The 97,307-nt window shown below is 67.2% G+C and carries 66 protein-coding genes, 1 tRNA gene and 2 pseudogenes (1 of these 69 only partly in view); 30 read left to right on the top strand and 39 right to left on the bottom strand.

Annotation, left to right across the window (positions count from 1 at the left end):
* The first annotated feature begins 152 nt into the window (after positions 1–152).
* From ACV4UZ_RS14045 to ACV4UZ_RS14035, 3 genes are read left to right on the top strand one after another with little or no spacing between them, the layout of a single operon-like run.
* Positions 153–479 (top strand): metal-sulfur cluster assembly factor, encoded by a 327-nt coding sequence (locus ACV4UZ_RS14045; RefSeq protein WP_491601429.1) that lies wholly within the window; start codon positions 153–155, stop codon positions 477–479.
* On the top strand, positions 479–610 hold the full coding sequence (locus ACV4UZ_RS14040) for a hypothetical protein (protein WP_491601428.1): 132 nt from the start codon (positions 479–481) through the stop codon (positions 608–610). The genes ACV4UZ_RS14045 and ACV4UZ_RS14040 overlap by 1 nt, the downstream gene beginning before the upstream one ends.
* On the top strand, positions 610–1,518 hold the full coding sequence (locus ACV4UZ_RS14035) for a DUF8744 domain-containing protein (protein WP_491601427.1): 909 nt from the start codon (positions 610–612) through the stop codon (positions 1,516–1,518). The genes ACV4UZ_RS14040 and ACV4UZ_RS14035 overlap by 1 nt, the downstream gene beginning before the upstream one ends.
* Here ACV4UZ_RS14035 and ACV4UZ_RS14030 read toward each other — a convergent pair.
* Both ACV4UZ_RS14030 and ACV4UZ_RS14025 read right to left on the bottom strand, forming a co-directional pair.
* Positions 1,515–1,859 (bottom strand): response regulator, encoded by a 345-nt coding sequence (locus tag ACV4UZ_RS14030; RefSeq protein ID WP_491601426.1) that lies wholly within the window; start codon positions 1,857–1,859, stop codon positions 1,515–1,517. The two genes, ACV4UZ_RS14035 and ACV4UZ_RS14030, sit on opposite strands and share 4 nt — an antisense overlap.
* Positions 1,790–2,311, bottom strand: a complete 522-nt coding sequence (locus ACV4UZ_RS14025) for an Hpt domain-containing protein (protein ID WP_491601425.1) — start codon at positions 2,309–2,311, stop codon at positions 1,790–1,792. Before ACV4UZ_RS14025 ends, ACV4UZ_RS14030 begins: the two co-directional genes overlap by 70 nt.
* 174 nt (positions 2,312–2,485) lie before the next feature.
* On the opposite strand from ACV4UZ_RS14025, the pseudogene ACV4UZ_RS14020 reads away from it, so the two are divergent.
* A pseudogene (locus tag ACV4UZ_RS14020) lies at positions 2,486–2,599 on the top strand (hypothetical protein); the annotation flags it as partial.
* A gap of 163 nt (positions 2,600–2,762) precedes the next feature.
* Positions 2,763–3,212 carry a CBS domain-containing protein gene (locus ACV4UZ_RS14015; protein WP_491601432.1) on the top strand — a complete coding sequence of 150 codons (450 nt, stop codon included), beginning with the start codon at positions 2,763–2,765 and terminating at the stop codon, positions 3,210–3,212.
* Positions 3,213–3,421: 209 nt separating this feature from the next.
* Here the strand turns inward: ACV4UZ_RS14015 and ACV4UZ_RS14010 are convergent.
* Positions 3,422–4,276: pseudogene (locus tag ACV4UZ_RS14010) on the bottom strand (CBS domain-containing protein); the annotation flags it as partial.
* Between the two features lie 79 nt (positions 4,277–4,355).
* Here ACV4UZ_RS14010 and ACV4UZ_RS14005 point away from each other — a divergent pair.
* Positions 4,356–5,147, top strand: coding sequence for a response regulator (locus tag ACV4UZ_RS14005; RefSeq protein ID WP_491601424.1), 792 nt, complete (start codon positions 4,356–4,358; stop codon positions 5,145–5,147).
* Here the strand turns inward: ACV4UZ_RS14005 and ACV4UZ_RS14000 are convergent.
* From ACV4UZ_RS14000 to ACV4UZ_RS13970, 7 genes are all read right to left on the bottom strand, one after another.
* Positions 5,144–6,187 carry a DUF8744 domain-containing protein gene (locus ACV4UZ_RS14000; protein WP_491601423.1) on the bottom strand — a complete coding sequence of 348 codons (1,044 nt, stop codon included), beginning with the start codon at positions 6,185–6,187 and terminating at the stop codon, positions 5,144–5,146. The genes ACV4UZ_RS14005 and ACV4UZ_RS14000 overlap by 4 nt on opposite strands.
* Positions 6,187–6,513, bottom strand: a complete 327-nt coding sequence (locus ACV4UZ_RS13995) for a metal-sulfur cluster assembly factor (protein ID WP_491601422.1) — start codon at positions 6,511–6,513, stop codon at positions 6,187–6,189. The genes ACV4UZ_RS14000 and ACV4UZ_RS13995 overlap by 1 nt, the downstream gene beginning before the upstream one ends.
* A gap of 125 nt (positions 6,514–6,638) precedes the next feature.
* Entirely contained in the window at positions 6,639–8,696 is a 2,058-nt protein-coding gene (locus ACV4UZ_RS13990; protein WP_491601421.1) for an ATP-binding protein, read from the bottom strand.
* Positions 8,697–8,702: 6 nt separating this feature from the next.
* The gene (locus ACV4UZ_RS13985) at positions 8,703–10,034 is read right to left on the bottom strand and encodes a dihydroorotase (RefSeq protein WP_491601420.1); all 1,332 of its coding nucleotides are present in this window, start codon (positions 10,032–10,034) and stop codon (positions 8,703–8,705) included.
* Between the two features lie 29 nt (positions 10,035–10,063).
* Positions 10,064–11,824 (bottom strand): asparagine synthase (glutamine-hydrolyzing), encoded by a 1,761-nt coding sequence (gene asnB, locus ACV4UZ_RS13980; protein ID WP_491601419.1) that lies wholly within the window; start codon positions 11,822–11,824, stop codon positions 10,064–10,066.
* 103 nt (positions 11,825–11,927) lie between these two features.
* A complete protein-coding gene (locus tag ACV4UZ_RS13975) occupies positions 11,928–12,956 on the bottom strand; it encodes a glycosyltransferase (RefSeq protein WP_491601418.1) in 1,029 nt (342 codons plus the stop codon).
* Positions 12,953–13,975: a glycosyltransferase gene (locus tag ACV4UZ_RS13970; protein WP_491601417.1), complete on the bottom strand. Its 1,023-nt coding sequence runs from the start codon at positions 13,973–13,975 to the stop codon at positions 12,953–12,955. The genes ACV4UZ_RS13975 and ACV4UZ_RS13970 overlap by 4 nt, the downstream gene beginning before the upstream one ends.
* A 96-nt stretch (positions 13,976–14,071) precedes the next feature.
* On the opposite strand from ACV4UZ_RS13970, the gene ygfZ reads away from it, so the two are divergent.
* Together ygfZ and ACV4UZ_RS13960 are read left to right on the top strand one after the other, a co-directional pair.
* Positions 14,072–14,974, top strand: coding sequence for a CAF17-like 4Fe-4S cluster assembly/insertion protein YgfZ (ygfZ, locus tag ACV4UZ_RS13965; protein ID WP_491601416.1), 903 nt, complete (start codon positions 14,072–14,074; stop codon positions 14,972–14,974).
* A 4-nt stretch (positions 14,975–14,978) separates the two neighbouring features.
* On the top strand, positions 14,979–15,365 hold the full coding sequence (locus ACV4UZ_RS13960; protein WP_491601415.1) for a hypothetical protein: 387 nt from the start codon (positions 14,979–14,981) through the stop codon (positions 15,363–15,365).
* Between the two features lie 75 nt (positions 15,366–15,440).
* On the opposite strand, the gene ACV4UZ_RS13955 is transcribed toward ACV4UZ_RS13960, so the two are convergent.
* The 4 genes from ACV4UZ_RS13955 to glmU form a co-directional block, all read right to left on the bottom strand.
* The gene (locus ACV4UZ_RS13955) at positions 15,441–23,894 is read right to left on the bottom strand and encodes a hypothetical protein (RefSeq protein ID WP_491601414.1); all 8,454 of its coding nucleotides are present in this window, start codon (positions 23,892–23,894) and stop codon (positions 15,441–15,443) included.
* Positions 23,895–24,097: 203 nt separating this feature from the next.
* Entirely contained in the window at positions 24,098–24,679 is a 582-nt protein-coding gene (locus ACV4UZ_RS13950) for a septation protein A (RefSeq protein WP_491601413.1), read from the bottom strand.
* Positions 24,676–26,499 carry a glutamine--fructose-6-phosphate transaminase (isomerizing) gene (gene glmS, locus ACV4UZ_RS13945; protein WP_491601412.1) on the bottom strand — a complete coding sequence of 608 codons (1,824 nt, stop codon included), beginning with the start codon at positions 26,497–26,499 and terminating at the stop codon, positions 24,676–24,678. The genes ACV4UZ_RS13950 and glmS overlap by 4 nt, the downstream gene beginning before the upstream one ends.
* Before the next feature lie 5 nt (positions 26,500–26,504).
* Positions 26,505–27,854 (bottom strand): bifunctional UDP-N-acetylglucosamine diphosphorylase/glucosamine-1-phosphate N-acetyltransferase GlmU, encoded by a 1,350-nt coding sequence (glmU, locus tag ACV4UZ_RS13940; protein ID WP_491601411.1) that lies wholly within the window; start codon positions 27,852–27,854, stop codon positions 26,505–26,507.
* Between the two features lie 94 nt (positions 27,855–27,948).
* On the opposite strand from glmU, the gene gph reads away from it, so the two are divergent.
* The 3 genes from gph to ACV4UZ_RS13925 all read left to right on the top strand — a co-directional run bounded on the left by gph (position 27,949) and on the right by ACV4UZ_RS13925 (position 31,563).
* Complete coding sequence (gene gph / locus ACV4UZ_RS13935; RefSeq protein ID WP_491601410.1) at positions 27,949–28,611, top strand: phosphoglycolate phosphatase; 663 nt, start codon at positions 27,949–27,951, stop codon at positions 28,609–28,611.
* Positions 28,612–28,716: 105 nt separating this feature from the next.
* Positions 28,717–31,143, top strand: coding sequence for an EAL domain-containing protein (locus ACV4UZ_RS13930; RefSeq protein WP_491601409.1), 2,427 nt, complete (start codon positions 28,717–28,719; stop codon positions 31,141–31,143).
* 33 nt (positions 31,144–31,176) lie between these two features.
* Positions 31,177–31,563 carry an RrF2 family transcriptional regulator gene (locus ACV4UZ_RS13925; RefSeq protein ID WP_491601408.1) on the top strand — a complete coding sequence of 129 codons (387 nt, stop codon included), beginning with the start codon at positions 31,177–31,179 and terminating at the stop codon, positions 31,561–31,563.
* A gap of 169 nt (positions 31,564–31,732) precedes the next feature.
* Here the strand turns inward: ACV4UZ_RS13925 and ACV4UZ_RS13920 are convergent, their stop codons facing one another.
* From ACV4UZ_RS13920 to ACV4UZ_RS13890, 7 genes are all read right to left on the bottom strand, one after another.
* Positions 31,733–33,187: a sensor domain-containing diguanylate cyclase gene (locus tag ACV4UZ_RS13920; protein ID WP_491601407.1), complete on the bottom strand. Its 1,455-nt coding sequence runs from the start codon at positions 33,185–33,187 to the stop codon at positions 31,733–31,735.
* A 66-nt stretch (positions 33,188–33,253) separates the two neighbouring features.
* Positions 33,254–34,276: a sensor histidine kinase gene (locus ACV4UZ_RS13915; protein ID WP_491601406.1), complete on the bottom strand. Its 1,023-nt coding sequence runs from the start codon at positions 34,274–34,276 to the stop codon at positions 33,254–33,256.
* A 5-nt stretch (positions 34,277–34,281) separates the two neighbouring features.
* A complete protein-coding gene (locus tag ACV4UZ_RS13910) occupies positions 34,282–34,665 on the bottom strand; it encodes a DUF1987 domain-containing protein (RefSeq protein WP_491601405.1) in 384 nt (127 codons plus the stop codon).
* Positions 34,666–34,672: 7 nt separating this feature from the next.
* On the bottom strand, positions 34,673–35,224 hold the full coding sequence (locus tag ACV4UZ_RS13905) for a SiaB family protein kinase (RefSeq protein WP_491601404.1): 552 nt from the start codon (positions 35,222–35,224) through the stop codon (positions 34,673–34,675).
* A gap of 5 nt (positions 35,225–35,229) precedes the next feature.
* The gene (locus ACV4UZ_RS13900; RefSeq protein ID WP_491601403.1) at positions 35,230–36,621 is read right to left on the bottom strand and encodes an ATP-binding response regulator; all 1,392 of its coding nucleotides are present in this window, start codon (positions 36,619–36,621) and stop codon (positions 35,230–35,232) included.
* Positions 36,622–36,624: 3 nt separating this feature from the next.
* Positions 36,625–37,371, bottom strand: coding sequence for a response regulator transcription factor (locus ACV4UZ_RS13895; protein ID WP_491601402.1), 747 nt, complete (start codon positions 37,369–37,371; stop codon positions 36,625–36,627).
* A gap of 393 nt (positions 37,372–37,764) precedes the next feature.
* The gene (locus ACV4UZ_RS13890; protein WP_491601401.1) at positions 37,765–39,459 is read right to left on the bottom strand and encodes a helix-turn-helix domain-containing protein; all 1,695 of its coding nucleotides are present in this window, start codon (positions 39,457–39,459) and stop codon (positions 37,765–37,767) included.
* A 364-nt stretch (positions 39,460–39,823) separates the two neighbouring features.
* Here ACV4UZ_RS13890 and ACV4UZ_RS13885 point away from each other — a divergent pair, with 364 nt between their 5' ends.
* The 4 genes from ACV4UZ_RS13885 (at position 39,824) to ACV4UZ_RS13870 (ending at position 42,181) form a co-directional block, all read left to right on the top strand.
* Positions 39,824–41,191 (top strand): carbohydrate porin, encoded by a 1,368-nt coding sequence (locus ACV4UZ_RS13885; RefSeq protein ID WP_491601400.1) that lies wholly within the window; start codon positions 39,824–39,826, stop codon positions 41,189–41,191.
* Between the two features lie 125 nt (positions 41,192–41,316).
* Positions 41,317–41,625, top strand: a complete 309-nt coding sequence (locus ACV4UZ_RS13880; RefSeq protein WP_491601399.1) for an ETC complex I subunit — start codon at positions 41,317–41,319, stop codon at positions 41,623–41,625.
* Between the two features lie 21 nt (positions 41,626–41,646).
* Positions 41,647–41,723 (top strand) — tRNA-Arg (locus ACV4UZ_RS13875).
* A 77-nt stretch (positions 41,724–41,800) separates the two neighbouring features.
* Positions 41,801–42,181, top strand: coding sequence for a hypothetical protein (locus tag ACV4UZ_RS13870; RefSeq protein ID WP_491601398.1), 381 nt, complete (start codon positions 41,801–41,803; stop codon positions 42,179–42,181).
* A 59-nt stretch (positions 42,182–42,240) separates the two neighbouring features.
* Here ACV4UZ_RS13870 and ACV4UZ_RS13865 read toward each other — a convergent pair whose 3' ends face one another.
* A complete protein-coding gene (locus ACV4UZ_RS13865) occupies positions 42,241–43,317 on the bottom strand; it encodes an IS5 family transposase (RefSeq protein WP_491598929.1) in 1,077 nt (358 codons plus the stop codon).
* Positions 43,318–43,391: 74 nt separating this feature from the next.
* Between ACV4UZ_RS13865 and ACV4UZ_RS13860 the strand changes: the two genes are divergently transcribed.
* Positions 43,392–44,150, top strand: a complete 759-nt coding sequence (locus tag ACV4UZ_RS13860; RefSeq protein WP_491601397.1) for a site-specific integrase — start codon at positions 43,392–43,394, stop codon at positions 44,148–44,150.
* Between the two features lie 149 nt (positions 44,151–44,299).
* Here ACV4UZ_RS13860 and ACV4UZ_RS13855 read toward each other — a convergent pair whose 3' ends face one another.
* From ACV4UZ_RS13855 to ACV4UZ_RS13805, 11 genes are all read right to left on the bottom strand, one after another.
* Positions 44,300–48,175 carry a metallophosphoesterase gene (locus ACV4UZ_RS13855; RefSeq protein WP_491601396.1) on the bottom strand — a complete coding sequence of 1,292 codons (3,876 nt, stop codon included), beginning with the start codon at positions 48,173–48,175 and terminating at the stop codon, positions 44,300–44,302.
* A 324-nt stretch (positions 48,176–48,499) separates the two neighbouring features.
* Complete coding sequence (locus ACV4UZ_RS13850; protein WP_491601395.1) at positions 48,500–49,126, bottom strand: hypothetical protein; 627 nt, start codon at positions 49,124–49,126, stop codon at positions 48,500–48,502.
* A gap of 12 nt (positions 49,127–49,138) precedes the next feature.
* Positions 49,139–49,393: a hypothetical protein gene (locus ACV4UZ_RS13845; protein ID WP_491601394.1), complete on the bottom strand. Its 255-nt coding sequence runs from the start codon at positions 49,391–49,393 to the stop codon at positions 49,139–49,141.
* A gap of 31 nt (positions 49,394–49,424) precedes the next feature.
* Positions 49,425–51,275, bottom strand: coding sequence for a relaxase/mobilization nuclease domain-containing protein (locus ACV4UZ_RS13840; RefSeq protein ID WP_491601393.1), 1,851 nt, complete (start codon positions 51,273–51,275; stop codon positions 49,425–49,427).
* On the bottom strand, positions 51,272–51,709 hold the full coding sequence (locus ACV4UZ_RS13835; RefSeq protein WP_491601392.1) for a plasmid mobilization protein: 438 nt from the start codon (positions 51,707–51,709) through the stop codon (positions 51,272–51,274). Before ACV4UZ_RS13835 ends, ACV4UZ_RS13840 begins: the two co-directional genes overlap by 4 nt.
* The gene (locus tag ACV4UZ_RS13830; RefSeq protein WP_491601391.1) at positions 51,702–53,261 is read right to left on the bottom strand and encodes a hypothetical protein; all 1,560 of its coding nucleotides are present in this window, start codon (positions 53,259–53,261) and stop codon (positions 51,702–51,704) included. Before ACV4UZ_RS13830 ends, ACV4UZ_RS13835 begins: the two co-directional genes overlap by 8 nt.
* A 256-nt stretch (positions 53,262–53,517) precedes the next feature.
* Positions 53,518–53,823 carry a helix-turn-helix transcriptional regulator gene (locus ACV4UZ_RS13825; RefSeq protein WP_491601390.1) on the bottom strand — a complete coding sequence of 102 codons (306 nt, stop codon included), beginning with the start codon at positions 53,821–53,823 and terminating at the stop codon, positions 53,518–53,520.
* Between the two features lie 9 nt (positions 53,824–53,832).
* The gene (locus ACV4UZ_RS13820) at positions 53,833–54,165 is read right to left on the bottom strand and encodes a hypothetical protein (protein WP_491601389.1); all 333 of its coding nucleotides are present in this window, start codon (positions 54,163–54,165) and stop codon (positions 53,833–53,835) included.
* Between the two features lie 464 nt (positions 54,166–54,629).
* Complete coding sequence (locus ACV4UZ_RS13815) at positions 54,630–54,938, bottom strand: helix-turn-helix domain-containing protein (RefSeq protein WP_491601388.1); 309 nt, start codon at positions 54,936–54,938, stop codon at positions 54,630–54,632.
* Positions 54,935–55,294: a type II toxin-antitoxin system RelE/ParE family toxin gene (locus ACV4UZ_RS13810; RefSeq protein ID WP_491601387.1), complete on the bottom strand. Its 360-nt coding sequence runs from the start codon at positions 55,292–55,294 to the stop codon at positions 54,935–54,937. The genes ACV4UZ_RS13815 and ACV4UZ_RS13810 overlap by 4 nt, the downstream gene beginning before the upstream one ends.
* Positions 55,295–55,400: 106 nt before the next feature.
* Complete coding sequence (locus ACV4UZ_RS13805; protein WP_491601386.1) at positions 55,401–55,586, bottom strand: hypothetical protein; 186 nt, start codon at positions 55,584–55,586, stop codon at positions 55,401–55,403.
* 313 nt (positions 55,587–55,899) lie between these two features.
* On the opposite strand from ACV4UZ_RS13805, the gene ACV4UZ_RS13800 reads away from it, so the two are divergent.
* The 3 genes from ACV4UZ_RS13800 to ACV4UZ_RS13790 all read left to right on the top strand — a co-directional run bounded on the left by ACV4UZ_RS13800 (position 55,900) and on the right by ACV4UZ_RS13790 (position 58,674).
* Positions 55,900–56,253, top strand: a complete 354-nt coding sequence (locus ACV4UZ_RS13800) for a PilZ domain-containing protein (protein WP_491601385.1) — start codon at positions 55,900–55,902, stop codon at positions 56,251–56,253.
* Positions 56,253–57,023 (top strand): alpha/beta fold hydrolase, encoded by a 771-nt coding sequence (locus tag ACV4UZ_RS13795; protein WP_491601384.1) that lies wholly within the window; start codon positions 56,253–56,255, stop codon positions 57,021–57,023. Before ACV4UZ_RS13800 ends, ACV4UZ_RS13795 begins: the two co-directional genes overlap by 1 nt.
* 61 nt (positions 57,024–57,084) lie before the next feature.
* Complete coding sequence (locus ACV4UZ_RS13790; protein ID WP_491601383.1) at positions 57,085–58,674, top strand: HD domain-containing phosphohydrolase; 1,590 nt, start codon at positions 57,085–57,087, stop codon at positions 58,672–58,674.
* On the opposite strand, the gene ACV4UZ_RS13785 is transcribed toward ACV4UZ_RS13790, so the two are convergent.
* The 3 genes from ACV4UZ_RS13785 to ACV4UZ_RS13775 are packed head-to-tail and all read right to left on the bottom strand — an operon-like array spanning position 58,668 to position 63,763.
* Positions 58,668–59,687: an HD domain-containing phosphohydrolase gene (locus tag ACV4UZ_RS13785; RefSeq protein ID WP_491601382.1), complete on the bottom strand. Its 1,020-nt coding sequence runs from the start codon at positions 59,685–59,687 to the stop codon at positions 58,668–58,670. The two genes, ACV4UZ_RS13790 and ACV4UZ_RS13785, sit on opposite strands and share 7 nt — an antisense overlap.
* A gap of 8 nt (positions 59,688–59,695) precedes the next feature.
* Positions 59,696–62,632: a response regulator gene (locus ACV4UZ_RS13780; protein ID WP_491601381.1), complete on the bottom strand. Its 2,937-nt coding sequence runs from the start codon at positions 62,630–62,632 to the stop codon at positions 59,696–59,698.
* The gene (locus ACV4UZ_RS13775) at positions 62,633–63,763 is read right to left on the bottom strand and encodes an FIST signal transduction protein (protein WP_491601380.1); all 1,131 of its coding nucleotides are present in this window, start codon (positions 63,761–63,763) and stop codon (positions 62,633–62,635) included.
* A gap of 195 nt (positions 63,764–63,958) precedes the next feature.
* On the opposite strand from ACV4UZ_RS13775, the gene ACV4UZ_RS13770 reads away from it, so the two are divergent.
* From ACV4UZ_RS13770 to ACV4UZ_RS13760, 3 genes are all read left to right on the top strand, one after another.
* Positions 63,959–65,155: an efflux RND transporter periplasmic adaptor subunit gene (locus ACV4UZ_RS13770; RefSeq protein ID WP_491601379.1), complete on the top strand. Its 1,197-nt coding sequence runs from the start codon at positions 63,959–63,961 to the stop codon at positions 65,153–65,155.
* Positions 65,156–65,285: 130 nt separating this feature from the next.
* Positions 65,286–68,357, top strand: a complete 3,072-nt coding sequence (locus ACV4UZ_RS13765; protein WP_491601378.1) for a multidrug efflux RND transporter permease subunit — start codon at positions 65,286–65,288, stop codon at positions 68,355–68,357.
* Positions 68,358–68,472: 115 nt separating this feature from the next.
* Positions 68,473–71,571, top strand: coding sequence for an efflux RND transporter permease subunit (locus tag ACV4UZ_RS13760; RefSeq protein WP_491601377.1), 3,099 nt, complete (start codon positions 68,473–68,475; stop codon positions 71,569–71,571).
* Positions 71,572–71,576: 5 nt separating this feature from the next.
* Here the strand turns inward: ACV4UZ_RS13760 and ACV4UZ_RS13755 are convergent, their stop codons facing one another.
* Positions 71,577–72,125 (bottom strand): recombinase family protein, encoded by a 549-nt coding sequence (locus ACV4UZ_RS13755; protein WP_491601376.1) that lies wholly within the window; start codon positions 72,123–72,125, stop codon positions 71,577–71,579.
* Between the two features lie 548 nt (positions 72,126–72,673).
* Between ACV4UZ_RS13755 and ACV4UZ_RS13750 the strand changes: the two genes are divergently transcribed.
* The 6 genes from ACV4UZ_RS13750 (at position 72,674) to ACV4UZ_RS13725 (ending at position 77,120) form a co-directional block, all read left to right on the top strand.
* The gene (locus tag ACV4UZ_RS13750) at positions 72,674–74,062 is read left to right on the top strand and encodes an efflux transporter outer membrane subunit (RefSeq protein ID WP_491601375.1); all 1,389 of its coding nucleotides are present in this window, start codon (positions 72,674–72,676) and stop codon (positions 74,060–74,062) included.
* 577 nt (positions 74,063–74,639) lie between these two features.
* Entirely contained in the window at positions 74,640–75,116 is a 477-nt protein-coding gene (locus ACV4UZ_RS13745; protein ID WP_491601374.1) for a rubrerythrin family protein, read from the top strand.
* 23 nt (positions 75,117–75,139) lie between these two features.
* Positions 75,140–75,346, top strand: coding sequence for a rubredoxin (locus ACV4UZ_RS13740; protein ID WP_491601373.1), 207 nt, complete (start codon positions 75,140–75,142; stop codon positions 75,344–75,346).
* 26 nt (positions 75,347–75,372) lie between these two features.
* On the top strand, positions 75,373–75,537 hold the full coding sequence (rd, locus tag ACV4UZ_RS13735; protein ID WP_491601372.1) for a rubredoxin: 165 nt from the start codon (positions 75,373–75,375) through the stop codon (positions 75,535–75,537).
* A gap of 3 nt (positions 75,538–75,540) precedes the next feature.
* Positions 75,541–76,701, top strand: a complete 1,161-nt coding sequence (locus ACV4UZ_RS13730; RefSeq protein WP_491601371.1) for an NAD(P)/FAD-dependent oxidoreductase — start codon at positions 75,541–75,543, stop codon at positions 76,699–76,701.
* A gap of 62 nt (positions 76,702–76,763) precedes the next feature.
* The gene (locus ACV4UZ_RS13725) at positions 76,764–77,120 is read left to right on the top strand and encodes a c-type cytochrome (protein ID WP_491601370.1); all 357 of its coding nucleotides are present in this window, start codon (positions 76,764–76,766) and stop codon (positions 77,118–77,120) included.
* Between the two features lie 109 nt (positions 77,121–77,229).
* Here ACV4UZ_RS13725 and ACV4UZ_RS13720 read toward each other — a convergent pair whose 3' ends face one another.
* On the bottom strand, positions 77,230–80,409 hold the full coding sequence (locus tag ACV4UZ_RS13720) for an efflux RND transporter permease subunit (protein WP_491601369.1): 3,180 nt from the start codon (positions 80,407–80,409) through the stop codon (positions 77,230–77,232).
* 19 nt (positions 80,410–80,428) lie between these two features.
* Complete coding sequence (locus ACV4UZ_RS13715; protein ID WP_491601368.1) at positions 80,429–81,580, bottom strand: efflux RND transporter periplasmic adaptor subunit; 1,152 nt, start codon at positions 81,578–81,580, stop codon at positions 80,429–80,431.
* Between the two features lie 263 nt (positions 81,581–81,843).
* Between ACV4UZ_RS13715 and ACV4UZ_RS13710 the strand changes: the two genes are divergently transcribed.
* Both ACV4UZ_RS13710 and ACV4UZ_RS13705 read left to right on the top strand, forming a co-directional pair.
* On the top strand, positions 81,844–84,243 hold the full coding sequence (locus ACV4UZ_RS13710; RefSeq protein WP_491601367.1) for a PAS domain S-box protein: 2,400 nt from the start codon (positions 81,844–81,846) through the stop codon (positions 84,241–84,243).
* Between the two features lie 400 nt (positions 84,244–84,643).
* Positions 84,644–97,307, top strand: partial view of a LamG-like jellyroll fold domain-containing protein gene (locus ACV4UZ_RS13705; RefSeq protein ID WP_491601366.1) — the 5' end (the start) only. 23,489 nt of this gene lie beyond the right edge of the window; the window shows 12,664 of its 36,153 coding nt (coding positions 1–12,664); its start codon is at positions 84,644–84,646; the stop codon falls past the right edge of the window.

Here is a 97,307-nt window from a genome sequence, read left to right as displayed (position 1 = left end):
ACCTTCAAGGTCTTCCTGCCGGCTTGACCGCCATCATGCCGCCGGACAACGGCGACCGGTAATCTTTCCCTCGTCATCCCGGAAGCGCAACGCGCTATCCGGGATCCAGGGGGAGCGACTCCTGGATCGCGGCTCAAGGCCGGGATGACGACATGAGAAAGGCCATCTTCCCCATGATCACCGAAGACGAAATCCGCGAAGCGCTGCGCCAGGTCATCGATCCCTACGTCGGGGTCAACATCGTCGACCTGGGACTGGTGGAGAGCGTCCGCATCGCGCCGGAAGGCATCTATGTGGACCTGATCATGACCACGCCGGCCTGCCCGCAAAGCGCCTATCTCGCCGACCAGTCGGAACGGGTGGCGCGCGAGGCCGCCAGGGGCGAGCTTCCGGTCAGCGTCGAAGTGCTGGACTCCCCCTTCTGGGAGCCGTCGCGCATGTCGGCCTCGGCCAAGACCATCATGGGCTGGCCGGGCTGATGGGCATCACCGCCCGCCGCCTGCCGTTGCTGATGGCCGGGGCCGTCTCGCTGGCGGCCGGCATCCTGGCCGGCGAGGGGCGCCTGGGCTGGCCGGTGGGAAGCGCCGACCTCGCCGTGCACGGCCGCTGATGATCTGCGGCTTCTTCGGCACGGTGATCGGGCTGGAACGGGCGGTGGCCCTGGGCAAGCCCTGGGGCTACGGCGCGCCGCTGTTCACCGCGCTGGGCGGCGTGCTGCTGATCGCCGGGCAGACCCTGGCCGGCGCCGTGCTGCTGCTGGCCGGCAGCCTGGTCTTCGTCGCCATGAGCCTTGCCGTCATCCTCCGCCAGCGCGAGGTGTTCACCACGGTGCTCGGCCTGGGAGGCCTTTGCTGGGCGGCGGGCAACCTGACCTGGACCGTGGCCGGCGACGCCGCCCTCCCGGTGCCCATGTGGGCCGCCTTCCTGGTGCTGACCATCGCCGGCGAGCGTCTGGAGCTGTCCTGCTTCCTGCCGCCCTGGCGCTGGCGCACCCCCACCCTTCTTCCGCCGCTGCTGCTGCTGTTCGCCGGCATGGCGCTGGGGTCATGGCCGGTGTTCGGCGCCGGCCTTGCCCTGCTGACCCTGTGGTCGCTGGTCAACGACGTGGTCAGGCGCACCATCCGCCAGCCGGGCCTGACCCGTTACGTGGCGGTGTGCCTGCTGTCGGGCTATGTCTGGGCGCTGGTCGCCGGGCTGCTGATGATCCGCCTGGAAGCGGGCGAGACCGGCGTGATCTACGATGCCGCCCTGCATGCCTTGTTCGTCGGCTTCGTCTTCGCCATGGTCTACGGCCACGCTCCGGTGATCCTGCCCGCCGTGCTGCGGGTGGCGGTGCCTTACCGGCCGGCGTTCTACCTGCCGCTGGCGGTGCTGCACGCCTCGTTGCTGCTGCGCGTGGCGGGCGACCTTCTCGACCTGCACGCAATCCGCCAGTGGGGCGGAATGGGCAACGCGGCGGCCATCCTCCTGTTCATCGTCACCATGCTGGCGACGGTGCTGGGGGCGCGGAAGCGCTAGATCAGGAACAGGTTGTCCAGCGCCTTGAACAGGTCGTCGGCGAAGCTGGCGCCCTTGAACAGCACCGGAATGCGCTTGGGCAGCAGCTTCAGGATGTCGTCGTCCTTGTCCAGGCTGGTGATCACCGCCAGGGGGATGTTGCGGGTGGACGGCATGGCCGACAGGGCCATGGCCAGGTCGATGCCTTCCAGGTCGGGCATCATGGCCGAGATGATCACCAGATCGGGCTTGGTCTCCACCACCATGGCGAAGGCCCGGAGCGAATCGGCCATCAGCGAGACCCGATAGCCGCATTGCTGCAGCTCGCGCTCGACGAAGCGGGTCTGGGCGCCGTGCGGCATGACGAGGAGAACCTCGACGTCTCGCGGATCTCGATGTCGCCCAGGTCGAAGCCCAGCTTGGCCGGAAGCGCCCGCACCAGGGCGGCGGGGTCGGTCTCGGCGGCCTTGCCCTGGGCCAGGCGGACCATCAGGTCGAAATAGCCGGTGAGGTCGTCCCACATGCGCGGCGGCGCCACCTCGGGGGTGTTGGCCAGATACTCCTCCATGCGGTGGGCGACGGTGGCCAGACGGTGCATGGCGAAGTTGGCGGCCTGGCCGCGAAACTGGACGGCGGCGCGGCGGCAATCGGTCACCAGCTTGCGGATGTCGCAGCGCCCGTTGCGGGCGGCATCCATCTCCACGTCGAGGGATTGCAGGGTTTCCGTCAGTTCGTCGACGAATTCCAGCCGCAGCTGCTCGACGACTTCCTGGGCACTCCGGCCATGGTGGCCATTCGCAAGAATTTCCGACATTGACCGAATCCGCCTTTCATTCACGCTACACCGATCCGAACACCCGGGTCAGCGGTTCCCGTATGACCATGGATTTTTACGGCGGCTCACCGCTGCTGGGCAGTTGCGCCGTCTCGGCAAGTTGGAGGACACTCCATATCGGGCGCTTACCTTATTGCAGGATCGAGTATTTCCGTGTCCTCCGACCAGACCATCGACCGCATCGTACAGAAGACGCTGCTCAACTGTTCCCCCTCCGCCACCATCCTCGAAGCCGCCCAGACCATGGCGACGGCCCATTGCTCGTCCATCGTGGTGGTCGAGGACGGCAAGCCGGTGGGCATCTGGACCGAGCGTGACGCCCTGGCCGTGGACCTTACCGATCCCCAGGCCTTCCAGCGCCCCATCGCCGAGGTGATGAGCGCTCCGGTCAAGACCATCCATTTCCAAAGCACCATCGGCGAACACCGGCATGCGCTTCAAGCTGGAGGGCGTGCGCCATTTCGTGGTGATCGACGATGCCGGCGACGCCATGGGCATCGTCAGTCAGAGCGACGTCATCCTCGGCCACGGAGTCGAGCACTTCCTGGTGCTGCGCCCGGTGCGCTCGGCCATCTCGCGGCCCATGGTGACCATTGCCGGCGGCGCCAGCCTGACCGAGGCGGTCACCCTGATGCACGCCGCCCGCGCCGACGCCGCCATCGTCCTGGGCGACGAGCACACGCCCCCCGGCATCATCACCGAGCGCGACGTGCTGCGCCTGATCGCCGCCGCCGGCGCCATCCCCCACGGTGGGCGCGGTGGCCAGCCGCCCCCTGCTGACCATTTCCGAGGACGATTCCCTGCTGGCGGCCCGCGCCATGCTGGAGCAGAAGGGGCATCCGCCACATCGGCATCACGTCGCACACCACCGGCGAGCTGATGGGCCTTTTGTCCTTCTCCGACATCCTGGCCACCCTGCAATACGAACTCGATCCTCTGCTCGGCATCGACGATCATGATGCCGTCCAGCGACGCCTCGATCACCTTGCGGGCCAGGTTCAGGTCCTTGCGCGAGCGGAGCAGGGCGGCGTCACGCTCCCTCAGCGCCTCGTCCAGGCGGTGGACGTATTCGTATTGCAGGGTGGCCAGGATGTCGGAGAAGGACAAAAGGCCCATCAGCTCGCCGGTGGTGTGCGACGTGATGCCGATGTGGCGGATGCCCTTCTGCTCCAGCATGGCGCGGGCCGCCAGCAGGGAATCGTCCTCGGAAATGGTCAGCAGGGGGCGGCTGGCCACCGCGCCCACCGTGGGGGGAATGGCGCCGGCGGCGGCGATCAGGCGCAGCACGTCGCGCTCGGTGATGATGCCGGGGGGCGTGTGCTCGTCGCCCAGGACGATGGCGGCGTCGGCGCGGGCGGCGTGCATCAGGGTGACCGCCTCGGTCAGGCTGGCGCCGCCGGCAATGGTCACCATGGGCCGCGAGATGGCCGAGCGCACCGGGCGCAGCACCAGGAAGTGCTCGACTCCGTGGCCGAGGATGACGTCGCTCTGACTGACGATGCCCATGGCGTCGCCGGCATCGTCGATCACCACGAAATGGCGCACGCCCTCCAGCTTGAAGCGCATGCCGGTGTCGCCGATGGTGCTTTGGAAATGGATGGTCTTGACCGGAGCGCTCATCACCTCGGCGATGGGGCGCTGGAAGGCCTGGGGATCGGTAAGGTCCACGGCCAGGGCGTCACGCTCGGTCCAGATGCCCACCGGCTTGCCGTCCTCGACCACCACGATGGACGAGCAATGGGCCGTCGCCATGGTCTGGGCGGCTTCGAGGATGGTGGCGGAGGGGGAACAGTTGAGCAGCGTCTTCTGTACGATGCGGTCGATGGTCTGGTCGGAGGACACGGAAATCTCGATCCTGCAATAAGGTAAGCGCCCGATATGGAGTGTCCTCCAACTTGCCGGACGGCGCAACTGCCCAGCAGCGGTGAGCCGCCGTAAAACCATGGTCATACGGGAACGTCTCGGCTAGACTGCCCCCGGGTGTTCGGATCGGTGTAGCGTGAATGAAAGGCGGATTCGGTCAATGTCGGATTCTGCGAATGGCCACCATGGCCGGAGTGCCCAGGAAGTCGTCGAGCAGCTGCGGCTGGAATTCGTCGACGAACTGACGGAAACCCTGCAATCCCTCGACGTGGAGATGGATGCCGCCCGCAACGGGCGCTGCGACATCCGCAAGCTGGTGACCGATTGCCGCCGCGCCGCCGTCCAGTTTCGCGGCCAGGCCGCCAACTTCGCCATGCACCGTCTGGCCACCGTCGCCCACCGCATGGAGGAGTATCTGGCCAACACCCCCGAGGTGGCGCCGCCGCGCATGTGGGACGACCTCACCGGCTATTTCGACCTGATGGTCCGCCTGGCCCAGGGCAAGGCCGCCGAGACCGACCCCGCCGCCCTGGTGCGGGCGCTTCCGGCCAAGCTGGGCTTCGACCTGGGCGACATCGAGATCCGCAACGTCGAGGTTCTCCTCGTCATGCCGCACGGCGCCCAGACCCGCTTCGTCGAGCGCGAGCTGCAGCAATGCGGCTATCGGGTCTCGCTGATGGCCGATTCGCTCCGGGCCTTCGCCATGGTGGTGGAGACCAAGCCCGATCTGGTGATCATCTCGGCCATGATGCCCGACCTGGAAGGCATCGACCTGGCCATGGCCCTGTCGGCCATGCCGTCCACCCGCAACATCCCCCTGGCGGTGATCACCAGCCTGGACAAGGACGACGACATCCTGAAGCTGCTGCCCAAGCGCATTCCGGTGCTGTTCAAGGGCGCCAGCTTCGCCGACGACCTGTTCAAGGCGCTGGACAACCTGTTCCTGATCTAGCGCTTCCGCGCCCCCAGCACCGTCGCCAGCATGGTGACGATGAACAGGAGGATGGCCGCCGCGTTGCCCATTCCGCCCCACTGGCGGATTGCGTGCAGGTCGAGAAGGTCGCCCGCCACGCGCAGCAGCAACGAGGCGTGCAGCACCGCCAGCGGCAGGTAGAACACCGGCCGGTAAGGCACCGCCACCCGCAGCACGGCGGGCAGGATCACCGGAGCGTGGCCGTAGACCATGGCGAAGACGAAGCCGACGAACAAGGCATGCAGGGCGGCATCGTAGATCACGCCGGTCTCGCCCGCTTCCAGGCGGATCATCAGCAGCCCGGCGACCAGCGCCCAGACATAGCCCGACAGCAGGCACACCGCCACGTAACGGGTCAGGCCCGGCTGGCGGATGGTGCGCCTGACCACGTCGTTGACCAGCGACCACAGGGTCAGCAGGGCAAGGCCGGCGCCGAACACCGGCCATGACCCCAGCGCCATGCCGGCGAACAGCAGCAGCAGCGGCGGAAGAAGGGTGGGGGTGCGCCAGCGCCAGGGCGGCAGGAAGCGGGACAGCTCCAGACGCTCGCCGGCGATGGTCAGCACCAGGAAGGCGGCCCACATGGGCACCGGGAGGGCGGCGTCGCCGGCCACGGTCCAGGTCAGGTTGCCCGCCGCCCAGCAAAGGCCTCCCAGGCCGAGCACCGTGGTGAACACCTCGCGCTGGCGGAGGATGACGGCAAGGCTCATGGCGACGAAGACCAGGCTGCCGGCCAGCAGCAGCACGGCGCCGGCCAGGGTCTGCCCGGCGATCAGCAGCACGCCGCCCAGCGCGGTGAACAGCGGCGCGCCGTAGCCCCAGGGCTTGCCCAGGGCCACCGCCCGTTCCAGCCCGATCACCGTGCCGAAGAAGCCGCAGATCATCAGCGGCCCGTGCACCAGGGCGAGGTCGGCGCTTCCCACCGGCCAGCCCAGGCGCCCCTCGCCGGCCAGGATGCCGGCCGCCAGCGAGACGGCCCCGGCCATCAGCAACGGCAGGCGGCGGGCGGTGATGCCCATCAGCCCGGCCAGCCCATGATGGTCTTGGCCGAGGCCGACATGCGCGACGGCTCCCAGAAGGGGGAGTCCAGCACTTCGACGCTGACCGGAAGCTCGCCCCTGGCGGCCTCGCGCGCCACCCGTTCCGACTGGTCGGCGAGATAGGCGCTTTGCGGGCAGGCCGGCGTGGTCATGATCAGGTCCACATAGATGCCTTCCGGCGCGATGCGGACGCTCTCCACCAGTCCCAGGTCGACGATGTTGACCCCGACGTCGGGATCGATGACCTGGCGCAGCGCTTCGCGGATTTCGTCTTCGGTGATCATGGGGAAGATGGCCTTTCTCATGTCGTCATCCCGGCCTTGAGCCGGGATCCAGGAGTCGCTCCCCCTGGATCCCGGATAGCGCGTTGCGCTTCCGGGATGACGAGGGAAAGATTACCGGTCGCCGTTGTCCGGCGGCATGATGGCGGTCAAGCCGGCAGGAAGACCTTGAAGGTGCTGCCATCGCCGGGGGCGGACTCGACCCAGACCCGGCCGCCGGCCCGCTCGACGATCTTCTTGACGATGGCCAGGCCGATGCCGGTGCCCTCGAACTTGTCGCGGGTGTGCAGGCGCTGGAAGATGCCGAAGATGCGCTCGGAGAACTGGGGGTCGATGCCCAGGCCGTTGTCGGCGACCGACACCACCCAGCCGCCATCCTCCTTGGCGGCGGTGACCCGGACGACGGGGGTGCGTTCGGGGTGGCGGTATTTCAGCGCGTTGCCGATCAGGTTCTGGAACAGCCGGACCATGTCGTCGCGCACCAGATGCAGCACCGGCATGCCCGGGGCCCGCTCCACCTGGGCGCCGGTCTCGACCATGGAGGTGCGCAGGTTGGCCATGGCCTCGTCGATGGCGTCACCCAGGTTGACCGCCTCCACCGGCAGGGCGCGATGGCCGATGCGGGAAAATTCCAGCAGATCGATCATCAGCCGATCCATGCGCTTGGCGCCCTCGCGGGCATAGGCGATGTAGTCCCGCGCGTCACCGTCCAGGGTGGCGCCGTAGCGGCGCTCCAGCAGCGAGACGAAGCTGGCCACCTGGCGCAGCGGCTCGCGCAGGTCGTGGCTGGCGATATAGGCGAATTGTTCGAGATCGGCGTTGGAGCGGGCCAGTTCGGTGGCCTGCTGGGTCAGCGCCCGCTCGGCGGCCAGACGCTCCGAGATGTCGCGGAACACCAGGACGGCGCCCTTGACCGTGTCCCTGTCCCAGATGCCGGTGACGATGAACTCCACCGGGAAGCCGCCGCCGTTGGTGCGCCAGAAGGTTTCACCCTGGACCTCGCGGGTTTCGCCGTCGGTCAGGGTCTTGAGGATGGGGCAATCCCCGGAGGGATATTCCGTGCCGTCCGGACGGGTATGGTGGTTGCAGGCGTGAAGATTCTTGCCGATGGGGTCCTCGTACTCCCAGCCCAGCATGGCCCGGGCGGCGGGATTCATGAAGGTGACCAGCCCGGCGGCATCGACGCCGCAAATTCCCTCGCCCGCCGTGGTGAGAATCAGCTCGGCCTCGCGCCGGGCCCGGTCGGTGGCCTTCTGGGCCTTTTCCTCGGCCTTCATGGCGCGCAACAGGATCACGGCCAGCAGGGAACAGGCCAGGGTCACCAGTCCGGCGATGGCGACCAGGGTGGCGGTCTCACGCCGCCAGGGCGTCAGCAGATCGTCGATGCCGGCGGTGACGATGACGATCAGGGGGTAGTCGCGCAGCCGCTGGAACGACACCAGCCGCTCCTTGCCGTCGACGAACTGGCTGGCCGAACGGAAGATGCCCTTCAGCGCCAGGGCGTAATTCTCCTTGTAGGATGGCGAGTCGGCGATGTCGAGGCCGATGACGTGGTCCTCCTGCGGCACCCGGAACAGGAAGGTGCCGTCGGCCCGGAGGATGGCGATGGAGCCGGAGGGCTTGATGCGCTCGGCCTCGAAGGTCTTGGCGATGCGGTCCAGCTCGATGGCGGCGAACAGCACGCCCACGTCGCCGCCGCCCTTGTCCACCGGGATGGAGACGGGAATGGTCCACTTGCCGGTCACCCGGCTGACCACCGGATTGCCGATGAAGAAGCCGCGCGTCTCCATGCGCCCCTGGGCCTTGACGTAGTCGCGGTCGGAAACGTCGGCCAGCGGCTTGGGGCCGCGCCGGGGGATGTAATGCAGCCCGCCGGACCGGGTCACCATGCGGATGTCCAGCATGCCGTCCGACATGTGGCGCAGACGGTCCACCAGGGCGATGAAGGCCGGCGTGTCGCCGGGATCGAGCTGGGGGTGTTCGGCCAGCCAGTGGTTGCTGACCATCAGCGAGGTTTCGGCATGCCGGAACAGCCGCAGCGTCTGCTCCTCGGCCGCCGTGGTCAGCTGCTCGAGGATCACCGTGTTGGATGCGATGACCCCCTTGCGCTGGGACCACGACCAGTACGCGACGAAGCTCCACAACACCAGGAGCATGGCGCCCAGCAATCCCACCACGATCCTGCGGTTGGAGGGGCGGAAGTCCACCGGCTTCTACCGGCTTTCCTGGAAGCGGACCGGCTCGCCGGCGGCGGAGCCCAGCAATTGCCCGTCGCGCATCACCGTCTGGCCGCGCACGATGGTGGCGATGGGCCAGCCGGTGACCTTGTGGCCGTCGAAGGGAGTCCAGCCGCAGCGGCTTTCGATCCAGTCGTTGGTGATGGTGCGCTCGGCCTTCATGTCGACCACGGTGAAGTCGGCGTCGTAGCCCACCGCGATGCGGCCCTTGCCGGCGATGTTGTAGATCCGGGCCGGGCCGCCGCTGGTCAGGTCCACCAGACGTTCCAGGCTGAGGCGGCCGTGGTTGACGTGGTCGAGCATCAGCGGCACCAGGGTCTGCACCCCGGTCATGCCGGACGGGCTTTGGGGATAGGGCTTGTCCTTCTCCTCGCGGGTATGGGGCGCGTGGTCCGAGCCCAGCACGTCCACCACCCCGTCGGCGATGGCGGCCCACAGGGCGTCGCGGTGCCACGCGCCGCGGATGGGCGGGTTCATCTGGGCATAGGTGCCCAGGCGCTCGTAGCATTCGGGCGCCGCCAGGGTCAGGTGCTGGGGCGTGGTCTCCACCGTGGCGATGTCCTTGTGCCCGGCCAGGAACTCCATCTCCTCGGCGGTGGTGACGTGCAGGACGTGGACGCGGCGGCCGGCCTTCTCCGCCAGATTGATCAGGCGCTTGCTGGCCAAAAGGGCCGTCTCCTCGTCGCGCCACTGGTGGTGGACGCGGGGGTGCGCCCCTTCCTCGGCCACGTGCTTGCGCTCGATCAGCCGGCCCTCGTCCTCGCAATGGACGGCGACGCGGCGGAACCCCTGGGCCAGCACCCGGCCCAGCGTCTCGTCGTCGGCCACCAGCAGGTTGCCGGTGGACGACCCCATGAACACCTTGATGCCGGCGCAGCCGGGGATGCGCTCCCACTCGGCCAGATTCTCGATGTTGTCCGACGCCGCGCCGATGAAGAAGGCGTGGTCCACCCAGGCGCGGCCCCGGGCGCGGGCCAGCTTGTCGCGGATGGCATCGGCGGTGGTGGTGGACGGCTTGGTGTTGGGCATCTCGAAGATGGCGACGACGCCACCCTGGGCGGCGCCCCGCGTGCCGCTCTCCAGGTCTTCCTTGTGCTCCAGGCCCGGCTCGCGGAAATGCACCTGGGTGTCGATGACGCCGGGCAGAACGGTCAGGCCGCGCAGATCGACGTCGTCGGCGGCCGAGGCGCCCAGCAGGTCGCCGATGGCCCGGATGCGGCCGTCGCCGACGGCGATGTTGGTGCGCAGCGTGCCGCTGGGCGTCACCACCATGCCATTGCGCAGGATCATGTCGAAGGTCTGGGCCATGGCACTTCTCCAAACAGGGAATGGTCGGATTATATCCGTTCCGCCAGTTCGGAAAAGGTATCACCACTCGGAATCCGTCCGAGAACGTGCCTTTGGTGCCACAGTGCATAGAACAGCAGGGTCCAGCAGGCGAAGGCGGTGTCCTTGGAGCAATCCTCGAACAGGCGCCTGACCTTGCCGGGGTGGCAAATTTCCTCGATGCCCGGCTGGCGGGCCACCAGGGTGCCGATCTCGGGGCGCGCCGCGATCCATTCGCCCACGGGCACGGTGAAGCCGCGTTTCTTGTCGAAGGGCCTTGCGGCGGGCAACGCGGTTTCCAGCCAGCGGCGCAGCAGCCACTTGCCCAGGCCCCTCCTCACCTTCAGGTGGTCGGGCAGGCGGAAGGCGAAGGCGGCCACCACCGGATCGAGGAAGGGCACGCGGCCCTCGATGCCGTTGGCCATCAGGCAGCGGTCGGCCTTGGTCAGCAGGTCGTTGGGCAGCCAGTCGGCGCAATCCACCGCCTGGGCCGTCTGCAGGCGGGTGCGGCCGGGCAGGGCCTCGGCCCGCTCGGCCAGCTTCATGCCGTGGCGCCAGTGGCTGGTGACGCCGTCGCGCAGCAGGCTGTCGAGGCCGTCGAAGGTGCCCTTCCTGCGCATGGGCCTGGTCAGCGGCCAGGGGCGCATGGCGTGGCGGTAGCGGCCATAGCCGCCGAACAGCTCGTCGCCGCCTTCGCCCGACAGGATGACCTTGACCTCCTTCCTCGCCTCCCGGGCCAGCTTGAAGGTGGGCAGGCAGGCGTAATCGGCGGCCGGGTCGTCCATGGCGGCGGCGACCCGGGGCAGCAGCGACCAGAAGTCGCCTTCGCCGAATTCCACCTCCACATGCCGCGCGCCCACCGTGCGGGCCAGCTCGCGGGCGTGGGCGCGCTCGTCATGGGCCCTGGTGCCGGGGAAGCCGGCGGTGAAGGCCAGCACGCCCCGGGGGTTGAGGCGCGCCATCAGGGCCAGCACCACCGAGGAATCGATGCCGCCCGACAGGAACATGCCGTAGGGCACGTCCGAGCGCTGGTGCAGTTCCACCGATTCGGTCAGGGTGTCGTCCAGCTCGTCCAGCAGGCGGTCGGGGCTGCCCTCGACGGGGCCGCCGGCGGGCAGGGCCGGCAGGCGGCGGCTTTCCTGGACGCAGCCGTCCTCGGCCACCACCGTCTCGCCGGGGCTGAGGCGACGCACGCCCTTGAAGATGGTGCGGGTGCCGGTGGTGAATTGCAGTTGCAGCAGCTCGGCCAGGGCGTGGGAATCGACCTCGGGCCTGACCAGTCCGGCGGCCACCAGGGCCTGGGGCTCGGACGCGAAGGCCAGACCGGGGGCATTCTCCACCAGATAGAGCGGCTTGATGCCGAAGGGATCACGGCTGAGGACCAGCTTTCCCGCCCCCGAGTCATGGATGGCGATGGCGTACATGCCGCGCAAGGACCGCGCGAAGGCCGGCCCCTGGTGGCGGTAGAGATGCAGCGGCGGCTCGCAGTCGGAACCGGTGGCGAAGCTTTGCCCCGCCATGTCCGCCTTCAGCTCCAGGTAGTTGTAGACCTCGCCATTGGCGACGATGGCGTTGCCCCGGCCGTCCAGGATGGGCTGCCTGCCGCCGTCCAGGTCGATGATGGACAGGCGGTTCTGCACCAGCCCCACATTGCCCTGCACATGGCGGCCGCGCCCGTCGGGGCCGCGATGGGCGAGGGAATCGGCCAGCTTGTCCAGCACCTTTTCATCGGGCGGGCCGTTGACGGTCATCAGGCCGGCGATGCCGCACATCAGCGGGTCTCCACGATTGTCATGCCGAGCGCAAGCGAAGCGTCTTTCACCCTCCGCCGGTGCCTGAAAGATCCTTCGCTCCGCTCAGGATGACAGCGGGGATTCATCGCTTCACCGTGTCGAAGAAGTCGAGATAGCGCGCCACCACGGCCGCTTCCGTGAACTGGCGCTCGTAGGCGCTGCGTCCCGCCTCGGCCAGGGCGCGGGCGGTGTCGGGCTCGGCCAGCAGGCGGCGGATGGCTTGGGCCAGGGCCTGCTCGTCGTCCACCGGCACCAGCAAGCCGTCGATGCCGTCGGTGATCAGCTGCTTCGGCCCCTGGGACGCCGCCGCGATGACGGGCCGGGCGGCGGCCCAGGCCTCGATCACCACGTTGCCCAGGGGTTCGTGGCGCGACGGGCAGACAAAGACGTCGCCGGTGGCGTACAGCGCCGCCACGTCGTCGCGCCAGCCCAGGAAGCGCACCCGGGGCTTGACCGACAGGTGGGCGGCCAGGGCTTCCAGCTCTCCGCGCAAGGGTCCTTCGCCGGCGATCCACAGATAACAGTCGTGGACCTGCTCCACCGCCTTCAGCAGCACGTCGAAGGCCTTGTTGGCGTGCAGGCGGCCCATGGCGACGATCAGGGGGGCGCCGGCAGGCGTATCGAGGGTGGCGCGCGACACCGGGACGGCGCCTTGGCTGTCGGCGACGAAATTGGGGACGTAGTGAACCTGACCGGTCGGTCTACCCTGGGCGACGATCCAGTCGCGGATGTCAGGCGTGTTGCCGATCAGGTGGTCGCACTGGCGGTAATATTTCAGGTCGTAATAGCCGCCCAGGCGGCCCACCGTCACATGGGACCCCTTGGGCACGAAGCGCGACGCCCGGTTCATCCAGGTCAGCACGATGTCGGGCCTGAACTCCCTGACCTCGCGCCGGAAGCGCCAGTGGGTGACGAGGTCCAGCGCGCCGCCGAACGGCGCCTCGACCACGTCGAGCCCCTGGGCGCGCAGCAGGGAGGCGCGCCTGGGATTGTCGCGGATCAGCAGGCGCTGGCTCACCCCGGCCCGCGCCAGGGCGGGGGCCAGACGCTCGAAGAACGCCTCGGCGCCGCCGTGTGGCGCGCCGGCCATGGCCTGCAGCAGGCGGGTCATTTCAGCCAGCCTTCCAGCGTCGCCGCCACCCCGTCCCAGGTCCGGCTCTTCCACTGGGCACGGGATTCCGCCGCCATGGCTTGTTGGACCGACCGGTCAGTCAGAAGCAGGGCGGCCAGATTGGCGAAGGCGTCGTCGTCGGGAGCGGAATAGCCGGTGACCCCATCGGCGATGCGTTCAGGCGCGGCGCCCAGGGGGCGGATCACCGCCGGGCAGCCCGCCGCCTGGCTTTCCATCAGGGTGTAGCAGCCCATGTCGTCGGGGTGGCCGGGATAGAGGTGGACGCTGGCCTCGGCCAGCGCCGCGCTCATCAGGTGGTCGCCCTGGGGGCGGGTCACCACCACGCCGTGGGCGGCGGCTTCCAGCACCTTGGCGGCCAGGGGGCGCAGGCCCTCTTCCACCGCGCCGCCTTCCGCCGCGCTGGCCAGCGTCATGGAATGGACGTGCAGCTCGGCGTCGGGAACCTTGGGGCGGATCTTCCTCACCCACAGATCCACCAGCCAGTCCAGGCCGTGGGCGGGATGGGTGGTGACGATGGCGCGGGGCGGGGCCTGGGGGCGGGGTTCGCCGCTCAGGTAATCGGGGCGCACCGCCATGGGCAGCAGGCCGGCGGCCAGTCCCTTGGCCTGGAAATCCCGGGCCTGGGCCTCGGCGACCAGGAGCAGCAGCGGCTTGTGGGTGTCGAGCATGGAGCGCGTCGCCGGGCGGTCCAGCAGGCGGCCCGGCCCGGTGTGCCAGAACACCCGCCTGCCGGCATGGCGGACGAATTCCAGCAGCGCCGGCTTGCGATAGGCGATCAGCACGTCGGTGCGCAGCGGCTTCTTGCCGTCGAAGGTCTCCCACTGGGCGCTTTCGATGTACATGCCCCAGCGGCAGCGGTTGAACACCTGCACGGTATGGCCGAGGCGGGCCAGGGCGCCGGGCAGCGAGGCGAAGGCCTTCTCCGCTCCGCCCAGCGGGCGCGAGGCGGCGGAATAGCCGTCGAAGGGGATGGAATCGTCCACGAGGGTGATATGCATGGTAAGAGTTTTATAAGGCGGCCAGGGGGGCTTGTCATCCCGGCTGGTTTGACCCACCCTTCACGTCGGAAGGGGAGTCGGAAAGGAAGCGTGACAATGAGCGACAAGGTCTTCGTGCGTCTGGAACAGCGTGCCGTGCTGGAAGTGGGTGGCGAGGACCGCCGGACCTTCCTGCAGGGACTGGTCTCCAACGACATGAACAAGGTGGCCGGCGACCGGGCGGTCTACACCGCCCTGCTCACCCCCCAGGGCAAGTTCCTCTACGACCTGTTCGTGGTGGAACTGGGCGAGGTCTTCCTGATCGAGGCCGAGGCGGCGCGCATCGAGGAGCTCAGGAAGAAGCTCTCCATGTACAAGCTGCGCTCCAAGGTGAGCGTGGGCGTGGCCGCCAACATGGCGGTGTTCGCGGTGATGGGCGAGGGCGCGGCGGCGGCCTTCGACCTCGGGTCCGAGGCCGGAGCGGCGACGGAATTCGCCGGCGGAACCGTCTTCGTCGATCCCCGCCTGGCCGGGGCCGGCCTGCGCGCCCTGCTGCCCGCCGATGGCGGCCCCCGCGTGCTGGAGGCCAACGACTTCAAGCCGGCGCCCTTCGAGGCGTGGGATACGGCCCGCATCCGGCTCGGCCTGCCCGACGGCTCGCGGGATCTGGAGGTCGAGAAGGCCATCCTGCTGGAAAACGGCTTCGAGGAGCTGAACGGCGTCGATTTCAACAAGGGCTGCTACATGGGCCAGGAACTGACGGCCAGGACCAAGTATCGCGGCCTGGTCAAGAAGCGCCTGATGCCGGTCAGCATCGACGGTCCGGTTCCCGCGCCCGGCACGCCGATCCTGCTGGGCGAGGCCGAGGCTGGTGAAATGCGCTCGGCCTGCGGCACCAGCGGTCTCGCCCTGGTGCGGCTGGAACAGTTCCGGGCGCAAGGCGGCGCCGGGCTGTCGGCCGGCGGGGCCGCTCTGGTGGCGGCCAAGCCCAAATGGGCGGTGTTCCCCGAAGGTGAGTGAGGCCATGGGAGACGAACTGGCCCGGCGGGTGACGCCGCTGACCGTGTCGGCCGACATCGCCGACGCGGTGCGGACGTATGTCGCGCTCGGTTTCGAGACGGTGGAGACCGGGCATCCGGGCTGTGTCGGCCTGCGCGCCGGGCAGAGCTATCAGATTCTGGCGTCCAAGGCCTTCATGGAACGCCGGTTCAGCCCGTGGACCGTGGCGGTGCTGCTCGACCGCTCCACGCCCTACATCTACGTGTCCTCGCTGGATGAAGCCAAGGCGCGGCTCTCTCCCCTGGCGGCCATCGTCGAGCAATCGGCGGTGGTCGATGGCAGCCGCGAGGCGGTGATCGACGCCGACGGGCTGTACATGGTGCTGGCCGAGAAGGTCGGCGGGGAAGAATAGGGGGAGCGGGCGGGACGCCCGCGCTCCGATGAAGGGGACGCCGCGCCATGGAGCGCGGGCGTCCCGCCCGCCCGATCACGCCACCGCCGATTCCATGGCGGCGATCTGCTCGGGCGTCATGGCGGCGATCTGGGTGCTGGTGAACGCGTCGATCTGGGTGGCGGTCAACGCCTCGATCTGGGTGGCGGTCAGCGCGCCGATATTGGTGGTGGACAGCGACGACACCTGGGTGGTGGTCAGGCCGCTCAGCTGGTTGGCCGACAGCGCCGCCATCTCGGTGGTGCTGAGGTTGCTGGCCTGGGTCGGCGTCAGCGCTCCGATCTGGGTGGCGGTCAGCGTGGCGAACTGGGTATTGGTCAGCGCCTGCAGCTGGGCGCCGGTCAGATTGGTCACCTGCACCGTGCTCAGGGACTGAATCTGGGTATTGGTCAGCGCCTGTACCTGGGTGGTGGACAGGGCGCGGATCTGCACGCGGGTCAGCGCCCCCAGCTGCTCGCCGTCCATCTGGGCGATGTGGGCGGTGGACAGGCCGCTGACCTGGGTGGGCGTCAGCGCGGCGATCTGCTCGCCGGCCAGGGCGTAGAACTGGGTCTGGTTGAGGCTGCCCAGCTGCTCGGCATTCAGGCCGACGATGGCGGTGGGCGACAGGGCGTTGACCTGGGACGGGGTCAGCGCCCCGATCTGGGTGGTGGACAGGGCCGCCAGCTCGGTGACGGTCATGCCCCAGATGCCGAATTGCGACAGCGAGGAAATCTGCGTGGTGGTGAGCGCCGCCACCTGGGTGGTGGACAGCGACGCGATGCCGCTGGCCGATATTCCGCCCAGCTGGGTGGTGGTCAGGGCGTCGATCTCGGTGGCGGTGAGACCGCCGACCTGGGTGGTGGTCAGCGCCCCCATCTGGGTGACGGTCACCGCCTGCAGCTGGGTGGTGGTGAGCGCCCCCAGCTGGGTCTCGGTCAGGCCGCCGATGCCGGTGGTCGACAGCGAGGCGATCTGCGTCGTCGACAGGCCGCGCAGCTGGGTGGCCGACAGCGAGCCGATGCCGGTGGCGGTGATGCCGGCCAGCTGGGTGGCGGCCAGCGAGCCCACCTGGGTGGTGGAGAGGCCGGCCAGCTGGGTGGCGGTGAACGCGCCCATCTGGGCGCCGCTCAGGCCGCGCAGCTGGGTGGTGCCGAGCGCTCCCACCTGCCCCGACGTCAGCCCGGCCACCGAGGTGGTGGTGAGCGCCGCCATCTGGGTGGCGGCCAGTCCCCGGATCTGGGTCAGGGACAGCCCGGCCAGCTGGGTGGCCGACAGGCCGGAAAGGCCGGTATTGGACAGCGCGGTCAGCGAGGTGGTGGACAGGCCGGCGATCTGGGTGGCCGACAGCGCCCCCACGCCGGTGGTGGAGAGTCCGGCCAGCTGGGTGGTGGTGAGGCTGGCCAGATCGCCGGTGGACAGCCCCTGAATCTGCGACGTGCCCAGCGCCGCCATCTGGGTGGCGGACAGGCCGCGCAGCTGGGTGACGGACAGCGCGTCCACCTGGGTGGCGGACAGGCCGGAAAGGGCGGTGGTGCTGAGGGCCGCAATGTGGGTTACCGACAGGCCGCCCATCTGGGCGGTGGACAGGCCATGGATCTGGGTGGTGGCCAGGCCGGAGACGGCGGTCACGGTCAGGGCGGCGATCTGGGTCGCCGTCATGGCGCCGATCTGGGTCTCGTCCAGTTCGTCCACCTGCTCGGCCAGCAGGCCCCTGATCTGGGTGACGGTCAGGGCGCCGATATCCTCGGCGGTGAGATCGTCCACCGCATCCTCGGACAGCTGGCCGATCTGGGTGGCCGACAGGCCGCGCAGCTGGGTGGTGGTCATGGACTCGATCTGGCCGCCGGTCAGCCCGCCCACGCCGCCCGCCGACAGGGCGGCGATCTGGGTCGCGGTCAGCAGGTCCAGCTGGGCGGTGGTGAGCGCCGCCGTCTGGGTGCTGCCCAGCCCGGCCAGCTGGGTGGTGGACAGCGAGGCCAGCGCGGTTCCGGACAGCCCCGCCATCTGGGTCTCGGTCAGGCCGCCCATCTGGGTGGCGGTGAGCGCCCGCAACTGGGTGTTGGACAGCGCCGCCACCTGCCCGGAGGTCAGGCCGGACAGCGCCGTCTGGCTCAGGCTGGCCATCTGGGTGGTGGACATGGCCGCCACCTGGGTGAGGCTGAGGGCGGCGCTCTGGTCGGCGGTCAGGCCCGACAGCGCCGAGACCGGCATGGCGCGGAGCTGCGTGACCGACAGGGCCGCCAGCTGGGCGGTGGACAGAGCCGCCGCCTGGGCCGCCTTCAGGCCGGTCAGCTGGGTGGCGGAAAGCGCGGCGACGGCGCCGGTGGGCAGCCCGCCGATCTGGGTGGAGCTCATGGCGCCCAGCTGGGTGGCGGACAGCGCCGCCAGCTGGGTGGTGGACAACTGCGCCAGGCCGGTGGTGGACAGGCCGGCGATGCCGCCGCCCGACAGGGAGCGGATCTGGGTGACCGACAGGACGCCCAGCTGGGTCTGGCCGAGGGCCCCCAACTGCGACCCGGCCAGCGATCCCACCTGGGTGGTGGAGAGCACCGCCAGCCCGGTGGTGGACAGGCCGGCGAACTGGGCCGAATCCAGGGCGCCCAGCTGGAGGGTGCCCATGCTGCGCACCTGGGTGGCCGACAGGACGGCCAGCTGGGTGGTGGCCAGTCCCGCCACCTGCTCGGTGGTCAGGCCGACGATCTGGGTGGTGGACAGCGCGGCCATCTGGGTGTTGGACAGGCCGTCGATGCCGGTCTCGGACAGCCCGGCCACCTGGGTGGCCGACAGCGCGCGGAGCTGGGTGGTGGACAGGCTGGCGACCTGCGCCGCCGACAGGCCGTCGATGGCGCCGGCGGCGATGGCCGCGATCTGGGTCGCCGCCAGCGCGGTCAGCTGGGTGGTGGCCAGGGCGCTCAACTGCTCCTCGCCGAGGCCGGCGATCTGGGTGGCGGTCATGGCCCGGATGCGGGTCTCGCTGAACACTCCCATCTGGGTGGGCGACAGGCCGCCGACGGCGCTGGCCGACAGCGCCGCCATCTGGGTGGCGGTCATGCCGGCCAGGGTGGTGGTGGACAGCGATTCCACCTGGGTGGCGGTCAGGCCGCTCAGTTGGGTGGTGGTGAGCGCCCCCAGATCGGTGGCCGACAGGCCGCCCACCTGATCGCCGGTCAGCGCGGCCACCTGGGTGGCGCTCCAGGCGCGCAGCTGGGCGGTGGACAGGGACTCGATCTGGGTGGCCGACAGCCCGGCGATGCCCGAGGTGGACAGCGCCGCCATCTGGGTGACGCTGAAGGCGGCAAGCTGGGTGGTGGCGAGATTGACCACGGTGCCGGCGGTCAGCCCCTGCATCTGGGTGGTGGACAGTCCGGCCAGCTGGGTGTTGTCGAGCGCCGCCAACTGCCCGGCGTCCAGGGCCGCCAGCTGGGCCGCGCCCATGCCGCGCAGCTGCGTGACGGAGAGCGCCGCCAGGGTATTGCCGCCCAGCCCGCTCACCTGATCCAGGCTCAGCGCGGCGATCTGGGCGGGGGTCAGGGCGCGGACCTGGGTGCCGCTCATGGCGGCGATCTGGGTGTTGCTCAGGCCGGCCATGGTGCCGGCCGAGAGGGCGCCGATCTGCGAGGTGGAGAAGGCGCCGACCTGGGTGGTGGAGAGGGAGTCCAGCTGGGTGGCGGTCAGCCCGCGCAGCTGGGTGGTGGACAGCACCGCCAGATCGGTGGTGGTCATGCCGTCCAGCCCGGCCTCGGACAGGGCGGACAGCTGGGTGGCCGACAGCGCCCGCAGCTGGGTGGCGGTGAGCGAGTCCACCTGGGTGGCGGAGAGCCCGGCCAGGGCATAGGTGGCGAGCGCCGTCACCTGGGTGACCGACAGCGCCGCCAGCTGCCGGGTGGTCAGGGCCTGGGCCTGGGCCTCGCTCAGGCCGCCGACCTGGGTGGAGGTCAGCGCCCGGACGCGGGTCTCGCCCAGGGTGGCCATCTGGGTCTCGGTCAGGCCGCTCATGGCGGCGGCCGACAGGGCGCCCATCTGGGTGGCGGTCAGGCCGTCCAGGGTGGTGGTGGTCAGTGCCTCCATCTGCGCGGCGGTCAGGCCCGAAAGCTGGGTGACGGTCAGAACGCCAAGCTCGGCCGAGGTCAGGCTTTCCACCTGGGCGGCGGACAGCCATCCCACCTGGGTGGGCGACCAGGCCCGCAACTGGGCGGAGGACAGCTGGGCGATCTGGGTTGCGGCCAGGCCGCTCACCCCGGCGGCGGACAGGGCCGCCATCTGGGTGGCGCTGAACTGGGTGACGTCCAGGTTGGCGATGGTGTCGCCGTTCAGGCCGCGCATCTGGGTGGTGGACAGCGCCGCCAGCTGGGTGGGGGTGAAGGCGCCCAGCTGGGTTGCCGCCAGCCCGGCCAGCTGTGACGGGGCGAGGGCGCGCACCTGGGTGACGGAGAGCGCCGCGATGGTGGTGGTGTCGAGGCCGCCGATCTGCTCCATGCCCAGTGCCGAGACCTGGGTGGTGGACAGCCCGGCCAGTTGCGACGCCGCCAACCCGGCGATGCCGGTGGTGGTGAGGCCGCCGATGGCGGTGGTGCTGAGCGCGGCCAGCTGGGTGGGGCTGAGCGCCGCCAGCTGGCCCGAATCCAGGCCGGCCGTCTGGGTGGCGGTCAGGCCGCGGATCTGGGACGCCGAGAGCGCGGCCAGTTCCTCGTGATCGAGGCCGTCCAGCCCGTCCTCGGACAGGGCGCCGATCTGGGTGGCCGACAGCGCCCGCAGCTGGGTGGTGGTCAGGCCGCCGACCAGGACGCTGGACAGGCCGGCCAGGGCGGTGTTGCTGATTCCGCCCACCTGGGTGGCGGTCAGCAGGCCCAATTGCGACGGCCCCAGCGCCTCCAGCTGTTCCGCGCCCAAGCCGCCGACCTGGGTGGGCGACAGCGCCGACAGCTGGGTCTGGCTCAGCCCCCCCACCTGGGTGGTGGTCAGTCCGGCCAGCTGGGCGGCGGTCAGGCCGCGCAGCTGGGTGACCGACAATTCCCCGATCTCGGCGGATTCCAGCCGCGACAGCTGGGCGGCGGAAAGACCGGCCAGCTGGGTGGGGGTCAGCGCGCCGATCTGGGTGACGGAGAGCGCCGCCACCTGGGTCTCGCTCAGTCCGGCGATGCCCGAGGCGGACAGGGCGGCAATGCTGGCGGCGTCCAGCCCCGCGATCTGGGTCTCGCTGAGCGCGCCCACCTGGGTGGCGGTCATGCCGCCGATCTGGGTGCGCGACAGGGCCGACAGCACGGTGGCCGACAGATTGGAAATCTGATCGGGACTGAAGCCGGAGATCTGGGTGGTGGACAGCGCCCGGATCTGGGTGGCCGACAGGGCATCGATCTGGCTGCTGGTCAGGCCGGTGACGCCGGTGGTGGACAGCGCCGCCAGCTGGGTGAAGCTCAGGAGGCCGATCTGGGTGGTGGCCAGCTCGGCCAGGCTGGCGGCGCCCAGGCCGCGAATCTGGGTGGGTGTCAGCGCCGCCACCTCGGTGCCGGTCAGGCTCTGCAGCTGCGATCCGCTCAACGCCCCCAACTGTGTCGCGGTCAGGGCGCGCAACTGGGTGAAGGACAGCCCCGAGACCTGCTCGGGGGTGAGCGCCGCCATCTGGGTGTTGGTCAGTCCCGATACCTGGGTGACGTTCAGCGCCGCCATCTGCGAGGCCGACAGGCCGGCCACCTGGGTGTCCGTCAGGGCGCGCAGCGTGGCGACGCCCAGCGCCGCCACCTGCGACGGCGCCAGCGCCGCCATCTGGCTGTCGGACATCATGGCGATGTTGGTGGGGGTCAGGGCCCGGACCTGGGCGCTGGACAGGGCCGCCACCGCCGCCGGCGACAGGGCGGCGATGGCCGTATCGGACAGGGCGGCGATCTGGGTGGCGGTCAGCGCCCGCACCTGGGTCACCGGCAGCTCGCCCAGCTGGGTCGGCGTCAGTCCGGCCAGCTGGGTCGGGCGCAGGATGGAAATCTGGGTCTGCGACAGGCCGCTCAGCTGGTCGGTGCCGAGCAGGCCGATCTGGGTGGCGGTCAGGCCGGTGACCTGGGTGGTGGTGAGGCCGCCCAGCGCCGTCGCGGTCAGTCCCGGCAGCGCCTCGGCCGACAGCGCCCCCAGCTGGGTGTCCTTCAGTCCCTTGAGCTGGGCCGAGGACAGGTGGCCGACCTGATCGGCGCTGAGCGCCGCCAGGGCGTTGACTCCCAGCCCGCCGATCTGGGTGACCGACAGGCCGCCCAGCTGCGCCTCGTTGAGCATGGCCACCCGGTCCTGGGACAGGCCCAGCAGTCCTGTGGTGGACAGGGCGCCGACCTGGGTGGCGTCCAGCGAATTGAACTGCTCGTCGGTGAAGGCCCGGATGTGCCCGGCGGTCAGGCCGCCCAACTGGGTGGCGGACAGGCGGTCCAGGGTGGTCTCGGTCAGGGCGGAAAGCTGCTCGACGCTCAGCCCGCCCATCTGCGACGCGGACAGCGCCGCCAGCCGCGAATCGGCGAGGTTCTCGATGACCTCCACCGACAGGCCCTTGATCTGGGTGGCGGTCAGCGCGCCCACCTGGGTGGTTGAGAAGCCCTCGACCTGGGTGGGGGTGAGCACCGACAGCTGGCCCGAGGTCAGGCTGCGCAGCTGGATCAGGCTGAGCGCCCCCAGCTGGGCAGGGACCATGGCCTCGAGCTGCTCGTTGGACAGGGCGGCGATCTGGGTGATGTTCAGCCCGGTGATCTGGGTGGAGCTGAGGCGGCCGATCTGGGTCGGGCTCAGCCCGGCGATCTGGGTCGGCAGCAATCCGCCCAACTGGGTCTGGCTCAGGATTCCCAGCTGCTCGGCGCTCAATTGCACCATCTGGAATTCGTTCAGCCCGCGCAGCGCCGTGGTGGAGAGCGCCGCCATCTGGGTGGTGCCCATGGCGGCCAGCTGGGTCTCGTCGAACTCGGCCAGGGCCCGCTGGCCCAGGCCCCTCACCTGATACAGGCTCAGGCTGGAGATCTGCGCCGGGTCGAGGGCGTGAAGCTGGTCGGCGCCCAGCATGCCGATCTGGGCGGCCGACAGCGCGGCGAACTGGGTGTTGGTCAGGGCGCGCAGCTGGTCCTGGCTCAGCCCCGCCATGGCGGTCAGCGCCAGGGCGGAAACCTGGGCGCCACTCATGGCCTGCAGCTGGTCCACCGACAGGTAGCCGATCTCGGTGGCGTTCAGCGCCTTGATCTGGGTGGCGGTCAAGGCCGCCACCTGGGTGGGGGTCAGGGCCTCCACCTGCTCCTGCGACAGCCAGCCGATGCCGGTGGCGGTCAGGCCCCGCACCTGGGCGGCCGACAGCCCGCCGATCTCGGCGGTGGAGAAGGTGGCGAACTGCGAGGTGGAAAGCGCGGCGATCTGGCCGACCGACAGGCCGCCGATCTGGGTGGCGTCCAGGGATTCCACCGCCGTGGTGGTGAGCGCCCGGATCTGGACGCTGCTCATGACCGCCACCTGGTCGGCGGAGAGCTGATCGACCTGGGTGGCGGCCAGACCGGCCAGGGCGCGGGTGGGGAGATAGGAAATCTGGGTGGTGGTGAGCGCCGCCAGCTGCGGGTCGGTGAGGCCGCCCACCTGCTTGGCGGTCATCGCCCCCAGCTGGGTGGAACTGAGAGCCTCCATCTGGGTGGGAGTCAGGGTGGCGATGGCCGGGGTGCCGAGGAACTGGAACTGCGAGGCGGTGATGGCGGCCAGTTGCTGGGCGGTCATCACCGCGATCTGGGTCTCGGCCAGACCCTGGATGCCGAAGGCGCTGAGCGCCGCCACCTGGTCTCCGCTCAGAGCCGCGATCTGGCCGGGGCTGAGCGCGGCGGTGGCCGTCTGGGTCAGGCCGCGTACCTGGGTGGTGGACAGCGCCGCCACCTGCTCGGCGCTCAGCGCCGTCACCTGGGTGGAGGACAGCGCCAGCATGCCGGTGATGGAGAGGCCGCCCAGCTGGGCCTGGGTCAGCGAGGCCAGGGTCTCGCTCGGCAATCCGCCCACCTGGGTGCCGGTCATGGCGGCGATCTGGCTGGGCGCCAGACCGGTGGCCTGGGTGGGAGTCAGCGCTCCGGTCTCGGTGGCGGTCAGGCCGCGTACCTGGGTGGCGGACAGGGCCGACAGCTGGCTGGGGGCCAGGGCGCGGAACTGGGTCACCGTCATCTCGCCCAGGTCGGTGGCGGTCAGGCCCTTGATCTGCAAGGTGGAGAGCGAGGCGATGACGTCCACCCCGAAGGCGTCGAACTGGGCGTCGAGCAGCACCGACAGCTGTTCGCCGCTGAACGCCACCTGGGACGGCGACAGGGCGCCGATCTGAGCCTCGGTCAGCCCGGTCACCTGCGAGGTGCTGAGCGAGGCCAGCTGGGTGGCGCTGAATTCCTGGATCTGCTCGACGGTGAAGGCGGCGATCTGGAACGAGCTGAGTTCGCGGATGTCGCTCGCGGTCAGGTCGCGGATGGCCGCACCGCTCAGTTGAGCGATCTGCGCCTCGTTCAGCGACGATATGGACGAGACCATGAATGCTTCTCCGGCCGGACCCTGGCGGGCCGCGGCGACGCCAGACCTGATTTCGCGTGGCGACGCAAGAAACATGCCGGGCGCCGCACGTAACGGGATGCGGGCGAATTCCTATGTTTCTTATAAGGATGAACGGGAGTCCCGTCCCGGCAAATTTTGCCCGGGGCAGATTTTGCCGGGCGGATATTGCCGTCTGGAACAGGTCACTCGCCGGGGGTGGCCGGCTCCTCCACCAGGTGACGGCGGATCAGCGGCATCTGGAACAGCATGAAGACGAAGGTGAGCGCCATGCTGCCCGGCACCTTCCACAGCACCCAGGCATCCATGCTGGCGATGCGGCGCACCACCTCGTTGAGCAGGGCCATGGCGATGAAGAACAGGCAGAAGCGCAGCGACAGCGCCCGCCAGCCGTCGTCGTCCAGCGCCAGGGCCTCGCCCAGCACCGCCTTGACCGTGGGGCGCTTCAGCACCAGGCCGCCGCCCAGCACGGCGGCGAACAGGCCGTAGACGATGGTGGGCTTCATCATGATGAAGGTCTCGTCGTTCAGCCACAGGGTCAGGCCGCCGAACACGCCGACCACGGCGGCGGTGACCAGCGGCATCAGGGCGACCTTGCGGGTGTAGACGAAGGACAGCACCAGCGCCACCGCCGTGGCCGCCATCAGGGCGGCGGTGGCGGGCAGCAGGCCCTTCAGCCAGTAAAGCCCCAGGAACACCGCCAGCGGCCCGAAATCCACGGCGGGCTTCAGCCATTTGGGGGGGGGCGTGGGCTGGGCGGCGTTCATTCCACGGTGACGCTTTTCGCCAGGTTGCGGGGCTGATCCACGTCGGTGCCCTTGGCCACCGCCACGTGGTAGGCCAGCAGCTGCACCGGGATGGCGTAGAGGATGGGGGCGACGATGGGATCGACGCTGGGCAGGGCCATGGAGGAGAAGGCCTTGGCCGACAGTCGCCCGATGCCTTCCTCGTCCGAGAAGAACACCACGCGGCCGCCGCGCGCCACCACTTCCTGGACGTTGCTGGCGGTCTTCTCGTACAGCTCGTCGGTGGGGCAGATGACGATGACGGGGACCGAATCGTCGATGAGCGCGATGGGGCCGTGCTTCAGTTCCCCGGCGGCGTAGGCCTCGGCGTGGATGTAGCTGATTTCCTTGAGCTTCAGCGCGCCTTCGAGCGCGATGGGATAGCCGGTGCCGCGTCCCAGATACAGCACGTCGCGGGCCTCGGCGATGCCTTGGGCGATGATGCGGATATCGTCGTCGCGGCGCAGCACCTCGGCGATGCGGGCCGGAATCTCGGACAGCGAGCGGCAGACCTCCGCCTCGGCGTCACGGGACAGGGCGCCGGTGGCGCGGCCCATGCCGATGGCCAGGCAGGCCAGCACGGTCAGCTGGGTGGTGAAGGCCTTGGTCGACGCCACGCCGATCTCGGGACCGGCCATGGTCAGCAGCGCCGCCTCGGATTCGCGGGCGATGGTGCTTTCCGGCACGTTGACCAGGGACAGGGTCTTCTGGCCGTGCTCGCGGCAATAGCGCAGCGCCGCCAGGGTGTCGGCGGTCTCGCCCGATTGCGAGATGAAGATGGCCAGTCCGTCGGCCTCCATGGGCGGGCAGCGGTAGCGGAATTCCGAGGCGATATCCACCTCGACCGGCAGGCGGGCCAGCTTCTCGATCCAGTACTTGGCCACCGAGGCGGCGTAGAACGAGGTGCCGCAGGCGATGATCCGCACCCGCTTCACGGCGGCCAGATCGAAGGGCAGCTTGGGCAGCGTGATGGTGCGGTCGGCGGGGTTCAGCATGGTGTTCAGCGTGCCGCCCACCACTTCCGGCTGCTCGAAGATTTCCTTGAGCATGAAGTGGCGGTGCTCGCCCTTGCCGATCATGGCGCCGGAGAACTGGGTCTGGCGCACCTCGCGGGTGACGGTGGCGCCGGTGCGGTCGCGGATGACCACGCTGTCGGCGGTCAGCACCGCCCAGTCGCCGTCGTTGAGATAGCTGATCTTCTGGGTCAGCGGCGCCAGCGCCAATGCGTCGGAGCCCAGATACATCTCGCCCGCCCCATAGCCGATGGCCAAGGGCGAGCCCTGGCGGGCCGCGATCATCATGTCGGGCCGCCCGGCGAAGATGATGCCGAGAGCGAAGGCGCCCTGCAGGCGCTCCAGCGCCTTGGCGGTGGCGTCTTCCGGGCTCATTCCCAGGCCCAGGTGGTGGTCGATCAGCTGGGCCACCGCCTCGGTGTCGGTGTCGCTCTCGAACACGTGGCCCTGGGCGGTGAGTTCCGCCTTCAGCTCGTGGAAGTTCTCGATGATGCCGTTGTGGACCACCGCCACCCGCCTGGTGGCGTGGGGGTGGGCGTTCCTTTCGTTGGGCACGCCGTGGGTGGCCCAGCGGGTGTGGCCGATGCCGATCAGCCCGCCCACGGGCGCGGTCTTCAGCAGGGCTTCCAGATTGGCCAGCTTGCCCTCGGCCCGGCGGCGCTCGATCTCGCCGTTCACCAGGGTGGCGATGCCGGCCGAATCGTAGCCGCGGTATTCCAGGCGCCGCAGCCCCTCCACCAGGAGAGACGCCACTTCCACCTTGCCGATGATGCCGACGATGCCGCACATGGGGCCTAGTCCTTCCTGGCTTTCTTGGCGGCCTGTTGGGCACGGAACCGTTCGGCCCAGCCCTTCAGCTCCATCTGCGAGCCGCGCGCCACCGCCAGCGCGCCCTCGGTCACTTCCTTGGTGATCACCGAGCCGGCGCCGACCACGGCGCCGTCGCCGATCTTCACCGGGGCCACCAGCGAGGTATTGGAACCGATGAAGGCGCCCTTGCCGATATCGGTGAACGACTTGTTGAAGCCGTCGTAATTGCAGGTGATGGTGCCCGCCCCCACGTTGGCGCCGGCGCCGACGCGGGCGTCGCCGATATAGGTCAGGTGGTTGACCTTGGCGCCGGCCTCGATGGTGGCCTTCTTGACCTCGACGAAATTGCCGATATGGGCGTTCTCGCCGATCTCGGCGCCGGGGCGGAGCCGGGCGAAGGGACCGGCGGCGACGCCGTCTTCCACGGTGCAGCCCTCGAAATGGCAGAAGCCCTTGATCTCGACGTTGTCGCCCACCGTCACGCCGGGGCCGAACACCACGTGCGGCCAGATGGTGACGTCCTTGCCGATTCGGGTGTCCCACGACAGCCAGACGGTGGCCGGATCGATCAGGGTGGCGCCGTTCTCCATGGCGGCCTCGCGCAGGCGGACCTGGACCAGGGCTTCGGCCACCGCCAGTTCCGAGCGGGAATTGACGCCCAGCAGCTCGGCCGGATCGCCCTCCACGTGCGAGCAGGTGGCGCCGTCGGCGCGGGCCAGGGCGACGATGTCGGTCAGGTAGTACTCGCCCTTGGAATTCTTGTTGTCCACCCGCTCGATCAGGCTCCACAGGCGGTTGCCGTCGATGCACATCACGCCGGAATTGCACAGCGGGTTCTCGCGCTGGTCGGGGGTGGCGTCACGGTATTCGACGATGGCCTTCAGCCCCTCGGCGCCCACCACCAGACGGCCGTAATGGCCGGGGTCCGAGGGCTTGAAGCCCAACACCACCACCGCCGGGTCGCGGGGACCGCGCCGCTCGGCCAGCATGCGCTCAAGCGTCGCCCGGGTGATCAGCGGCGTGTCGCCGTAGAGCACCAGCACGTCGCCATCGAACGAACCCAGAGCCGCCTTGGCCTGGAGGACGGCGTGGCCGGTGCCCAGCCGGTCGGCCTGGATCACCGTGGAATGGGGGGCGACGGTCTTGCTCACCACCTCCATGTCGGGGCCGACCACCACCACCATGCGGTCGGGGGAAAGGCCCGAGACGGTGTCGAGCAGATGGCTCACCATGGGCCGGCCCGCCAGCGGATGCATCACCTTGGGCAGCGACGACTTCATGCGCGTTCCCATGCCGGCGGCAAGGACGATGACGGCGAGCTTGCTGGAAGCCATGATGCGGGCTGGACCCAATCTGTTGCGGTTGAGGCCGGAAGGTGCCACAAAAGGCCCGAGCGGGCCAAGTCAATCTTTGTTGCGGAAGGTTTCAATGGGCATGGGTTTGCAGGCGGTGCTGTTCGACCTGGACGGCACCCTGATTCATTCGCTTCCCGATCTGGTGGCGGCGGTCAACCGGCTGCTGGCGAGCGAGGGGCGAGGCGCTCTGGACGACCGCACGGTGATGTCCTTCGTCGGCGACGGGGCGGGCACCCTGGTGACGCGGGCCTTCACCGCCACCGGCGGCATGCCGGGCCCGGAGGTGGAACCCTATCTCAAGCGCTTTCTGGCCGATTACGGGCCCCGTTCGGCCGAGAACACCGTGCCCTGGCCGGGTGTGCCCGAGACCCTGGCCGAGCTGAAGGCGGCGGGGCTTCTGCTGGCCGTGTGCACCAACAAGCCAAGCCGCGCCACCGCCGAAATCCTGGCGGCGCTCGACCTGGAGCGCTGGTTCGACCTGGTGGTGGGGGCCGACGACGCGCCCGCCATCAAGCCCGACCCGGCCCACGTCACCTGCATCCTCGACCGCCTGGGGGTGCCGGCCGGGGGCGCGGTGATGGTGGGCGATTCCACCAACGACATCGTTTCGGCCAGACGGGCCGGGGTGAGGAGCGTGGCGCTGTCCTTCGGCTATTGCCACGGGCCGGTGGCGGAGCTGGGCGCCGACTGGATCATCGACGACTTCCGGGACCTTTCCCGCCTGTTGCTGGGGTAGCCCTCTTGCGTTGAAAGAGGTTCGGGGCCATGCTCTCCCCAGCCGACAATCGGGGGCGCCGTGGTCGAGGGTAAGGGTAAGCCGCAAGAGCGGCGGATTGAGGACTTGTCGCGGGAGGTGGAGCGCCTGTCGCTATACCAGGCGGTGTTCGACAACGCCTTCGAGGGCATTTTCGCCACCGATTCCGCCAACCGCATCATCGCCGTCAATCCCGCCTTCACCGCCATCACCGGCTATGGGGCCGAGGAAGCCATTGGCAACGATCCCCACATGCTGAGCTCGGGGTTCCACGACCGCGCCTTCTACGAGGAGATGTGGCACCAGATCGCGGTGAACGGCCAGTGGCAGGGCGACGTCATCGACCGCCACAAGGACGGTCGTCCCATCCGCCTGTGGCTGTCCATCACCAGCCAGCGGAGCGCGGATGGCGCGGTGGCCAGGCGCATCGCCGTGTTCCGCGACGTCACCGAGGCGCACGAGACGGCCGAGCAGCTGTGGCAGCGCAGCAATTTCGATCCGCTGACCGAACTGCCCAACCGCAACCTGTTCCTCGACCGCCTGCTGCAGGCCCTGGTGCTGGCCGGGCGCGAGGGGTCCAAGGTCGCCATGCTGTTCATCGGCCTGGACGGCTTCAAGAACATCAACGATTCGCTGGGCCACTGGATCGGCGACAAGGTGCTGCAGGAGGCGGCGCGGCGCTTCCAGAACTGCCTGCGCCAGGGCGACACCGCGGCGCGCTTCGGCGGCGACGAATTCACCGTGGTGCTGTCGGGGGTGCGGGCGACCTCGGAGGTGGAGGCGGTGATCCGCTCGGTGCTCGAGGCGCTGCAGGAGCCCTTCGTGGTCGAGCATCACCACATCCTGATCTCGTGCTCCATCGGCGTCTGCCTGTGGCCGGGCGACGGCGAGGACGTCGAGGCCCTGATGCGCAACGCCACGGCGGCGCTGCAGCAGGCCAAGCAGGCGGGGCGCAACACCTTCCGCTTCTTCACCCCGGCCATGGACGCCCGCGCCCAGGCGCGCTCCAAGCTGGCCGACGAATTGTCGGGCGCCCTGGCCCAGGGCGAGTTCCATCTGGTGTTCCAGCCGCTGGTGGACGTCAAGTCGGGCAAGGTCAACGCCGCCGAGGCGCTGCTGCGCTGGCACAACCGCTATCTCGGCGTGGTCAGCCCCGACCAGTTCGTACCCCTGGCCGAGGAGATCGGCCTGATCCGCCCCATCGGCGAATGGCTGATCACCGCCGCCTGCCGCGAGGCGCTGGTCTGGCAGGGCATGGGGCTGGGCGACCTCAACATCGCCGTCAACATCTCGCCCCGGCAGTTCCAGCAGGGCGACATCGTCGCCATCATCAAGCGCGCCCTGGACGAGACGCGCCTGCCGCCCTGGCTGCTCACCGTCGAGATCACCGAGGGGCTGCTGCTCTCCAACGGCGAGGAGATCCTGGCCAAGATGGAGGCCATCCGGAGCCTGGGGGTCAGCCTGTCGGTGGACGATTTCGGCACCGGCTATTCGTCGCTGTCGTACCTGAAAAGCTTCCCGGTGGACGTGCTGAAGATCGACCGCTCGTTCATCGCCGACATGGGGGCGCGCCCCGACGACGCCACCATGGTCGAGGCGATCATCGCGCTGGGCCACTCGCTGCACCTGGAAGTGGTGGCCGAGGGGGTCGAGACCCAGGAGCAACTGGACTTCATCACCAGTCAGGGCTGCGACGTGGCCCAGGGCTATTTCTTCTCGCCGCCGCTCTCCGGGCCGCGCTTCCGTGAATTCGTGCTGGACCGCCACGGCCTGCCGCACCCCAGCGGCATCGCCGGCGTGGCGCCCCATGGAATCCGGGTGCTGTTCGCCGACGACATGGAACTGGTCCGTCTGGTGTTCCGCGACTTCCTGGACGGCACCGGCTGCATCATCGACGAGGCCGCCAGCGGGGCCGAGGCCATCGCCAAGGCCACCGCCATACGCACCGATGGCGGCAACCGCCATCAGCTGGTGGTGCTCGACCTCTGCATGCCCGAGGTGGACGGCTTCGAGGTCGCCCGGGCCATCCGGCTGTTCGAGGAAAGCCACGACCTCGCCCCGGTGCCGCTGATCGCCCTGACCATCGACGATTCCGAGGCCAGCCGCGAGCGGGCGCGCGACGTCGGCTTCGACCGCTTCCTGGTCAAGCCCATCTCCCGTTCCGACCTGCTGGCCGCCATGGCCGAGATGCTGCCGCCCGCCGATACCGACGCGGCGCCGTCCGCTCCGGGGCTGGCGGCGGGAATCAACATTCCCGCCGGGCTGGAACACCTGCTGCCCGCCTTCATGGCCGAGATGCTCAAGGATCAGGAGGCGCTGCGCCGCCTGGCCGAGGCGGGCGACCGCGCCGCCCTGGCCGACCACGTCCACGCCATGCGCGGCAAGTGCGGCATGTTCGGCGAGGAGGCGCTCTATACTCTGCTGGGGGACCTGGAGGCGCTGGCGCCCGGGGGCGACAGCGGCGAAATCACCCGTCTGGTCGCCAAGGTCGTTGAACGGGTCGGCCGCCTGTAGCACCATGGAAGCCCAGCCCGGGGCGGAACCAGCATGAAGATCACCCAGTTCACCGATTTCTCCATCCGTCTGCTCATCTACCTGTCCCACCACCGCGACCGGGTGGTGACGGTGCGCGAGGTGGCGGAGTATTACGGCATCTCGGCCGAGCATCTGAAAAAGATCGTGCGGGCCCTGGCGGAGCTGGGGCATGTGCAGACGGTGCGGGGCAAGCATGGCGGCCTGCGCCTGGGCCGCGATCCGGAAGCCATCGACCTGGGCCGGCTGTTTCGCCAGCAGGAGAACCTGGCCCTGCTGCCCTGCCACGAGCCCTGCGACACCTGCCCCATAATGGCATGCCGGTTGCGCGTCCTGGTGGACGAGGCGCTCGCCGCCTTCCTTGCGGTGTTCGACGGCAAGACCCTGGCGGACGTCATCTAGGCCAGGACGCGGTTGCGTCATCTAGAGCGACGAGCGTCAAATATGAAACACGCTGTCATGCTGAGCGCAGCGAAGCATCTTTCAGCCTGAGGCCGTTGCCGCCTGTGCCTGAAAGACCCTTCGCCGAGGCTCAGGGTGACAATCTGTCTCTGATTTGACGCTCGATGCTCTAGGCCAGGACGCGATTGCGTCCGGCCGCCTTGGCGCGGTAGAGCGCCGTGTCGGCGCGGGCGAGAATCTGGTCCAGGCTGCTGTCCTCGGTCGTACGCTCGGCCACGCCCAGGCTGGTGGTCAGCCGCAGCGGCGGTTCTCCCTCGCCCAGGGGAACCGCGATCGCGGCCACCGCCTGACGCAGCCGCTCGGCCACCTGCAGGGCGCCGGAGAGCGGCGTCTCGGGCAGCATGGCGGCGAATTCCTCTCCCCCCAGCCGGCCGAAGGAATCGATCTCGCGCAGATTGGCGCGGATGGCGGCGGTGGCGGCCCTGAGCGCCTGATCGCCCACCGCGTGGCCGTGGCGGTCGTTGACCTGCTTGAAATGGTCGATGTCGATCATCAGCACCGAAACGGGGCCGCCATAGCGGCCCGAGCGTTCCAGCTCCTGCTCGGCGGCGGCGAAGAAGGCGCGGCGGTTGAGGCAGCCGGTCAGCTCGTCGGTGGTGGCCAGATGGCGCAGCTGGCTTTCCATGCGCTTGCGCTCGGTGATGTCGGTGACGATGCCGATGGTGCCGATGGCCTCGTCCGGCTTGTCCCGGCAATCGCTGCGCACCACGCCCTTGTTCACCACCAGGGTGCGGGTGGCGCCCTGCCGGTCGATGGAGGTTTCGAAGGCCAGCCCGCCCTGGCCGCCCAGATGCAGGCTCTGGTCGGCCAGCTGGTCCAGCCCGGCCAGCGGCTCGGGCAGGGTGTCGAGGGCGGGGCGGCCGTGCCAATCCCCGTCGCCCACGGCGAACATCTCGCGGAAGGCCCGGTTGTAGAGGCGCAGGCTGCCGTCGGGGTCCTTGAACCACAGGGGATTGGGCAGCAGTTCCACCAGGCTTTCGGCGAAGCGCCGCGCCTCGTCCAGCTGGCAGGTGCGCTCGGTGACCCGGCGCTCCAGGGTCGAGGCCATGGCCTCGATGGTGGAGAGGTGAATCCATGACCGGAGGCCGCCGATCAGCGAGGTGAACAGCTTCTGCGCCGTCAGCTCGGTCTTGGAGCGGTAGTCGTTGATGTCGTAGGCCAGCATGACGTCTCGTTCGGGCGCCTCGCCCGGCTGGCCGGTGCGCAGCACGATGGCCAGCCGCCGGTTGCCCAGGTCGTCGCGCACGTGGCGGATCAGCGACAGGCCGGCGTCGGGGGTCTCCATCACCACGTCCAGCAGCATGACCGGAATGTCGTGGCGGGCGGCCAGGATGGCGCGGGCCTCGGCGCCCGACATGGCGCTGATCACCTCGAAGCCCTTGCCCTGGAAGCTGAAGTCGCGCAGCAGCACCCGGGTCATGGAATGGACGTCGGGGTCGTCGTCCACCACCAGGACCGGCCAGGGGGCGGCGCCCTCGATGGCGCCCGTCCGCCGGCCTCTGCGCAGCGACAGCCTGGTCCTGCCGGCCGGTTCCGGGCTGGTGTCGTCCGGGTTCTTGCTCATTCGCTCATATTCCACCCGCGCCATTGCCCGCGCCACCCCCGGATTGCGCCAGAGTGTGACGAAGGATTAGGCGGCGGGGGCCAGGGGCATGTGGATGGTGAAGCGGGTGCCGCCGCCGGGGGGGCATTCGGCGCCGACGCTGCCGCCCAGCGGGCCGGTCACCAGATTGTAGACGATGTGCAGCCCGAGGCCCGAGCCGCCGCTGCCCCGCTTGGTGGTGAAGAAGGGGTCGAAGACGCGGCCCAGGTTCTCCTCGGCGATGCCCTTGCCGTCATCGGCATAGGCCAGCCGCACGCCGGCCTCGCCGTCGCGGTCCACCGTGATGGACAAGGTGCCCAGCTGGCCCGGATCGTAGCCGTGAACCAGGGAATTCATGACGAAATTGCTCAGCACCTGGGACAGGGCGCCGGGATAGCTGTCCATGACGATGCCGTCGGGGCAGTCCAGGCGCAGCGCGTGGCCGGCCTGGCGCAGATGGGGGCCCAGGCTGGCCAGGGTCTCGCGGATATAGGCGGCCAGGTCGAAGCGGCGGCGCTCCGAGGTGGTGCGGTCCACCGCCACCTGCTTGAAGCTGCGGATCAGGTCGGCGGCGCGCTCCACGTTGGCGAGGATCAGGCCGGTGGTGTCCTTGACCGTGTCCATGTAGCGCTCGAAATCCTCGACCGAGATGTCGTCGGCCTCGAACAGTTTTCGCATGGAGGCGGTGGAATCGGCCAGATGGGAGGCGCAGGACAGCGCGATGCCCACGGGGGTGTTGATCTCGTGGGCGACGCCGCCCACCAGGGCGCCCAGCGAGGCCAGCTTTTCCGCCTGGACCAGGGATTCCTGGGCGGCCTTCAGGCTTTCCAGGGCGTCCTCGGCCTCGGCCTTGCGGCGCCCCAGTTCCTGGTTGACCGAGGCCAGCTGGGCCTGCAGGCGGTCGGAGACGCGGACCAGCCGGCGCTGCTCGCGGACCGAGCGGGAATAGGCCTCGATCAGCGAGGCGATGCCGTCCTTGACCGGTTCCGGGGCGGATTCGAGCCGGCGGCGCAGATCCTCGGCCTGTTCAAGGCTCTTCTCCTCGGCGTCGAAGAGGTTGAAGCCGTTCAACGGGTCTACTCGACCGCCACCAGGTTGAAGGTGACGTGGGCGAGGTCCTCGCTGAAATCCTCGCCGAACTCCTTCATGGTGTCGTCGTCGGGGGCGTAGAACCAGTTGACGGTCAGCCGGCAGCCGGATTCCGCCGCCTGGTCGAGCATCTGGAACATGTTCATCAGCGCCTTGGCGCTGGAGCTGTTGAAATAGGCGAGATCGAAGTCGAAGGTCACCTCGCGGCCCCCCGCATTGCCCAGGAACCCCTCCAGGGCGGCGAAGATGGGGCCGAACACGGCGGAAGCGTCCTCGGGATAGGATTCACCCTTGAGGCTGAGACGCCCGGCGGCGAAATCGAAATCCACCGCGGGCGAACGTTCCGTGGCCGCGATCGTCAGATTGTCCATAAGCACCTCAGATGGATACCTTCATGCAGAAGAAGAACTTCTGCTCGTCGATGGGGTCGAAATCGAATTCGATGGGCTCGCTGGCCCGCCGGGCGATCTCGATCAGGCCGATGGTGGCGCCCTTGCTCTGTTCCTCGGGGGCTTCCTTCAGCTGTTCCTTGTAATAGGCCTTGATGGCGTCGCGGTCCATGGAGCGCAGCCGCTCCAGCCTTTCCCGCAGCCGGGGCTCGTCGGCGGCCAGCACCACGTTGGCGCAGACGATGAAGAAGCGGTCGTTCTCGGTGCCGATGGTCACCATGCCCGACGACAGCTCGATGGACTGGCCCTTGTCGCTGGACAGTTTCTCGGCGGAATAGCGGATGATGTTCTGGGCCTGCTCGACGAAGACGGAGAACACCTTCTTCACCGTGCTGACGTTGGCGTCCTCAAGCGTCATCTTCTGGCGCAGCGCGTTGCCCAGCGAATAGAGGATCTCCTCGGACAGATAGCCCGAGAACGAGAAGATGATGCCGCGCTGGTCGAGGTCGTGCTTGAACGAGCGGTATTGTTTCGCAAGCATGCCGGCTACCTGTTGCCTTGGCCAAGTTCATGGACGGTATCATCGGGGGCGGGGGCGCTCAAGCCGTCTTGCACGGGATCGATGCCCTCGGCCCCGGCGCCGGGGGACGGACGCAGCCGCACGGTGAAGCGCGAGCCCGTCTTCAGGCGGCTGTCCACGGTCACCGCGCCCCCATGCATCTCGACGATCTGACGGACCATGTGCAGGCCGATCCCCGAGCCGGGAATCCCCTTGGAATTGGCGGCCCGGTGGAAGCGCTCGAAGATGTGGGGCAGGTCGCCGGGGGGGATGCCCATGCCCTGGTCGGCCACGGTGATGGCCACGTCGGCGCCGTCGCGGGCGGCGGTCACCAGGACTTCCGAGCCCGCCGGGGAATACTTCACGGCGTTGCCCACCAGATTGTTGATCACCAGGGCGATCATGCCGGGATCGCCCCAGACCGCGAGGTCGGGGGCCACGTCGGGGCGGTAGAGATGGGTGGGAGAGGCCACCCGGTAATGGGCCAGGGTCACCTCGATCATGGGGCCGATGGCGAAGGATTTCTCGTGCAGCACGATGCGGCCGCTGTCCAGCTGCTCGTCGGCCAGGCAGGTGTCGATCAGGCCCAGCAGGCGCTGCACCCCGCCCCTGATGGTGTCCAGGCGGGCGACGCCGCCGGGATCGCTCTTCTCCACCCGGATGCGCAGCATCTGGGCCGAGGAATCGATGATGGCCAGCGGCGTGCGGAATTCATGGCTGACCATGGAGAGGAACTGCCGCAGCTGGTTCTTGGCCTCGGTCTCGCGCAGCAGGGCGGTCTCGGCCCGGGTCTTGGAGCGGGCCAGGGCCTCGTTGCTCTCGCGCAGCTCGGCGGTGCGGTCCTCGACCTTGGCCTCCAGCGAGGCGTTCAGCTCGGTCAGTTCGGCGTTGAGGCGCTCGATGGTGGTGATGTCGCTCCAGGCGCGCAGTGCCGCCACCAGGGCGGTGAACATCTTCTGGGCGGTCAGCTCCGCCTTGCTCTTGTAGTCGTTGATGTCGTAGCCCAGCACCACCTCGCGCTCGGGGGCGTCCCCGGGCTGGCCGGTGCGCAGGATGATGCGGACGCGCCGGTTGCCCAATTCCTCGCGGATGTGGCGGACCAGGCGCAGGCCGGCGTCCGGGGTCTCCATCACCACGTCCAGCAGCACCACGGGAATCTCGGGCTGCAAATCCAGGATGGTGGCGGCCTCGGCGGCCGAGGTGGCCTCGATGCACCTGAACGGGCGGCCCTGGTAGCTCAGGTCGCGCAGAATGACCCGGGTCATCTGGTGGACCTGCTCGTCGTCGTCGACGATCAGGATCGGCCAGGGCGGAGCCGAGGGGGAGGGGGCGGAGCGGTCGCCGCGCGGCTTGAAGGCGAGTTTGCGCGGCTCCGCCATCGGCTACCTGAGGCCGACCGGCGCCGCGAAGGCGTAGCCGACGCTGTGGACCGATTCGATGGGCAGCGGATGGCCGAAGGTCTGGTCGCCCTTGGCCCTGAGGCGGCGCACCATGGAATCCACCGAGCGGTCGGCCGGGTCCCAGCCGCGCTTGCCCAGCGCCCGGAAGATCTCGTCGCGCGACACCGGCTCGCCCGGGCGGGTCACCAGCAGCGAGACGAACACCCGCTCGTTGCCGGTCAGCTTGATGGATTTGCCGTCGGGGGCGATCAGGGTCCAGGTCAGCTGGTCGTAGATCCACTCGGTGGGCACCGACGGCGGAGCGGCGGGCTGCGGGGCGGATTCGGGCACCGGGCGCGCCTCGCCCGCCGGCTGGGCGGCCGGCGAGACCCGCATGCGCCGGGCCAGGGTGCGGACCTGGGCCTCCAGTTCGCGCAGCTCCACCGGCTTGACCATGTAGACGTCGGCGCCCACTTCCAGCCCGACCACCCGGTCGACGTTGAGCCCGCGTGCCGTCAGCATGATGATGCCCACGTCGGAATGGGAGCGCAGCCGTCCGGCGATGGAAAAGCCGCCCTCGCCGGGCAGGTTGATGTCCAGAATGATGATTTCGACGGGATGCTCGTCCAGGGCGCGGTCAAGCTCCTTGCCGTCGCCGCAGCCGACAACGTCGTGCCCGCAAGCCGAAAGGTATTCGACCAGATCCGCCCGAAGAGGAGCTTCGTCCTCGACCACCGCGATCCGCGCCATGGGGTCCAGCCTCCAGAACAATTTCGACAGGGAAATCATAAACACCGAGTTACGTACAATAACAAGTCGTTGCACCATGTGACGCAATGTTGCGCCACTTGGGCCGCTTTTACCTCTTCCCTTCCCGAAATCCAGTGGGGATGCCGCTTTCGCCCGGCATGGACGCCGTCAAAGTTCGTCACCGTGCCGCTGGGGTATAGCCATAAGGCATATAGTCCTTGCGGGAATTATTCCAAAGAACCCGTCCCTGAACCCGAGATGGACGGCCGGCTTGGAGTGTGGCGATGAATACGCAGATTTGAATCCTAGCGGGTTGCGTCTCCCGATGGATGTTCTTGTGACGCAATGTGTCTATTATTGGTTTATCTCTCGGGTGTCGGTCGGTGGGAGGCTTCAGCGCCGGCGGGGCGCGCGGGTACGCTTCTGCCTGGGAGGCGGGTCGGGGTCTTCGGCGGGAAAGCCCGGCGGCGGCGAGGCGGACGGAGCCGGGGGAGGCTCGGCGGGCTTCGCGGCCGGCGGCGGCAGGGTGGCGGGCGGCGGCGCCTTGTCTTCCCCGGCCGGGGGCAGCGACTGAATCTGGCCGCTCAGCACCTCGACGGTCTGCAGCAGGGCCTGCAGCTTGGCCTTGAGGTCGTCGATGGAGGCGGCTTCCGGCGGTGGCGCCTTGGCCCGGCGCGGCCTCGCCGCCTTCGGCCTGGCGGCCAGGGCCGAGGAACCGCCGTTGAGGAAGGCGTTCAGCCACTTCTCCACCAGATCGGGGGTGGCGCCCAGGGCGGCGGCCACCTGTTCGCGGCTCTCTCCGCCCAGCACCCGCATCACCGCCTCGGTCTTCTGGCGGTTGCCGAAACGCTTGCGGCTGGGTGCCACCGGTACCGGCAGGGAGGCCGGGCGGGGCGGAGGGGCTACCGACAGCGCCTGGACCGGAGCCGCCGTCGCCGGCGTGGCGGAAATGCGGCCGGGGGGAGCGGCGGGGGGCGGCGCGGCGGAACTTCCCAGCGCGTGCATGATCTGATCCAGGCCGGGCTTGGCGGGCGGCGGCCCGTCGCCGGCCGGCGGGGCCATGCGCAGCGTGGCTTCGGGCTCCGGCGGGGACAGGCGGGCGATGATCTTGTCCACCTCGGCGCGGGCGGCGGCGGCGGCCTCGGTCACCGGCCGGAAGGGAACCCGCTTCTCGATGAGTTCGAGCAGGATGGCGGAATCCCTGGCATAGGCCAGCGGCACCGAGGGAGCGGCGCCCGCCGTATGCTGGATGAAACGCCGCACCCTGGCCGGAATACGCCGCAACAGCCCCGCCCGGCGGGTGGACAGCACCTTGAAATCCATCACCCGGATCAGCAGGGCGCCGTGGCGCCTGGGGTGCAGGTGCTCGAAAAAGTATTCGATCAGTTCGACCTCGGCGAATTCCAGAATCAGGAAACTCTTTTCCTCGGCCTGCCAGCGGAGGACGAAATCGCTGATCTCGGCCAGCTGCGCCGCCATCTGATCGGCGAACACCGCCGGGTCCAGCATGGTCCATGCCTTGCCGCTGGTCATGGGCAGGCGCCCGGGGCGGCCGAAATTGCGGGTCAGGTTGCGGGCCACCGCCAGCAGGACCCGATTGCCGGAATGTCGCGTGCCGCGCGGAAAGCAGTCGTGCAGCAGGTCGGCGGCCTCGAAATCCATGGCGGGCGGCGGCTCGCCCAGCAGGCGGTCCAGGGATTGCAGGTTGCCGGGCACCGCCACCTCGCCCCGCTCCGGCAACTGGCGCAGGGCCGAGCGCAGGCGGTCCAGCGCCGCTTCCGGATCGAACGCGGGAACGGAATCGGGCTCGGACATGGCGGGCGGCAACAGGGGGGGCGGCCCCCCCGGCCGGATGCCGCCGGAAGTGGCGGGGCCGCCCATGCTCCGGGTCAGACGGGACAGGCCGCCGCGCGCATGCTGGAGCAGGGCATGGCGCTCGGCCGGATCGGCCAGATAGCGCCAACTGGCGGCCAGCCGTCCCAGGCCCCGGCGCAGGGGGGCGAGCAGGCTCCCCTCCTCGGCAGGGGCAGGCTGCTCCGCCGCCTCGCTGACGGTGAGCCAACCGCCCTCGACGGGGGGAGGTGGCACGGCGTCGCCCTCCGCCCCCGACGTGGCCGGCATATGCGATTCCGTTTCGGGCGAATCCGTCCGCTTCATCCCTGGGGGACCTCCATTGGGCGCGGAATTTACTCCAACCTCCTGCACAGGTCCAATCGAACCCGTGATCGCCCGGCATGATCCGTCCGGGCAAGTGTTATAGTATAACGCGCTCTTGCATTCGGACACGGCGGCGGGTACATCTCGGCGGAGATGGTTCCTTGGGACCGCCCTCGGGTTGGGGTCAAGGTGAAAAGGGAATGCGGCCAAGGGCTTCGATGCCCCAATCCGCTCCGGGCGGGGTGTCCCGGATGCGGGTGGACCTGCGCCGCATTCGGAAGGGGTGGATTTCGACATGAAGACTGGAACTTTCGCCATCGGACTGGCCGTCGCCGCCGGGCTGTGCCTGACCTCGGCCGCCTCGCGGGCCGAGGAGGCCAAGGGGCTGTGGGAGCGCGAGACCCTGACCGGCGATTGGGGCGGCCTGCGCCCCCATCTGGCCGACAGGGGCGTCAAGGTGAACGCCGCCTATACCGCCGAGATGCTGGGCAACCCGTCCGGCGGCATCAAGCGCCGCGCCGTGGGCAACGCCCTGCTGCAGGTGGATGTGGACGCCGATCTGGAACAGGCCATGGGCTGGAAGGGGGGCGCCTTCCACGTCACCGGCCTGCACGTCCAGGGCCGCCAGCTGTCGGCCAATTTCATCGGCAACCTGATTCCGGTGCGCGACATCGAGGCGGCGCCCTCGACCCGGCTGTTCTCCCTGTGGCTGCAGCAGAGCGTGCTGGACGACAAGGTGTCGCTGCGCCTCGGCCAGTTGCCCATGCAGGAGGAATTCTTCAACTCGGTGGTGGCCACCAACCTGATCAACTCCGCCTTCGGCTGGCCGCCGTCCTTCGCCGCCAACCTGCCCTCGGGCGGCGGCGGCTATCCCCTGTCCAACCTGGGCGCGCGGCTCAAGGTCCAGGCCACCGAGGAACTGGCGGTGCAGGCGGGCCTGTTCACCGGCAACGTGGCACCCGGCACCAATGTCGGCAACGACGCCCAGAAGCGCAACCGCAGCGGCGTGGACTACACCGTGGATGGGGCGCCCATGTGGATGTTCGAGACCCAGTACGGCCTCAACCAGGCCAAGGGCGCGGCCGGCCTGCCCACCATGTTCAAGCTGGGCGGCTGGTATTACGGCGGCCGCGCCACGGATCAGCATTACGACGAGGCCGGCGTGTCGCTGGGCAGCGGCGCGGCGGGTTCGGCCAAGACCCATCGCGGCAACTGGGCGGTCTACGGCATCTATGACGGCATGGTCCACCGCGAGGCGGGCACCGAGGATCTGGGGCTGTCGGCCTTCCTGCGGGTCACTGCCCTGCCCGAGGACCGCAACCAGATGCCGTTCTATTTCGATACCGGCCTGGCCTACAAGGGACCGTTCGAGGGGCGCGACGACGACGTGGCCGCCCTGGGCTTCGCCTTCGGCCGCATGAGCCCGGCACTGGCGGCCCGCGACGCCGACGCAAGGCGTTTCGGCACCAATACCGCTCCCGACCACGATTACGAGGCGGTCGTCGAACTGAGCTACCGCTATCAGGTGACGCCCTGGCTGACCGTGGTGCCGGACGTGCAGTACGTGGTCCATCCCGGCGGCACCACCACGCTTCCGGAAAATTCGTCCAAGACCATTCCCGACGCCACGGTGGTGGGTTTGCGGACGGTGTTCAAACTGTAGGTTCTTGCGGATTCCGAAGGCGTCGATTATACCTTGCGGGCGGAGTCGGGCAGGGGGTGTCAACCCCTTGATTCTCAACGGCCCCGCCCGCAACCAGGACGTCCAGACCAGCAGGAGAGACTTTGATGCAGGTCCGCATCTATCGCCCCGCCAAGACCGCCATGCAATCGGGCCGGGGTGGCAACGCCAAGTCCTGGGTCCTGGAATACGAGCCGGCGGCTCCCAAGCAGCCCGACAACCTGATGGGCTGGCTGGGCTCCACCGACACCACCTCGCAGGTCCGCGTCAAGTTCGACACCATGGAGGAGGCGGTGGCCTTCGCCAAGCGGAAGGGCCTGGACTACCAGGTGGCCACCGAGAACACCCGCCTGCAGAAGCCCAAGAACTACGCCGACAATTTCCGCTACGACAAGCTGGAATTCGGCCGCTTCTAAGCGCCACGAAGGCGGCACCGGGCGCCCTTAGCTCAGTTGGATAGAGCAGCCGCCTTCTAAGCGGCAGGTCGCTGGTTCGAGCCCAGCAGGGCGCGCCATTTCCAGCGGGTTCCTTGCACTAAAACCGAATTTCGGGGACAATCTGGGGACAGTTCGTGTCCCGGAGTGTCCCCGCATGGCCCGCGCCAAGAAGCTTCCGATTTTCGAGCGCTATGCCCCGGATGGCCGCTTGCTCGGCTATCAGGTCAAAATCCGCCGCAAGGGCTGGCCTGCGGTCACCCGCCAGTTCGACAAGATGGATGACGCCCGGCGCTTCGCCATCGAAACCCTGTCCCAGATGGAGAAGGGGGCCTTCGTTGATCGGCGGGAGATCGAAACCATCACCCTGGCCGATGCCCTCGACCGCTATGACCGCGAGATCGGACCGACCAAGAAGCGGCCCGATGGGGTGACGGCCTATGTGCGGCGCTGGAAGAAGGTGGACGCCTCCGGAAACTCGATTTCTGACGTTCAGAGACGGTCGGCGTGGGCGCGTTCCGGCCTGGCCGTGATCTGAAGAGGAACTTTTGGTCCAATTCTGAGGTTGAATTGCCTCGGCATTCCCCTTCCTTGGGGTCATGCGGCGGCCGTTTTCTCCAGCCAGCACCACCGTTTCATATTGTAGGCAATATTGACCAGGGTGATCGTCGCCTCGGCCCTGGCCTTGCCGATGGTTCGGATGAAAAGCCCCATGCGGTCCTTCTGCTCGGCAAAGACGTGCTCGACGCGGGCGCGGATTTTGGATTTGACCGCATTGGCTCTCGCCGTGGCCTTGGCCATTGGTTTGCCTCTCGGCTTCTTGCGGTGGATGTGGCTGACGCGGCCATGGTCGGCCAGGAAATCGTCGTTGGCCTGGGAGCGGTAGGCGGTATCGGCCCACACCGGTGAGGCGGTATTGTTCGGATCGATCAGCCCCTCCCGCAGTCGGGCACCGTCCGCCGCCGCCGCGTCGGTCACAATGCAGCGGCGGATGATGCCGTGCAGGCGGTCGATGGAGATATGGCTCTTGTAGCCGAAGACCGGAATGGCGATGTCGATCTGCGGCTTGCCATCCGCCGTCGGCTTAGCCTTGGCGAATTTCACCGTCCAGCGGGCATCTCGATCCTTTTGCCGCAGCTTGGCCGGCTTGTCCGTCCACGCCTCGGGGATCTGACCGGCCTTGATCGCCTCCTTCTCGCCATCGCTGTTGCGCTGCTTGGGCGCCGCTACCAGGGTGGCGTCGATGATCTGGCCGCCCATGGCCAAATAGCCGGCAGCGGAAATCGCCTGGTCGAGCGTGTTGAACAGCCGGTCCAGCGCCTTGGTCTTGATCAGCGCCTCGCGGAAATCCCACAGCGTGTTGGCGTCGGGCACCGCGTCTCCGGGGCGCAGGCCGCAGAACCGCAGCCAGGTCAGGCGATCCCGCACCTGAAACGCCGTCTGCTGCAACGACAGGCCATACAGCCCTTGCAGGACCAGCATCTTGAATTTTAGCACCACGTCGAACCCGGGCCGGCCGCCCTTCGACGGATCGGAGCGCCGAACCGCCTTGGTCAGCGCCGGGCGAAATTGCTCGAAGCGAACCGTCCGCTCCAGTTGCTCCAGCGGATCGCCTTCCGCCGACAGAGCCTCAAGGCTGTGCTCGAAATCCCAGAAACCGGCTTGCCCCTTCATCTCGACCTCCCGGTGATCCCAGGGAGAATCGAATCACAAAACCGTCAGAACCGCCAGTTTCCGGAGGCGTCCAGGTGCCGCTGGCCGCCCGAATCATCTCCACCCTGCGCCCCACTGACTTCGCCGTCTATCGTGACGAGCGCCTGGCGGCGGGCCTCAGCGGCAATGCCGTGCGCCTGGAACTGGGGCTGGTCCGCCACCTCTATACCATCGCCATCAAGGAATGGGGCTGGCCGGTGGTCAATCCCATCTCCAACATCCGCATGCCCAAATGCGCCCCAGGCCGTGAGCGGCGCCTGGATGCCACTCCCGATGACGACGGGCGGACGGAAGAGGCGCGCCTGATCGCCGCCTGTGATGCCGGCAAGTCCAAGTGGTTGACGGCCATCGTCAAGATAGCCATCGAAACAGCCATGCGGCAGGGAGAAATCCTCGGCCTACGCTGGGAGAATGTTGATCTCACCAAGGGGACGGCCCACCTTCCCGACACCAAGAACGGCACTGCCCGCACGGTGCCGCTGTCCCCGGCGGCCATCAAGGTGCTGAGCGCCGTGCCCCGCAACATCGACGAGGGGCGCGACAGCCGGGTGTTTCCCATCGGCTCCATGTGCGTCACCCACGCCTTTCAACGGGCCTGTGTGCGGGCCAAAATCGACGGGCTGCATTTCCATGATCTGCGCCACGAAGCCACGTCGCGGTTCTTCGAACAGGGCTTTGGAATTCAGGAAGTGGCCGCCATCACCGGCCACAAGACGCTCCAGATGCTCAAGCGGTATACGCACCTTCGGGCGGAGGATCTGGCGGTGAAGATGGCGAGAGCCGCTGAAGCATGAATGCAGAGGGGCTTTTGTATTTGGAATGAGCGTAAAAATCTATACATAGTATATTAAATATACAACGCGTCAAAGTGATGGCATCGCAATACAATAAAAAATAAATTTAAAAATACAATGTTATTGATGTCGGAAAGTAAGCTTCAATACTACTCACTAAATCCATTGGCGAGGTTGATTGTGATCGCGGCAAGATCACGAATATCTTGATTCTCGTCATTTAGAAGCCTCGTACAGATCAGCATCATGTAATCACTTCGCAGATTTCTAGAAGCCATTATAGAAAGCTTTCTAATGTGGACACGGCCGCTGCAGGAAAGAGTGTCAATAAAACCGAAATGTCTATCGGAACTGCTAGTGGATAAAAATTTAGCGATTACGTTTATTATGTTCTCTGACGCATCTCTTAATCCAGCCTCTATCATGTCATCAGTTACTAAGTTACTATATTTTTTCAGCATAACTTCATATGAAATCTGTCGCAAGTACGAGTTATTTGAGTTCATCCCATCCAATACGTATGGTACGGCATCGTATCCTTTACATTCGCAAATTATCAGCAATCCCTCAGCAGAAACATTCCCATGAAGACTCTCAAATGCAGAAAATGCCTCATGAATTGCCATGCTGGGGCTAAATTTCCTAAATATTTTTAATGCAAAGCATCGTGTGTCTGGAAAATCGTCATATAATAGCGGTTTTACATGATCAAGGACATCGACATTACCTATGTGAAAAATAGCCCGTAAAGAGTGATGTCGAACCTGAGGGGATGCATCTTTTAATGAATTTATAAGATGTCGTATCGATCCAGAGTCGCCAATTTTTGCAATCACTCGTGGAGCGCGTCTTCTGAGCCTTTCATTTGAGCTAGATAGGCACTTTTCCATTAAATCAATAACAGCGCTTCTACAAATTTGCTGCGATAACAAATTGACAATTCGATTCGCCTCAGATGCGCCGACAGAACCAAGGAGTGCAATCAATTCCCAGATATCGCGTCCTATTTCATAAGTTAAATGTGAAAATAAAGGCGGAATATTAAAGCTAATGTAGCCGCAATTGGCCAACGCACAAAGCCAAATATCTCCTTTCTTTTGATTCCAAAGAATGGTAAATAGCCTATCTCCAATACGAATGCTTCCAGTTCTCGGAAAACAGAAGTCATTTGTGTTAATATAATTTTTTACATCAGACCTATCTAGGTGCAATTTGTCAATAACATAGCGAATTATTGTCGTATCACCTAAAATGGCCATGCCAATTTCAGCTAAATTTATGCATGACCGCTCAAATGCAATTAATGCATATTCTTTTTGAATGTCGCTATAGCCCTTTGCTTCCTGGAGGCGAAGCCATTCACAAAATGTAGTTGGAAAGTTTGTGCAAAATGTCACAATGGCATCACGCAATGCGCGTCTGGCCCCTCTTTTTGTCATAGCTATTTTCTGAAAAAGAGAATCAATACAAAATACATGGTCTATCTCACATAATGATTTGGCTAAGATTTTTACAAATGGTGGCGGTGCAGTACTTAAGAGGCGTGACACATACGGGGCAGCATGATGGCCAAGCTGAGTTAAAGCGCCGGATATCTCATTATCATTGTAACATGATAATCTGTTTGCATAATAGTGCTCAGACACCAATCTAGCTAGAAGCGTTAGATCATCATGATCAAGTGTATATATAGTTCCAGAGTTCTTTATGCATCGAATAGCTAGCACAGGGTCTATTCTGGCCAGCATGATAACTTTGTTGACAACGTTAAATCCTGGAATAAACGAAAATACATCCTTCCAGCTGCTGTCCTTCCTGGATCTGTATTTCTTTATATTTATTAAATATTCATTGTCATCTTGTAAGATGAGAGTTTTTGCAGTAAAGAACGCGCCAATTATCGGATGTGAGAAGGCTATGTCATTTTCCTCCTGAAACCGAACATAATTAATAATTCCACAAATACATGCCGCATCAAAGACAAGATGAGCCGTTTCATTGCATAATACTCTATCAATATATCCTCTGGAAATATGAGAAATCGACCGCTTGGAAAACATTTCCCATGCGACTACGCAAAGAACGCTTAACAATTCAGCGAATGAAATTTTAGAAATTTTTCCTTCGCACTCCTTTATGGTGAAAAGGTCACTGATATAAATATACACTAGCTCTGAAACTGTAACCGGATAGCGCTCTGGAGATGTTAGTAGTACTTCGCAGAGCATTACTAAAAAAATTGGCCGATTTGATAAAGATAATATTGCTGGTGGGGTTTCCAATACGCGTTCGTATATTGAGTCTACGGCCTCTGCATTTCCCACGTAATTGCTAATTAGACTCCTCTTTGAGGATTCTGATAAAGGCAATATCTCGATATACGGGAGGCAGAATTTTTCAAGTAAGGAATATCTCTTGGGCGAATATCCCTCCTTTCTGCATGCTATAACAATGTTCTGCGGCATGGATTTTTCGATCCACGCAGATAGATCACGCACAACTCGTTCAAATTCAGAGCCAGGTACTTCATTCAAACCGTCAACGAGCAGAAAAATACGGTCAAACGAAATATGAGATATTCCCGCTCTCTCTCGGCATCGAATAAAATACTCACTAATTGTAAGCCCGCTATCATACCATGATCCAAGGTCAACAGATAATGGGATGCCAAACCTCATCTGTTTCGCATCTACGAGACGAGAAAAATAGACAAGTGCATATTTGAGAGATGTTGTTTTACCTGACCCGGCTTCCCCAAAAAATATAAAAGATGAGCATCTGGTGAAAACATCAAGTGCACTGGAGAATATGTCGCCCAAGGCAATGTCGTCACTTCGTGGCGTTGCTTCATCTAATATTGATTCCTTGCGTGTTATTTTCCTTAACTTCCGAGCGGCGCCCATCGTTGCTGTTGTTTCTTTTTTTTCTATGATTTTTGTCACAAGAAATTCGAGTGAAACATATCCATCTTCGATGTATGAATTTTGCGTAATAATTTCACGTACATATCGAATAATGTCGCGATCCATCACTTCAGTATGTGTGCCTCCACTGAAGTCACTATTTTTTTTGTTATCACATTTTGGTAGCCACCCTCTTACAGTATGCGATAGGGATGGTTCAATTAACCACAGGTTACTATTGTGATATTTGTATATAGATGGATGAACTGCGCCTAATGCAAAGTCAAATTCGTAAAACGCAAAATGCATTGAATACTGGCTTTCGTGGGCGGCTCCGCCAGCAAGTGTAATTAATCTCTGACCTGTATTTGTCGAATTTATTTGTAGTGATGGATTGTGGAAGTGGCCATGAAAGAATGCATGAGGACCGCCATCTATGCGATTTAAAATAGAATTAAACTGATCGGCATTCCATTGAGTCAAGCAGTTATTTATGGGATGGTGTGATATTATTATAGTTAGGTCGTTCTCTGTGTTGCAATGTGAAAGAAGGTAGTTGACGGATTCGACGTCAATTACAAGACAAGGTTCGGCTGCTGTGTCGTCATTCTTGCTTGATAATATGGCGGAGTTTACGGATAGAATGTTTATTTTTTTTGACCGTATGGTGTATGTGCCGAAGCCACATGACAATCTGTCATTCCATTCGATATGGTTCTGAGCGATGGTTTTCTCAAAGTCTAAATAGTTATCAAATTGGGCTGCGTCATTGAATATAGATTCGCGTGTTTGTAGCCATTTTTGTTCGCTATGATGTGCGTAGAAGAATGAATGTTCATGAGTTGTGGTTAGCAAACTCCTATTTACATCGTGATTTCCAGGGGTCATAGCAACAAAACAATTCGGCCAAGGTTTAAGCAGTTCAGTGAGCCATAACCTTGCGTCATTGTATTCTGCGGTACTGGCTATATTCGCAATGTCCCCAGTTATAACGCAAATGTCGGGTGTTCTGCCGTCGCAATGCGCGGATTTTATTAGTTGATTATAGCTAGAGAACTCAAGTCCGTAGCCGCTATTCTGCCCAAAATGGAGGTCGGATATATGGAGAATTGTTAATCCCATTCATTCCCTCCAAAATTAATGTATGTATATTATTCGTCAATTGATGGCCGTGAGCTTCGTCAATTGATGGCCGTGAGCTCGGATGTAACGCAGTTATTGTGAGCAAAACCGATGTGGCGCACAAGCTATTTGGGCTAAAATGGGTGAAATTGCCCTCGCCGGGTGGCCTCTCCTGGGTGATCGTCCCAGATCACCCAGGAGAGCCTGAAGGGTGAGGTGTCGCCGCCCCGTCAAGCGCCTGCTCGGCCTGCGGCCTCCTCGGGCGCTTGACTGGTCGTCTGCGTGCCGGCGGCTCCCGATGGTCGCCGTCCACGACTGTTCCGCTTACTTCCGCCTGAACAGCCATTCGGGAATCAGGTGAATGGTTTCGTCAAGGCGCAGCAGCCCGCATTCATCATCAAGCACCTGGCGGACACCAACATGGCCGGATTGGTCGGCGGGTTGGTTGCTGACGATGAAAACCGGATTCGGCGTCGTCCCCTTGCCCGCCCCCTGCTGGTAGGCCCGGAACAGGTCGAGAGGCGGAATTGCGAAGCCGTCTGCGTGGCAGACGAGGGCCTTGGTGCCATCCTTGTCGCTCAATCGCAATATTCGCCAGGATGGTGCTGGGCCGGTAGGTTCCGGCGGCTTTTCCAGCTTGGCCTTCATGCCACCCCGTGCCCCCTCCCACACCACTACATTGACCCGTTCGCCGGGCATGAAGTTGGGGAAGCCAAGGAACGGCTCCGGGTTCTTTCGGTTGTCCTGCCAGTAGGCATCGAGGCGCATGGGGTCGCCGATGTCGAGGGTCACCAAGGCGTGGAGGATGCCGTTGTCCTTCCTCCCCCACACCAGCGCGACGAGCCTGCCGGGATAGGTGCCGGGCTCCATATAGCGATGGAAGTTGCCCAGATAGTCCCCGACATGGATGCCGTGGGCGGGGGCGTCCCGGTAGCTGATGATCTGCTCCATGGCGCCCCTCCCTCAGTTCCGGGTGACCGGGGCCGCATCCGGTCCCGGCCAGGTCAGCCGGGGCGGATGTTCGCCCCGGACATTGGCGATGAACTGGGCAAGGGCGGCTTCCAGGCCCCGCACATCGTCGATCCCGACGCTGTAGGCGGCGGAAACGAATTCGAACCACAGGCGGCGGGGGATGCTGAACACGATCTCGTCCATGCCCTGCGCGGCGATGGAGAGGTGGGCGATATCCTGGCAACCGGTATCGTTGAAGGTGGTCATGATCTTTCTCCTGTGAGTCTGGGCAGGCTTCCTACCTGCTGCGGTCGAATCCCCCACGGCCGGGGGCAGGGACCCGGGCCATGCGGTCCATAATTTGGGCTTGGCGCTGGGCGGCCTGGACCTGTTCCCGTTGGTGGGGTGAAAGCTGATTTCGCTGGTCCGCCGGGGCATGGCGTGCGGCCTCGGCAACGTCGCGGAATAGGTCCCGCTGGGTGCCGATGCCCTGGCGCTGCCGGTCGAGGCCGATGGCCTGCTCCCGCGATTCCTGGGTCAGGCGGTGCGCCTCCTGGCGCAGGGGTTCCATGCGGCGGACGGCTCGCTCCGCGGTGAGAGCGGTTTTTCCCAGAGCGGCAACTTCCGCGGCCTGCCGCACCGCCTGACGGCGGGCATCATTGGCGATGGGGCCAAGGGCCGCCCCGTGCAGGCGCCCGAACGCTTCCGGCGTGCGTTCCATCCGGCGGGCGGCCTGAGCGATGCCGTCGCGCTCCGCATGGCGGCGAAACGCCTCCAGCACGGCGTCGGGGGCGCGATAGACGCGGGCCAAGCCCTCCCGGAACTGCTGGGCCTTCTTGTCCGCCCAAGCCGTCTTGTGGTCGAGGGCGGCGGCGTCTTTGCCGTGCCGCTCGGCTTCGATCTTGGCCTGCTCGATGCGGGCGGTAAGGGCCTCCCAGCGGTTCAGGCGCTCTATGGCCGCGCCGAGGGGAACATCAGGCGATAGACCTCGATCACGGGACGACGAGCCGCCAGGGCGGTTGCCGTCGCCGCGCCCATGGTCAGCCCCACCAGTTCGCCCAGGATCAGCGCCAGGATGGTGATCAGGATCAGCCAGCGGCGGCGCCGGGCTTCGGCCCATTGGCGCGCCTCGATCCGCTCCACGCTCCAGCGGATGGCCTCGGCCGCCCGGTCGATGTGCTCGGCGATCTGGATCAGGTCGGTGGCCGTCGCGGCGGTGGTCGCGTCGATCCGCGCCTGGATGGCGTTCTCCACCTTGTCTCTCAGGCTTTGCCCTTCGGTGTTCGTCATAGCTGCCGAACCTCTTCTCCAATGCGTGAATGCTGGCCTTGCGGTCGATGCTGGATGCCTTGGCGTGTTCGTGGCCGTCCGTGACCACGAGGCCCCGCCCTTCCTTGCGAAGCTGAAGGCCGTGACGCTCCAGGCGTTGATCAAGGTCGCGCCAGCTTTCAGCCTCGGTGAAGTCGCGGCCTGCGACTTCTTTCACGATGTCGGCAAAGGGGGCCTGGCCGTGACGTTCCAACTGGCGCAGATGTCCGCCGGACGGCCCGCGTTCCGGCGGCGGGCGGTCGAAGTCACGGCGGTTGTGGTGGCCGATGACCACCTCATAGCCCCGTGCGTTCGCTTCCTGGGCAACCGCCCGCTCGAATCGGGAATAGTCGTTGCCGGTGTCCCAGGCCCGGCCGGTTTCGGGATGCACCCGGTTGACCACCACATGCACATGCGGGTGGGGCGTGTCGTTGTGGGCCACCACCAGCGCCTGGTGGTCCTGCAAGCCGACACGTTCGAGGACACCCTTGGTGACCTCCAGTTGCTCTTCCTGCGTGGTCGCCGATCCCGGCGCCCAGTCCAGGGTGAAATGGTAGGCCGGTTGTGAGACACGCGAGTTTTCCCGCGCAGTGGCCGCCATGACCTTCTCGGCGATCTCGGGGGTATCGCTCGGCAGGTTCAGGCCCGCCGTCCACTCCACCCGCTCCGAGGTTTCCAGAATGGTGGTGCGGCGCCCTTCCTTCTCCACGTCGTGGGTGGCGTATCGGACGGTGCCCCGGAAGGTCTTGCGGGTGCCGTTGCATTTGGCGATCAGCGCCCGACCGCCCCGGCCCTGCTGGTAGAACTTCGTCCGTCCCTTCTTTTCGTCGAGCGCCGTCATAGCTTGCCGATGGCCTCCAGCACCTCGGCCAGCACCGCCTCGACCCGGTCGCCGATGATGAAGCCTCGGGCGTTCGCCAAGCGGGCAAGCTGATTGAGGTTGGCCCCGATGCGGCCCAGCTGATGCACCAGTTGGGCGGCTTCAGCCCCTCGGCGCGCTTTCACCTCCACCCCCAGGGCGGCCTCCCGGATGAAGCGGGAGGGCGTCATGCCCGCCAGGGCCGCCTTCGCTTCGACCGTCGCCCATTCGGCCGGGGAGAAGCGGACGGTGCGGACGAGAACCCGCTTTTGCCGAGCTTCGGCGTCGGTCGCCGGGGGCTCAACCCGGCTGTTTTCCTGCCTCGGCGCCTCGCGCCGACCGTTGAGCGGCCCGGGGGGCGGCGAAACCGAGCGGTCGCGTATTACGCGACCATTGCTCGCAATGCCTTTAACCATCGACGCACCTCCTCCGCTGCCGATCCGGGAAGGTCGGTTCCGCCATGGGCGTGAGAGCCTGAACGGCGCGGATTTCCTGGAGATTGCCGCCGGTGGGGCCACCCTCGGAAGGCCCGTGTGGGCCTCCCGAGGGTGGCGTGGTGCGGTGGTGGGGAGAGGCGCGATTTGGCACAGCCTGATTTTGGGCTGGCACAGTCTGAAAATGCCCTGGCACAGCCCCCGAGGAAGGGTGGCACAGGGGTGCCGAAGGGCGGCACGAGGCCGATTCCGGTCGGCACAGGATTTCACCCGTGGCCGGGTCGTAGGGCGTGCCGTCGTCGGTGTAGGCGGTCGAGAGGGTTTGGACAGTTGGCCGACGGGTGTGGACGTTAAAGGCCGCGATCCGCCCGGCCTGGCCCGGATCGGCGGCGGCCTGGCCGGCGGCGATGGCGCGGGCGATGCTGGGGGCCGGAGCACCGCTGGCGTTCCACCACTCCCGCGCCTGGTCGTTCCAATGGCGGATGATGGCGAGGCGTTGGCGGCCTTCGGGCGTGGCCGGCTGTTCCGTGTAGTTGACCACCAGCGTGATCGGCTGGGCGAATGGGCCGAAGCGGAATTGCGGCGCCGTGCGACACAGAATCAGGTTTTCCCGGCGTGGGTCGGGTTCGGCCTCGGTGTCGAGGGGATCGCGTTTCGACTTGGTGACGATCTCCAGCCGGGCGCCGCCCCGCCGGTTGACCATCGCCACCTTCTGGCCGTCCCGCTGGAGCTGGCGCCGGAACTCGGCAAAGGCGCCCATGGGCTGGGCGAACTTCATGCGGTGGGTTTCCCACCACAGCCACACCAGCTCATCGCCGGGGGCATCGTCCAGTTCGGCAGGCTTGAACGGGTACTTGATGGCCTCGTCGGCATCCTTCAGGCGGCCGTTGTCCCGCCAGTGGGCGCCGAGCCGCGTGTGGGACCACTTGAGGAAGGCGGACCACCTGGCCTTGCTCATGGGCCGTCGCGGGGCATACAGCACGTTGGCGTGGGGATGATATGAGGCCGTATCGTCACGGGTGAACTCGGTCCCCCGGTACAGCACCTCCATTCCCCAATCGCGGTCGGCATCGTGAGCCCATCGGGACACCTGACGATGCAACCTCGCCATGGCGCCGCGAAGATCGCCCCAGGCCTGGACCCGGCGGCCTGCGGTGATGACGGCATAGCGGAGGTGGGCGCCCGATGGTTCATTTCGCTGGAAGTAGCGTAGGGCGTTGAGAAAGGGGCGCCGCTCCCGCTGGGATATCAGCGGTAGGAAACGGATAGCCCGATAGCTCTCCTCGTCGTCGATCTCGCCGGTAGCGTTGCCTACCGCGACCAGCCGAACGGAGGCACGGGCTCGGATACCGCCGAATTGCTCCAGGGCATCGGCCATTCGAGCCGTCTGCTCGGCCAGCACCTGGCGCCGCCGGGCGCTCTCGCGCCAATGCTCCGGGCTCAACTGCCACCCGGTGTTGAGCCGCATTACGTCGTCCGTGGTTATCTGCCCTGCGTCGTCGTCCTGTGGGGCATCGTTGACCGATGCAAGCATGGCGTCCCTCCAAATGGAGGCCGCCGCCGGGCAAGGTTCGGACGCTCAGAGACAAGGGATTGCCCTTGTTCTCTGTTCGCGGGACGCCTAGATTCGGATTTGCGAGGATCGTTTCGAGGCGCCTGACTTAACCGGGATGGCGACCTGAGCGTTTCCGGGAAGGCTCTGACAGGTACCAGCCGTCAGGGCCTTCTTCCGTTTTGCGGTCTGGCCGTTCGGCAGAGCGGCGGGCCTCGGCTACGATTCTGTGGCATGGCTAAAGCGACTTCCTGGGGCGCCCGCGCCGCCGGGGCTGGGCCTCGGCATGAACCGGAGGTTCGCGAGGAGGTTCGGTCTGGCGAGCAAGCCACGCTTTGACCGCCTCCACGTCCCACAGCAGCGTCTTGCCCAGCTTGATGGCCGGAGGCACGGCACCAGGATTGCGCCACCGATCTTGAAGGATGGTGGCGCGAGAGCGTCGCAAGAGTGCGGCAAGCTCATCTACAGTTAAGTAATCGGGAAGTGAGGTCACGGGATGCACCTCAATGGATAGTGTGTGCGTCAGAACCGTGTCATAAGTCATTAACGCAAGTCAATTGATGGTGTTTGTGGGTAAAATTGCCCGTGTGGGTAATTTTGCCCACATTTGCGCAATTATTTTTCTCTCTGCATTAATTTTGTCGCGACAGTTCTTGCGGAGATATTTGCCATAATATTTTTCATCTGATTTAACAGTTAAATTGCGATGGTGTGGCTGTGTGGAGAATGTCTCGTAAAAAGGGAATTCACGGTTGTATCTGGTGCGATTGTTAGCCTCGGTGCCGGCGGTATCGTCGAATGTGGCGGTGCTGCAGCTTGGGGTGCAGGGCTCTCCCTGCGCCAAGGTGACTTGGGCCGTCTGGTGTATCGCCTGGGCGCTGCTCACACCCAACCATCGCCGCCGGCTGGGGCGGTCGGCCCGCGTGATGATTGGCGCCGCCGGTTGACTGCTCTCGCGTCCTGAATGCACAAGCCTCGGTTCCGCCGAGAAGGCGCGGGCGTCGGCCGTGAGGCCGTCCCTTGTCGGTGACGTCAGGGACGCGGACAGGGGCGGGGGCCTTACCCCCGCACCCCAGCGAGTATTTCGGGCGTAAGGTGTCGACTACGCTGAAGTGTCCCCGGGGACAAATCGGGGACAGTTCGAGCGAGGCCGTCTGTTAATGGCGTCGATTAGCTGTCATCGTAATATATTGATGTTAAATGCTAATGCCGGAGAACGGCAGCTATCCTGCGGGCTTCCGATCAGCCTTCTAAGCGGCAGGTCGCTGGTTCGAGCCCAGCAGGGCGCGCCAATGCCTGTCGCCGTGGGGAAGTCTCTTTCGCCCTTTCGCCCTTCCGCACGATTTGGATTTACGCCTGGAGGGCGGCCTCGACAGCGGCGGGGTTGTGCTTGATGACCAGCAGAAGAGCCCTGGCTGCCCGGTCGGGGCGGCGACGGTGTTGTTCCCAATCCTGCACCGCCCGCACGTCCAGGCCGAAGCGGCGGCAGAACTCCGGGCGCTTGAGGCCGAGGTCCTCGCGGATCGCCTTGACGTCCACGTCCTCGGGAACCTGCACGGTCTGAGTCCGCAAGCCCGTCACCTTGCCTTCGGCGTAGGCGGCCATTTCGGCGAACGCTTCCACCAGTTCCGCGCTCACGTCGATCTTCTTTCCGCTCATTCCCTTCGCGTCCTCTGTTTCGCCGCTGCCTTCATTCTCTGGACGAAGGATACGACGAGCTTGCGCTGTTCCGGGCTCAAGTCCGCCTGCTCGTTCTTTCCGTATAGGAACAGGGCAAAGAGCGGCATCGCCTCGGTGTAGTAGTAATAGATCGCCCGCACACCGCCGGATTTGCCCTTGCCCTTGGCGGCAAAGCGTATCTTGCGGGCGCCTCCCGTCCCTTCGATCTCTTCCCCGGCCTCGGGGTCATAGGCCAGGCGGTCGATGAGTGCGGCCTTTTCCTCGGCGGACAACAGCTTTTCAGCCCGGCGGGTGAAGGCCGTCATCTCGACGATGGTGACGGGCTTGGTCTTCATCGCAAGAAATAATGCGGCAGTGCCGCAGATCCGTCAAGACGACGCATGGAACTGCGGCAGGTCGCTGGTTCGAGCCCAGCGCGGCGCGCCTATGCCTGCCCTCGCTTCAATGCGGCAGGCGCAGCCAGCCGAAGCGCGCCGTCATGATGAAGGTGTCCTGCCACTGGCCGGCCACCAGCGACACCTTGTCGCCCGGCTTGGGGTCCGGCATCGCCCGCTCGAGATCCCCGATCGCCTGCTTGATCAGCACATGGGGCGTCGTCACGGTGACGGTGTTGAGGTGTTCGATCATGATGTTTCCCACTCCTGGTGCCTCGCTCTCTTCGCCGGAATTTCCGGAAAATTCGAAGTATCTGATTGTAACCTTTCCAGGGTCGCAGCCGGGGCGTGCATCCGGAGGAGAGGGCGGTGTGGTGGTATAAGCGTCGTAAACTCCATAAAATTGAAATCTACCAATGGCTTAACCCTATACTTTCGAGGTCTCGGGGATTGCGTAGGGATTTGGCCGTAGTGTTTCGGGGGGAAACGATGGACAACATGGAGGGATGCGCGGCGAGGCTTGCCCTGCTAGACTGATTCGTCGTCCATCCGCAGGGGAAGCGCTCGTGACCGCCCGAAAGTCCGCCAGCAACGACCGCCGCATCGATGATCGCCACGAGGGCGAGGGCCTGTTCATGCTGTTCGACGGCATCCTGGTCGAGGTCGTCGACATCTCCATCGGCGGGCTGAAGTTCCGGCGGCCGCCGGGCCTGCTCAGCCACGGCTACCGTTTCACCTTCGAACTGCGCTCGGCCTACGAGGACCCCAATCCCCTGGCCAAGGGTGTGGCCGTGGTGCGCGCCCTGGGGGCTGACTGGGTGGCGGTGGAATTCGTGCGCCCCACCTTCTCGCTGATGAAGGTGGTGGGCCGCCATATCGGGCGCCTCCTGGTCGGTCGCTCCCACCTGTTCCGCCACTGATGAAGCTCAACGCCATCGAGGCCGGCTCCGCCTTCACGGACGGGGTGCCGCTGCTGATCCTGCACGGCCTGCTGGGTTCGGCCCGCAATTGGGGGGCGGTGGTCAAGGCCCTGGGCGAGAGGCGCCGGGTGCTGGCGCTGGACATGCCCAACCACGGCTCCAGCCCGTGGAGCGAGGTCATGGACTATCCCTTCATGGCCCGCGAGGTGGCGGCGGTCATCGGGCATCTGGGCGGACGGGCGGCGGTGATGGGCCATTCCATGGGCGGCAAGGCGGCCATGACCCTGGCGCTGACCCATCCCGAGATGGTGGAGCGGCTGGTGGTGGTGGACATCGCGCCGGTGACCTACAACCATACCTTCGCTCCCTTCGTGAAGGCCATGCGCGCCGCGCCCCTGGCCGAGGCCGCCTCGCGCGGCGAGGTGGAGGCCGCCCTGGCCCGCACCGTCATCGACAAGGGCGTGCGCGCCTTTCTCATGCAGAATCTGGAGGGCGGCGCCGGCGGCTATCGCTGGCGGCCCAATCTCGCGGTCCTCAACGCCCACATGAACGACATCATGGAGTTTCCCGACTTCCCCGAGGGTACGTGCTATGACGGCCCCGCCCTGTTCGTGGCGGGCGAGACCTCGGAATACGTCCGTCCCGCCTACCGGGAGGCCATCACCCGGCTGTTTCCCCGGGCGGAGACGGTCACCATTTCCGGCGCCGGCCACTGGGTCCACGCCGACAATCCCACCGCCTTCATGGCCGCCATCGGGTCTTTCCTGTAGTCGTTGCGGTTTCCATCCTTAATTTGATAAAAGTCAAATTTCAGGATGGAGGTCGGTTCGAGTGCAGGTCATCGACGCTGTCAAGCTGCAGCGCAACATCATCATGTACGCGGTACTGGCCATGGCGATGGTGGGGCTCGGGGTGGCGTTCGCGGCGATCGCTCCCCTGCATGCCCAGATGGCGGCGGCGGCGGACCGGGCCTTCGAGCACGGTCTCGACCTGCAGGTGGAGGCCTTGCGGGCCAATGTGAGCCGGGCCGGCGAACTGGCCCGACAGGTCACCAGCCGCAGCGTCATCCGCGACGCCCTGGCCGCCCACAACCGGGGCGGCATGACCGCCGACGAATTGCGGGCCTTCACCGCCGACAAGCTGGGCGACGCCCTGAAGCTGTCGCGCGAGATGCTGGGCATCACCCGGCTGGGCCGGGATTTCCGGCCGCTGGTGGCGGTGGGCCGGCCCATCCCGCCCGAGCTGTGGACGCCCGAAGCCGGCGAGCCGCCCGCCCTGGGGGCGCCGGCCCTGGTGGAGGGGCGCTGGGTGCTGCTGGCCGCGGCGCCGATCCTGGGGCGTGACGGAACGCGCGAAGGGCACGACGTGCTGCTGCTCGACGCCGAGGGATTGCGGGCCGTCGTCGCCGACGTGGACACCCTGGGCCAGACCGGCGAGATCATCCTGGGGCGCGGCGGCGGGACGGGCGCGGAAGTGTTCTTTCCCCGGCGCCATGGCGGACCCGGCATGGATGGCGAGGTGCGCGAGGCTTTCGCCCTGGCCACCGAGGACCCCTCGCCGCTGCTCCTGGCCCGTCCCGGCGGAGCCCGCGACGTGGTTCTGGCCCGGCGTCTGCCCGGCTCGGACTGGATCGTCATGATCCGCCAGGACCAGGCCGAACTGCACAGCAACATCGACCGCCTGGTTCTGGCCGTTGCCCTCGGGGCCCTGGTTCTGGTGGGGTTCGGCATCACCGGCTTCGTGCTGATCCTGCGGCCGCTGACCGGGCGCATGCTGGTCCATACCGGCGAGCTGCGGCAGCAGATTCGGGACGGGGAGCGGACACAGAAGGCCCTGGAACGCGCCCTGGAGGGAACCATCGCGGCGGTGGCCTCGACCATCGAGGTGCGCGATCCCTATACCGCCGGCCACCAGCGGCGGGTCGCCGACATCGCCATGGCCATCGGCCGGGAACTGGGCCTGTCGTCCGAGCGTCTCAAGGGGCTGCACGTGGCGGGCACCATCCACGACATCGGCAAGATCGGCATTCCCGCCGAGATGCTGACCCGGCCCGGCCGGCTGTCGCCCCTGGAATTCGACATCATCCGGGGGCATGCCGCCGACGGCTGCGAGATTCTGAACGGCGTGGAGTTTCCCTGGCCGGTGGCCGACATGGTGCGGCATCACCACGAGCGCATGGACGGCAGCGGCTATCCCGACGGGCTGAAGGGCGACGAAATCCTGTTCGAGGCCCGCATCCTGGCGGTGGCCGACGTGGTCGAGGCCATCGCCTCGGACCGTCCCTACCGCGCCGCCCTGGGCGTGGAGGCGGCCATGGGCGAGATCGCCGCCCATCGCGGAACCCGCTTCGACGCCCGGGTGGTCGATGCCTGTCTCAAGCTGGTGGCCGAAGGACGCCTGCCGCTGGGACAGGCTCAGTAATTGGTCAGGGGGTGGGGCGCGGCATCGTCCCCATGGTCACGGAACTGGTCCTTGATGCGCAGGACTTCCTCCAGGCCGGCGAGAAAGGCATCGACGCAGGCCGGGTCGAAATGGCGGCCCCGCTGTTCGCCCAGGAACGCCACCGCCTTGTCCACGCTCCAGGCCACCTTGTAGGGACGTGTCGAGGTCAGGGCGTCGAAGACGTCGGCCACCGCCACGATGCGGCCTTCGATGGGAATGTCCTCGCCGGCCAGACCGGCGGGATAGCCGCTGCCGTCGAATTTCTCGTGGTGGGTCCGGGCGATGAGGGCGGCGAGGCGGACCAGTTGCGACGAACTGCCCTTGAGGATGTCCCAGCCATAATCGGCATGCTGCTTCATGACCGTGAACTCGCTTTCGTTCAGGCGGTCGGGCTTCAGCAGGATCATGTCGGGAATGCCCACCTTGCCCACGTCGTGCATGGGGGCGGCCAGTTCCAGCCGCTCCACCGCATCGGGGGCCATGCCCAGGCGCCGGGCGATCAGGGCCGAATAGCGCGCCATGCGTTCGATATGGGCGCCGGTCTCCGGGTCGCGGTACTCGGCGGCCTTGGACAGTCGCATCACCAGTTCCTCGGCGGCTCGGTCCTGAAGGGCGAGACGCGATTGCCGCAGCGCCAGCAGGTTGCGGGTCCGGGCCATCAGCTCCGGCCCGTCCACCGGCTTGGTCAGGAAGTCGGCGGCGCCCAGGTTCAGGGCCTCCTGGCGGATCTCCCGCACGTCCGAGGTGGTGACCACCACGATGGGAATGTCCTGCATGGCCGGGCGGGCGCGGAGCCGGCGGATGAATTCCAGCCCGTCCATCTCGGGCATCATGTAGTCGGTGAGAATGACGTCGGGGGTGTTGGTCTCGCACCAGGCCAGGGCGGCCACCGCCGATTCCAGGCAGACCACCTCGCAGCCCTCGATCTTGACCAGACGGTGCTTGAGCAGCATCAGGTTGGTGGGATTGTCGTCGATGACCAGGGCGATCATGGGAGGCCTCAGAGTGACGGCAGGGCGTAGGCGGTGGCCGCCAGTTGGCCGGGCAGGGCCTCGATGCGGGCGTTCAGCTCCGCCATCAGGGGGCCGATTCCTTCGCCGGCCCGGGCCGCCTGTTCCAGGGCCAGGCAGCTGTCCCGAATGGCCAGCAGGCCCAGGCTGGCGGCGGCGCCCTTGATGGTGTGAGCCTCGCGCCGGACCCTCTCCGGATCGTCGGCGGACACGGCCTGGGCGGCGGCCGCGTGGCGGGCGCGGGCGTCCTCCAGGAACTTCTCCAGGATTTCCACCACCGTGTCGGCCTCGATGTCGGCGGCCAGGGCGTCCAGCACGTCGAGGTCGACGGCCAGGGCGGAGGGCAATGGCGATGGCGCGGCGGGCCTGGTTTGCGACGCGCCGGAATAGGGTGCCAGGGCCTCGGCCAGCTTGCGGCGGTCGATGGGCTTTGAGATGTAGCCGTTCATGCCGGCGTCGAAGCACATCTGGTCGTCGCCGCGCATGGCGTTGGCGGTCATGGCGACGATGGGAATCCGGGCGGCGGGGGTGGAGAGCGCCCGAATGGCCCGCGTGGCTTCCAGCCCGTCCATCTCGGGCATCTGCACGTCCATCAGCACCAGATCGTAGGGCAGCAGGCGGACCGCCTCCAGCGCCTCGGCGCCGTCGCCCACCACGTCCACCGTGTGCCCCAGCTTGCGCAGCAGGCCGAGCGCCACCTGCTGGTTCACGGGATTGTCTTCGGCCACCAGGATGCGCAGCCGCCTGCCGCCGGCCTCGGGGACGGCGGAATCCCGCTCCGTTTCGTCCCGGCGTTCGGTGGTTTCCGTCACCCCCAGCATCCGCCCGATGGTGTCCAGCAGCGAAGTCTGGCGCAGCGGCTTGTGCAGGAAGGCGTCGATGGCCATCTGGCCGTCCTGATGCTCGGCCGGCAATCCCTGGGACGAGGTGACGATGATCCTGGTGTTCTTCAGCATGGGAATGGCGCGGATCATGCGGACCATTTCCGAACCGGTGACCATGGGCATCTGGGAATCGATGATCGCCGCCTCCCAGGGTTCGCCCATGGCGGCGGCGCGGGTCAGCTCGCCCATGCCCGTCCCGGCGTCGGGGCAGGCCTGGACCAGGATGCCGAAGGCCCTCAGCTGGCGTTCGATGACGTCGCGGTTGACGTCGTTGTCGTCCACCACCAGCACCCGGCGCCCGGCCAGGTCGGGCGGCGACGCCGCCTGGGCGGCCAGCAGTTCCAGCGGAACGATGATCCAGAAGGTGGAGCCCTTGCCGGCTTCGCTGTCCACCCCGATGGAGCCGCCCATCAGTTCGGCCAGGCGCCGCGAGATGGCCAGTCCCAGCCCGGTGCCGCCGTAGCGCCGGGCGGTGGAGGCGTCCACCTGCGAGAACATGGAGAACAGCCGCGACTGCGCCTCGGGGGGGATGCCGATGCCGGTATCGCGGATGGCGAAGCGCACCATGCGGGTGCCGCCGGCTCCCTCCAGCGGGGACACCTCGATGGAGACGCCGCCCTGATGGGTGAACTTGACGGCGTTGCCGCCCAGATTCATCAGGATCTGGCGCAGGCGGCCGGGGTCGCCGCGCACCAGCATGCGCAGCTCGGGGTCGATCAGGCCGGCGATCTCGATGCCCTTGGCGTGGGCGCGCGGCGCCAGGATGTCCAGCACGCTTTCCACCAGGGGCGCCAGCTCGAATTCGGTGTAGTCGAGGTCGAGCTTTCCCGCCTCCATCTTGGAGAAATCCAGGATGTCGTTGATGACGGTCAGCAGGGATTCGCCGGAATCGCGGATGGTCTCGGCGAAGTGGCGCTGCTCCTCGGTCAGCCTGGTGTCCAGCAGCAGCCCGGTCATGCCGATCACCCCGTTCATGGGGGTGCGGATCTCGTGGCTCATGGTGGCGAGGAACTCGGACTTGATGCGGTTGGCGGCCTCGGCGGCCTCCTTGGCCTCGCGCAGGCGGCGCTCGACCTCCGCCTGGGCGGCGCGCAGGCGCTCCTCGGCCTCGATCTCCTCGGTGATGTCCGACGCGGTGCCGCGATAGCCGAGGAATTCCCCGCCGGGGCCGAACACCGGCTTGCCGTTGACCTGGAGGACCCGGCCCGGTCCGCCCATTTCCTTGGTGCGGTAGACGAAGTCGCGGAACGGGCGGCGCGCCTCCATGTCGGCCAGGTTCCGCAGCCTGGCCTCCATGGGCGTCTCGTCGGAGATCATCTCGTCGCGGGTCCGGCCGACGTAATGGCTGGGCAGCGCCTGGGTATGCTCGGTGAACTGGCCCGAGAAGCCGGTGAAGCGGAGGTCCGGCCCCATCTCCCAGAACCAGTCCGAGGTGGACTGGGCGAAGTCACGGAAGCGTTCCTGGCTTTCCGCCATCTCGCGTTCGATGCGCTTCCTTTCGGAAATGTCGCGCATGATCACCACGAACTGGGGGGATCCGGTGGGGGCGAGGTCGCCGGCGGCCAGCTCGATGGGAAAGGACTGGCCGCCCCGGCGCCGGGCCACGGTCTCGCGGCCCAGGGCGAAGATGCGCTCCATGGTGCGGATGGCCTCGCCGCCGGGCCTGGCCAGGGGAAGGAGGATTTCGATGCTGCCGCCCACCACTTCGTCGCGCTCGTAGCCGAAGATGGAGAGCAGGGCGGGGTTGACGCTGACGATGATGCCGTCGGGGTCGGCGATGACGATGCCCTCGCCGACGGTGTTGAGGATCGCCTGAAGGTGTGCCTCGGCCTGGCGGCGGGATTCCCGGTTGGCGGCGCGCAGTTCCTCTTCCATCAGCCGGGCCGAGCGGTCGGACAGGCGCCGTTCCCGGTCGTGCTCCTCGTAGGAATCGCTGATGAGGCGCAGCAGCGTGTCGAAATCGGGCGTGCCGTCGGCCACGCCCCGCGCGGCGCGGGCCAACTGGCGTTGCAGCAGGCGGTGAAGGGGGGGCGGAGGAGACAATCAGCGCTCGGAAATGGTGGTGATGGTCATGGTCTGGTTGTGCAGCTCGCACTTGCCGGTGAAGCCGTGGGGCGAAATCTCGCCGTAGGAGTAGAAGCCCATCAGGCTGGCGCCCTTGCCCAGGACGTCGGCGACGATCTCCACTTCCTCGGCGATGCGCTGGCCCATCAGCAGCTTGCGCCCGATGCAGCTGACCAGCAGGCCGAGGCAAGGCCCGCCCACCGCCGCCGCCGATTCCGCGGCTCGCCCGGCCCCGTCCACCAGATTGTCGAAATTGCCGCGCATCAGCCGGGCCAGATGGCCGGTGGGCATGTCGCCGGCGAAGATCATCGACTTGGCTTCCTCGTCGATGCCGACGATGGTGCGCACCACCTCGCCGCCGTCGTCGGCGCCCTGGGGGCGGATGGACAGCGGGAACAGCAGGGCGCTGCCGGGCAATCCCTGCGCTTCCTCGCCGAGATAGCGCTTGTAGAGGTCGAGCGCCGGCTCGCCGTCCAGCTCGTAAAGGATGTTGGCCGCCGAGCGGGTGATGGTGCGCGGCGGGCCGAATTCGTCCCAGCCGCCGAAGCTGCCGTGCCCGATGGCCAGCGATTCGCCGTAGAAGCCCACCGCCGCCACCCGGCCCGGTCGCATGACGTCGTCGCAGCCCACCGCCGTGGACTGGAAGCGGGCACCGTCGCCGGCCAGCCCGCCGGTCACCACCACCTCGGGAGCGGCGGCTTCCACGCAGCCGGCCACCAGGGAATCGCCATTGACCCCGGTGCCGTCGGACAGGATGAAGATGGCCCGCAGACCGGGGCCGGCCAGATCGCGGGCCAGGGCGGCGCCGGTGTCGCGCGATTGCGACACGTCCGACAGGTCGCGGGCGGCCACCCGCACCGTCGCCCGGCCGAAGCCCAGCGCCGAGACCACCACGGAATCGTCGATGACCTCGGAACCGAGAATCTCGCCGCCGGTGGTGCAGCCCAGGATGGGGGCATCGCCATAGGCGGCGCGAAGATCCGTCAGGATGGTCTCGGCCGGCAGGCTGCCGGGGGCGGCGAAGTACAGAACCAGACTGGATTTCTCGCCACGCTGTCCGGTGACGCTCCAGCCCTGGCCCGGCATCCACAGCCTCTGCTCGATCCACATGGACGGCCCTCCCTCAAATGCGTAGTTCTGCGGATGGGATCGTAGCGGCAAAATGTTGATGAATTATAACTTTGATATAAACCGAATGGCAATAATGCCCCCCCTCGGGGCGGAAGAAGAGCGTTACCCTCTGTTACTGACAGGCCGTGCGGCACCGTTCATAATCCAGCCCGACGGAATTCCCGGGAGTGGGCCTTGCCTTCCTTTGACCTGAAGAATCCCCTGTGGCGCAAAGGCGCGCTGGTCGCCGGCGGTCTGGCGCTGGCGGCCGGTCTGGCGCTGGCGCTGCTGCCGCAACAATCCCAGCCGGCGCGCAACGGGGCCAGGCCGGGTGGCCCCGACGGCCGGCCGGTGGCCGTGACGGTGGCCAACGTGGCCCGGCGCGACATGCCCATCTATCTCGACGCCATCGGCACGGTGCAGGCCTACAATACCGTGACGGTGCGTTCGCGGGTGGACGGCGAGCTGGTCGAGGTGCTGTTCAGGGAAGGCCAGGACGTCCAGGCCGGCGACGTGCTGGCCCAGATCGATCCGCGCACCTATCGCGCCCAGTACGAGCAGGCCCTGGCCACCCGCGACAAGGACACCGCCCAGCTGGAGGCGGCGCGGCGCGACCTCGCCCGCTACGTCAGCCTGGGCGACCGCGTCACCGGCCAGAGCGTCGATACCCAGCGCGCCCTGGTCCGCCAGCTGGAGGCCACGGTGCGCGCCGACGAGGCGGCGGTCTCCAATGCCAGGACCATGCTGTCCTACACCGTCATCACCGCTCCCATCGGCGGGCGGACCGGCATGCGGCTGGTGGACAGGGGCAACATCGTGCGGGCCTCGGACGCCACCGGCCTGGTGACGCTGACCCAGGTACAGCCCATCTCGGTGGTCTTCACCCTGCCGCAGCAATCCCTGGGCGCGGTCAACGAGCGCCTGCGCCAGGACGGCAAGCTGCAGGTCAGCGCCTTTCAGCCCGAGACCCGAATCCTGGCCGACACCGGCGAGCTGGAACTGGTGGACAACCAGATCGACCAGACCACCGGCACCATCAAGCTGAAGGCGGTGATGCCCAATGCCGAGCGCCGGCTGTGGCCGGGCGGCTTCGTCAACGTCCGCCTGCTGCTGTCGGTGCGCCGTGACGGGCTGGTGGTGCCGGCCCAGGCGGTGCAGCGCGGTCCCCAGGGGCCTTACGTCTTCGCCGTCAGGGAGGATCGCACCGTGGAGATGCGCTCCGTCAAGGTCGCCGCCACCGAGGCTGGCCAGGCCCTGCTGGACGAGGGGCTGACCGAGGGCGATACCGTGGTGGTGGAAGGCACCGCCAAGCTGCAGCCCGGCGCCCGTGTCAGCACCGGCGACAAGGGCGGCGAGGGCGAAGGGAAGGGCCGCGCGGGCAGGTCGCCATGACGCGGCGGGACCAGAGCTTCTTTATCCGTCATCCCGGGCGCAGCGAAGCGCAGACCCGGGATCCAGGGGGGGCGACTCCTGGATCCCGGCTCAAGGCCGGGATGACGCAAACGGTTAAGGCGGAGCCGCGATGAACGTCTCGGCCCCCTTCATCCATCGTCCCGTCGCCACCTGGCTGTTGGCCTTCGCGGTGGTGCTGGCCGGTATTCTGGGTTTTCGCCTGCTGCCGGTCTCGGCCCTGCCCCAGGTGGACTTTCCCACCATCCAGGTGACCACCCAGCTGCCCGGCGCCAGCGCCGAGACGGTGGCAAGCCTGATCACCACGCCGCTGGAACGCCAGTTCGGGCTGATTCCCGGCCTGGCGGTGATGACTTCGACCTCGTCCCAGGGCACCAGCGCGCTGACCCTGCAATTCGACCTCGCCAAGAGCATCGACGTGGCGTCCGAGGAGGTGCAGGCGGCCATCGACGCGGCGCGCGGCGTGCTGCCCACCGGGCTGCCCTATCCCCCGGTCTATTCCAAGGTCAACCCGGCCGATCCGCCGATCATGACCCTGGCGCTGACCTCGGACAGCCTGCCCATCACCCGGCTGAACGACGTGGCCGACACCCTGCTGGCCCAGAAGCTCAGCCAGATCGGCGGCGTGGGGCGCGTGCTGATCGAGGGCGGCCAGCGCCCCGCCGTCCGGGTGCGCATGGACCCGGCCCGCCTGGCGGCCTACAACCTGTCGCTGGAGGACGTGCGCCAGGCGCTCGCCAAGGCCAACGTCGACATGCCCAAGGGCAGTTTCGACGGCGTCTCCCAGGCGCTGTCCATCGGCGCCAACGACCAGATTTCCGATCCCCTGGCCTATCCCGCCCAGGTGGTGGCATGGCGGAACAATGCCCCGGTCCGCGTCGCCGACCTGGGCGACGTGGTGGAGGGTGTCGAGAATTCCCGCGTCGCCGGCTGGTTCGACGGCAAGCCGGCGGTGATCCTCAACATCCAGCGCCAGCCCGGCGCCAACATCGTGGCCACCGTCGACCGGCTCAAGGCCAGGATGCCGGAACTGACCCGCGCCGTGCCCACCGGCATCAAGGTCTCGGTTCTGGCCGACCGCACCGAGACCATCCGCGCCTCGGTGGCCGACGTGCAGTTCACCCTGGTGCTGACCGTCGGCCTGGTGATCGGGGTGATCTGGGCCTTCCTGCGCTCGGTGCGCGCCACCCTGATACCCGCCGTGGCGCTGCCCTTGTCGCTGATCGGCACCTTCGGGGTGATGGCGCTGGCGGGGTTCAGCCTGGACAACCTGTCGCTGATGGCTCTCACCATCTCGGCCGGCTTCGTGGTCGACGACGCCATCGTGATGATCGAGAACATCGTCCGCTACATCGAGAAGGGCATGAAGCCCCTGGACGCCGCCCTGGCCGGGTCCAGGGAGATCGGCTTCACCATCGTGTCGCTGACCGTCTCGCTGGTCGCCGTGTTCATCCCCCTGCTGTTCATGACCGGCATCGTGGGGCGGCTGTTCCGCGAATTCGCCCTGACCCTGGCCGTGGCCGTGGTGGTCTCGGCGGTGGTGTCGCTGACGCTGACCCCCATGATGTGCGGCCATCTGCTGAAGGGCGGCCACGAGGAGGCCAAATCGGGGCGCTTCTTCGAAAGCCTGCGCGACCTCTACGCCCGCTCGCTGGACTGGGTTCTGGGCCGCCAGGTGGCGACCCTGTGGGTGGCCTTCGCCACCCTGGTGCTGACCGTGGCGTTGTATGCGTGGATGCCCAAGGGCTTCCTGCCGTCCCAGGATACCGGCCTGATCGTCGCCACCACCGACGCCCGCGCCGACGTGTCCTTCGCCGCCATGATGGACATGCAGCGCCGGGTGTCCGATCTGGTGCGCACCGACCCGGACGTCACGGCGGTGGCCTCGTTCATCGGGGCCGGTCCCATCAATCCCACCGCCAATACCGGCCAGATGACCATCGTGCTCAAGCCCAGGAAGCAGCGCTCGGCCGGCGCGGAGGAGATCATCGCCCGGCTGGCCGACAAGGTGGCGCCGGTGGCGGGCATGCAGGTGCATTTCCGTCCCGCCCAGGACATCCAGATCAGCCACCGCACCAGCCGCACCCAGTACCAGTACACGCTGACCGACATCGACGCCGCCGAGCTGGCCCATTGGGTGCCCCAGGTGGTGGAGCGGCTCGGGGCCTCGCCGCTCCTCATGGACGTCGCCACCGATTCCCAGGAGGGCGGGCTGCAGGCCGACATCCGCATCGACCGCGACAAGGCGGCGCGCCTCGGCGTGCCGCTCCAGGCCATCGACGACACCCTTTACGACGCCTTCGGCCAGCGGCAGATCTCGACCATCTATTCCCAGGTCAACCAGTACAAGGTGGTCCTGGAGGTGACGCCGGAATACCAGGCCGGGCCCGAGGCGCTGGGGGCGCTCCATGTCCGCTCCTCCACCGGCGCGCTGGTGCCGCTGTCGGCGGTGGCCCGGGTCGAACGCTCGCGCGTGCCGCTGCTCATCACCCACCAGGGCCAGTTTCCGGCGGTGACCATCAGCTTCAACCTGCGCCCCGGCGTGTCGCTGGGTCAGGCCACGGCGGCCATCGACGCCATCCAGCGCGACATGGGCCTGCCCGAGACCATCACCGGCGACTATTCCGGCGACGCCGCCGAGTTCCGCCGCGCGCTGGACAGCCAGCCCTGGCTGATCCTGGCGGCCATGGTGGTGATCTACATCGTGCTGGGCGTGCTGTACGAAAGCACCATTCATCCGGTGACCATCATGTCCACCCTGCCGTCGGCCGGCATCGGGGCGCTGCTGGCCCTGTTGGCCACCGGCCACGACCTGTCGCTGGTGGGCCTGATCGGCATCGTGCTGCTGATGGGCATCGTCAAGAAGAACGCCATCATGATGATCGACTTCGCCATCGAGGCGGAGCGGCACGAGGGACTGAGCCCCCGGGACGCCATCGTCAAGGCCAGCCTGCTGCGCTTCCGCCCGATCATGATGACCACCATGGCGGCGCTGCTGGGCGCCATTCCGCTGGCCATCGATTTCGGCACCGGCGGCGAGCTGCGCCGGCCGCTGGGTATCTCCATCGTCGGCGGGCTGGTGCTTTCCCAGCTGATCACCCTTTACACCACGCCGGTGATCTATCTCGCCTTCGAGCGGCTGAAGCGGCGCCTGGCGCCCAAGCCGGTGGAGCAGGTGCCGTGAGTGAAATTTATCGTCATCCCGGCCGCGGCGTAGCGAAGAGCCGGGATCCAGGGGGAACGGCTCCTGGACCCCGGGTCTCGCGCTGCTCGCCCGGGGTGACGAAGGAAGCGCAACCATGAACGGCGGCGGCTTCTCCGCCATCTTCATCCGCCGTCCGGTGGCGACCCTGCTGCTGGCGGTCGGATTGTTCCTCACCGGCATGGTCGCCTTCGACCGGCTGCCGGTGGCGCCGCTGCCCAAGGTGGACTTTCCCACCATCGCGGTGACCGCCAAGCTGCCCGGCGCCGATCCCGCCACCATGGCGGCCACGGTGGCGGCGCCGCTGGAGCGCCGCCTGGGCGAGATTCCGGGCGTCGCCGAGATGACGTCCACCAGCACCCAGGGCTCGACCTCCATCACCGTGCAGTTCGACCTGGACCGAAGCATCAACGGCGCCGCCCACGACGTGCAGGCGGCCATCAACGCGGCGGCCTCGGAACTGGCCATCGACCTGCCTTCGCCTCCCACCTACCGCAAGATCAACCCGGCGGAATCGCCCATCCTGATCCTGGCGGTGACGTCGGATTCGCTGCCCTCGGCGCGTGTGTTCGACGCCGCCGACGCCATTCTCGCCAGCCGCATCTCCCAGGTGGACGGGGTGGCGCAGGTGTCGCTGTCCGGCGCCGAGAAGCCGGCGGTCCGCGTCCGGGTCAATCCCGGCCAGCTGGCGGCCATGGGGGTGGGCCTCGAGGATGTGAGGAGCGCGCTCGCGGCGGCCAACGTCAACGCCCCCAAGGGCAGCCTGGACGGCCCGACCGAAGCCATGAGCATCGGCGCCAACGACCAGCTGTTCACCGCCAGCGCCTATGCCCCCCTGATCGTCAAATCGGCCAACGGGGCGGTGGTGCGCCTGTCGGCGGTGGCCTCCGTGGTGGATTCGGTTGAGAACACGCGCCTCGGCGGCTGGTTCAACCGCGACAAGGGCGTGCTGGTGATCATCAGCAAGCAGCCGGGCGCCAACGTGGTCGAGACGGTGGACCGCATCAAGGAGATCCTGCCCCAGCTCCGGCGCTGGATGCCGGCCGGCACCAAGGTCTCGGTGGTGTCGGACCGCACCATCAACATCCGCGGCAATCTCGACGACGTGGAGACCACGCTGGCCATCTCCATCGGGCTGGTGATCCTGGTGGTCTACCTGACGCTGGGGCGGATGACGCCCACCGTGGCCGCCTCGGTCACCGTGCCGCTGTCGCTGGCCGCCACCTTCGCCTTCATGTGGCTGGTGGGCTATTCCCTGAACAACATCTCGCTGATGGCGGTGACCATCTCGGTGGGCTTCGTGGTCGACGACGCCATCGTGATGATCGAGAACATCTCGCGCCACATGGAAAAGGGCGAGGGGCCGCTGGAGGCGGCCATCAAGGGGTCGAGGGAGATCGTCTTCACCGTGGTCTCCATCACGCTCTCGCTGGTGGCGGTGTTCATTCCCCTGCTGTTCATGGGCGGCATCCTGGGCCGCCTGTTCCGCGAATTCGCCGTGACGCTGTCGGTGGCGATCATGGTTTCGGCGGTGGTGTCGCTGACGGTGACGCCGACCCTGTTCGGCCATCTGATGGCGCTTCGGCCCAAGCAACGTCCGCTGTCCGGCCCGGCCAAGGCGGGCGAGGCGGCCATGGCCTGGCTGGAGCGGGCCTACGAGCGCAGCCTGGGCCTGGCGCTGGCCCATCGCCGCCTGATGCTGGCGGTGACGCTGGGCACCGTGGCGCTGACCGTGTTCCTCTACGGCCAGGTGGCCAAGGGCTTCTTTCCGCCCCAGGACACCGGGCTGGTGTTCGCCAGCATCGAGGGCCGCGTCGACATCTCGTTCCGCACCATCGCCGAGCGCCAGCAGAAGGTGGCCGAGGTGGTGCTGTCCGATCCGGCGGTGGAAGGGCTGGGTTCGTTCGTCGGCTCGGGCGGACCCGGGGGCGCGGGGCATACGGGGCGCATGTTCATCAACCTGAAGCCCCTGGGCGAGCGCAAGGAATCAGCCCAGGACGTCATCAACCGCCTGCGGCCCAAGCTGGCCCAGGTGGAGGGCGTCTCGGTGTTCCTGATGGCGGGGCAGGACATCCGCATCGGCGGGCGCATGGGCAAGGCCCAGTTCCAGTTCGTGCTGTTCAGCGAATCCCTCGACGAGTTGCGTGAATGGACGCCCAAACTGGTGGAGCGCCTGAAAGCCGAGCCCGGGCTGGTGGACGTCTCGTCGGACCAGGACGCCGCCATTCCCCAGATGCAGGTGGTGGTGGACCGCGACGCTGCCGCCCGGCTGGGCGTTTCCATGACCGACGTGGATCAGGTGCTGCAGAACGCCTTCGCCCAGCGGCAGGTCTCCACCATCTACACCCAGCGCAACCAGTACAAGGTGGTGCTGGAGGTGGAGCCCCGCTTCCAGGAGGACCCGTCGTCGCTGCACCTGCTGTGGGTCAAGTCCAAGGACGGGCGCCAGGTGCCGCTGGACGCCCTGGCCCGTTTCGAGCCCTCGACCGCCCCTGTCTCGGTGGCCCACCAGGGCCAGTTCCCGGCGGCGACGCTGACCTTCAACCTGACCCCCGGAACGCCGCTGGGCGAGGCGGCCTCCCGTCTGCAGGCGGCGGCGCGCGACATCGGCCTGCCGGCCGGGGTGCGCTGGGAATTCGCCGGCAACGCCAAGGTCTTCGCCGAATCGCTCAAGGACCAGCCGATCCTGATCCTGGCCGCCCTGCTGGCCATCTACATCGTGTTGGGCGTGCTGTACGAAAGCCTGTTGCACCCCGTCACCATCATCTCGACCCTGCCCTCGGCGGGCATCGGGGCGCTGCTGGCCCTGATGGGCACCAATACCGAGCTGACCCTGATCAGCGTCATCGGCGTGTTCCTGCTGATGGGCATCGTCAAGAAGAACGGCATCCTGATGGTGGATTTCGCCATCGAGGCCGAGCGCCGGGGCGTGCCGCCGCCGGATGCCATCGTCCAGGCCTGCCGCACCCGCTTTCGCCCCATCCTGATGACCACGCTCACCGCCCTGCTGGGGGCGGTGCCGCTGGCGCTGGCCACCGGGCCGGGCGGGGCGCTGAGAAGGCCGCTGGGCATCGCCATCGTGGGCGGGCTGGTGCTCTCCCAGCTGCTCACCCTCTACACCACGCCGGTGGTCTATCTGTGGATGGCGCGGCTCAAGGCGTGGAGCAAGGGGCGGCGCGCGGAGGGGGCGGCATGACCGGCTCAGTCCGGTTCCGCCTCGCCGGTGGCGGCGAGGCGGGCAAGCCGCGTCACCGTGGTGGGATGCACCCCCAGCTCGCGGGCGATGGAGGCGGCGGTGCGCCCGGCCGCCAGTTCGCCCGCCACCTGGGCGATCCGGGCGGAATCCAGCTTGCGGGGCCGCCCCGGCCGGGCGCCCGACAGGGCCGCTTCATAGAGGCCGGCGTTGCGGCGTTCGGCCATCTGCCGGTTCTCGAACTCGGCGAAGGCGGCCAGCACGTTGCGCGCCGCCGGGATGGAGGTGTCGATCTTTTCCAGCACCAGCCGCAAGGTGGCGCCGCGCCCATGCACGTGCCGCGAGATGCGCAGCACCTCGGACACCGAGGGCGCCAGATGGGCAATGGAGGGCGAGACCAGCACGTCGCCGTTGCTGAGCGACGCCACCAGCTGGGTGCGGGCGCTGGTGCGCCCCGCTTCGTCGGACTCGATGCGCAGGCAGCGTTCCGCCCGCAACACGGCGGTGGGGGCGGCCTCTTCTCCGCCGTCGATTCTACGGAAATAGCCAACGATCATGATTCAACCGATTTCCTGCGCGAAGGCGGGAATGGTAGCGGCTTTCCCCAGGTTGTCCACATGTTTCGCACGGTCTTTTCGCAAGGGTCGTTTCCCGTGGCCGTGAGTTGTGCCTTGGTGTGTCGGCCATGTGAATCCTGGACTCGCCTATTTTGCATGGTAATTTTACAGCCGGTGTGTAAACCGGGTGTGACGATGGGTGTGAGAAATTGCTTCATCGCTATCAACAGGTACCTTAGGTTGAAAGGCCGGCCGAGTCGGGTTTTGTCCGCATTCGTGCCGGCACGGGCGATGAAGCATGGGGGATGGCGGGGAGACGCCCGCCCGGGCCGCCCTGTTTTCCACAATTTATGCACGGTATTTTTGCGTGGTGTGACGGTGGGCTGGATCGACCGGCTGGGGCCGGTCTCTTGGGGCGCAAGGCCCAGCTTCACCTTTTGCAGTGATATTTCGCAGGGCTTCTGTAAATGCCTTGCAACAGGGATGGGGTGCTTTCGTTTGCGAAATATCAACAAGGCCGCGCCGAGGCGTGGACGGGAGATGACGACGTGAGGAAAACCGCTCTTTCCGCCCTTTCCGTGGCACTGCTGTCGGCCTGCTCGGTGGGCGACGCCTATGTGAAGCCCGAGACGCCTCACCCGGCCCGGTGGGCCAACGCCGCGCAAGCCAATGTGTGGCCCGGCACCGACTGGTGGCGTCAGTTCGGCTCGGCCCGCCTGGACGAGCTGATGACCCGTGCCCAGGCCGCCAATTTCGATCTGGCCGCCGCCACCGCCAGGGTGCGGCAGGCCGACGCCCAACTGGGAATCGCCGGGGCGTCGCTGCTGCCCTCGCTGTCGGCCGAGGCGGGCTCGACCCGGGCGCGGGCCTCGCGGGCGGCGTCGTCCACCGCCACCACCAAGGCGCGTCACACCACCACCACCAGCGCCACGCTGGCCGCCAGCTATGAGATCGATTTCTGGGGCAAGAACGCCGCCGCCGTGGATTCAGCCCAGGCGGCGGCCCAGGCGTCGCGCTTCGACCTGCAGACCGCGACCCTGACCGCCCAGTCGGGGGTGGCGACCACCTATTTCGAGATTCTGGGGTTGCAGGAACGAATCCGCCTGATCCGGGAATCCATCGCCAATTCCGAGGGCATCCTGGCGGTGTTCCAGGACCGCCTGCGGGCCGGCACCGCCACCTCGCTGGACGTGGCCCAGCAGGAAAGCGTGCTGGCGGCGCAAAAGGCCACCCTGGCGCCGCTGGAGCGCCAGATGCGCCAGGACTACAACGCGCTGGCCATCCTCACCGGCCGCCTGCCCGAGGAATTCGGGCTGGTGCCCGAGAGCCTGGGGGCGCTTCGCGTGCCGGTGGTCGGCGCGGGCCTGCCGTCCGAGCTGCTGGCCCGGCGCCCCGACGTGCAATCGGCCGAGGCCAGCTTGCGCGCCGCCAACGCCGACATCGCCGCGGCCCGCGCCGCGTGGTTCCCGGCCATCTCGCTCACGGGGCAGGGCGGATTCCAGAGCCTGGACCTGATGAAGATGATGACGGCGGAAAGCCTGCTGTGGTCGGTGGCGTCCACCGCCACCCAGGCCATTTTCGACGGCGGCAAGATTGCCGGCACGGTGGAGCAGAAACGGGCCCGCTTCGACGAACTGGCCCAGACCTACCGCAAGGCGGTGGCTTCGGCCTTCTCCGACGTGGAGAACGCCCTGATCGCCGTGGAAAAGGCCGCCGAGGAGGTGGAGGCCCAGCGCAATTCCGAAGCCACCGCGCGCCGCGCCTTCGAGATCGCCCAGGCCCAGCTGGCCGGCGGCATCGTCGACGTCACCACCGTGCTCAACACCCAGAAGACCCTGTTCTCGGCCCAGGACGCCCTGGCCCAGGCCCGCCTCGGCCAGATGCAGGCCATCGTCGGCCTCTACAAGGCGCTGGGCGGCGGGTGGCGGGCGGGGTGAGGCATCCGCTGTTCCGTCATGCCCGGCCTTGTGCCACGGGTGTTCGGTTTACTTCTGCCAGCACTGGTCTCTTGCCTTGCCCAGGCTTGGTTTGAGATGGCCCCACCGGAATGGGGATACGGAAAAGCCTCTTCAACCACCAAGACACCAAGGACACCAAGAGGACGGAGCTGATCGCCCCGCCCAACCTCACCGTCATGGCCGGGCATCGTCCCGGCCATCCACGCGGATCCGCTGGAATGCCTCATGAAGCAATAGTCCCTGCGGATGGGCGTGGATGCCCGGAACAAGTCCGGGCACGACGCACCTGGAATGTCCTCTTGGTGTCTTGGTGGTGAAAAAACCCGTCCGCCAGCACCCAGGCAATTAAACCTGTGCCGGGCATCCACGCCTTTCCGCCTGGTTTAGCGGTTGAGTGGCCGGCACCACGTGGATACGCGGGTCAAGCCCGCGCATGACGGTAACAGGAATAAATCAATCGATAGAATCGATTTCAGAAACAAGTCTAACTCGTTTCACTCGATCAATCGCTTCGGATAGGGTCTGTCCATCGGTTCACACCAAGGAGATGACCCCCATGGCCTTCAACCCCGCCTCCCCGACCATCGCCAACCTCGAAGCGGCCTTCGCCGGCGAGTCCATGGCCAACCGCAAGTACCTCTACTTCGCCCGCCGGGCCCGCGAGCTGGGTGCCGTCGAGGTGGCCGAGGTCTTCGAGCGCACCGCCGAGCAGGAAACCATGCACGCCTTCGGACACCTTGAACTGCTCTATCCCAAGGCCGAACTGACGGTCGAGAAGATGCTGCAGATGGCCATCGACGGCGAGACCTACGAGTACACCGAGATGTACCCCAAGTTCCGCCACCTGGCCGAGCAGGAGGGCAACAAGGCCGCCGTGGCCGAGATGGACGAGCAGATCGCCGAATCCAAGGAGCACGCCGAGCGCTTCGCCAAGATCCTCGCCACCGCCGCCAAGCGCTTCGCCGCCCTGGCCAAGGTCGAGGAGAAGCACGCCGGCCACTACCAGGCGACCCTGAACGCCCACAAGGGCTGAACCACGGTAAAGGAGACCGGAAGATGAGTAACGATCAGATCTGGATCTGCGTGGTGTGTGGCCTGGTCTACGACCCCGTCCTCGGCCTGCCCGAGGACGGAATCCCCCCGGGCACCGCCTTCGAGGACATTCCCGACGACTGGTCCTGCCCCGATTGCGGGGTCAGCAAGGAAGATTTCGAACCCCACCAGGACGCCACCTGGATCCCCCCCAAGATGGCCGTCATCTGAGAGCAACCCCAATCGGAGGACCAATCATGAAGAAGTATGTCTGCGTCGTGTGTGGTTTCGTCTATGACCCGGCCGTCGGCATGCCCGACGACGGCATCCCGGCCGGCACCGCCTTCGAGGACATCCCCGACGACTGGACCTGCCCCGATTGCGGCGTGTCCAAGTCCGATTTCGAAGTCCAGGAGGGCTGAATCATGGAGAGCGCCGCCCAAAACGGTGTGGTCATCCTCGGCAGCGGGCTGGGGGGGTATACCCTGGCCCGCGAGCTGAGGAAGCTCGACACCAACGTCGCCATCACCATCGTCACCGCCGACGGCGGCGAGTCCTACTCCAAGCCCATGCTGTCCGCCGCCTTCGCCCAGGGCAAGGACCCGTCCTCCCTGGTGCAGAAGAGCGCCGAGCAGATGGCGGCCGACCTTCGCGCCACCGTCCTGGCGCGTCACCGGGTCGCCGCCATCCGCCGCGACACCCATGCCGTGGTGGTGCGCCGTCCCGACGGCGGCGAGTTCGAACTGGGATACGGCAAGCTGGTGCTGGCCATCGGCGCCGATCCGCGGCCCTACTGGGTCGAGGGCTGCGAGGACGCCGACATCCGCACCGTCAACGACCTGGACGACTACGCCGCCTGGCGGGCGGCGCTGAAGCCCGGCGCCCGCGTCCTGCTGGTGGGCGCCGGCCTGATCGGCTCGGAATTCGCCAACGACCTGGCCGGAGCGGGCCACAACGTCACCGTGGTCGACCCGGCGCCCTGGCCGCTCGGCCGCCTGCTGCCCCAGGCGCTGGGCGAGGAGATGGCCAAGGCGCTGGGCGACGCGGGCGTCACCTTCCATCTCGGCCGCTCGGTGGCCTATTGGAACAAGGGCCGCGCCGCGCTCGACGACGCCACCATGATCCACTACGACCAGGCGCTGTCGGCCATCGGCCTGGTGCCGCGCACCCGGCTGGCCTTCGAGGCCGGGCTGAAGGTGGAACGGGGCATCGTGGTGGACCGCAAGCTCCGCACCTCGGATCCCGACATTTTCGCCATCGGCGATTGCGCCGAGACTCCGGCCGGGCCGCTGCCCTTCGTCCTGCCGCTGATGGCCGAGGCCAAGGCCGTGGCCGCCACCCTGGCCGGCACCGAGACCGAATTGAAGCTCCCGGCGCTGCCCGTGGTGGTCAAGACCCCGGCCCTGCCCATGGTGGTCTGCCCGCCCGCGCCCGGCGCCGCCGGCGAGTGGGTGATGGAAGGCGAGGGCCGCGACCGCAAGGCGCTGTTCGTCGCCCCCGACGGCCGCAAGCTGGGCTTCGCCCTGTCGGGCGCGCGGGCGGGCGAGCGCCAGGCCCTGGCCAGGGAGATGCCTGATCTGTTGTGACAAACGTCAAATGATGGTTTGCTGGGTGTCGGATGGGCAAACGTATAGGGGAGAGTTTTCCGATGAAGCTTCAGCTTGCCGCTTTCGCCGCTGTCGCGACCCTGGCCGGGACGGCGTTTGCCGCCGACCCGCCGGCGGCCTTCACGCCGTGCAAGGCCTGCCACAAGGTCGAGGCCGGCGCCAACGGCGTCGGGCCCAGCCTGTTCGGCGTGGTCGGTTCCAAGGCGGGCACGGCGGCGGCGGGCTTCAAGTATTCCCCGGCCCTGGTCGCCTGGGGCAAGACCTGGGACGACGCCAATCTGGCGGCCTATCTCGCCAATCCCAAGGACACCATCCCCGGCAACAAGATGGTGTTCGCCGGCACCAAGAATCCCGACGACGTGGCGGCGCTGATCGCCTACATGAAGACGCTGAAGTAGCGGTCAATCCTGTCATCCTGAGCGTGAGCGAAGGATCTTTCACGCGCGGCCACCAGCCAGCCTGAAAGATCCTTCCGGCGCGTTGCACCGTCAGGATGACATGCCGTGCCTACCGCCCCCGGGCCTCCTCCGCCGCATGGGCGGCGGCGGCGCGGGCGTGGTGGCCGGCCACCATCTTCCTGATCACCACATAGAAGATGGGCGTGAACACCAGCCCGAAGGCGGTGACGCCCAGCATGCCGAAGAACACGGCCGTCCCCAGGCTCTGGCGCATCTCGGCGCCCGCGCCGGTGCCGATCACCAGGGGCAGCACGCCCAGCACGAAGGCCAGCGAGGTCATCAGGATGGGGCGCAGGCGGGTGCGTCCGGCGTGGATTGCGGCCTCGATGCGGTCCATGCCTTCATTCTCCGCCTGCCGGGCGAACTCGACGATCAGGATGGCGTTCTTGGCCGCCAGGCCGATCAGCACGATGAAGCCGATCTGGGCCAGGATGTTGATGGGCAGGCCGCGGATGATCAGGCCGGTGACGGCGGCCAGCAGGCACATGGGCACGATCAGCACCACGGCGGCGGGCAGCGACCAGCTTTCGTACTGGGCGGCCAGCAGCAGGAAGACGAACAGCACCGATGCCGCGAAGACGAACAGGCCGTTGTTGCCGGCCAGCAATTCCTGCAGCGCCAGCTCCGTCCATTCGAAGCCGAAGCCGTCGGGCAACCGCTCGGCGGCCAGGATCTTCATCCGTTCCAGCGCGTAGCCCGAGGCGTAGCCCGGGGCCGCCGCGCCCTGCACCTCGGCCGCCGGGAACAGGTTGTAGCGCGGCACGCGGTAGGGGCCGGTGTCGAAGCGGAACTCGGCCACCGCGCCGAGCGGCACCATCTGGCCCTTGTCGTTCCTGACCCTGATGGCGGCGATGTCCTCGATGTCCTTGCGGAAGGGGGAATCGGCCTGGGCGGTGACGCGGTAGGTGCGGCCCAGATAGTTGAACTCGTTGACGAAGCTCGATCCCAGATAGATCTGCAGCGCCTCCGAGATGCGCTCGGTGGACACGCCCAGCATCTGCGCCTTCACCCGGTCGATGTCGGCGTAGACGTTGGGGGTCCGCGTGTTGAACAGCGCGAACATGCCGGTCAGGCCGGGCACCTTGGCGGCGGCGGCGGCCATGTCCTGGGCCGCCTCCTCCAGGGCCTTGGAGCCGCGCCCGCCCTTGTCCTGCAGCATCATCTTGAAGCCGCCCGCCGTGCCGATGCCGCGCACCGGCGGCGGCTGGATCGGAATGATCATGGCGTCCTGGACCGAGGCCAGACGCTTCCGGAGGTCGGCCAGGATGACGTTGGACGACAGTCCCTGGGCGTAGCGCTCCTTGAACGGCTTCAAGGGCGTGAACACCGTGGCGGCGTTGGACGCGTTGGTGAAGGTCGAGGCGTCCAGGCCGGCGATCACCACCGTGTGCCCCACGCCGGGGGTCTCGGCCATGATGGCGGAGACCCTTTTCACCACCCCGTCGGTGCGTGACAGCGAGGCGCCGGGCGGCAGCTGCACCACGGTGATCAGGTAGCCCTGGTCCATTTCCGGGATGAAGCCCTTGGGCGTCTTGTAGAACTCGAAGCCGGCCAGGCCGATCAGCCCGGCATAGAGCACCAGCATGATGCCCGATTTCCTCACCACCGAGCGGGTCAGGCTGCCGTAGCCCCCCGCCATGCGGTCGAAGCCGGCATTGAACTTGACGAAGAACAGGGTGACCCAGCGCTTCCATCCCGTCGTCTCGTGGTGGTCCAGCGGGCCGTGGCCGCGGAACAGCAGGGCGCAGAGCGCGGGCGAGAGCGTCAGCGAGACGATCAGCGAAATCACCGTCGAGGCGGCGATGGTCACCGCGAACTGGCGGAAGAACTGGCCCGAGATGCCGGGGATGAAGGCGGCGGGAATGAACACCGCGCACAGCACCAGGGCGATGGAGATCAGGGCGCTGCCCACCTCGTCCATGGTCTGGTGCGAGGCGGAGCGGGCGTTCATGCCGTCCTTCATGTTGCGCTCGACGTTCTCCACCACCACGATGGCGTCGTCCACCACGATGCCCACCGCCAGCACCAGGCCGAACAGCGACAGGTTGTTGAGGGAATAGCCGAGAGCGCCCAGCACGGCGAAGGTCCCCACCAGCGACACCGGAATGGCGGCCAGCGGAATCAGCGAGGCCCGCCAGGTCTGCAGGAACAGGATCACCACCACCACCACCAGCAGCACCGCCTCGAAGATGGTGTTGATCACTTCCCGGACCGACTGGGCGATGAACTGGGTGGGGTTGTAGGCGATGGTGTAGGCGACGCCGGAGGGGAAGGTCTTGGAGATCTCCTCCACCTTGGCCACCACCCGCTCGGCGGTGGCGAGCGCGTTGGAGCCGGGGCGCTGGAACACGCCGACGGGTATGGCGTTCTTGCCGTTGAGATAGCCGTTGATGCTGTAGTCCTGGGCACCCAGCTCGATGCGGCCCACGTCCTTGAGGCGCACCACCCGGCCCTGGGCGTCGGCCTTGACGATCACCTCGCCGAACTGGGCCGGGTCGACCAGGCGGCCCATGGTCTGAACCGAGAACTGGAAGGCGCCCTGGTCGGGCTGGGGCGGCTGGTCCAGCACGCCGGCGGCGATCTGCACGTTCTGGGCCTGCAGCGCCTTGACCACCTCTCCGGCGGTCAGGTTGCGGGCCGCCGCCTTGTCCGGGTCGATCCACACCCGCATGGCGTAGTCCCGCGCGCCGAAGATGCGCACGTCGCCGACGCCGTCCAGGCGGGCCAGCACGTCGATCATCTGCAGCGAGGCGAAGTTGGACAGGTAGATCTGGTCGCGCGAGCCGTCGGGCGAGTTCAGGTGAACCACCAGCAGCATGTCGGGCGAGTTCTTGGCCACCGTCACGCCGATGCGCTTGACGTCGTCGGGCAGCCGCGCCGTGGCCACCGCCACCCGGTTCTGCACCAGCACCTGGGCGGTGTCGAGATTGGTGCCCAGCGCGAAGGTCACCGTCAGCTTCAGGTTGCCGTCGCCGGTGGACTGGCTGTTCATGTACAGCATGTTCTCGACGCCGTTGATCTGCTGTTCCAGCGGCGTGGCGACGGTGTCGGCCACCACCTGGGCCGAGGCGCCGGGATAGGACGCGCTGACCACGATGGTGGGGGGCGCGATCTCGGGATACTGCGCCACCGGCAGGGCGAAGAAGGTGATGCCGCCGATGATGGTGATCAGCACCGACACCACGGTGGCGAAGATGGGGCGGTCGATGAAGAAGTGGGACAGGCGCATCGGAGGGGCTCCCGTCCCGCTACTGGATATTGCCGGGCTGGGCGGTGACCTTGGTTCCCGGCCGGGCGCGCATCAGGCCGTTGATGATCACCTCGTCCTCGGGCGCGAGGCCGTCCTTGATCACCCGCAGCGTTCCGTCCTTGGGGCCGAGGCGGACCACCTTGGGCGTCACGGTGCCGTCCTTGACGGTCATCACCACCTTGCGCGACTGGTCGGTGGCCACCGCCGAATCGGGGACCAGCAGCGCCTGATAGGGCTCCGAGGCGGCCAGACGCACCCGGGCGAAGGCGCCGGGCGGAATGCGGCCTTCCGGATTGTCCACCAGGGCGCGGATGCGGATGGTGCCGGTGCCCCGGTCGATCTGGTTGTCGACGAAGTCGATGCGGCCTTCGCGCTTTTCCCCGCCGACGGTGATCTGCACGCCGGCGCCCACCAGCGGGCCACGGCGGGAGAGGCCGAGGAAGTCGTTCTCGGGGACGTCGAACCCCATCTGGATGGGGTCCTGGGAAACGATGGTGGTCAGCAGGGTGGGCGACGACACGGTGGGGCCGCCGGTGACCAGATTGCCGACGCTCACCTGCTTGGCGCTGATCCGCCCCGAGATGGGGGCGGTGATGCGGGTGAACTGCAGGTTCAGCTCGGCGTCGCGCACCGCGGCCATGGCGGCCTGGGCGGTGGCGCCGGCCCCCCTGGATTCCTCGGTGCGCTGGTCCAGGGTGCTTTCGGCGACGAATTCCTTGCGGTTCAGCTCGCTGGCCCGGGCCAGCTGGCGCCGCGCCAATTCCCTGGTGCCGGACGCCTGGTCCAGCCGGGCCCGCGCCGAGGCCAGGGCGATCTCGTAGGGGCGGGGGTCGATGACGAACAGCAGGTCGCCCTTGCCGACCATCTGGCCGTCGGTGAAATGCACCTCGGTCAGATAGCCGCTGACCCGGGCGCGCACCTCGACGTAATCCCGGGCGGCGAACTGGCCGGTATAGTCGTTCCAGTCGATGACCGTGCGGGTCAGCGGCTGCGCCACCGTCACCGGCGGGGCACCCGCCGGCGGCGCGCCGGCCGGGCCGGACGAGGGGGACGAGAACGAGGCGATTCCCGCCGCCACGCCCAGCAGCGCCAGACCGCCCAGCAGCAGGACGGGAAGCGGAAGTCTGAAGCGGCGGGGTGAACTGTCCATGGATCCGGTCCCGTATCGGCGGATGAGTGAGGAAAGAATGGTCATGGCCGCCCGCAGACACAAGCGCCCGGTCAGACTGAACTGAACGGTTCGGTTTTAACGAGGGGTGGGGGTATCGGTCAACAGGAAGCGCCCGGCCGACCCGGAGGATGGTCCGGTTATTGTGAACTATACGATCAGGATGTATTCTTTCGGGTATGAATGCGGACCGGCCACAATCGGGCTCTGAGACGTTGCCCGGGGGCGCCGGGCCGACGCCGGCGATGCTGCGCCCGGCCAATGCGTGGCGGGCCCGGCTTCTGGCGGCCGTGGTGGTTCCCTGCCTGGCGGCGCTGACCATCTGGCAGGCGGTAGGCAGCTACCATAAGGAGATCGCCGACGGCGAATACATGGTCCAGGCCCTGGCCCGTGTGTCCGAGGAGCATGTCTCCGGCGTCCTGCGCGGCATCGACCAACTGCTGTCCGAGATGGAGGAGGAGGCTCCCGCTGGGCTGCCGGTGGATCTGGCGCGCTCGCTCGCCTCGGTCGGCAACCGGATGAAGTTCCTTCCCGAGATCCGCAGCGCGGTGTTCATCGGCGCCGACGGCGTGATGGTCGGCGGAACCATGCCGGGCATGGCCGGCACCAATGTGCGGGACCGGGAGTATTTCATGTCCCTGCGGGACGACGCCAAGCGGTCGGTGGCCATCAGCGCGCCGCTGCAGAGCCGGGTGGTGGCCGCCCAGAGCATCGTGGTCGCCCGTCCCATCCGCGACGGCGCCGGCTCTTTGCTGGGGGTGGTGGCCGTCGCTCTGGATCCGAAGATTTTCGAAGACGAGCTGCGGTCCATCCTGCCGGCCGATGGCGGCCGCGCCACCCTGATCCGCGACGACGGCATCATTCTGGCGCGCCTGCCCGACAGCGAGCAATGGCGCGGAAAGTCGGTGGCTCAGGGGCAGGTCATGCGGCGCTTGCAGACTGCGCCGGTGGGGTCCTTCGTCGGCACTTCGGTCACCGATGGCCTCGAACGGGTGCTGGCCTATCGTCGGCTGCCGAACCATCCGCTGGTGATCGCGGTCGGCATGCCCCTGTCCAACGCCCTGGCGTCGTGGCGCCGTGACGTGGCGTTCCAGGGGGGAGGCGCCCTGGTCCTGGCGCTGCTCACCATCGGGCTGGCGGTGATTTCCGACCGGCGTCTGGACGAGCGCCAGCGCATCCAGCAGGCCCTGGCCGCCAGCGAGGCCCGCTACCGCATGCTGACCGAGCATTCGCCGGTGGGGGTGTTCCAGAGCGACGCCCAAGGCACCTGCCTCTACGTCAACGAACGCTGGCTGGAGCTGGCCGGGCGGTCGCGCGACGAGATGCTGGGCGGCAAGTGGTGCGACGTGGTCCATCCCGACGACCGCAAGGCGGTGGGCGACCTGTGGCGGCGCCATGTGAACGGCGAGGGGGAGTTCCTGGCCGAGATGCGCCTGGTGCGCGGCGACGGCTCCATTCGCTGGGTGCGCGGCCATGCCGCCGCGCTGTCGGTCGAGGCGGGGCCGTCCGGCGGGCTGGTCGGCACCATCGAGGACATCACGGCGGCCAAGCAGGCCGAGCGGCGGCTGGAACTGTCGGAGGAGAAGTTCGCCAAGGCTTTCCGGGCCAGTCCAGACGCCCTGGTCATCTCGGGAGCCCGCGACGGGCGCTATATCGAACTGAACGACGCCTTTTCCGCCATGCTGGGGTATTCCCGCGACGAGTTCATGGGCCGCACCGCCCTGGACCTGGGCGTCTGGGCCCGGCCCGAGGACCGCGTCCGGCTGCTGCGGCTGATCCGTCGCGACGGCCAGGTCTCCGAGTTCGAGACCCGGCTGCGGCGCAAGGACGGCAGCGTGATCGACGTTCTGGTCTCGGTGCAGGAGGTGGTCCTCGACGATCTCGACTGCCTGCTGTTCATCTGCCGCGACGTCAGCGTCGCCAAGGTGATGGAGGCCCGCACCCAGGATCTGCTGGCCCGGCTCGACGCCTCCAACAAGGAGCTGGAGCAGTTCGCCTACGTCACCTCCCACGACCTGCAGGAGCCGCTGCGCATGATCGCCGGCTATGCCCAGCTGATCGAGCGGCGCTATCGCGGCCGGCTGGATTCCGACGCCGACGAGTTCATCGACTTCCTGGTGGACGGGGCCAAGCGCATGCAGGCCATGATCCACGACCTGCTGGAATATTCCCGCGTCGAGCGGCTGGGCGGCAAGTTCAGCCGGTTTTCCATGGAAGAGGTGCTGGCGGACGCGCGCAGCAACCTGGGAGCGGCACTGGCCGAGGCGGAGGGGCGGCTCGAGGTCGGCCCCATGCCCATGGTCTCCGCCGACCGCTCGCAGATGCTGCGGCTGCTGCAGAACCTGATCGGCAACGCGCTCAAATACCGCTCGCCCGACCGCCCACCCGAGGTCCAGGTCTCGGCCGAGGAGGGGGCGGACGAATGGACATTCACCGTCCGGGATAACGGCATCGGTATCGATCCGGCCTATTTCGACCGTATTTTCCTGGTGTTCCAGCGCCTTCACACCCGCGAGCATTACGAAGGCACCGGCATCGGGCTGGCCATCTGCAAGAAGATCGTCGAGCGCCACGGCGGGCGTATCCGGGTGGAATCAACCCCCGGTGCGGGAAGCGCCTTCATCTTCACGATTCGCAAAACCTAGGGTTGCGAAGCGACTCGGCCACGTCGTCTGTCATATCCGGAAAGGCTTGGTTCTCCCTCTTGCCGGGGGAGAGTCAGGCTTGTGGCTGTGACCGAGGATAAAGTTGCATCTTCGTGTGATGGTTGATGTTGTTTTATACGATATCAAAGATAAACAATACGATCATGGCTTTCTTTCGCCCCTATTTTTACTGTAGTTCTTGCGGGCGCCAGCTGCTTTTTGCTTATACTCGCGCAGACTGATGCCGGTTGAACTCTGATAAATAAAGAGAGTAACTGGCTCGGGTGAATGCTGTATATTGACCTTTTCTCGCAATCCATCGTATGATGCAGAGTGGTGCGGAGTGGCTGTCGCGCGCCGGGGATGGCGCGCGGGCTGGTGATGGTGAGAAGAGGGTGGCATGGCGCCAAGGGATGCAGCGACGGATGCGGTCGGCACGGTTCAGACTCTGAACGGTGCCGCCGAGGTCCGGCGTGCCGACGGAACGGTTCAGACCCTGACCAAGGGTGACCCCATCTTCGAGGGTGACACGCTCATCACCAAGGCCGGCGGCGCCGTCGGCGTGGTGTTCAGTGACGGCACCACCATGTCGCTGGGCGAGAAGGGCAAGATGGTCATCGACAAGATGACCTTCGATCCCGACGGCAAGACCGGCGAGGGCGTGCTGAACGTCCAGTCGGGCAGCTTCGCCCTGGTGTCCGGCCAGCTCGCCAAGTCCGCTCCCGATGCCCTGTCCCTGAAGACCCCGACCATGACCGTGGGCATCCGCGGCACCGGCCTGGTGGGCAACGGCCAGACCGTCGCCATGATGCAGGAAAAGGGCGACGTCACCGGCGAAGTCTTCATCACCACCAATTCCGGCCAGTCCATCACCCTGAACGCCCCCGGCCAGGCCGCCAGCCTGTCGCCCACCGGGCAGCTGACCCAGACCACCCTGTCGCCGCAGCAGGTGATGCAACTGGGCGGCACCGCGTCGTTCAGCCTGCCCAACGCCCAGAATCTGCTGTCCAACAGCTACAGCCAGGCCGCCTCCCAGGTCCAGCAGCAATTCCAGCAGGAGCAGCAACAGCAGCAACAGCAGCAGGAGCAGGGGGTCAAGCCTCCGCCTCCGCCGCCCCCCTCGCTGGAGCCGGCACCGCTTCCGCCGCCGCCCAAACCCATTCCCATCGGAAGCGGCTTCATCTTCGTTCCGCCGCCTCCTCCGCCGCCACCCATCCCCGAGAGAGGGCGGCGGGAGGACATCATCGTCGTCATCGAGAAACGTGAGGATACGGCCAAGCAGGCGGCCATTCTGCGTATGCAGGAATTGATCGATTCCGCCCGGAGGCTGAAGGACATCGCGGTTGCCGCCCAGGCCAGCGTGGAAGCTCTCTATTCCGAGCAGCAGTTGGCGGTGCTGACCGACAGCTATGACGGCTATCCCAGCCTGACGGCCAAGGTGGCGGCTCTCGACGCCCAGATCGATGCGCTGAAGGTCATCGCCGACGCGGCCATGGCGCAAATCGCCGTCATTTCCGCCGAGGCCGACGCCTTGGCGGTCAAATATCCCGACGTGCCGGTGATCGTGAACGGCGCCACGGAAATCGCCGGTTACGAGGGGCAGACCCTGACCGCCGCCGCCATCGTTGCCGCCGCCGCCCAGCAATCCCAGGAGATCGTCGACGATCCCAATTCGGTGCTCACCGACCTTCTGGCCCAGTGGAAAACCGGGGCGGCGGCCGATGCCGAGGCCGCGCGCGAGGACGCGCGCGAGACGGCCGAGCTTCAGGTCGCCACCGATCAGGCGATCCTGGCCCAGCGTCTCGAGGCAATCTCGGATCTTCGCGGCGAACTGGTTCCGCTGCTCTCCTCCTATCAGACCGAGGTTGCCGAACTGGCGGCCCTGGAAACGGCGCTGGACACCGCCCTTTACGCCAAGACCAACGCCGCCCATGCGGTGGCGGCCTGGGGCGCCGATTTCCGTACCGGCCTGTCGGGCGCGGCGTCGGACATGAGTTCGGCGGCCTCCGCCGCCGCCGGCTCGCCCCGCGATACCCTGATCGCCGCCGCGCAGGCCAAGATCGATGCCGCCCAGGCCCTGGCCCAGGCCGGGCACGATCTGGCGGTGGTCAATTACTACAACACCCTCAATCCCGTCAGCGCGCTGGATTCCGCCACCGTCGCCGCCTTTGTCGCGGGTGGTTCCGCCGCCGCCACCCTGGTTGCCGTCAAGGCGGCGGTGGCATCGGCCGACGCCCATTCCACCGCCTATTATTTCGGCCAGGCGGTGGTGCGCTATTACAATTCGCTCGCCACCACCACCGATCATCTGGCCACCGATCTGGCCACGGTGAAGGCCTTCGTCGCCAACGCGGCCAACGCGGCGGTGGTCCAGGCGGCCTTTGCCGGCGACGCGGCCGCCGGCTATTGGGCGGTCGTCTACTACAACGACACCCACCCGGCGGTGGCCACGGATTCCGCCTCGGTCAGCGCCTGGATCGCCGGGCACGCGGCCTTCGTCACCACCGCCGAGGGTGCCGACCTGGCGACCCAGTCCTGGAAGGTTGCGCAGCAGGTGGCCGACGCCGCCGAGGCGGCGCTCACCGGTCTCGACCATGCCGATGCCACGGCGGTGTCTTCCGCCGCCACGGTGGTGGACCAGGCATCGGATGCGGCGGTCAGCCTGCAAAGCTATTACAGCGATATCGCCGCGGTGCGCGATTCGTCCTACACCACGGCCCTGGCCAGCGCCAACACCCAGCTCACCGTCACCCTGACGGCCGAACTGGCTTATATCCAGAAGGAAGACGATATCGCCGACGCCCAGGCGGCGGCGGGGGTGCAACTGGCCACCACGCTCGGCCACATGGATGATCTGGGCGAGGCCAAGGCGGCCGAGGCCAGCGCCGAATGGCGGTTGGGCGCCGCCGAGACCGCGGCGACCGTCTATTATCTGGACCAGGTGTCCGACGCCCTGGACCTGGTCAACACCCATGTGGCCACGGTGCTGAGCAAGGCGGGAACCTCGGGGACCGCCAGTCATGACGGCAACGGCGATCCCCTGGATGCCTCCACCGCCGCCGCCGACGCCATCGCGGCCGGTGACGGCGCCTTTGCCGCCTGGGGCGCCAATGTCAACTACTCCTTCATCAATCCGGCTCTGACCGGGGCGGCGCTCATCGATCCGTCCAACAAGACGGCGACCTATCTCGGCTATCACGACGCCGCCTCCGAGGCGGTCATCCTGGCCCTGCAATACGATGCCGCCGCCGGCTCCGCCCTGGCCCAGGCGCAGGCCGCCCTCGTCCAGCTCCAGACGGCGATCGCCGACGCGACCACCTACAACGTCTATTCCGCCTCCATGGCCGCCAGCCTGACGGCCGCCCAGTCGGCGGTGGCCAGCGCCACCCAGGCCAAGGCCTCGGCCCATCAATCCTATGTGGCCGCCCAGGCGGCCCTGGCCTTGGTGGTCGCCACCGATCCGCTGCCGGCCGATCAGGTCAATGCCCTGAACGGCGCCCTGACCAGTCAGGAAGCCCAGGCCAACACCGTGGCCATGGCCAAGATCAAGCAGGAGGCCGCCGACGGCGCCAGCCAGGCCACCGCCAAGCTGCAGCAGGCCGAGAACGCCCTGGCCCAGGCGCTCAACGCCAAGACCAAGTTCGACGACTACGCCGCCGATGACGCGGCCAACGTCAATCTGCTCAACGCGGCCTATGCCGACGCGCTGGCGGCACGCAACGACGCCGCCACCGCCGCCACCGCAGCAATTGCCGCCAATGCTGTCGCTCAGGCCGCCGCCAGCATTCCCGATGCCAAGGTGGCGCTGGGCAACGTGGCGACGGCGCTCGCCACCGCCACCACCAAGGCGGCCCTGACCCAGACCAAGGCCGACGCCGCCGACGCGGCGGCCGTGGCCGTGGCCCAGACGGTGGCGTCCGCCGCCGTCACCGCCGCCTCGGGATTTGTTGCCACCGGCAATACCGAGGCGGGCGAATCCACCACCCACCTGGCCGCGGCCAATGCGGCGCTGGCCGCCATGAGCCTTGCGTCCAACGCGACCACCGCGGTGAACGCCGCGGTCGCCGACACCCTGGCCGACAAGGCGGCCGCCCAGGCGGCGCAGACCAACGCCCTGGCCAAGCTGGCCCTCGTCGCCACCATATCGGCCGATGCCAACAGCCTGGGCGACACCGTGTCCAGTCAGGCCCAGGCGATCGCGACGCAGAAGGGCGTCATCGAGGGCCATGTGGCCTCCCTGAACAAGGCGGTGGAGACCGCCTCGTCCAACGCCACCCAGGCGCAATACGTGGCCGTCGGCGCGGCGGCCAAGCATGACGCCCTGGTCTCCGCCCAGGCCGCCGCCGAGGCCGCCGCCACCGCCGCCGCCACCGCCGCCGCCCAGGCCGCCGCCGCCATCGCCGCCAAGCAGGCGGAGCGTGCCGCCGCCGAGGCCCAGGCCGAAACCACCGCCGCCGCCATGCGCGACGATACCCAAACGGCCGCCGGCAATTCCGCCCTGCTCAGCTACAATGCCGGCACCCAGACCGGCCTGGACACCGCCGCCAAGACCTACACGGCGGCCAACGTGGTGCAGACCAGCATCACCGTCACCGACGCGGTGACCGCCGAGATTCAGACCTATCTGGATTTCTGGGCCGGCAATCTGACCAAGGTCGCCACCGGCGCCGCCCAGGCCAAGGCCTATGCCGATCTGGCCCAGGCCAAGTTCGACGCCGCCGTGCTGGCGGGAACGGGCTATCAGCAGGCCGCCGACGAGATCGCCTCGGCCGCCACCTACCTCACCACCGCCAAGAGCGCCGCCGCCGCCGCCGCCGCCCTGGCCACCACCGCCGCCGACTATGCCACCGCCGCCGATTCCTGGCGGGCCGGCACCCTGATCAGCAACCGCATCAACGCCGACGCCGCCACCACCACGGCCACCACGGCGTGGAACGCCGCCAAGACCGCTTATGACACCGCCTATTCCGAGGCCGCCGACGCCCGTTCCGAAGCAGATAGCGCGTCCATCGCCAAGGCGTCGGCGGACGCCGCGCTGACCTCGCAACAGGGCTCGCTGCACACCGCCCTTTACAAGCTGCTGGATTCGCTGGGCCAGACCCCGGCCTCCGAGGCGCTGGCCGATCTGGTGACCAAGGTCAACGCCTATGCCGGGACCGCGCTCGCCTCCTCGGCCACCGAGGCGCAGATTTCCGCCGCCATCACCGCCAAGTGGGACGCGACTCCCGGCGATCTGGTGCAGACCGCCTGGCACGACGCCTACGATTCCGCCTACAACGCCTATGTCAACGCCGCCACCTCGGCGGCCGAGGCCGATGCCGCCGCCACCGCCGCCGAAAGCCGCGCCGACAGCCTGCAGGAATTGCTGGACGCCGCTTCGGCCGCCTTCACCCTGGCCCAGAACAACCTGTCGTCGGCCGCCGCCGCCGAGACCTCGGCCGAGACGCTGGAGATCGCCGGCGAGCAGGTGGCCGAGCGCCAGGCCGATGCCCTGCTGGATGACGCGCGGGGCGATTCCGCCACCTATCTCGCCACCGCCACCACCGAGGCCGCCGAGGCCGCCGCCCACGCCGCCACCGTGGCCGCAAGGGCCGCCGACGCCGCCACCGCCTTCGGCAATTCCGACACCGCGGCGCTGAACACCGCCATCAGCGAGGCAACGTCGGCCCGCACCCTGGCGGTCGCCGACGACGAAGCCGCCGCCGCCGCCGTCACCGCCGCCGATCTGGCCCTGGCCGACGCGCTGACCGCCTATACTCTGGCCAGCACCACCATCGCCAACCTGGCCAACGCCCAGGCCCAGGCCAAGAGCGCCTGGGAACAGGCCCTGGCCCAGGCCCAGGCCGATTACGCCGAGGTGGTGGCGTTCAACGCGGAAATCCACCGCCTGGCCGATCTGGCCCACGCGCGCCGCCTGTCCGCCGACAACGCCTACGCCCAGGTGGAGGCGGTGCAGGAGCAGCTGGCCGCCGCCAACGCCGCCGATACCGCCGCCGCCCAGGCCGCCGCCCTGGCGGCGCTCAACAAGGCCAATACCGCCGACACCGATGCCGGGACCGCCTTTACCAAGGCGCAGCAGGCCGCCGACCTGATCGACGGCACCGCCAATGACGGCGCCGGCGTCACCGATGTCCGCACGAAGTTCGACACCGCCTATACCGACGCCACCGGCCGCGTCACGACCCTGACCACCGCCATCAACAATGCCATCACCACCCTGGCCGGCATCAGCGGGTTGGACAAGACGGCGGCCAACGCCGCCATCACGGCGGCTCAGAACGCCATCACCACCGCCAACACCGCCCTGTCGGGCCTGACCGCCCAGGCCAATACCGCCTTGACCCAGGCGGATGCCGCCGCCCTGGCGGCCCAGACCGCCGACACCAATGCCGGGACCCAGGCGGGGCTGGCTTCGACCGCCAAGACCAACGCCGACGGCGCCGCCGACGTCAATGCCGCCAAGACCGCCGCCGCCGCCGCCGCCGCCGCCGCCAAGCTGGCCGCCGATTACGCCGCCACCGCCCAGTCCGAGGCGGCCATCGCCGCTTCCAAGGTGTCGCTGGTGGCCAATCTGCAATCCCAGGCCGGCACCGCCGTGTCCGGTCTGGCCGACAAGGTCACCGCCGCCGTCAATCAGGTCACCATCCTGTCGGCCCGCTCCGAGGCCACCGCGTCGCATGCCGCCGCCACCACCAATCGCGGCGATGCGCTGACCGACAAGGACGCCATCGTCGCCGCCATCGGCACGTCGGGGAATGCGGCCACCGAGGCGGGCAAGCTGGCGGCGCTGACCACGCTGTACAACACCTGGGTGGTGGGGCAGACCGCCGCCAATTCCGCCGATGCCTATACCCGCGCCCAGATCGAGGCCGCCTACAAGACGGCGACCCAGGCCGACACCGTGATTCAGGCCGCCAAGACCAAGGCGCTGGATCTGTTCGATGCCACGGGATCGGTCAAGGACGTGGAAGGCCAGCTGGCGGCCGCCGCCACCGCCAAGGCCGCCGCCCTGGCCGCCGTGGATGCCCAGGATGCCCTGAAGGCCGCCGCCGACGCCAAGGCCGCCGCCGATCTGGTGGCCCAGTACAAGACTCTGATCGCCAGCGCCAAGGCGACGGTGGATGCCAATGTGGGCATCATCACCGCCCAGCTGACCAACGCCCAGACCTACGACACGGCGCTCACCGCCGCGACCAGCGCCAAGGGCTTCGCCACCACGGCGGCCACCGCCGCCGCCACCGCCGCCGCCCAGGAACTGATCGCGGTGACCAAGGCGGCGCTGGCCAAGACCGAGGCGGCCGCCGCCGCCGCCGATGCCGCCGCCGCCGCCAACGCCATCATCGCCAATCCCAGCGCCGACATTTCGGCCCTGATCGCTTCCGCCGCCGCCCACGCCGCCTCCGCCCATCAGGCCTCGGTGGACGCCGCCGCCGCGGCCGCCCTGACCGAGACCGCCAAGACCACCGCCACCAACGCCTACAATTCGGCGGTGACCGCCGCCGCCGGCCAGGGCGCCGGGTCGGCCGCCCAGGGCTACGTGACCAAGGCGGAGACCTCGAAGAACGCGGCCATCGCCTCCGATACCGCCGCCGATGCCGCCGCCACCGCCGCGTCGGGCGCCGACACCAAGGCCGCCGACGCCTCCGCCGCCGCCGCCCAGGCCGCCACCGACGCCACCGCCGCCCTGGTCAAGGCCATCGACGCCATCGAGGGCGAAATCGTCTCCCAGGCCGCCAAGGCCGAGGCGAACAAGACGCTGGCCAACGCCCAATACGTTGCCGCCCGCGATGCCTACGACGACAGCAACGCCGGCACCACCACCGATATCCATGGCCGCCTGACCACCGTCATCGGCAACATGCAGACCTGGTACAACGACCATCTGAGCGTGTTGGGCACCGCGACGCTGGCGACGCTGTCCACCCTGATCACCAAGGCCGGCGACCTGGATGCCCTGGCCTCCGCCAAGGTGACCGCCGCCAACACCGCCGCCGGCCTGGTGACCGGCGCCGATTCCGCCATCGACCAGAACGTCACCGACATCGGCGTGCTGTCGGGCAGTGCCACGCCGGTCTCGGCCGATTACACCTCCGCCCTGGCCGAGCGCACCGATACCACCGCCAAGATCGCCATCTCGGAGAACCAGACCGCCATCGCCAAGGCGGCGGCTCAGGCGGTGCTGCAGATCCAGTCCAACGTGGGCGCCATCGAGACCGGCTTCACCAATTTCAAGAGCCAGGTCGGCGAGACCATCAAGACGCTCAACGCCAACGCGGTGAAGACGGCCGAGACCAACGCGGCGGCCGTGGCCGTGGCCGATACCGGCACGGTGAACGAGAATATCGGCACCACCGTCAATTCGGTGACCGTCAACGTTCTGGCCAATGACCGGCATTTCGACGGCAGCGCCTTCGATTCCAACACCGCCCTGGTGAACGACAGCGTGGTGATCTCGGCGGTGGGCGGTGCCCTCAACGGGTCCGTGGTGCTGGTGGGCGACACCATCGTCTATACGCCCAACAAGTATTTCTCGGGCACCGAGACCATCACCTACACCCTGACCGACACCGCCATCCTGAACGTCGCCCAGACCAAGGTGGAGAATACCGATCCGGCCTCGCTGACCGTCAGCCGCGTCTTCACCGCCACCGGCACGCTGACCATCACCGTCAACCACGTCAACGTGGCGCCCACCGTCTCGGCCATCACCGTGGCGGGCATGGAAAACACCTCGGGCAACCAGACCGTGGCGCTGTCGGCCAGCACCTTCACCAACGCCTATACCGATCTCAATTCCCAGGCGCTGTCCAAGATCCAGATCACCGGGCTGACCAGCCACGGCACCTTGCTGCTGAACGGCACGGCGGTGACGCTCAACCAGGAGATCAGCGCGGCCCAGCTTGGCAACCTGACCTATCGCGGCAACCGCTATTTCAACGGCAACGACACCTTCCAGTGGAAGGCGTCCGACGGCGAGGCCTATTCCGCCCAGGCGGCCACCGCCACCATCAGCCTCAAGGCGGTGGCCACCGCGCCGACCGTGACCACCACCGCCGCCACGGGGACGGAATACACCACCAGCGTGTCGCAGATTCCGCTGTCCATCAGCGTGACCGACGCCGACACCAGCGACACCATTTCGTCCATCGTCATCACCGGGGTTCCCACCGGCGCCAGCCTGTCGGCGGGCACCATGACCGGTGACGGAACCTGGAGCCTGTCGTCGGCGCAGCTGACCAATCTCAAGCTGCTTCCCGCCCAGTATTTCAACGGCGGCATCGACCTGACGGTCACGGCGACCTCGGCCGACCAGGGGGTCACCAACAAGACCATCAAGACCCTGCACATCGACGTGGCCCCGGCCATCACCGCGCCGAATCCCACCCTGATCAGCTCCTCGGATTCCGAGGACATCACCGGCGCCGCCCACACCTACTCCCTCGGGATCAGCAATCCCAAGCCGGACACATCCGATTCATTCAGCCTGATCAAGCTCACCGGCGTTCCCACCGGGACCACGCTGTCGCTGGGCACCACGGCGCTCTCGGCCGTCAACGGCACCTATACCCTGTCGTCGTCGGACAATCTCGAGAACCTGAAGCTGACCACGCCGGCCTATTTCAGCGGGACGGTCAATCTCAGCGTCTCGGTTCAGGTCAATGACGGCTCGCTCAGCCAGACCTTCACCAACGTCCTGCCCTTCGTCATCGCGGCGCACGCCAACCAGGCTCCGGTGCTGACCGCCGGTACCGCCTCGTTCGCCACCGGCGAAGACACGCCGCTGACCCTGAGCGGCCTGTCCATCGCCGATTCCGACGCCCTGGGCAGTGCCCAGGAGCGGGTCAGCCTGTCGGTGACCAACGGCAAGCTGACCCTGGGCTCGCTCACCGGGCTGACCTTCAGCGTCGGCGACGGCACCAGCGACACCTCCATGGTGTTCACCGGCACCCAGGCGGCCATCAATTCGGCCCTGGCCGGCCTCAGCTACACCAACAATTCCGCCTGGTTCGGCACCGACACCCTCAGCGTCGGAATCAACGACCTGGGCAATTACGGCACCGGCGGCAGCAAGACCACGTCGGGCAGCTTCGCCATCGATGTCAGCCACGTCAACCACGCGCCGACCATCACCAGCGCCGGCGCGCTGGCTGCCGACAACCTGGTGGGCGGCACGGGAACGGTGACGGCCTCCGATAAGGACGTCCTGGCCGCCGACACGCTCAGCTACTACATCTGGAACGGCGCCAACACCCTCGTTTCGACCATGACCGACGGCGGCATGGGCACGGTCTCCATCAATCCCACCACCGGCGTCTACACCTATTTTCCCGGCCCCACCAATGTGACCCATTCGGTGGATCCGGTGTACAGCTATACCGACACCTTCCAGGTGGTCGCCGTCGACAGTGCCGGCGGCACCTCCAGTGTCCAGACCGTCTCGGTGACGGTGACCTATCCCGGCACCGGCTCGGCGGCCGACGAGACCTTCTACGCCGGCAGCGGCGACGATACCATTATCGGTGGCGGCGGCACGGATACCGTGATCTTCGCCGTCAGCGTGCCGACGGTGTCGGCCACCATTTCCGCCAATGCCGGCGGGACCATCACGGTGGCGAGCACCAATGGGGGGACCGATTCCCTGGTGGGCGTCACCACCTTGGGCTTCAGCTCCGGTGGCCAGCCGGTGACGGTGAGCGGCGCCGCCGACAACCAGACCCTGACCACGGGCGTCGGCGGCGACACCATCAATCTCGGCTCGGGCTTCAAGGGCATCAGCCTGGGCGACGGCGACGACACCCTGACGGTGTCCGGCACCGATATCGGCGCCATGAGTCTGGTCAGCGGCGGGACGGGGTCCGACACCCTGAAGCTGTCGTCGACTCCGACCAGCGTCGCGGACACCACCTTCGCCGGCATCACCGGCTTCGAGACCCTGACGCTGGGCACCAGCGCGGCGGCCACCGCCCTGTCGCTGGGCACCACGGCCCAGACCATCGGCCTGCAGGTGATCGACGCCTCGGCCCTGTCCGGCACCGTCACCGAGACGGTGGCGTCCGGCCTGACGGGGAATTTCACCATCAAGGGCGGTTCGGGCGCCGACACCTATGTGGCGCCGGCCAGCGGTTCGGGCACCATCACCATCATCGACACCGCGGGCGTCAACGTGCTGGACGGCTCGCCGGTGGGCGACGGAGGGTTGCGGGGCGCCCGGCAGGTGGGCAACGACCTGGTCATCGACATGAGCGGCGCGTCCGGCGGCGGCCAAGTGGTGGTCAAGGACCAGTTCGCCGGAGCCGGCATCCACCACATCCATACGGGTTCGACCCATTCGCCCACCGTCACCGTGGCGACGACGCTTTCGGGCGGCACGCTGACCGGCACCGCCGGCGACGACATCTTCGCCTTCAATGCCGCCGTGACCACCATGATCAGCGGCGGCGGCGAGGACGTGTTCTTCGCCGGCGGCGCCAATCAGACCATCTTCGGCGACGGCACCACCGACGCCTGGGGCGGCATTATCGGCGGAAAGGTCAGCTTCACCTACAATTCCGGGCCGGTGACGGCGTCGCTGCAAAGCGGCGTGGCGACCATCACCGATGGCGGCTCCACCTGGACCAGTTCGCTTTCCGACATCAATGAACTGGAGGGCTCGACCGCCGCCGACGTGCTGACCGGGCGCGGCACCGGCTGGTCAGCCCTCGAGGGCGGGGCGGGCAACGACATCCTGACCGGCTCGGCCACCGGCTCCGTCCAGGCCAGCTACAAGCACGCCGGGGCGGGCGTCACCGTCAACCTGAGCGGCTCCGCCTGGAACGGCGCGTCGCCGGGCTGGGGCATCGAATCCTATTACGTCAACGGCGTCCTGACCTCGGGCACCGACACCCTGAACAATATCCACGGCGTCAAGGGGTCCGCCTTCGCCGACAAGATCAAGGGCGGCGACGACACCTCGGCCGGCGTCTACTACGACCTCGCCGGCGGCGGCGGGGCCGACACCCTGGTGGCGGGCGCCGGCAAGACCAACTTCCGCGTCAACCTCGCCGACAATGCCACGGTGACCGGCGGGGCATCGACCGATTCCATCGCCTTCGAGGATTTCACCTCCGGCACGCTGAACAACGCCACGGCTTTCGCCAACGTCACCAACGTGGAGACGCTCCGCCTGTCGGGCGGCTCGCTCTCCCAGGCGGTGGTGCTCGACGCCACCAGCACGTCCGCCGGCATCAACCGGGTGGACGCCTACGGCAACACCGGCGACGTCGCACTCGATGCCTCGTCCCGCACCAGCGCGGTGACTCTTAACACCGGTTCGGGCGCCGACACCCTGACCGGCGGTTCGGGCAACGACGCGCTCAGCGGCGGCGCGGGCACCGACAAGGCGGTGTTCCACGGCAATCTGGCCGGCTACCGGATCAGCAACGGCAACGGCACCATCACGGTGACCGATACCGACACCACCAACGGCAACGACGGGACCGATACCCTGGTCGGAATCGAGAGCTTGGTGTTCGCCGACGGCACGACCCTTGGCGTCAGCCCGGGTCAGAGCGCCACCAACATCTCGGGCCTGGCGTTTACCGGGGCCACCGGCTCGGGCGTCACCATGGGCTATACGGCGGCGAACGCCATGACGGTGGAGGCCTCGGTCAAGTTCAACGCCGTCAACGCGAACGAGCGGCAGTTCGTACTGTACGGAACCTCCTCGGGGGCGTGGGATTCGGGGACCTTCTCCCAGACTGCCGGCAATCATTCGACGGATATCTGGATCGACCCGACAACCCATCACTTTGTCGCCTATCTTTGGGACGCTGCCGCCAACGCCGGCGTCATGGTCGAGGGAACGACCGTCGCCCAGGCCGGGCAGTGGTACGATCTGGCCCTGTCGGCGCAGAATGGCGGCCATCTCAGGCTTTACGTCAACGGCGTCGAGGAGGGGACCGCCGCTTCGGTGCTGACCCAGTCCACCAACGACATGTTCGTCATCGCCGCCAACGCCAATGCGGCTGGGGGCGGGGTGACCAATACCGGCCTGAACGGCGAGGTGGCCGGTGTGGCCATTTGGG

Source organism: Paramagnetospirillum sp., assembly GCF_058402745.1.
This window is presented reverse-complemented; position numbering and strand designations above follow the sequence as displayed.

What these genes read in the sequence shown, in the direction of transcription:
- ACV4UZ_RS13850 (WP_491601395.1), bottom strand. Translation starts at nt 49,126, where the DNA reads ATGGAGCAGATCATCAGCTACCGGGACGCCCCCGCCCACGGCATCCAT.
- ACV4UZ_RS14040 (WP_491601428.1), top strand. Translation starts at nt 479, where the DNA reads ATGGGCATCACCGCCCGCCGCCTGCCGTTGCTGATGGCCGGGGCCGTC.
- ACV4UZ_RS14005 (WP_491601424.1), top strand. Translation starts at nt 4,356, where the DNA reads ATGTCGGATTCTGCGAATGGCCACCATGGCCGGAGTGCCCAGGAAGTC.
- ACV4UZ_RS13805 (WP_491601386.1), bottom strand. Translation starts at nt 55,586, where the DNA reads ATGATCGAACACCTCAACACCGTCACCGTGACGACGCCCCATGTGCTG.
- ACV4UZ_RS13920 (WP_491601407.1), bottom strand. Translation starts at nt 33,187, where the DNA reads ATGAGCAAGAACCCGGACGACACCAGCCCGGAACCGGCCGGCAGGACC.
- ACV4UZ_RS13910 (WP_491601405.1), bottom strand. Translation starts at nt 34,665, where the DNA reads ATGGACAATCTGACGATCGCGGCCACGGAACGTTCGCCCGCGGTGGAT.
- ACV4UZ_RS13730 (WP_491601371.1), top strand. Translation starts at nt 75,541, where the DNA reads ATGGAGAGCGCCGCCCAAAACGGTGTGGTCATCCTCGGCAGCGGGCTG.
- ACV4UZ_RS13775 (WP_491601380.1), bottom strand. Translation starts at nt 63,763, where the DNA reads ATGTGGATCGAGCAGAGGCTGTGGATGCCGGGCCAGGGCTGGAGCGTC.
- glmU (WP_491601411.1), bottom strand. Translation starts at nt 27,854, where the DNA reads ATGGCTTCCAGCAAGCTCGCCGTCATCGTCCTTGCCGCCGGCATGGGA.
- ACV4UZ_RS13950 (WP_491601413.1), bottom strand. Translation starts at nt 24,679, where the DNA reads ATGAACGCCGCCCAGCCCACGCCCCCCCCCAAATGGCTGAAGCCCGCC.
- ACV4UZ_RS13975 (WP_491601418.1), bottom strand. Translation starts at nt 12,956, where the DNA reads ATGACCCGCCTGCTGCAGGCCATGGCCGGCGCGCCACACGGCGGCGCC.
- ACV4UZ_RS13760 (WP_491601377.1), top strand. Translation starts at nt 68,473, where the DNA reads ATGAACGGCGGCGGCTTCTCCGCCATCTTCATCCGCCGTCCGGTGGCG.
- ACV4UZ_RS13810 (WP_491601387.1), bottom strand. Translation starts at nt 55,294, where the DNA reads ATGAAGACCAAGCCCGTCACCATCGTCGAGATGACGGCCTTCACCCGC.
- ACV4UZ_RS13745 (WP_491601374.1), top strand. Translation starts at nt 74,640, where the DNA reads ATGGCCTTCAACCCCGCCTCCCCGACCATCGCCAACCTCGAAGCGGCC.
- ACV4UZ_RS13870 (WP_491601398.1), top strand. Translation starts at nt 41,801, where the DNA reads ATGGCCCGCGCCAAGAAGCTTCCGATTTTCGAGCGCTATGCCCCGGAT.
- ACV4UZ_RS13955 (WP_491601414.1), bottom strand. Translation starts at nt 23,894, where the DNA reads ATGGTCTCGTCCATATCGTCGCTGAACGAGGCGCAGATCGCTCAACTG.
- ACV4UZ_RS13855 (WP_491601396.1), bottom strand. Translation starts at nt 48,175, where the DNA reads ATGGGATTAACAATTCTCCATATATCCGACCTCCATTTTGGGCAGAAT.
- ygfZ (WP_491601416.1), top strand. Translation starts at nt 14,072, where the DNA reads ATGAGCGACAAGGTCTTCGTGCGTCTGGAACAGCGTGCCGTGCTGGAA.
- glmS (WP_491601412.1), bottom strand. Translation starts at nt 26,499, where the DNA reads ATGTGCGGCATCGTCGGCATCATCGGCAAGGTGGAAGTGGCGTCTCTC.
- ACV4UZ_RS13825 (WP_491601390.1), bottom strand. Translation starts at nt 53,823, where the DNA reads ATGACTTATGACACGGTTCTGACGCACACACTATCCATTGAGGTGCAT.
- ACV4UZ_RS13865 (WP_491598929.1), bottom strand. Translation starts at nt 43,317, where the DNA reads ATGAAGGGGCAAGCCGGTTTCTGGGATTTCGAGCACAGCCTTGAGGCT.
- ACV4UZ_RS13725 (WP_491601370.1), top strand. Translation starts at nt 76,764, where the DNA reads ATGAAGCTTCAGCTTGCCGCTTTCGCCGCTGTCGCGACCCTGGCCGGG.
- ACV4UZ_RS13845 (WP_491601394.1), bottom strand. Translation starts at nt 49,393, where the DNA reads ATGACCACCTTCAACGATACCGGTTGCCAGGATATCGCCCACCTCTCC.
- ACV4UZ_RS13785 (WP_491601382.1), bottom strand. Translation starts at nt 59,687, where the DNA reads ATGATCGCCCTGGTCATCGACGACAATCCCACCAACCTGATGCTGCTC.
- ACV4UZ_RS13795 (WP_491601384.1), top strand. Translation starts at nt 56,253, where the DNA reads ATGAAGCTCAACGCCATCGAGGCCGGCTCCGCCTTCACGGACGGGGTG.
- ACV4UZ_RS13960 (WP_491601415.1), top strand. Translation starts at nt 14,979, where the DNA reads ATGGGAGACGAACTGGCCCGGCGGGTGACGCCGCTGACCGTGTCGGCC.
- ACV4UZ_RS13815 (WP_491601388.1), bottom strand. Translation starts at nt 54,938, where the DNA reads ATGAGCGGAAAGAAGATCGACGTGAGCGCGGAACTGGTGGAAGCGTTC.
- ACV4UZ_RS13755 (WP_491601376.1), bottom strand. Translation starts at nt 72,125, where the DNA reads ATGATCGTTGGCTATTTCCGTAGAATCGACGGCGGAGAAGAGGCCGCC.
- ACV4UZ_RS13835 (WP_491601392.1), bottom strand. Translation starts at nt 51,709, where the DNA reads ATGGTTAAAGGCATTGCGAGCAATGGTCGCGTAATACGCGACCGCTCG.
- rd (WP_491601372.1), top strand. Translation starts at nt 75,373, where the DNA reads ATGAAGAAGTATGTCTGCGTCGTGTGTGGTTTCGTCTATGACCCGGCC.
- ACV4UZ_RS13830 (WP_491601391.1), bottom strand. Translation starts at nt 53,261, where the DNA reads ATGCTTGCATCGGTCAACGATGCCCCACAGGACGACGACGCAGGGCAG.
- ACV4UZ_RS13840 (WP_491601393.1), bottom strand. Translation starts at nt 51,275, where the DNA reads ATGACGGCGCTCGACGAAAAGAAGGGACGGACGAAGTTCTACCAGCAG.
- ACV4UZ_RS13985 (WP_491601420.1), bottom strand. Translation starts at nt 10,034, where the DNA reads ATGGCCCAGACCTTCGACATGATCCTGCGCAATGGCATGGTGGTGACG.
- asnB (WP_491601419.1), bottom strand. Translation starts at nt 11,824, where the DNA reads ATGTGCGGCATCGCCGGCCTGATGACCGTCAACGGCCCGCCCGATGAA.
- ACV4UZ_RS13720 (WP_491601369.1), bottom strand. Translation starts at nt 80,409, where the DNA reads ATGCGCCTGTCCCACTTCTTCATCGACCGCCCCATCTTCGCCACCGTG.
- ACV4UZ_RS14025 (WP_491601425.1), bottom strand. Translation starts at nt 2,311, where the DNA reads ATGTCGGAAATTCTTGCGAATGGCCACCATGGCCGGAGTGCCCAGGAA.
- ACV4UZ_RS13995 (WP_491601422.1), bottom strand. Translation starts at nt 6,513, where the DNA reads ATGAGAAAGGCCATCTTCCCCATGATCACCGAAGACGAAATCCGCGAA.
- ACV4UZ_RS14015 (WP_491601432.1), top strand. Translation starts at nt 2,763, where the DNA reads ATGCGCTTCAAGCTGGAGGGCGTGCGCCATTTCGTGGTGATCGACGAT.
- ACV4UZ_RS13885 (WP_491601400.1), top strand. Translation starts at nt 39,824, where the DNA reads ATGAAGACTGGAACTTTCGCCATCGGACTGGCCGTCGCCGCCGGGCTG.
- ACV4UZ_RS13900 (WP_491601403.1), bottom strand. Translation starts at nt 36,621, where the DNA reads ATGGCGGAGCCGCGCAAACTCGCCTTCAAGCCGCGCGGCGACCGCTCC.
- ACV4UZ_RS13895 (WP_491601402.1), bottom strand. Translation starts at nt 37,371, where the DNA reads ATGGCGCGGATCGCGGTGGTCGAGGACGAAGCTCCTCTTCGGGCGGAT.
- ACV4UZ_RS13925 (WP_491601408.1), top strand. Translation starts at nt 31,177, where the DNA reads ATGAAGATCACCCAGTTCACCGATTTCTCCATCCGTCTGCTCATCTAC.
- ACV4UZ_RS14035 (WP_491601427.1), top strand. Translation starts at nt 610, where the DNA reads ATGATCTGCGGCTTCTTCGGCACGGTGATCGGGCTGGAACGGGCGGTG.
- ACV4UZ_RS13905 (WP_491601404.1), bottom strand. Translation starts at nt 35,224, where the DNA reads ATGCTTGCGAAACAATACCGCTCGTTCAAGCACGACCTCGACCAGCGC.
- gph (WP_491601410.1), top strand. Translation starts at nt 27,949, where the DNA reads ATGGGCATGGGTTTGCAGGCGGTGCTGTTCGACCTGGACGGCACCCTG.
- ACV4UZ_RS13740 (WP_491601373.1), top strand. Translation starts at nt 75,140, where the DNA reads ATGAGTAACGATCAGATCTGGATCTGCGTGGTGTGTGGCCTGGTCTAC.
- ACV4UZ_RS14045 (WP_491601429.1), top strand. Translation starts at nt 153, where the DNA reads ATGAGAAAGGCCATCTTCCCCATGATCACCGAAGACGAAATCCGCGAA.
- ACV4UZ_RS13715 (WP_491601368.1), bottom strand. Translation starts at nt 81,580, where the DNA reads ATGGACAGTTCACCCCGCCGCTTCAGACTTCCGCTTCCCGTCCTGCTG.
- ACV4UZ_RS13970 (WP_491601417.1), bottom strand. Translation starts at nt 13,975, where the DNA reads ATGCATATCACCCTCGTGGACGATTCCATCCCCTTCGACGGCTATTCC.
- ACV4UZ_RS14030 (WP_491601426.1), bottom strand. Translation starts at nt 1,859, where the DNA reads ATGCCGCACGGCGCCCAGACCCGCTTCGTCGAGCGCGAGCTGCAGCAA.
- ACV4UZ_RS13880 (WP_491601399.1), top strand. Translation starts at nt 41,317, where the DNA reads ATGCAGGTCCGCATCTATCGCCCCGCCAAGACCGCCATGCAATCGGGC.
- ACV4UZ_RS13710 (WP_491601367.1), top strand. Translation starts at nt 81,844, where the DNA reads ATGCTGCGCCCGGCCAATGCGTGGCGGGCCCGGCTTCTGGCGGCCGTG.
- ACV4UZ_RS14000 (WP_491601423.1), bottom strand. Translation starts at nt 6,187, where the DNA reads ATGGGCATCACCGCCCGCCGCCTGCCGTTGCTGATGGCCGGGGCCGTC.
- ACV4UZ_RS13765 (WP_491601378.1), top strand. Translation starts at nt 65,286, where the DNA reads ATGAACGTCTCGGCCCCCTTCATCCATCGTCCCGTCGCCACCTGGCTG.